102 protein-coding genes, 7 tRNA genes, 1 rRNA gene, 1 pseudogene and 1 riboswitch (1 of these 112 running past the window's edge) are annotated in these 115,343 nt (G+C 45.8%); of the genes and pseudogenes, 58 read left to right on the forward strand and 53 right to left on the reverse strand.

Annotated features, from left to right (window positions below; translation table 11 throughout):
• The first annotated feature begins 4 nt into the window (after window positions 1-4).
• The 4 genes from rrf to FTV48_RS02295 all read left to right on the forward strand — a co-directional run bounded on the left by rrf (window position 5) and on the right by FTV48_RS02295 (window position 5,035).
• Window positions 5-119: ribosomal RNA gene (gene rrf / locus FTV48_RS02280) — 5S ribosomal RNA — on the forward strand.
• Window positions 120-257: 138 nt separating this feature from the next.
• Complete coding sequence (locus FTV48_RS02285; RefSeq protein ID WP_005094523.1) at window positions 258-1,451, forward strand: MFS transporter; 1,194 nt, start codon at window positions 258-260, stop codon at window positions 1,449-1,451.
• Window positions 1,452-1,675: 224 nt separating this feature from the next.
• The gene (locus FTV48_RS02290; protein ID WP_005169087.1) at window positions 1,676-4,087 is read left to right on the forward strand and encodes a YgiQ family radical SAM protein; all 2,412 of its coding nucleotides are present in this window, start codon (window positions 1,676-1,678) and stop codon (window positions 4,085-4,087) included.
• Window positions 4,088-4,486: 399 nt separating this feature from the next.
• On the forward strand, window positions 4,487-5,035 hold the full coding sequence (locus FTV48_RS02295; RefSeq protein ID WP_005169085.1) for a DUF2726 domain-containing protein: 549 nt from the start codon (window positions 4,487-4,489) through the stop codon (window positions 5,033-5,035).
• A 53-nt stretch (window positions 5,036-5,088) separates the two neighbouring features.
• Here FTV48_RS02295 and FTV48_RS02300 read toward each other — a convergent pair whose 3' ends face one another.
• From FTV48_RS02300 to mdtD, 6 genes and pseudogenes are all read right to left on the reverse strand, one after another.
• The gene (locus FTV48_RS02300; protein ID WP_179999259.1) at window positions 5,089-5,445 is read right to left on the reverse strand and encodes a RidA family protein; all 357 of its coding nucleotides are present in this window, start codon (window positions 5,443-5,445) and stop codon (window positions 5,089-5,091) included.
• A 1-nt stretch (window position 5,446) separates the two neighbouring features.
• A pseudogene (locus FTV48_RS02305) lies at window positions 5,447-6,231 on the reverse strand (hypothetical protein).
• Between the two features lie 222 nt (window positions 6,232-6,453).
• The gene (gene dinB, locus FTV48_RS02310; protein ID WP_179999261.1) at window positions 6,454-7,506 is read right to left on the reverse strand and encodes a DNA polymerase IV; all 1,053 of its coding nucleotides are present in this window, start codon (window positions 7,504-7,506) and stop codon (window positions 6,454-6,456) included.
• A 20-nt stretch (window positions 7,507-7,526) separates the two neighbouring features.
• A complete protein-coding gene (locus tag FTV48_RS02315) occupies window positions 7,527-8,543 on the reverse strand; it encodes an MBL fold metallo-hydrolase (protein ID WP_179999263.1) in 1,017 nt (338 codons plus the stop codon).
• Between the two features lie 58 nt (window positions 8,544-8,601).
• Window positions 8,602-9,381 (reverse strand): GH25 family lysozyme, encoded by a 780-nt coding sequence (locus tag FTV48_RS02320; RefSeq protein WP_159516357.1) that lies wholly within the window; start codon window positions 9,379-9,381, stop codon window positions 8,602-8,604.
• A 67-nt stretch (window positions 9,382-9,448) separates the two neighbouring features.
• Entirely contained in the window at window positions 9,449-10,840 is a 1,392-nt protein-coding gene (gene mdtD, locus FTV48_RS02325; protein WP_179999265.1) for a multidrug transporter subunit MdtD, read from the reverse strand.
• Between the two features lie 335 nt (window positions 10,841-11,175).
• Here mdtD and FTV48_RS02330 point away from each other — a divergent pair, with 335 nt between their 5' ends.
• Window positions 11,176-12,150, forward strand: a complete 975-nt coding sequence (locus FTV48_RS02330; protein WP_074383680.1) for a hypothetical protein — start codon at window positions 11,176-11,178, stop codon at window positions 12,148-12,150.
• A gap of 60 nt (window positions 12,151-12,210) precedes the next feature.
• On the opposite strand, the gene FTV48_RS02335 is transcribed toward FTV48_RS02330, so the two are convergent.
• Window positions 12,211-12,831 (reverse strand): TIGR00730 family Rossman fold protein, encoded by a 621-nt coding sequence (locus FTV48_RS02335; protein WP_100329439.1) that lies wholly within the window; start codon window positions 12,829-12,831, stop codon window positions 12,211-12,213.
• A gap of 332 nt (window positions 12,832-13,163) precedes the next feature.
• Here FTV48_RS02335 and FTV48_RS02340 point away from each other — a divergent pair, with 332 nt between their 5' ends.
• The 6 genes from FTV48_RS02340 to FTV48_RS02365 all read left to right on the forward strand — a co-directional run bounded on the left by FTV48_RS02340 (window position 13,164) and on the right by FTV48_RS02365 (window position 21,648).
• A complete protein-coding gene (locus FTV48_RS02340) occupies window positions 13,164-14,741 on the forward strand; it encodes a TerC family protein (RefSeq protein WP_179999268.1) in 1,578 nt (525 codons plus the stop codon).
• A gap of 73 nt (window positions 14,742-14,814) precedes the next feature.
• Window positions 14,815-15,279 carry a YchJ family protein gene (locus FTV48_RS02345; protein ID WP_005094506.1) on the forward strand — a complete coding sequence of 155 codons (465 nt, stop codon included), beginning with the start codon at window positions 14,815-14,817 and terminating at the stop codon, window positions 15,277-15,279.
• Between the two features lie 61 nt (window positions 15,280-15,340).
• Window positions 15,341-15,985: a trimeric intracellular cation channel family protein gene (locus FTV48_RS02350; protein ID WP_005108433.1), complete on the forward strand. Its 645-nt coding sequence runs from the start codon at window positions 15,341-15,343 to the stop codon at window positions 15,983-15,985.
• A gap of 130 nt (window positions 15,986-16,115) precedes the next feature.
• Window positions 16,116-17,435 (forward strand): MFS transporter, encoded by a 1,320-nt coding sequence (locus FTV48_RS02355; protein WP_005169062.1) that lies wholly within the window; start codon window positions 16,116-16,118, stop codon window positions 17,433-17,435.
• Between the two features lie 165 nt (window positions 17,436-17,600).
• Window positions 17,601-19,820 (forward strand): DNA topoisomerase IV subunit A, encoded by a 2,220-nt coding sequence (parC, locus tag FTV48_RS02360; protein WP_179999270.1) that lies wholly within the window; start codon window positions 17,601-17,603, stop codon window positions 19,818-19,820.
• 151 nt (window positions 19,821-19,971) lie between these two features.
• Window positions 19,972-21,648, forward strand: a complete 1,677-nt coding sequence (locus tag FTV48_RS02365) for a long-chain-fatty-acid--CoA ligase (protein WP_005094498.1) — start codon at window positions 19,972-19,974, stop codon at window positions 21,646-21,648.
• 50 nt (window positions 21,649-21,698) lie between these two features.
• Here the strand turns inward: FTV48_RS02365 and FTV48_RS02370 are convergent, their stop codons facing one another.
• On the reverse strand, window positions 21,699-22,079 hold the full coding sequence (locus FTV48_RS02370) for a hypothetical protein (protein ID WP_179999272.1): 381 nt from the start codon (window positions 22,077-22,079) through the stop codon (window positions 21,699-21,701).
• Between the two features lie 100 nt (window positions 22,080-22,179).
• On the opposite strand from FTV48_RS02370, the gene FTV48_RS02375 reads away from it, so the two are divergent.
• Together FTV48_RS02375 and ppa are read left to right on the forward strand one after the other, a co-directional pair.
• Window positions 22,180-22,578 carry an MAPEG family protein gene (locus FTV48_RS02375; protein WP_005094494.1) on the forward strand — a complete coding sequence of 133 codons (399 nt, stop codon included), beginning with the start codon at window positions 22,180-22,182 and terminating at the stop codon, window positions 22,576-22,578.
• A 122-nt stretch (window positions 22,579-22,700) separates the two neighbouring features.
• The gene (ppa, locus tag FTV48_RS02380; RefSeq protein WP_179999274.1) at window positions 22,701-23,237 is read left to right on the forward strand and encodes an inorganic diphosphatase; all 537 of its coding nucleotides are present in this window, start codon (window positions 22,701-22,703) and stop codon (window positions 23,235-23,237) included.
• A gap of 98 nt (window positions 23,238-23,335) precedes the next feature.
• On the opposite strand, the gene FTV48_RS02385 is transcribed toward ppa, so the two are convergent.
• Complete coding sequence (locus FTV48_RS02385; protein WP_179999276.1) at window positions 23,336-24,655, reverse strand: OprD family outer membrane porin; 1,320 nt, start codon at window positions 24,653-24,655, stop codon at window positions 23,336-23,338.
• 611 nt (window positions 24,656-25,266) lie between these two features.
• On the opposite strand from FTV48_RS02385, the gene FTV48_RS02390 reads away from it, so the two are divergent.
• Complete coding sequence (locus FTV48_RS02390; RefSeq protein ID WP_179999278.1) at window positions 25,267-25,998, forward strand: TorF family putative porin; 732 nt, start codon at window positions 25,267-25,269, stop codon at window positions 25,996-25,998.
• A 47-nt stretch (window positions 25,999-26,045) separates the two neighbouring features.
• Here FTV48_RS02390 and FTV48_RS02395 read toward each other — a convergent pair whose 3' ends face one another.
• Together FTV48_RS02395 and FTV48_RS02400 are read right to left on the reverse strand one after the other, a co-directional pair.
• A complete protein-coding gene (locus FTV48_RS02395; protein ID WP_179999280.1) occupies window positions 26,046-27,536 on the reverse strand; it encodes a YifB family Mg chelatase-like AAA ATPase in 1,491 nt (496 codons plus the stop codon).
• Between the two features lie 66 nt (window positions 27,537-27,602).
• Window positions 27,603-27,830 (reverse strand): accessory factor UbiK family protein, encoded by a 228-nt coding sequence (locus FTV48_RS02400; RefSeq protein WP_005094487.1) that lies wholly within the window; start codon window positions 27,828-27,830, stop codon window positions 27,603-27,605.
• 277 nt (window positions 27,831-28,107) lie between these two features.
• On the opposite strand from FTV48_RS02400, the gene glnK reads away from it, so the two are divergent.
• From glnK to FTV48_RS02435, 7 genes are all read left to right on the forward strand, one after another.
• Window positions 28,108-28,446 carry a P-II family nitrogen regulator gene (glnK, locus tag FTV48_RS02405; protein ID WP_005094485.1) on the forward strand — a complete coding sequence of 113 codons (339 nt, stop codon included), beginning with the start codon at window positions 28,108-28,110 and terminating at the stop codon, window positions 28,444-28,446.
• 59 nt (window positions 28,447-28,505) lie between these two features.
• Window positions 28,506-29,921, forward strand: coding sequence for an ammonium transporter (locus FTV48_RS02410; RefSeq protein WP_100357788.1), 1,416 nt, complete (start codon window positions 28,506-28,508; stop codon window positions 29,919-29,921).
• Window positions 29,922-30,061: 140 nt separating this feature from the next.
• Window positions 30,062-30,526, forward strand: a complete 465-nt coding sequence (nrdR, locus tag FTV48_RS02415; protein WP_005094481.1) for a transcriptional regulator NrdR — start codon at window positions 30,062-30,064, stop codon at window positions 30,524-30,526.
• 2 nt (window positions 30,527-30,528) lie between these two features.
• On the forward strand, window positions 30,529-31,617 hold the full coding sequence (ribD, locus tag FTV48_RS02420; RefSeq protein ID WP_005169044.1) for a bifunctional diaminohydroxyphosphoribosylaminopyrimidine deaminase/5-amino-6-(5-phosphoribosylamino)uracil reductase RibD: 1,089 nt from the start codon (window positions 30,529-30,531) through the stop codon (window positions 31,615-31,617).
• Window positions 31,614-32,906: a DNA adenine methylase gene (locus tag FTV48_RS02425; protein WP_005094477.1), complete on the forward strand. Its 1,293-nt coding sequence runs from the start codon at window positions 31,614-31,616 to the stop codon at window positions 32,904-32,906. The genes ribD and FTV48_RS02425 overlap by 4 nt, the downstream gene beginning before the upstream one ends.
• A gap of 22 nt (window positions 32,907-32,928) precedes the next feature.
• Complete coding sequence (locus FTV48_RS02430) at window positions 32,929-33,588, forward strand: riboflavin synthase (RefSeq protein WP_179999282.1); 660 nt, start codon at window positions 32,929-32,931, stop codon at window positions 33,586-33,588.
• Between the two features lie 109 nt (window positions 33,589-33,697).
• On the forward strand, window positions 33,698-34,243 hold the full coding sequence (locus tag FTV48_RS02435) for a VTT domain-containing protein (protein WP_005169036.1): 546 nt from the start codon (window positions 33,698-33,700) through the stop codon (window positions 34,241-34,243).
• Window positions 34,244-34,575: 332 nt separating this feature from the next.
• On the opposite strand, the gene FTV48_RS02440 is transcribed toward FTV48_RS02435, so the two are convergent.
• The 3 genes from FTV48_RS02440 to FTV48_RS02450 are packed head-to-tail and all read right to left on the reverse strand — an operon-like array spanning window position 34,576 to window position 37,080.
• A complete protein-coding gene (locus FTV48_RS02440) occupies window positions 34,576-35,205 on the reverse strand; it encodes a hypothetical protein (RefSeq protein ID WP_179999284.1) in 630 nt (209 codons plus the stop codon).
• 26 nt (window positions 35,206-35,231) lie between these two features.
• Complete coding sequence (locus tag FTV48_RS02445) at window positions 35,232-35,639, reverse strand: DNA polymerase III subunit chi (RefSeq protein WP_179999286.1); 408 nt, start codon at window positions 35,637-35,639, stop codon at window positions 35,232-35,234.
• Entirely contained in the window at window positions 35,632-37,080 is a 1,449-nt protein-coding gene (locus FTV48_RS02450; protein ID WP_005094464.1) for a leucyl aminopeptidase, read from the reverse strand. The genes FTV48_RS02445 and FTV48_RS02450 overlap by 8 nt, the downstream gene beginning before the upstream one ends.
• Before the next feature lie 156 nt (window positions 37,081-37,236).
• On the opposite strand from FTV48_RS02450, the gene lptF reads away from it, so the two are divergent.
• From lptF to FTV48_RS02470, 4 genes are all read left to right on the forward strand, one after another.
• Window positions 37,237-38,337 carry an LPS export ABC transporter permease LptF gene (lptF, locus tag FTV48_RS02455; protein WP_179999288.1) on the forward strand — a complete coding sequence of 367 codons (1,101 nt, stop codon included), beginning with the start codon at window positions 37,237-37,239 and terminating at the stop codon, window positions 38,335-38,337.
• Window positions 38,338-38,339: 2 nt separating this feature from the next.
• A complete protein-coding gene (gene lptG, locus FTV48_RS02460; RefSeq protein WP_005094459.1) occupies window positions 38,340-39,410 on the forward strand; it encodes an LPS export ABC transporter permease LptG in 1,071 nt (356 codons plus the stop codon).
• Between the two features lie 124 nt (window positions 39,411-39,534).
• The gene (gene gpmI / locus FTV48_RS02465) at window positions 39,535-41,082 is read left to right on the forward strand and encodes a 2,3-bisphosphoglycerate-independent phosphoglycerate mutase (RefSeq protein ID WP_179999290.1); all 1,548 of its coding nucleotides are present in this window, start codon (window positions 39,535-39,537) and stop codon (window positions 41,080-41,082) included.
• A 31-nt stretch (window positions 41,083-41,113) separates the two neighbouring features.
• The gene (locus FTV48_RS02470; protein ID WP_179999292.1) at window positions 41,114-42,286 is read left to right on the forward strand and encodes a S41 family peptidase; all 1,173 of its coding nucleotides are present in this window, start codon (window positions 41,114-41,116) and stop codon (window positions 42,284-42,286) included.
• Here FTV48_RS02470 and FTV48_RS02475 read toward each other — a convergent pair whose 3' ends face one another.
• From FTV48_RS02475 to FTV48_RS02485, 3 genes are read right to left on the reverse strand one after another with little or no spacing between them, the layout of a single operon-like run.
• Complete coding sequence (locus FTV48_RS02475) at window positions 42,287-43,711, reverse strand: sigma-54 dependent transcriptional regulator (protein ID WP_005169020.1); 1,425 nt, start codon at window positions 43,709-43,711, stop codon at window positions 42,287-42,289. It abuts the gene before it with no gap.
• Between the two features lie 15 nt (window positions 43,712-43,726).
• Window positions 43,727-45,292, reverse strand: a complete 1,566-nt coding sequence (locus FTV48_RS02480; RefSeq protein WP_005169018.1) for a PAS domain-containing sensor histidine kinase — start codon at window positions 45,290-45,292, stop codon at window positions 43,727-43,729.
• A 22-nt stretch (window positions 45,293-45,314) separates the two neighbouring features.
• Window positions 45,315-45,950, reverse strand: coding sequence for a response regulator (locus tag FTV48_RS02485; RefSeq protein ID WP_005108454.1), 636 nt, complete (start codon window positions 45,948-45,950; stop codon window positions 45,315-45,317).
• A gap of 219 nt (window positions 45,951-46,169) precedes the next feature.
• Between FTV48_RS02485 and FTV48_RS02490 the strand changes: the two genes are divergently transcribed.
• Window positions 46,170-47,237 (forward strand): serine hydrolase, encoded by a 1,068-nt coding sequence (locus FTV48_RS02490; RefSeq protein WP_179999294.1) that lies wholly within the window; start codon window positions 46,170-46,172, stop codon window positions 47,235-47,237.
• 56 nt (window positions 47,238-47,293) lie between these two features.
• Here FTV48_RS02490 and thrC read toward each other — a convergent pair whose 3' ends face one another.
• The 4 genes from thrC to xerD all read right to left on the reverse strand — a co-directional run bounded on the left by thrC (window position 47,294) and on the right by xerD (window position 51,750).
• On the reverse strand, window positions 47,294-48,433 hold the full coding sequence (thrC, locus tag FTV48_RS02495) for a threonine synthase (protein WP_004281061.1): 1,140 nt from the start codon (window positions 48,431-48,433) through the stop codon (window positions 47,294-47,296).
• A 57-nt stretch (window positions 48,434-48,490) separates the two neighbouring features.
• The gene (locus FTV48_RS02500) at window positions 48,491-49,795 is read right to left on the reverse strand and encodes a homoserine dehydrogenase (RefSeq protein WP_005094444.1); all 1,305 of its coding nucleotides are present in this window, start codon (window positions 49,793-49,795) and stop codon (window positions 48,491-48,493) included.
• A 125-nt stretch (window positions 49,796-49,920) separates the two neighbouring features.
• Window positions 49,921-50,733 carry a DsbC family protein gene (locus FTV48_RS02505; protein ID WP_005169007.1) on the reverse strand — a complete coding sequence of 271 codons (813 nt, stop codon included), beginning with the start codon at window positions 50,731-50,733 and terminating at the stop codon, window positions 49,921-49,923.
• Window positions 50,734-50,832: 99 nt separating this feature from the next.
• Entirely contained in the window at window positions 50,833-51,750 is a 918-nt protein-coding gene (xerD, locus tag FTV48_RS02510; protein ID WP_005094442.1) for a site-specific tyrosine recombinase XerD, read from the reverse strand.
• Window positions 51,751-51,925: 175 nt separating this feature from the next.
• Between xerD and FTV48_RS02515 the strand changes: the two genes are divergently transcribed.
• From FTV48_RS02515 to ftsW, 5 genes are all read left to right on the forward strand, one after another.
• Window positions 51,926-52,186: a FeoA family protein gene (locus FTV48_RS02515; RefSeq protein WP_004281065.1), complete on the forward strand. Its 261-nt coding sequence runs from the start codon at window positions 51,926-51,928 to the stop codon at window positions 52,184-52,186.
• Window positions 52,183-54,039 (forward strand): ferrous iron transporter B, encoded by a 1,857-nt coding sequence (locus FTV48_RS02520; RefSeq protein WP_179999296.1) that lies wholly within the window; start codon window positions 52,183-52,185, stop codon window positions 54,037-54,039. Before FTV48_RS02515 ends, FTV48_RS02520 begins: the two co-directional genes overlap by 4 nt.
• Window positions 54,040-54,095: 56 nt before the next feature.
• A complete protein-coding gene (locus tag FTV48_RS02525) occupies window positions 54,096-54,347 on the forward strand; it encodes a DUF6587 family protein (protein WP_005094438.1) in 252 nt (83 codons plus the stop codon).
• Between the two features lie 161 nt (window positions 54,348-54,508).
• The gene (murD, locus tag FTV48_RS02530) at window positions 54,509-55,855 is read left to right on the forward strand and encodes a UDP-N-acetylmuramoyl-L-alanine--D-glutamate ligase (protein ID WP_179999297.1); all 1,347 of its coding nucleotides are present in this window, start codon (window positions 54,509-54,511) and stop codon (window positions 55,853-55,855) included.
• Between the two features lie 20 nt (window positions 55,856-55,875).
• Window positions 55,876-57,072, forward strand: a complete 1,197-nt coding sequence (gene ftsW / locus FTV48_RS02535) for a putative lipid II flippase FtsW (protein WP_005094435.1) — start codon at window positions 55,876-55,878, stop codon at window positions 57,070-57,072.
• Here the strand turns inward: ftsW and FTV48_RS02540 are convergent.
• From FTV48_RS02540 to FTV48_RS02570, 7 genes are all read right to left on the reverse strand, one after another.
• Entirely contained in the window at window positions 57,061-57,321 is a 261-nt protein-coding gene (locus tag FTV48_RS02540; protein WP_005094432.1) for a zinc ribbon domain-containing protein, read from the reverse strand. The two genes, ftsW and FTV48_RS02540, sit on opposite strands and share 12 nt — an antisense overlap.
• 56 nt (window positions 57,322-57,377) lie before the next feature.
• Window positions 57,378-58,298 carry a tRNA glutamyl-Q(34) synthetase GluQRS gene (gene gluQRS / locus FTV48_RS02545; RefSeq protein ID WP_225553535.1) on the reverse strand — a complete coding sequence of 307 codons (921 nt, stop codon included), beginning with the start codon at window positions 58,296-58,298 and terminating at the stop codon, window positions 57,378-57,380.
• Between the two features lie 2 nt (window positions 58,299-58,300).
• A complete protein-coding gene (dksA, locus tag FTV48_RS02550; protein ID WP_004281072.1) occupies window positions 58,301-58,828 on the reverse strand; it encodes an RNA polymerase-binding protein DksA in 528 nt (175 codons plus the stop codon).
• Window positions 58,829-59,038: 210 nt separating this feature from the next.
• Entirely contained in the window at window positions 59,039-59,851 is an 813-nt protein-coding gene (gene cpdA, locus FTV48_RS02555; RefSeq protein WP_179999299.1) for a 3',5'-cyclic-AMP phosphodiesterase, read from the reverse strand.
• Complete coding sequence (locus FTV48_RS02560) at window positions 59,848-60,483, reverse strand: NUDIX domain-containing protein (RefSeq protein ID WP_100329423.1); 636 nt, start codon at window positions 60,481-60,483, stop codon at window positions 59,848-59,850. The genes cpdA and FTV48_RS02560 overlap by 4 nt, the downstream gene beginning before the upstream one ends.
• Before the next feature lie 76 nt (window positions 60,484-60,559).
• The gene (gene thiC, locus FTV48_RS02565) at window positions 60,560-62,455 is read right to left on the reverse strand and encodes a phosphomethylpyrimidine synthase ThiC (protein ID WP_179999301.1); all 1,896 of its coding nucleotides are present in this window, start codon (window positions 62,453-62,455) and stop codon (window positions 60,560-60,562) included.
• 88 nt (window positions 62,456-62,543) lie between these two features.
• A riboswitch (TPP riboswitch) is annotated at window positions 62,544-62,676 on the reverse strand.
• 106 nt (window positions 62,677-62,782) lie between these two features.
• On the reverse strand, window positions 62,783-63,814 hold the full coding sequence (locus FTV48_RS02570; protein WP_179999338.1) for a hypothetical protein: 1,032 nt from the start codon (window positions 63,812-63,814) through the stop codon (window positions 62,783-62,785).
• Window positions 63,815-64,102: 288 nt separating this feature from the next.
• Between FTV48_RS02570 and FTV48_RS02575 the strand changes: the two genes are divergently transcribed.
• Together FTV48_RS02575 and phoU are read left to right on the forward strand one after the other, a co-directional pair.
• A complete protein-coding gene (locus FTV48_RS02575) occupies window positions 64,103-65,449 on the forward strand; it encodes a TolC family outer membrane protein (RefSeq protein WP_179999303.1) in 1,347 nt (448 codons plus the stop codon).
• 92 nt (window positions 65,450-65,541) lie between these two features.
• Window positions 65,542-66,261 (forward strand): phosphate signaling complex protein PhoU, encoded by a 720-nt coding sequence (gene phoU / locus FTV48_RS02580; RefSeq protein WP_005094412.1) that lies wholly within the window; start codon window positions 65,542-65,544, stop codon window positions 66,259-66,261.
• Between the two features lie 64 nt (window positions 66,262-66,325).
• Here phoU and FTV48_RS02585 read toward each other — a convergent pair whose 3' ends face one another.
• Entirely contained in the window at window positions 66,326-68,128 is a 1,803-nt protein-coding gene (locus FTV48_RS02585) for an ABC transporter ATP-binding protein (RefSeq protein ID WP_179999305.1), read from the reverse strand.
• A gap of 150 nt (window positions 68,129-68,278) precedes the next feature.
• Here FTV48_RS02585 and FTV48_RS02590 point away from each other — a divergent pair, with 150 nt between their 5' ends.
• Window positions 68,279-68,899 (forward strand): alpha-ketoglutarate-dependent dioxygenase AlkB, encoded by a 621-nt coding sequence (locus FTV48_RS02590; protein WP_179999307.1) that lies wholly within the window; start codon window positions 68,279-68,281, stop codon window positions 68,897-68,899.
• A 62-nt stretch (window positions 68,900-68,961) separates the two neighbouring features.
• Here FTV48_RS02590 and ruvX read toward each other — a convergent pair whose 3' ends face one another.
• The 3 genes from ruvX to recN all read right to left on the reverse strand — a co-directional run bounded on the left by ruvX (window position 68,962) and on the right by recN (window position 71,727).
• Complete coding sequence (gene ruvX, locus FTV48_RS02595; protein WP_179999308.1) at window positions 68,962-69,405, reverse strand: Holliday junction resolvase RuvX; 444 nt, start codon at window positions 69,403-69,405, stop codon at window positions 68,962-68,964.
• Entirely contained in the window at window positions 69,398-69,952 is a 555-nt protein-coding gene (locus FTV48_RS02600) for a YqgE/AlgH family protein (protein ID WP_005094405.1), read from the reverse strand. The genes ruvX and FTV48_RS02600 overlap by 8 nt, the downstream gene beginning before the upstream one ends.
• 113 nt (window positions 69,953-70,065) lie before the next feature.
• The gene (gene recN, locus FTV48_RS02605) at window positions 70,066-71,727 is read right to left on the reverse strand and encodes a DNA repair protein RecN (protein WP_179999310.1); all 1,662 of its coding nucleotides are present in this window, start codon (window positions 71,725-71,727) and stop codon (window positions 70,066-70,068) included.
• Between the two features lie 414 nt (window positions 71,728-72,141).
• Between recN and FTV48_RS02610 the strand changes: the two genes are divergently transcribed.
• From FTV48_RS02610 to FTV48_RS02620, 3 genes are all read left to right on the forward strand, one after another.
• Window positions 72,142-72,465, forward strand: coding sequence for a pyrimidine/purine nucleoside phosphorylase (locus FTV48_RS02610; RefSeq protein ID WP_004281089.1), 324 nt, complete (start codon window positions 72,142-72,144; stop codon window positions 72,463-72,465).
• Between the two features lie 136 nt (window positions 72,466-72,601).
• Window positions 72,602-73,351 (forward strand): 23S rRNA (guanosine(2251)-2'-O)-methyltransferase RlmB, encoded by a 750-nt coding sequence (gene rlmB / locus FTV48_RS02615; protein ID WP_179999312.1) that lies wholly within the window; start codon window positions 72,602-72,604, stop codon window positions 73,349-73,351.
• A 6-nt stretch (window positions 73,352-73,357) separates the two neighbouring features.
• Window positions 73,358-74,281 (forward strand): DMT family transporter, encoded by a 924-nt coding sequence (locus FTV48_RS02620; RefSeq protein WP_005094400.1) that lies wholly within the window; start codon window positions 73,358-73,360, stop codon window positions 74,279-74,281.
• A 21-nt stretch (window positions 74,282-74,302) separates the two neighbouring features.
• On the opposite strand, the gene coaE is transcribed toward FTV48_RS02620, so the two are convergent.
• From coaE to pilB, 4 genes are read right to left on the reverse strand one after another with little or no spacing between them, the layout of a single operon-like run.
• A complete protein-coding gene (coaE, locus tag FTV48_RS02625; protein ID WP_074383651.1) occupies window positions 74,303-74,902 on the reverse strand; it encodes a dephospho-CoA kinase in 600 nt (199 codons plus the stop codon).
• A 1-nt stretch (window position 74,903) separates the two neighbouring features.
• The gene (locus tag FTV48_RS02630) at window positions 74,904-75,764 is read right to left on the reverse strand and encodes an A24 family peptidase (protein ID WP_179999314.1); all 861 of its coding nucleotides are present in this window, start codon (window positions 75,762-75,764) and stop codon (window positions 74,904-74,906) included.
• On the reverse strand, window positions 75,764-76,993 hold the full coding sequence (locus FTV48_RS02635; RefSeq protein ID WP_100329414.1) for a type II secretion system F family protein: 1,230 nt from the start codon (window positions 76,991-76,993) through the stop codon (window positions 75,764-75,766). Before FTV48_RS02635 ends, FTV48_RS02630 begins: the two co-directional genes overlap by 1 nt.
• 31 nt (window positions 76,994-77,024) lie before the next feature.
• Entirely contained in the window at window positions 77,025-78,737 is a 1,713-nt protein-coding gene (pilB, locus tag FTV48_RS02640) for a type IV-A pilus assembly ATPase PilB (protein ID WP_005094394.1), read from the reverse strand.
• A 277-nt stretch (window positions 78,738-79,014) separates the two neighbouring features.
• Between pilB and tpiA the strand changes: the two genes are divergently transcribed.
• The 11 genes from tpiA to FTV48_RS02695 all read left to right on the forward strand — a co-directional run bounded on the left by tpiA (window position 79,015) and on the right by FTV48_RS02695 (window position 86,492).
• On the forward strand, window positions 79,015-79,806 hold the full coding sequence (gene tpiA / locus FTV48_RS02645) for a triose-phosphate isomerase (RefSeq protein WP_005168944.1): 792 nt from the start codon (window positions 79,015-79,017) through the stop codon (window positions 79,804-79,806).
• 13 nt (window positions 79,807-79,819) lie between these two features.
• Complete coding sequence (gene secG / locus FTV48_RS02650) at window positions 79,820-80,149, forward strand: preprotein translocase subunit SecG (RefSeq protein WP_005094388.1); 330 nt, start codon at window positions 79,820-79,822, stop codon at window positions 80,147-80,149.
• A gap of 53 nt (window positions 80,150-80,202) precedes the next feature.
• Window positions 80,203-80,287: transfer RNA gene (locus tag FTV48_RS02655), tRNA-Leu, on the forward strand.
• 53 nt (window positions 80,288-80,340) lie between these two features.
• Window positions 80,341-80,417: transfer RNA gene (locus tag FTV48_RS02660), tRNA-Met, on the forward strand.
• Window positions 80,418-80,497: 80 nt separating this feature from the next.
• Window positions 80,498-80,574 (forward strand) — tRNA-Met (locus tag FTV48_RS02665).
• Window positions 80,575-80,641: 67 nt separating this feature from the next.
• Window positions 80,642-80,718: transfer RNA gene (locus FTV48_RS02670), tRNA-Met, on the forward strand.
• 304 nt (window positions 80,719-81,022) lie between these two features.
• A tRNA-Met gene (locus FTV48_RS02675) sits at window positions 81,023-81,099 on the forward strand.
• A gap of 223 nt (window positions 81,100-81,322) precedes the next feature.
• Complete coding sequence (gene rimP, locus FTV48_RS02680; RefSeq protein ID WP_005094386.1) at window positions 81,323-81,847, forward strand: ribosome maturation factor RimP; 525 nt, start codon at window positions 81,323-81,325, stop codon at window positions 81,845-81,847.
• A gap of 34 nt (window positions 81,848-81,881) precedes the next feature.
• A complete protein-coding gene (nusA, locus tag FTV48_RS02685) occupies window positions 81,882-83,366 on the forward strand; it encodes a transcription termination factor NusA (RefSeq protein WP_005094384.1) in 1,485 nt (494 codons plus the stop codon).
• Window positions 83,367-83,376: 10 nt separating this feature from the next.
• Window positions 83,377-86,088: a translation initiation factor IF-2 gene (gene infB, locus FTV48_RS02690; RefSeq protein ID WP_005094383.1), complete on the forward strand. Its 2,712-nt coding sequence runs from the start codon at window positions 83,377-83,379 to the stop codon at window positions 86,086-86,088.
• Window positions 86,088-86,492, forward strand: a complete 405-nt coding sequence (locus tag FTV48_RS02695) for a ribosome-binding factor A (protein WP_005094380.1) — start codon at window positions 86,088-86,090, stop codon at window positions 86,490-86,492. The genes infB and FTV48_RS02695 overlap by 1 nt, the downstream gene beginning before the upstream one ends.
• Before the next feature lie 105 nt (window positions 86,493-86,597).
• On the opposite strand, the gene FTV48_RS02700 is transcribed toward FTV48_RS02695, so the two are convergent.
• From FTV48_RS02700 to FTV48_RS02750, 11 genes are all read right to left on the reverse strand, one after another.
• Entirely contained in the window at window positions 86,598-87,002 is a 405-nt protein-coding gene (locus FTV48_RS02700; protein ID WP_005094378.1) for a Na+/H+ antiporter subunit G, read from the reverse strand.
• Between the two features lie 10 nt (window positions 87,003-87,012).
• The gene (locus tag FTV48_RS02705; RefSeq protein WP_005094376.1) at window positions 87,013-87,288 is read right to left on the reverse strand and encodes a monovalent cation/H+ antiporter subunit F; all 276 of its coding nucleotides are present in this window, start codon (window positions 87,286-87,288) and stop codon (window positions 87,013-87,015) included.
• Window positions 87,285-87,803, reverse strand: a complete 519-nt coding sequence (locus tag FTV48_RS02710; protein ID WP_179999316.1) for a Na+/H+ antiporter subunit E — start codon at window positions 87,801-87,803, stop codon at window positions 87,285-87,287. The genes FTV48_RS02705 and FTV48_RS02710 overlap by 4 nt, the downstream gene beginning before the upstream one ends.
• Window positions 87,803-89,611, reverse strand: a complete 1,809-nt coding sequence (locus FTV48_RS02715) for a monovalent cation/H+ antiporter subunit D (RefSeq protein ID WP_159138538.1) — start codon at window positions 89,609-89,611, stop codon at window positions 87,803-87,805. The genes FTV48_RS02710 and FTV48_RS02715 overlap by 1 nt, the downstream gene beginning before the upstream one ends.
• A complete protein-coding gene (locus FTV48_RS02720; protein WP_005168933.1) occupies window positions 89,611-89,976 on the reverse strand; it encodes a Na+/H+ antiporter subunit C in 366 nt (121 codons plus the stop codon). The genes FTV48_RS02715 and FTV48_RS02720 overlap by 1 nt, the downstream gene beginning before the upstream one ends.
• A 4-nt stretch (window positions 89,977-89,980) precedes the next feature.
• Window positions 89,981-92,818, reverse strand: a complete 2,838-nt coding sequence (locus FTV48_RS02725; RefSeq protein WP_005094368.1) for a monovalent cation/H+ antiporter subunit A — start codon at window positions 92,816-92,818, stop codon at window positions 89,981-89,983.
• A 446-nt stretch (window positions 92,819-93,264) separates the two neighbouring features.
• Window positions 93,265-94,647, reverse strand: coding sequence for an AAA family ATPase (locus FTV48_RS02730; RefSeq protein WP_179999318.1), 1,383 nt, complete (start codon window positions 94,645-94,647; stop codon window positions 93,265-93,267).
• Between the two features lie 33 nt (window positions 94,648-94,680).
• On the reverse strand, window positions 94,681-96,183 hold the full coding sequence (locus tag FTV48_RS02735) for a UvrD-helicase domain-containing protein (RefSeq protein WP_179999340.1): 1,503 nt from the start codon (window positions 96,181-96,183) through the stop codon (window positions 94,681-94,683).
• Between the two features lie 15 nt (window positions 96,184-96,198).
• Complete coding sequence (hisIE, locus tag FTV48_RS02740; RefSeq protein WP_179999320.1) at window positions 96,199-96,981, reverse strand: bifunctional phosphoribosyl-AMP cyclohydrolase/phosphoribosyl-ATP diphosphatase HisIE; 783 nt, start codon at window positions 96,979-96,981, stop codon at window positions 96,199-96,201.
• A gap of 226 nt (window positions 96,982-97,207) precedes the next feature.
• Window positions 97,208-98,095, reverse strand: a complete 888-nt coding sequence (locus FTV48_RS02745; RefSeq protein ID WP_074383640.1) for an SDR family NAD(P)-dependent oxidoreductase — start codon at window positions 98,093-98,095, stop codon at window positions 97,208-97,210.
• A gap of 296 nt (window positions 98,096-98,391) precedes the next feature.
• Entirely contained in the window at window positions 98,392-99,669 is a 1,278-nt protein-coding gene (locus tag FTV48_RS02750; RefSeq protein WP_005168919.1) for an O-acetylhomoserine aminocarboxypropyltransferase/cysteine synthase family protein, read from the reverse strand.
• Window positions 99,670-99,979: 310 nt separating this feature from the next.
• Between FTV48_RS02750 and ettA the strand changes: the two genes are divergently transcribed.
• Window positions 99,980-101,641, forward strand: a complete 1,662-nt coding sequence (ettA, locus tag FTV48_RS02755) for an energy-dependent translational throttle protein EttA (protein ID WP_005168915.1) — start codon at window positions 99,980-99,982, stop codon at window positions 101,639-101,641.
• 69 nt (window positions 101,642-101,710) lie between these two features.
• On the opposite strand, the gene FTV48_RS02760 is transcribed toward ettA, so the two are convergent.
• The 5 genes from FTV48_RS02760 to FTV48_RS02780 all read right to left on the reverse strand — a co-directional run bounded on the left by FTV48_RS02760 (window position 101,711) and on the right by FTV48_RS02780 (window position 104,386).
• A complete protein-coding gene (locus FTV48_RS02760; RefSeq protein ID WP_074383638.1) occupies window positions 101,711-102,052 on the reverse strand; it encodes a hypothetical protein in 342 nt (113 codons plus the stop codon).
• A gap of 150 nt (window positions 102,053-102,202) precedes the next feature.
• A tRNA-Glu gene (locus tag FTV48_RS02765) sits at window positions 102,203-102,278 on the reverse strand.
• A gap of 36 nt (window positions 102,279-102,314) precedes the next feature.
• Window positions 102,315-102,390, reverse strand: a tRNA-Ala gene (locus FTV48_RS02770).
• Window positions 102,391-102,447: 57 nt separating this feature from the next.
• A complete protein-coding gene (gene gltX, locus FTV48_RS02775; protein ID WP_005168912.1) occupies window positions 102,448-103,956 on the reverse strand; it encodes a glutamate--tRNA ligase in 1,509 nt (502 codons plus the stop codon).
• Between the two features lie 127 nt (window positions 103,957-104,083).
• Complete coding sequence (locus FTV48_RS02780) at window positions 104,084-104,386, reverse strand: hypothetical protein (RefSeq protein ID WP_005094351.1); 303 nt, start codon at window positions 104,384-104,386, stop codon at window positions 104,084-104,086.
• Between the two features lie 392 nt (window positions 104,387-104,778).
• Here FTV48_RS02780 and FTV48_RS02785 point away from each other — a divergent pair, with 392 nt between their 5' ends.
• The 9 genes from FTV48_RS02785 to FTV48_RS02825 all read left to right on the forward strand — a co-directional run bounded on the left by FTV48_RS02785 (window position 104,779) and on the right by FTV48_RS02825 (window position 115,224).
• Window positions 104,779-105,780 carry a sulfate ABC transporter substrate-binding protein gene (locus FTV48_RS02785; RefSeq protein WP_179999321.1) on the forward strand — a complete coding sequence of 334 codons (1,002 nt, stop codon included), beginning with the start codon at window positions 104,779-104,781 and terminating at the stop codon, window positions 105,778-105,780.
• 244 nt (window positions 105,781-106,024) lie between these two features.
• Window positions 106,025-107,044, forward strand: coding sequence for a sulfate ABC transporter substrate-binding protein (locus FTV48_RS02790; RefSeq protein ID WP_005168906.1), 1,020 nt, complete (start codon window positions 106,025-106,027; stop codon window positions 107,042-107,044).
• Window positions 107,045-107,232: 188 nt separating this feature from the next.
• Window positions 107,233-108,144 carry a 16S rRNA (cytosine(1402)-N(4))-methyltransferase RsmH gene (gene rsmH, locus FTV48_RS02795; RefSeq protein WP_005094346.1) on the forward strand — a complete coding sequence of 304 codons (912 nt, stop codon included), beginning with the start codon at window positions 107,233-107,235 and terminating at the stop codon, window positions 108,142-108,144.
• Between the two features lie 10 nt (window positions 108,145-108,154).
• Window positions 108,155-108,487, forward strand: a complete 333-nt coding sequence (gene ftsL / locus FTV48_RS02800; protein ID WP_005094344.1) for a cell division protein FtsL — start codon at window positions 108,155-108,157, stop codon at window positions 108,485-108,487.
• A 15-nt stretch (window positions 108,488-108,502) separates the two neighbouring features.
• A complete protein-coding gene (ftsI, locus tag FTV48_RS02805; RefSeq protein ID WP_005094342.1) occupies window positions 108,503-110,326 on the forward strand; it encodes a penicillin-binding protein PBP3 in 1,824 nt (607 codons plus the stop codon).
• A gap of 11 nt (window positions 110,327-110,337) precedes the next feature.
• Window positions 110,338-111,834 (forward strand): UDP-N-acetylmuramoyl-L-alanyl-D-glutamate--2,6-diaminopimelate ligase, encoded by a 1,497-nt coding sequence (locus FTV48_RS02810; protein ID WP_100329406.1) that lies wholly within the window; start codon window positions 110,338-110,340, stop codon window positions 111,832-111,834.
• A gap of 9 nt (window positions 111,835-111,843) precedes the next feature.
• A complete protein-coding gene (gene murF, locus FTV48_RS02815; RefSeq protein ID WP_100535224.1) occupies window positions 111,844-113,247 on the forward strand; it encodes a UDP-N-acetylmuramoyl-tripeptide--D-alanyl-D-alanine ligase in 1,404 nt (467 codons plus the stop codon).
• Window positions 113,248-114,366 carry a phospho-N-acetylmuramoyl-pentapeptide-transferase gene (gene mraY, locus FTV48_RS02820; RefSeq protein ID WP_005094334.1) on the forward strand — a complete coding sequence of 373 codons (1,119 nt, stop codon included), beginning with the start codon at window positions 113,248-113,250 and terminating at the stop codon, window positions 114,364-114,366.
• Between the two features lie 54 nt (window positions 114,367-114,420).
• Window positions 114,421-115,224, forward strand: a complete 804-nt coding sequence (locus FTV48_RS02825) for a putative RNA methyltransferase (protein WP_074383634.1) — start codon at window positions 114,421-114,423, stop codon at window positions 115,222-115,224.
• 63 nt (window positions 115,225-115,287) lie between these two features.
• On the opposite strand, the gene ponA is transcribed toward FTV48_RS02825, so the two are convergent.
• Window positions 115,288-115,343: the 3' end of a penicillin-binding protein PBP1a gene (gene ponA / locus FTV48_RS02830; RefSeq protein ID WP_179999323.1), read on the reverse strand. Its footprint extends 2,473 nt past the window's final position; the window shows 56 of its 2,529 coding nt (coding positions 2,474-2,529); its start codon lies off the right edge, out of view; the stop codon is at window positions 115,288-115,290.

Consider the following 115,343-nt stretch of genomic DNA (forward strand, 5'->3'; position numbering starts at 1 on the left):
TTGTGCTGGCGACAATAGCAAGAGTGAACCACCTGATCCCTTCCCGAACTCAGAAGTGAAACCTCTTTGCGCTGATGGTAGTGTGGGGTTACCCATGTGAGAGTAAGTCATCGCCAGCTCATTATTCGAAACACCCCCCTGCATAAGCAGGGGGGTGTTTTTTTGTGCGTGAAGAAAGGCTTAGGTGATCACTCAGATGAAATCTCCACAGAAAAAATGAGCAAAAGGCGTATACTGGATCTATCTAAGGAGCGGATATGTCCTCAAATTCATCTTCTAGCCATATTGAATATGGTACTACCGCATTTAAAGCAGTACTTTTTTCCTTATTTCTTGCCGGCTTTGCCATTTTCTCATCTTTGTATTGCCTACAGCCGATGATGCCCATTTTGGCAGATTATTTTCAGGTCAGTCCGACTCAAAGTAGTTTTCCCTTATCACTTTCTACCCTTGCCTTAGCCATTGGTCTGCTATTTACCGGACTGATTTCAGACCGTTTTGGACGTAAACCGGTGATGGTCTGTTCCCTGGCATTGATTGCAATTTTGTTAATGCTCAGTTCGATACTATCTCTTTGGTCGGTATTCTTATTGATTCGGATCTTGATTGGTCTCTGTGTCAGTGGTGTGGCGGCAGTCGCCATGACTTATATCGGGGAAGAAATTGCCGAAAAAGATATCGGTTTCGCCATGGGCTTATATATTTCTGGCACGGCAATTGGCGGTATGGGAGGGCGTTTGATTGCCGGAGTTCTAGTTGATTTTATCTCTTGGCAATCTGCTACTCTGATAATTGGTATTTTAAATATCTGTATTGCAGGATTATTTTATTATCTATTGCCGGCATCGCAACATTTTAAGGCTTATCCGATCAAGTTTAATCGATTCAAAAACTCATTCAGGCATAATCTGGCCGATCCGAAACTTCGGATTTTATTTCTGCAAGGTTTTATCCTGATGGGCTGTTTTGTTTCGATATTTAATTATCTCAGCTATCGTTTGCTTCAGGCACCTTTTGAATTATCACAGGCCTGGATTGGTTTAATCTCGGTGACATATTTGGCTGGTATTTATAGCTCCCCCCGAGCGGCACATTGGGGTCGGCATTATGGTAAATTCAAGACATTGGTCGTCATGATGCTGATGATGCTCCTTGGATTAACGCTCATGCTGCTCAACCAGCTGGCTCTGGTCTTTATCGGATTACTAATCTTCACTTTTTCATTTTTTGCCGCGCACTCTACTGCAAGTAGCTGGGTGTCGATCCAGTCGTTACAATATCGGGCAGTCGGTTCTTCGCTATATTTATTCTGTTATTACCTCGGTTCTAGTGTGTTGGGCAGTTCGAGTGGACTGGTCTGGGAAAATTATGGTTGGAGTGGATTAACTGCATTTATTACACTACTGTTGCTGAGTGGTCTGGCATTCAGTTTCAAGCTCCGCTCAGATTAGAACATCGTATTTAGATTTTTCTCTATAAAATAAACCCTGTGCATTTATCTTGCGGATCATTTTGCTTTCAATTCTGATGATGACCAGGCCTTGATTCGCTTAGCTCCTGATTTTGTATAAATTATAATCAAGCAAGCTGGGTCTAATTCATGGTAAAATGATCGGCTTTCATCTTTGATCTTATTTTAGATCTCCTATCATCTGCCAGCCGAGAATTGCTAGCCATGTCTACTGCTTATACCATGCAGACTGCGCCAAAAGCGTTGTTTGATTACGACAAATATTGGGCGTCTTGTTTTGACCCTGCGCCTTTTTTGCCGATGTCACGCGAGGAAATGGATCAACTCGGCTGGGACAGCTGTGACTTTATTCTGGTCTGTGGCGATGCCTATATTGATCATCCGTCTTTCTGTTCAGGTATTATTGGCCGGGTATTAGAAGCCCAAGGCTTTCGTGTCGGTATTATTGCACAGCCAGACTGGACCAACGTGGATGCGTTCCGCGTTCTGGGTAAACCGAATATTGCTTGGGGGGTAACGGCAGGGAACATGGATTCCATGATCAACCGTTATACCGCCGACCGTAAAATCCGCTCGGATGATGCCTATTCCCCAGATAATCAGCCAAATAAACGTCCAGACCGTGCAGCAACTGTATATTGTCAGCGTGTCCGTGAAGCATATCCAGATGTGCCTGTATTATTAGGTGGAATTGAAGCTTCTCTGCGTCGTATTGCACATTATGATTACTGGTCAGATAAAGTCCGTCGTTCAGTGTTGATGGACTCAAAAGCCGATCTTTTGATGTACGGCAATGGCGAACGCTCAATTACCGAAATTATGCATCGTCTGGCGCGTGGCGAAAAAATTCACGAGATTACCGATGTTCGCGGTACTGCGTTCATTGTCAATAAACATAACCGTGCATCGAAAGCAAAGTTTGTCGAAATTGCCTCGAATGATGTTGATGCGATTGGCCGTGTCGATCCAATCATTAACCCTTATGTGATGACTGAAGATCTGGAAGGTTGTGAAATTGAAAAAGACAAAGATAGTCTGACTCAATATCAAGGTTTCCAGAAAGAGCCTGTCGCCAATCCGATTGTGCGGGCCGGCGATGAGCTAGATCCTGATACGCAAATCGTGCAATTACAACCCGCTTCAAAAGCAATTAAACATAAATTACCACCGCGTGAACTGGCCGTAATTCGCTTGCCTGCATTTGAAGAAGTGGCTGCAGATCCGGTGCTTTATGCCCATGCCAACCGAATTTTGCATTTAGAAACCAATCCGGGCAATGCCCGTGCCATGGTACAAAAGCATGGTGAACGTGATGTCTGGCTAAATGCGCCACCAATTCCGTTGACCACGGAAGAAATGGACTATGTGTTTGACCTGCCTTATGCACGTTTGCCACATCCTGCTTATGGTGAAGCGCGTTTTCCAGCGTTTGACATGATCAAGTTCTCTGTGAACATCATGCGTGGCTGTTTTGGTGGCTGTACCTTCTGTTCGATTACAGAACATGAGGGTCGTATTATCCAGAACCGTTCTGAAGAGTCAATTCTGCGTGAAGTGGAAAAAATCCGTGATACGGCGCCGGGCTTTACCGGGATTATTTCAGACCTAGGTGGCCCGACAGCCAACATGTACCGTCTGGCCTGTAAAGATCCAGAGATTGAAAAGAACTGCCGTAAACCGTCGTGTGTCTTCCCGGGCGTTTGTCAGAACCTGCATACCGATCATGCACCATTGACCCAGTTATACCGTAAAGCACGTTCATTACCGGGTATTAAGAAGATCTTGATTGGTTCTGGTTTACGTTATGACTTAGCGGTTTTAAACCCTGAATATGTCAAAGAATTGGTAACCCATCACGTCGGTGGTTATTTAAAAATTGCACCGGAACATACCGAAAAAGGCCCACTCAATAAAATGATGAAGCCGGGAATCGGAACCTATGATCGTTTCAAACAGATGTTTGAACGTTATAGTAAGGAAGCCGGCAAGGAACAGTATCTGATTCCTTATTTCATCGCAGCGCATCCGGGGACTACCGATTACGACATGATGAATCTTGCGATTTGGTTGAAGAAGAACGGTTTCCGTGCTGATCAAGTACAGACCTTTTATCCATCACCGATGGCAACGGCTACCACCATGTATTACACCGGTAAAAACCCGCTTGCCAAAGTGGCACGTTATACTGAGCAAGTAGATATTGTCAAAGGTGATAAACGTCGTCGTCTGCACAAAGCTTTCTTGCGTTACCATGATTCAAACAACTGGCCGTTGTTGCGTGAAGCTCTGAGAGAAATGGGTCGTCAGGATTTGATTGGTAACTCCAAACAGCATTTGATTCCGACTTATCAGCCTGCTGGCAGTGCAGAAGGTCAATACCAGTCTGCGCGCAAGAAAAACTCGACAGTGGCGGGTGATTCGCAGAAACGTACCGGTGAGCAGGGAAATCGTGGCAAGGCTGCACAAGCTCAGTCCCGTCCTTCAAATACCAAGAAGCGTCCTGAGCGTGGTCAAATCCTGACCCAGCACACAGGCCTACCGCCGCGTGAAACAGGGGATGCCAAAAAACCATTTGGTGGATCAAAGCCGAAAGCAAAGCCTAAATCACGTGCATAATTGAGTTAATAGAAAAGACACTTCGGTGTCTTTTTTTAGCACTTAGGTAAAGTAACGTAGCTTGAAACGAGGACTAAAAAATGTAAAAGGATGTATTATTTACATTAAGTCTGGCTTAAAAGTGATATAAAAATAACACTTTATCGGAATTGTTCTACAGTTGGGCAGATTTGTATTGCGATCAATTCTAGGGATGTTTTAGAGTGCATTATCAGTACTTTAAATCCACTTTCATTGACATAGGGAAAGATGTCATTTTAGGTAACGCAGAATCAGGTTTTGATACCGGTTGTATGGGTATCTAAGCAGATTAGTTGTAAGACCTATTTAAAATAAAGTGTGAGTTTATACTGCACCACAATAAAACAAAAATGATGATAAGAATGCAAGGATTGAGGCATGACCACCTATATTATGATTGGGAGTTTCCTGCTCTTCTGTGTCGTGCTCATGGCATGGAAAACGCTCGGAAATAATTCCAAACCACAAGACAGCGCGTTAAAGCAGCGTGCTATTTTTAACCTGAATGAGCAATTGACCTTCACGCGCTTGAAGGAAGTATTACCTGAATATATTGTTTTGGCCCATGTGTCCTATGACGCCTTAATGACCACCAAATTTAACCGGACGCGACATAAATATCGCAACCTGACTGCAGATTTTGTGATTATGGATCAACAGCATCAGATTATAGCCATTGTGGCTGTGGATGATCCTTTAATCTTGAAGCGTCCACAGCAGACTGGTTTTCAGGATGCCTTGTTGAGTATGGCCGGTTATCGGGTGATTCGCTACGATGATGTGCCGGAATATTACCAGTTGCGGCAAGATTTTCTGCAGGAGCAAGCGCAAATGAAGAAAATGCCCAAATATACGGTCAGCAATGATCTGAAAAAGTATTATTTATATTCAGATTTAGAGCGCAGTAAAATCAAAGCAGTAGGTTAAAATAAAAAAGCATGCCATGAGCATGCTTTTTTATGCATATCGATTTTGCCACATTATTCTGGTTTGACGGCCACGACTGTCATTTCAACCAAAACCCGTGGATCATAAAGTTTTGCCTCGACACAGGTACGAGGTAATGCTTCGATATCAGCCACCCATGCATCCCAGATTTCATTAAATGCCGCATAATCTTTTTCAATGTCTTTTAAATAGATGGTCACCGACATGATGTGACTTTTGTCTGTACCGACATCTGCCAGAAACTGGGCGATAATATCTAAAGTTTGTTGGGTTTGACCTTTGATATCCAGCTCAACATCTGTGGCCAGTTGCCCGGCAAGATGTACCAGATTGCCTGCAATGGCAATTTCTGAAAAGCGTTTCGAGATATGTAAGCGTTCCACTGTCATATTATTCATCCTGCGTTTTGGGCACCAGGGCTGCGACCAGTGCGGTCAGCAAGCAACCCACTGCCAGATAGAGGGCAATATAATGCCATGAACCGTCTGCCCAAATCACCCGTACTGCTGCAATAAATGAGGGTAAAACCACCACCAATAATACTGCCCATCTGATAGCCAACGCCGGCACCGCTGTAGCGATATTCGGTACCGAACAGGGAAGTGAAAATCGGTTGATGAGCCCTGACCACCCTGTCGTATGCAACATTTGCCAGTAAAATTATGTCGACAATGATCATTCAGGTGTTTTGTGCATCGAGTGCCATAAAGAATGAAAAGGCCGAGAGCGCACCAATCAAACTATTCTAGCCACACATTTTTTGATGATGAAATGTATCCACCCGTCAGGCAAAAAACGGAATGCTGAAACAGCGGATTGCACCGACCATCAAGGTGATATTCCAGAAGAACTGTTTGTCCATGCCCAAGTAATTGCTAGAAATTCCCATCAGGACGACGGTTAAGACCTGCATTTTCTTATGGCCAAGCTAGTGACCAACGTGACCAAAGACCATGCCATCTAAGGGCAAAACAGAAAGCCAACACCAAAAGTGGCCAATGCCGCCAGAGTGTCCATATTCTCACCAATGCTGTGGAAACTGATCTTTAAAAATTAAGGTTGTAACAATGCCGTAAAGGAGAAAATCATACCAATCGACAATAGCACCCACAAAACTAGACAGCGCAGCTTTACGCGTATTGTTCTTGAACCACAGAAAGATTTACAGAAGACATGCAGGAAGGAAGTCCATGAGTTACATCAGAGTTGCCCTGTAATATTCGGATTTGATCGTCACGCCAATCACAGGACAGCATGCTGAAAGTAAAGGTGATTTTCAGCATCTCAGCATATACATGGATAATGCATTGCGCAGATAGAGTACTCTAAAAAATCAAAATATAAAAATAAAGTTGCTGTATTTTTAAACTGATGTTCAAAACATGAACAAAAGTCGTTTAGAGCAGTAATAATTGGGTTTCAGTCTCGGGGGCGCTGAGTTGATAGACGCCGACACCGATCAGCCGGAATTGCATCTGCGGCGCGATATGCAGATCATCCAATAGTAAGTCCAAGGCTTGTGCTAATTCTTGTGGACTGCGCAAGAGCTGCTTAAAACTTTTACTGTGTTGCATCACCTGAAAATTCTTGAGCTTTAATTTGACCGTCACGCCGCGAGCCGAAAGTTGTTTTTTTTGCAAGCTTTGCCACAGTTGTGCAACTAAAGCTTCCCAATAAGAATGGCACTGATTTAAATAAAGATCATCATCAAAGGTGGTCTCTTTGGAAATCTGCTGACGTTCCCGTTCTACTTCGACTGGTCGTTCATCAATGCCTTGCGCATATAAAAACAGCCGCCGTCCATATTTACCAAAATGCTGAATCAGAATGGCTTCATCCATCTGTTGTAAGTCACCCAAGGTATCCAGATTCAGGCTTTTCAGTTTTTCCTGCGTGACTTTACCCACCCCGGGAATTTTCTTCAGCGGCAGATTCTGAATAAAACGCTGCACCTGTGAGGGCTTGATCACACAGATGCCATTCGGTTTGTGCCAGTCCGAGGCAATTTTGGCCAGAAATTTATTCGGTGCCACGCCGGCAGAAGCAGTCAGTCCAGTCACTTGAACAATATCCTCCCGAATCCGCACGGCGACCTCGGTAGCACTCGGAATCTGTTGTAAATTTGTGACATCCAGAAAGGCTTCATCTAGCGATAAAGGCTCAATCAGGGCGGTATATTGCTGGAAAATTTGATGGATCTGTGCAGAAACTTGACGGTATTTGGCAAAGTCCGGCTCAATTACGATGACCTGCGGACAGAGCTTGCGCGCCTGTCCCATCGACATGGCAGAACGTAGACCATATTCGCGTGCCGGATAGGAGGCAGCCGCAACCACCGCCCGGGGATGATGCGAGGCAATCACCACAGGCAGGTGTCTGAGTTCTGGACGTTCACGCAGCTCGACCGAGGCATAAAACGCATCCATATCGATATGAATAATTTTGCGCATAGCCGCTATCTTAAGGGGCTTTAATCGGATTGGGAAGCGACGGCTGAGTTGAGTAAATAGGGTTGCGGTCCGCTGAGCAGAACGACTTTTGTTCCTTGTGCCTCGGCGGCCTGAATCAGAAGATTCAAACTTTTTGGAGTGTCATCGGCAAGACGGGGTAAAAATTGTAGCGGCTGGCTTAAAGGCTGGAAAAAATCATCCCAATGTATCGGGATGACCACTTTGGGTTTGAGCGTTTGCAGGGTTTCAGCCAGATAGTGCCGCTGATAGTCATTGGATTGTCTGGAGAGCTGGGCAATACCCAAAAATAACGTATCGACCTGCAGGTTTTTAAATTGATCCGGGATAAATCCGGTACTGGCCTTGACCAGAATCTTGTGTCCTGAATGCTCAATCAGGTAATCAAAACTGCTGCCTTCCTTAAATTCGGAAAATTTGGCCGGCAGGGCTAAAGGTTGGAATAACTCTTCGCCTAGGTCATCATTTACCGCTGTGGCTGGCGTATGTTGTGAAGGAATTGCGGTTACTTGAAATTTGTTGACGTGCTGTATTTGCCTAGGCGTGACGGAGTGTAACTGCTGCGGACTTACTTTGGGATTTGCCCGGGCGATATTCAGGCTAGTGGGTGAACCGATGACAGCGGTTTCAGGAAGCATTTCCAGTAAAGCCGGTAGATCCAGAACATGATCATAATGCGAGTGACTGACCAGAATGGCTTTGGCCCGGTGCAGTTCATGCTCTTGAATTAGCTGCCTTAATAGCACGCTATCACTCTGAATTGGACCGCTAAGCACTTGCGACAACGACGGCCGGCTAAAGAAACCATCTATCAGGATCTGATCCTGACCATCATCCAGCAACAGGGTGGAAACACCGAAAAATTTAACGTTTAGTCCAGAACGAGAGGAACTGCTTTGCGGCTGCCAGTTCTGAAAGTCACTGAGCTTGCCTGAAGGTTGCAGTAGATAAGCCAGCGCACCCGCTATGAGCAGCAGAACAATCACCAGACTGAGTAAAATACCTTTAATCCATTTCAAGATTTTTATTTCCTTATTTTTCTACTTTTATAAAGCGCTTGTTTTCAATCGATCGATTTTATTTGGCCTGATGAGTAGATGATGGTACTGCAATTGCATTCATTTTCAGAAAATCCAGCCACTGCTGTTCTGAGCCATAGAACACATTCAGATCCACAGTTGTACTAATGCCGGGAATTTTACCCTGATTGCTATGTTGCCAGAAGGTCCATTTGGGCTGGTTGTTTAAATCGGGCAGACCCTTATACTCGCGTACCCAGAGTGGCACTTCGGGAAAATATCCTGCCAGTACAATATTATAAAATGCTTTAGAAATATAGAAAATTGGCTGTTTGCCATAATGCTTTTGCAGGGCATCGTGCATGATCTGGATTTCGTTTAGAAGCTGCTCTTTGGAATAGGTATTGATGCAATTGCTGTCATATTCCAGATCAATCACCGGCGGTAAAGCATTGGCTTGCTTGGGGACGGAGTCGATAAAGTTCTGTGCCTGAATGCTGCCATCGCGACAAAGCCGATAGAAATGATAGGCACCGACCAGAAAGCCGCGTTCCCGCGCCTTGAGCCAGTTCTCTTGAAAACGCGTATCTTTAAAGTCACCACCTTCTGTGGCTTTCAGATAGACAAAACGGTATTTTTCCGGCGAAATCTGCTGCCATTGAATTTCTTGTTGATGGTGTGATACATCGAAACCCTGGATCGGATAATCTGCTGCATGCGCAGAAGGGGCTTTAATCAGGCAAAGATAAATCATGGCGATAATCATCACGGCGATCAGAATGCCAAGCCCGATGAAAAGCGGCTGTTTGAATCTGTTCAGAGCCAGATTTTTTTGCATTTTCAGTTCTTACCTGTATCTAAACCTGAGCTTAAAGGCTGCATTCGCCTGGCGTTAATATATCGTATTAAACAGGGGTGTTTTTAGGAATATGCCAGAAAATATAAGCCGCAATAATATTGATACAGCCTAAACAGATCAGTGACACATGAAAAGCAGCCACCAGATTGTCAGCGCCGTAATAGGCACTCAGCATGTTGACCAGGGTGCCTGCCAGCGCCACCCCAATACTCATTGACAGCATCATGATCATCGACAGGAAACTGTTGCCGCTACTGGCATCCTGCTGGCTTAAGTCCTTTAAAGTCAGGGTATTCATCGATACAAATTGTAGGGAATTTAAAATGCCGAAGATAAAGAAATGAATTGCACGCAGCCAGATCGGGGTGTCCGCCGTGGTCAGGGCAAAACTGGCAATACACAGACCCACCAATAAGGTATTGACCAGCAAAACCCGACGATAACCAAAACGCTGAATGATTTTTCGGATAATCGGTTTAGACGCCAGAGAGCCGAGTACGGTTGGAATCATCAATAGACCGGTAATAAAGGGCTCAAAACCAAAGGCGACTTGCAACATAAGGGGGAGTAAAAATGGAATCGAGTTACCGCCAAGACGGGCAAAAAAATTCCCCAGAATGCCAATCGCATAAATTTTATTTTTAAAGAGCCGACTGCGGAACAGGGCGTTGCTATGCGTATGCGAATGATAGGCATATATCAGGGCCGCCAAGATTCCGGCCAGAATCAGACTCAGACTCCACCACAGCGAATTTTGTGGACTGGCAAAATTTTCAATTCCCAGACAGAGTCCCACCATGGCCACAACCAGCAAGACAAAGCCCCAATAATCAAAGCGAGCGACCAGCGGTTCAATGACATTCGGCATGGCCTTAAAAGTAATCAGCGCTCCCAGTAAGCCAATCGGCAGATTGATCAGGAAAATCCATTGCCAGGACAGATATTCCACCATCCAGCCCCCAAGAGTTGGACCAATCAGGGGGCCAATCAGGCCGGCCAGACTCATTAGGCTCATGGCAGCCAGAAACTGGGTACGGGGAATGATCTTGAGCATGGCCAAACGGCCGACGGGGAGCAGTAAGGCGCCACCCATTCCTTGCAAGATCCGATAAGCCAGTAATTCATTCAGACTATCTGACCAGGCACAGCCCAAAGAGGCCAAAGAGAAAATAATAATTGCAGCAAAATAGATATTTCTGACGCCGAAACGGTCTGCCAGCCAGCCACTCAAGGGAATACAGGCTGCCACAGACAAGACATAAGCCACCACAACACTGTGCATGCGTAAAGGATCGGCCTGTAAGTTATGTGCAATCGCGGGCAGAGCTGTATTAATAATGGTGGTATCCAGCCCCTGCATAAAAAATCCGATCGATACCAACAAGACTAGCAGTCTGAATTCGGGATCTAAGGCTTGATGCGTAGGCGTGGCATTCATAATTCTGGAAAACTGAAAATTTTGAATAGTTTAAAGGAAGATTAAGGCACAGGTGTAGTGAATACGTGTGAACTTTTTTTCAAGATATAAATCAGTTATAAGTGTAAAACTCATAACAAAGTGAGTATTTATCAGATCGGAGCTCCATAGCTGTAAAGAGCGATAAAAATAAAATTAAAGCAGTACTTTTTTGTTTATAAACAGCTTTCTCTGTCAATTTCATCTTCATCAAATGAAAATATGACAAAATTGTCATGAAAATGAAATAAAACCGTCATAATCTTGGGCCAACTTTTCAGCAATGCTGAAATCTCCTCGCGTATAGGTTTGTTTTTATGACAATCGAGATTTTGATGGTGATCGGCTTCTGTTTAGCCGCCTATTCTATTGTCGGAAATGATGTGCCTCAAACCTTAGGGACATTTATTTCTTCGAATGCACATCGTCCCTGGTGGGTGTTGTGGATTTATATCAGCTCAATTCTAATTGTCGTACTGACCTATGGCTGGTATGTCTCTGGAGTCGGTGATGCCTCATATGGTCGTCTAGAAACCATTCCTTTCCCTGAAGGAGGGATTACCTGGCTGTATATTGTGCCGCCTATTCTCCTATTAATACTGACCAGATACGGGATTCCGGTCAGTACGACCTTCCTGGTACTGACGATCTTCTCTCCTGCCAGCCTGGGCTCGATGATGGTCAAATCAATGATGGGCTACGCCGTGGCCTTTATCGTGGCGATTGTCATCTATCGTTTTGTGGTCAAGCAGCTGGCACGCCATTTTGCCAAGACACGTCATCAGGAGCACTCCAAGGTCTGGATGGGCTTACAGTGGGTCTCTACCGGTTTTCTGTGGAGCCAATGGCTGATTCAGGATCTGGCCAACATCTTCGTGTATGTACCACGTCAGGTGCCGTTTGAATTCCTGATGTTTGCGATTATGGTATTCGTGGTCTTGCTGGGCGTGATTCTGTATCAACGTGGTGGGGCCATCCAGAACATTGTCGACACCAAAACTGGTGTCACCGATATTCGTGCTGCCACGATTATCGACTTCCTGTATGCCATTATCCTGTTGATCTTCAAAGAGTGGAGCAATATTCCAATGAGTACTACTTGGGTGTTCCTGGGCTTACTCGCAGGTCGTGAATTTGCCATGTCGATGATTCTGGATGAAGTCAACAAACATCGGACTTCACGTAATGTCAGTGCAGATGCGATGAAACTGATGTTCGGTCTGGCCATGTCTGTGATTCTGGCGACCACATTGCCGATGTTCTATGATTTTGTGACGAATTATGGTCAATAACTAGCAGCCATAATCCATAAAAAAAGCGAGCCCAGTGCTCGCTTTTTTACTTTGAATGCTTTAAACCACAAATCTTTGTGGATGGCCCAAATTGGTTAATGAGCTATAAATTTCATTTTCATCTTCGCAAACAATTAGTTTGGCGCGATGCTGGGGAGGCAAAAACCCGTCTTCGACTGCACGGTCCAGCTGCGCAATCAAGGCATCATAGAAACCATTCACGTTATACAGCATCATCGGTTTCTGGTGCTGGTTCAGCTGACCCCAGGTGGCAATTTCCAGAATTTCCTCAAACGTGCCCAGTCCGCCCGGTAGTGCCACAAAGGCACAGGCCCGCTCAGCCATCATAGCCTTACGTTGATGCATGCTGGTCACCACATGTAATTCAGTGAGCTGGTTATGGGCAATTTCATAATCCAGCATAAATTCGGGAATCACCCCAACGGCTTCACCGCCATGCTGGATCATGGCATCCGCGACCTGTCCCATCAGGCCAATACTGGCGCCACCATAGACTAGCCCGAAACCATGTTCTGCCAGTCCTTGCGAGAGATGAATGGCTTTTTCTAAATAAACCGGTTTGTTGCCTGCACGTGAACCACAATAGAGTGCCACTAGAGGGCGAGTTGTTTTTGGGGAGTTGTCTTTAAAATAATCTGTCATTTGAATTACGCTTTGCATTTATTTTCTTCACCTTATCATTTTTCTTTCTGGTGACTCTAGCTTAATTAATAAATATGACAATTCTGTGTGCGGCTACATTTTCACTGCAATAGGGCTCAGCAAAATTCATCGATAAACAGCCATGAAAACAGGTGAATTTCAAATTGATCTTGATATACTGAAAATTGGTTTCACAACAATAGAACGAAAATGGGTAGTGGTAGTTGGCCGTGTAACGCTATAAATCGCCGTCAAGTAATTGGTATTGTTCAATATCAAAAATATTATGCTGTTTCATTACAGTTTCGGTTCATTCAATGCTGCAGTCCTGAGCTTCAGGAGCCAAGCGTATGATCTTTGAATGGATGTCGGACCCTTCAGCCTGGGTCGGTTTACTCACGTTAATTGTTCTTGAGATTGTACTCGGGATCGACAATCTGGTTTTTATTGCCATTTTGGCGGAGAAACTGCCACCAGAACAACGTAATGCCGCGCGGATTGTGGGCTTAATGCTGGCCCTGGTGATGCGTTTGATCTTGCTGGCTTCGATTGCCTGGGTGGTCACTCTTACTGATCCACTGTTCCAGATCTTTGATCATGCTTTCTCGGGCCGGGATCTGATTCTATTGTTTGGTGGGGTATTCCTGCTGTTCAAAGGCACCATGGAACTGCATGAGCGTCTGGAAGCCAAACCTGTCATTAAAGAAGAAAATCCGGTACATGCGGTATTCTGGATGGTCATTGTCCAGATTGTAGTCCTGGATGCGGTATTCTCGCTCGACAGCGTGATTACTGCGGTGGGCATGGTCAAAGACCTGTCTGTGATGATGATTGCCGTGATTATTGCCATCGGGATTATGCTATGGGCATCCAAAGCCTTGATGGATTTCGTCAATAAGCATCCGACCGTGGTGATTCTGTGTCTTGGCTTCCTGATGATGATCGGTTTCTCGCTGGTGGTAGAAGGCTTTGGTTTCCATATTCCGAAAGGTTACTTATACGCAGCAATTGGCTTCTCTGTCATTGTCGAGTTTATTAATCAGACCATGAAACGCAATCAGGAAAAAATGGTGACCACCACGGATATGCGTTACCGAACTGCTTCTGCAGTGATGCGGATGCTCGGTGGTAAACCTGCTCAGGACAATGATTCTTCGGAGCCGGAAGATGTTCTGGCAACCCGTGCCTTTGCTGATGAAGTCTTTAATGATGACAACGGCATCTATCACAGTGTCATGGTGCAGGGAGTTTTGGGTCTGTCTGAACGTCCGGTAAAATCGGTGATGACGCCGCGTCCCGAACTGGAATGGATCGATCTGGACAATGATGCCGACAGCATCAAAGCACAATTGTTGCAGATGAGCCACTCGCGTCTGATCATCGCTCGCGGCGAACTGGACAATATTGCCGGTGTGGTGCTGACCCATAAAGTCCTGAATGAATATATTGAAACTGGGGTGCTGGACTTTGAAAAGCATTTACGTGAGCCAGTCATCGTGCATGAAAATGCTCAGGTACTGATGGTGATGGATCAATTGCGTCAAGCACCCTTACAGATGGCAATTGTGCTGAATGAATATGGCTCAATTGAAGGGATTGCCACGCCGATTGATATTCTTGAAGCGATTGCCGGTGAATTTCCAGATGAAGATGAGCTGCAAGTGGCAGCAGAAAGTCTGGATGATGGCAGCCTGATTCTGGACGGTTCCACCGATATTCGTCACGTTTCCTTGCTGCTGGATCGTGATCTGGTCAATGAAACTGAAGAATATTCGACCTTATCTGGCTATGTGTTATTCCATATGGCACGTTTACCGCACAGCGGTGAAAAGTTTGAAGCAGACGGGCATATCTTTGAGGTGGTGACCATGGACGGTCATAAGATCGATAAAGTGCATATCATTCCGCAGCTTCCTGCGCAGGACTAAACTATAGTCAGCGTTGGGTTGGTAAAGTTTGCTAAAATAGCCCGCATTGTCGGGCTATTTTTATGGAACTGAAATGTCAGAAGCATGTCCATGCGGACAAGGTGAATATCATAGCTGCTGTCAGCCCTTACATACTGGACAACAGGTCGCAGAGACTGCGCAGCAACTGATGCGTTCCCGTTATAGTGCCTTTGCCAAGCATGAAATCGATTACATCAAAACCACGACTGCGCTGGGTCAGCAGCAGGCACTGGATTTGCAAGCCATTAGTGATTGGAGTAAAGCCAATCAGTGGTTAAAGCTTGAGATTGTTCAAGCCAATGAAAAATTAGATAAAAATCACGCCTTAGTCGAGTTTAAGGCGCATTTTCATGATGGCAAGCAGGCACAAGTGCATCATGAAGCTTCGCATTTTGTAAAATTTGAAGGCCACTGGTATTTTCTGGACCCGACCACGGAGCAGAAACTCAGCATGAAACAGGTTTGCATTTGTGGCTCGGGGAAAAAATTTAAGCAATGTTGTGCGGGATTTTTATAACTTTCACATAGATTTAGCTTAGAATAAGCGCCATCTCAAAGCCTCAGGTGGAAGCAGGGCGATGTTACTGACCGTCATCTATATTATTGCAATTACCGCTGAAGCGATGACCGGGGCACTGTCCGCTGGCCGGCGCAGCATGGACTGGTTTGGTGTCATGATCATTGCCTGTGTTACGGCATTGGGTGGTGGTTCGGTCCGTGATGTTCTGCTGGGACATTATCCTTTAACCTGGGTCAAACACCCCGAATATCTGGTGCTGACCTGTTGCGCTGCTTTCGTCACCATCCTGATTGCAAAATGGATGCGCCAGTTACGTAATGTCTTCCTGGTACTGGATGCCTTGGGTCTGATTGGTTTTACCATTATTGGCTGCCAGATTGCTCTGGAAATGGGACATGGTTTTGTGGTGAGTGCCGTTGCAGGTGTCTTGACCGGTGTATCCGGCGGGATCTTGCGTGACATCCTATGTAATGATGTACCTTTGGTTTTCCGTCGTGAACTGTATGCCAGTATTGCTTTTGTTTCAGTGATCTTTTACTGGCTCTGTAGCCATTACGGCTTGTCGCAGGACCTGACCATTCTTTCCACCCTGATTTTCGGCTTTAGCTTGCGTTTGATCGCCATCTATTTTGGACTGGAAATGCCAAAATTCATTTATAAAGAAGATGATGAACATTCGGCATCTTCCAAAGACGAATCCTGATTTGTAATCGTCATGAATGCGGCTATAAAAAATAGCCGCATTCAGCTTAATTCATAGTATAAAAAATACAAAGCAGCCTACCTGTTGAGAAAGCAGCATCTCCCGTTCCACCTGATCAGAGATTTTTGTTATGGATTTAGTTTCTCGCATACAACGCTTACCGATTGGTCGGTTTCATTACACCTTGCTGGTGGTGATTGGACTCGGTTGGATGTTTGATGCCATGGATACCGGATTGATTTCCTTTATTCTGGCAAAAATGGCTGAAGACTGGCAGATGACTGCGGATCAAAAAAGCTGGGTAGTGTCGATTGGTTTTGTTGGTATGGCAATCGGTGCAATCTGTTCAGGTGGTCTGGCAGACCGTTTCGGCCGTAAAACCGTATTCGCTGTGACACTGGTGATTTATAGCTTGGCTACAGCGGCCTGTGCTTTTGCACCGAATTTGACCTGGTTGTTGGTGTTTCGTTTTATCGTCGGTTTAGGTCTGGGTGGACAGTTACCCGTGGCAGTGACGCTGGTCAGTGAATATATTCCTGCGCATGTGCGTGGCCGTTTTATCGTATTGCTGGAAAGTTTCTGGGGACTGGGCTGGTTGGTTGCGGCTCTGGTATCGCGCTTTGTCATTCCGGATTTTGGCTGGCAAACCGCTTTTCTGATCGGTGGTCTGCCTGCGCTATATGCGATTGTGATCTGGAAAATGGTGCCGGAATCGATTCCATTTCTGATTAACCGTGGCCGTGTAGAAGAAGCTTCGGCACTGGTGAAAAAGATCGAGCGTCAATGCGGCGTTGAAGTTTATGAAATCTTTGAAGTGAAGCCGGTCGCAGAGAAACAGCATATTTCATTTACCCAGTTGTGGTCGGGTATCTTTGCGCGTCGTACCCTCATGCTGTGGCTGATCTGGTTCGGCATTATATTTTCTTATTATGGCATTTTTACCTGGTTGCCAAGTTTGCTGGTCAAAGAAGGCTATAGCATCGTCCAGTCCTTTGAATATGTGCTGATTATGATTTTAGCGCAGTTGCCCGGTTATCTGGTGGCAGCATGGCTGGTCGAAAAGCTCGGTCGTAAACCGACCTTGGCAGGTTTCATCGGCATGTGTGCCATCTCGGCATATTTCTTTGGCCAGTCGGGCAGTGTCACCGAAATTGTGATCTGGGGCTGTCTGATGTCCTTCTTTAATCTGGGTGCCTGGGGCGTGCTTTATACCTATACACCAGAACAATATCCAACCAATATCCGTGCTTTTGGTTCAGGCTGGGCTGGCGCAGTAGGCCGAATTGGGGGCATCGCAGCACCTTTTGCTGTCACCCATTTGATGGGCATGCCAAATGGTTTCAGTTATGTCTTCACCATGTTTACTGCGGTTCTGGTTGCCGTTGCAATCGTGATTCTGGTTTTGGGTGAAGAAACCAAAGGCAAGACCCTTGAGTCGATGGGCTTATAAACTTGATGAATTTTTAGTTGCTTAGGGTCTATAAAGTGGATATTTTTAGGCCATAAGACACAAATTGTCGCGCTGAGGCATTTGATGCTCTTGTGTCATCCCCAGCCGCGACATAGCATAAGAAACATTGATACAAAAACGAATTATTTAGGACTATAGGTTGTTATGACAAGCCTTGCGCATCATGCGACAGAAAACCGCTCCGTAGCAGAATTTACCGAACAAGCTTATCTGAATTACGCCATGTACGTGATTATGGATCGGGCATTACCGCATATCAGTGATGGCCTGAAACCGGTACAGCGCCGTATTGTCTATGCCATGAGTGAGCTGGGCCTGAAATGGACCAGCAAACCAAAGAAATCTGCACGTACCGTCGGTGACGTACTGGGTAAATATCATCCGCATGGTGACTCGGCCTGTTATGAAGCCATGGTGCTGATGGCACAGCCGTTTAGCTATCGTTATCCGTTTATTGAAGGACAGGGCAACTGGGGCTCACCCGATGATCCGAAGTCTTTTGCCGCAATGCGTTATACCGAAGCCAAACTGTCTCAGTACAGTGAACTGTTACTGTCTGAACTGGGTCAGGGTACCTGTGACTGGCAGGACAACTTTGACGGTTCGATGAAAGAGCCGGTGAACTTGCCGGCACGTGTACCGAATATTCTCTTAAATGGTACAACGGGAATCGCCGTCGGTATGGCCACCGACATTCCGCCGCATAACCTGCGTGAAGTGATTAAAGGCACCATTGCCCTGATTCGTAACCCGAATCTGACCGATGAAAAAATCTCAGAATATATTCCTGCGCCGGACTTGCCGACCAAAGCAGAAATTATTACCCCACCTGCTGAACTGTTAAAAATTCAGGTCACAGGTCGTGGTAGTTATCGTATGCGCGCGGTCTATACCGTCGATAAAAATGAAATTGTGATTACCGAACTGCCATATCAGGTCTCAGGCTCCAAAATCATCACCCAGATTGCCGACCAGATGCAGGCCAAGAAACTGCCTTTGGTCAGCGATGTACGGGATGAATCGGATCATGCCAATCCAACCCGTTTAGTGATTGTATTGCGTTCTAACCGGATTGATGCCGAAGCGGTGATGAGTCATTTATTTGCCACCACTGATCTGGAATCGAGCTACCGTGTCAACATGAATATGATTGGTGCTGATGGCCGTCCACAGGTGAAATCGATTCGTCGCATTTTACTGGAATGGATCGAGATCCGTAAAACCACGGTGACCCGTCGTCTGCAATATCATCTGAACAAAATCGAAAAACGCCTGCATATTCTGGGGGGGCTGATCATTGCTTACTTGAGTATCGATGAAGTGATTCAGATTATTCGTGAACAAGATCAGCCCAAGCCCGTGTTAATGGAACGCTTTGGCATTGATGAGATTCAGGCCGAAGCCATTCTGGAGCTGAAATTGCGTCATTTGGCCAAGCTTGAAGAAATGGAAATGCGCCGTGAGCAGGACGAGCTGGAAGCGAAGGCTGCGGTGATTCGTGAACAGCTGGCCAATCCGGAATCTTTAAAAGCGCTGATCATCAATGAACTGAAAGATGATGCCAAGAAATTTGGCGATGATCGCCGTTCGCCACTGGTGCAACGTGCCGAAGCTGCTGCGATTAATGAAAATGAAATGTTACCAGCCGATCCTGTGACCGTTATTTTGTCGGAAGCTGGCTGGATTCGCTGTGCCAAAGGCCATGATGTTGACGCTGAAAATCTGAATTTCCGTGCCGGTGATCAATATCTCAGCCATGCACAGGGCAAATCCAATCAGCGTGTCTATATATTAGATGAATCGGGACGTAGTTATGCCTTGCCAATCAATAACCTGCCGTCGGCGCGTGGTCTGGGTGAACCTTTAAGTTCAAAATTATCACCTGCCAGCGGCATCGGTTTTAAACAGGTCTTTGTTGCAGAGGATGAGACGGAAGTCCTGGCGCTGAGTAACAAGGGCTATAGTTTTAAAACGCAGGCCAAACAGCTGGATACCAATGCCAAAGCAGGGAAGGCCTTCCTGAACTTATCCGATGGGGCGCAAGTCATGAGCCTGCAGCCACTCGAAGATGCCACGCATGTTGCACTGCTCAGTTCAGCAGGACGCCTGTTGATTGTCGATTTGGCAGAATTGCCTGTATTGAACAAAGGTAAAGGAAATAAATTGATACAACTTGAAGGTGGTGATCAAATTTTGTCCATGACAATATTGAAGCTTGATGAAATAATTCAAGTGCTTGCAGGACAACAGCAGTTAAAATTAAAAGGGGATGATTTGCAGAAATATATCGGCAAGCGCGGTGCAAAAGGACAGCTTTTACCACGCGGATATCAAAAAGCAAATAAACTGTTGATTCAAAGATAAGACTAGCATCCATCCTGTAAAATACGTTATATATGAACAACGATTCAACAAGATGGATGCAATATTGCACATATACAAGTCTAAAAATGGCGTGTGATATTGAAAAAAACAGTTGAAAACACTAAGGATTATGATTGGAGAGATGGGCATTATGGAAAAAATTTGGTTGGCTGAATACCAAAAGACAGGGATTCCGGAAACAGTAGAATTACCGGCAGAGAATACTTCTCTAGTCGATGTTTTTGAACGTAATTTCCAAAAATTTGGTTCGCGTGATGCCTTTATCTTTATGGATAAGGCCATGACTTTCAATGATCTGGAAGAGGCGAGCCGTAAGTTTGCAACGTATTTACAAAGCTTGGGGTTGGCAAAAGGTTCACGTGTGGCGGTGATGATGCCAAACGTTCTTCAGTATCCGGTCGTGGCACTTGGGGTTTTCCGCGCAGGGTTGGTACTGGTCAACGTCAATCCACTTTATACTTCGCGTGAACTTGAGCATCAACTTAATGACTCAGGTTCTGAAGTCCTGGTGATTATTGAGAACTTTGCCTCTGTTTACCAAGCGATTCTGGGTAAAACCCCGGTAAAACATGTGGTTATTGCTTCTGTAGGCGATATGCTGGGTGCTTTGAAAGGAACTCTGGTGAACTTTGTCTTGCGTTCTGTGCGTAAGCAGATTCCAGCTTGGGACATTCCAGGCCACGTGAAATTCAATACGGCATTAAATAAAATTAGCCCGAGCAATTACAAACGTCCTGAGTTGAGCCTGAGCGATACCGCGGTTCTACAATATACTGGTGGTACTACCGGCGTATCGAAAGGGGCTGAACTGACACATCGTAACCTGGTTGCGAACATGTTGCAGTGTGACGGGATCTTCCAGAGTAAGTTTGGTGCACAAGATGGCCAGCCAGATGACCGTATTTTCTGTGCCTTGCCGCTTTATCATATCTTTGCATTCATGGTGTGCGCACTTTATGGCATGTATAAAGGTCAGGCCAACGTCCTGATTCCGAATCCGCGTGATCTTCCTGCGGTGATGAAGGAACTACGTAAATACCAGCCGACTTTCTTCCCAGCAGTGAATACACTATTCAATGCGCTGGTGAACAATGAAGAGTTCAAACAGCTTGATCATAGCAAATTGAAAATGGCGATGGGCGGCGGTATGGCGGTACTTCCTTCTACAGCAGCAGCATGGAAAAAGCTCACTGGAACCAATATTGTTGAAGGTTATGGCTTGTCTGAAACCTCTCCGGTTGCAACGGCAAACCCGCCTGCTTCTGAAGAATTCAGTGGCACCATCGGTATTCCATTGCCATTAACTGAAGTGGCGATTCTGGATGATGACGGCAATGAAGTGGCACTGGGTGAGCAAGGTGAAATTTCAATCCGTGGTCCTCAGGTCATGAAAGGCTACTGGAACCGCCCAGACGAAACTGAAAAAGTCATGGTTAATGGCTTCTTCCGTACTGGTGATATCGGTGTCATGGATTCACGTGGTTATGTGAAAATCGTAGACCGTAAAAAAGACATGATTTTAGTGTCTGGTTTTAACGTGTATCCATCTGAGATTGAAGAAGTTGTTGCAACCCATCCAAAAGTACTGGAAGTGGCTGCGATTGGTGTGCCAGATGAAAAATCTGGTGAAGTACCGAAACTGTTTGTTGTGAAAAAAGATCCGTCTTTGACCACAGAAGAAGTCTTGGCCTTCGCTAAAGAAAATCTGACCGGTTATAAACGTCCACGCTATGTGGAGTTTATGGACGAATTACCGAAATCGAACGTGGGTAAAATCCTGCGTAAAGATTTACGTAAAACAGCTTAAACTCGATATTAAAAAAAGCGCCTGATGGCGCTTTTTTTATTTGCAGGTTTTTATTTTTTCATGAGCCAGCGGTCAAAATAAGGACGTCCTACACCGACTACTCCCAGAAAAATAAACATGGTGCCAAATTGGCGGGGAAATCCTGTCTGGTTAAAGTTGCCATAACTCAGAATATTGTCGACCACACAATAGACCAAAATGGCTACCACCCAGTGCCAGATTGGCATGCGCTTGATGCCGACGGCATAAAAGGCAATCCATAAAATGGCAAAGCTAAAGATCGGCGACCAGATATTCATATTGGCACAAATCACGGCCATCAAAAAAGCCACAATCGGCAGCACGATTTTTAATACGCGATCCACTTGACGTTGATGCTGGCGCTGTTTATCGAGGACATCGAACATTTCATTTTGCTCAGGCGCGACCATAGTGAATCCTTCTTAAGTAATAAAAAACACTCTATTTAACAAAATTTATTCACGAAACACCATGCTATGATAGATATAAAATTTTCATGAGAAAAAACAGATGCACAGCATTAGTGGGGTGATTTATCTCATTTTAGCCGCTTGTCTTTTGCCTTATGTATTTACTTTGATTGCAAAGAAATCGGCAGGCTTTAGCGCAAAAGACAATCAGAACCCACGAGAGTTTTTAGCAAAATCAACCGGGCTCTCGAGCCGTGCCAATGCGGTTCAACAAAATAGTTTTGAAAGTTTACCATTGTTTATTGCCGCTATTTTAATGGCTGAATATATGGTGGTTCCTCAAACCCTGGTCATGACCTTCGGGATAGCCTATCTGGTATTTCGTGTGTTGTACGGCATTTGTTATCTGGCCAACTGGGCGACTTTACGTTCGATCGTCTGGCTGCTTTCAATCTTATGTCCTGTGGCTTTATTGCTGCTGATCATCAAGATCGTTTAAGCAATCAATTACAGTTCGCGGACATATTTACAGTTCGATATTTTAAAATCCAAACATTTCTTTAAAAACCGTTATAATTGTCGCGGTTTTTTAAAAGATATAACTTGTTAAAGAGTGATGCTATGAGCTACAGCAATATCCCAGCGGGTAAAGATGCGCCAAACGACATCTATGTCATTATCGAAATTCCTGCCAATGCAGCACCGATCAAATACGAAATTGATAAAGATTCTGATGCATTATTCGTAGACCGTTTCATGGGTACAGCAATGTTCTACCCAGCAAACTACGGTTATGTACCTAATACACTTTCTCTTGATGGTGATCCACTTGACGTATTGGTTGTAACGCCACACCCAGTAGAGCCAGGTTCTGTGATCCGTTGCCGTCCTGTTGGTAAACTGAACATGGAAGATGATGGTGGTGTTGATGCGAAACTGGTTGCAGTTCCACACGACAAATTGACTCCAATCTACAAAGATATTCAGGAATATACTGATCTTCCTCCATTGTTGATTAGCCAGATTGAACATTTTTTCCAGCACTACAAAGACTTAGAGCCTGGAAAATGGGTTAAGTTAAGCGGTTGGGAAGGTGCTGAAGTTGCGAAACAAGAAGTACTGGACTCAATTGCTGCATATGCAGAAGCAAACAAATAATTGCTTTGCTTGTGAGTTTAAGATTTTAAATTTTTAAAGCTTAAATTGGAAAAACCTGCACATTGTGCAGGTTTTTTATGGCTTGAACTTCGAGTAAATTAAAATAATTTCACAGGAATGTCTAACCAGATACGCCATTCATTAGTATCACCAATGTAGTTAGATTGGTAGTTATCACTTGCACGGTAGTAAGAATGACGAAGACGTAAGCTTGCATCTTTAGCAAAACCAGACTGAACAGTGTATTTCACCTGGTTAAAGAATTCGCGCTCATGCTCGTTATCACTGATCATAGTACCTGCATTGTCGGTGGCTTTAATATCCCAGCCATATACAAAAGCAGATGTCCAAGATAGGCCAGGAACATTTACAGCACCAAAGTCAAACGTGTACTGAAGTTGCGCTGATTTTTCATCATTACCAATGAAGTCAGACAGGTATGAGTTTGGCATGTAAATAGTTTGTTTACCATCACCTACGCCTGTACCTAAACCATAGTCATAGCCAGTGTTACCAAAGTTTTGCTGGTAAGCGACCATAACATTATGTGGACCACGATTATAAGTTGTAGATAAAGCTAAAATAGTATTATCGAATGAATCGTCTGGTGAGCCGATTTGAGAATAAAGATATGGATTTGCTTCCTTATCCCATTTTGTATGGTAACCACTAAAATCATGCGTTAAGGTGCTTTCATTTGCCAAAGCATAGTTATAGTTGGTATTGATATAATGGCGGTCTAGGCGATCTTTAATATCTGTACCATAATAAGAAGCATTAACTGCATCATTAAATTTGTATTTCGCACCCCATACCACTGCGCGATCCAGCTCTGCACCATCAGAATTGATTTGGTTTGAAAGCTGATTCTCTGTGAATTTACCAGCGATTAGGTTTAGATTTTCAATTTCATTACTTTCTATCAATACACCAGTGTAGTACTCAGGCACTAAACGCGCAGTATTGCTTGCAAGTACAGGTAAGTCTAAAACTTGAGTACCATAAGTTGCTGTTGTATTCGATACACGAGCTTTGACATATGCACCACCACGAACCCAGTGGTCATAAGCATCTTTAGTTCCATCAGCATTATTTTGAGGATGTGTAGGGATCATATCATTACCCGTATGACCATTTTCACCTAACTTGAATGAAGCATCACCAATAATACCGGCACCAAAGCCTACTGTACCTTGAGTAAAACCGGAATCCAGCTTAACAATCGCAGTTTGAGCGAATGAGCTAGTATCTGCTACACCATTTTTCTTGTCACGGTGCAAATAACCGGTACGGAATAAAACTGTACCCTCAGCGCCTTCAATAAAGCCTTTAGCTTCACTTTGTTCATTTGCATATACAGATGAAACCAAAGCAGCCTGAATCAAAACTGCCAACATTAATTTTTTTGAATTTTGCATTGGGGAGAGAGCCTTATACAAATTGATCGGAATTTTTAGGAATTGTATAAGAATTGCTGAAAAAATGTCATTTTTTATTGAGCATATTCCACTAAAGTTAAGATTTTTTACAGATTACATAAGAATCTGATTGAATATTGAGTGGTGTATTTTTTTATCTATCATAAAAAATTTATTAAAAACAATAGTATATTTAAATATCAAAATAATGAGCTTAAGCATCTTCATCCTAGAACTGTTCAGTCTATTTACTTTTTTAAAGTTAAAATTCTACAACAAGATCAAGAGTGGTGATGATGCACTGTTTTTTAGCATAAATTTTAATCAATATGGAAATGGGGTTAAAAAGAGGCAATATGTAAATAAATATATATTGTTTAAAAAAACAATAAGAGAGTATTGAAAAACATTTTGAGAATGAATTATCCAGCGTAAAGGTATTTTAAATATTCTATTTTTTAATTTTAAATCAAATGCTTAAAGTGGAAAGTATTTTTCTATTTTTAGCTCATTTGTATTTCTTTCTCGATTGGCATAGCTTTTGCAAAGTTTATCCCGAGTGCAATAAATGATCATAAAAACGTCTGAGGACGGTCTTGGGGAGCCATATAATGAAACTAATTTTAAAAGCCTTATCCGTTGCTGTGCTGGGTGCTGCATCTACTTTCACTTTTGCAGCTGAACCTGCATCGGAACATACATTCTCTGGAAATATTAGCGTACTTTCGAGCTATAACTTGCGTGGTATCACCAATGTACCTGAAAATAAAGGCGCGACATTACAAGGTGGACTCGATTATAACCATGCCTCTGGTTTTTATGCAGGATGGTGGGGTTCAACCCTAGATTATGGCAGCGATAATGGTAGCGAATTCGAAAATAACTTTTATGCAGGTTATAACGGTTCAATCAATGAAGATTCGGCTTATACCATCGGTCTAACTTACTATTATTACTATGATGTCGGAAATACAGACTCGAATGGCTTTGAAACCATGTTAGGTCTGAGCTACAAAGATTTCGGTATAAGCGCTCAAACACTTTTGGAAGATACCGCTTGGGGCAATACTGGCGATACCTACCTCAAAGGCAGCTATAGCTATGCCTTACCTCATGATTTTAGCCTGGATACCGCACTGGGTTTGTATATTTATAAAGAAAGTGGTGATTATGTTCCTGACTCAACTGAAAGCTTTGGCTTCCGTCATTTTGATATCGGTTTAAGCAAGCCGCTTGCCGATACAGGCGTAACGGCAAGCATGAATTATATTCTGGGTGGTTATGATCGTAATGATGTAAAACAAAATAATAAAGTGGTCTTCGGGTTGGCTTACAGCTTCTAATTTCCTCCAGATAAAAAGCGACCTCAGGTCGCTTTTTATCTGTTGATTTAGATCTGTTGCTGTCCCCGATAAGACAAAGCTTCAGACAGATGCTGACTCTGGATTTCTGTGCTTTGATTTAAATCAGCAATAGTACGTGCCACCCGTAATACCCGATGATAGCCACGTGCGGATAAATTCAGTTTTTGTTGAGCCAGTTCAAGCATATTCTGGGCAGTCTGATCCAAGCCAGCATAATGTTCTAGCTGCTTTGGACTCAAACTCATATTCAAGCTATTTTGCCGTTGCATCTGAATCTCATAAGCTGCTATCACGCGTTGTCTGACCGTTTCAGAGTCCTCTGTCGGCCGATTATCCTGTAACTCATGCGCCTGTAAGGGCGGTACATCAATATGTAAATCAATCCGATCCAGCAGCGGCCCTGAAATCCGGTTCTGATAGCGCTTGATACTGTCAGGCGAACATTGGCAGCGAATATCCTGATTAAAGGCATAACCGCATGGGCAGGGATTCATGGCAGCCACCAGCTGAAAATTGGCTGGAAAAGTGATCTGACGTGATGCACGAGAAATCACAATTTCTTTGGCTTCCAGAGGCTGGCGCAAAACTTCCAGTACCTTTCGATCAAATTCAGGCAATTCATCCAGAAATAACACGCCCAAATGCGCCAGCGTAATTTCACCCGGTTTGGGGTGTGAGCCGCCACCGACCAGTGCAACAGCAGAAGCAGTATGATGCGGGGCTCGAAACGGCCGCTGGCCAAAAGGATGATTGGCATTGGCGACTGAATAAATACTGGCAACTTCCAGATTTTCCTGGGTTTTTAAAGGCGGTAAAATACTGGCTAATCGAGATGCGAGTAAGGTTTTTCCTGTCCCCGGTGGTCCTCGAAACAGCAGGGAATGGCCACCCGCTGCTGCAATTTCCAGTGCACGCCGTGGCCGCAATTGGCCTTTGACATCGGCAAGATCACATTTATAAAAATGGTTGGTATCGACTGGAATGGTTTGTATTTCTGCTAAGCACTGCGTCTGAGCAAGATGCTCACAGACCTCTTTTAGATGATTGGCAGCAAAGACCTTAAAGTCCGGGAGTTGGCAGGCTTCCTGTGCATTCGGACCCGGCAGCATCAGTTGATGCTGATCATGTTGACAGGCAATCGCAATGCTCAGGATCCCTGTGACTGGGCGAAGTTGACCATCGAGAGCCAATTCTCCAATAAACTCAAGATTATCGGTGCAGTTTTCCGGAAGCTGTCCGGAGGCGACCAAAATACCTAAAGCAATCGGTAAATCCAGACGCGAACCATCTTTCGGTAGATCTGCTGGAGCCAGATTAATGGTCAGGCGTTTGGTCGGAAACTGAAAGCCACTATTTAAAATGGCAGAACGCACCCGGTCTTTACTTTCCCGGACTGCGGCTTCAGGAAGCCCCACAATCGTGAGTGAAGGCATGCCGGAACTGACATGAACCTCGACTTCAATTAAAGGCGCGTGCAGGCCAAGCAAGCCTCGCGTATAAATTTTGGCAAAAGACATTATTATTGTTCCAATTTAGTGCATTATTTTTATCGGTCTTAGGTCTTTTGTGCACTGTACTTGTGCTTATTTTTTATTCGAAATTTTATCTTCTAAGGCTTCAACCTGTTTCAGCAAATCATTGAGGCGATGATTGGCATTATCGAGGGCAGTACGTTGACGTTCAATTTCTTCTTTGGACACCAGATCCATTTTTGTCACAGCTTCATTTAATAGAGCACGAATATTCTGTTCCAGATCTTTCTTAGGTTGTTCAACTTGCTGCAAAATTGCTTGTAATAGGGTTTCAATCATTGTCTGATCCATCGCCATCGAAAGGAAGCGACAGTTTAGCATTGCTCGAATACAGACCCTAGTATTTCAGACAAAATATAGGCTTAATCGATAAGAGATATTGTAAAAATCCACATAAAAAATGTCGGTTTTTTAAAGATTCAAAACCTTTATAAGTATAAAATAAGGTATAAATAAACCGCATGCCGGGCTTTCTAATTTCCCCCGACCTTAGGAATCTTGGCATGAAATTTGAACGTAAAACCTTACTGGTGAAATAAGCCGAAGGAAAACAAACATGAAGCTCGTAACTGCAATCGTAAAACCTTTTAAATTGGATGATGTTCGTGAAGCATTGTCTGAAATTGGTGTTCAAGGCATCACTGTAACTGAAGTGAAAGGCTTTGGTCGTCAAAAAGGCCATACTGAACTCTATCGTGGTGCTGAATACGTTGTAGATTTCCTGCCGAAAGTCAAAATTGAAATCGCGATTAGCGATGACATGGTTGACTCCGTCATTGAATCTATTACGCGTGTTGCTAGCACTGGAAAAATTGGTGACGGAAAAATTTTCGTGACGAACTTAGAACAAGTCATCCGTATTCGTACAGGTGAAACAGGTGCAGACGCTGTCTAACTTGGCACGAAGTTTGCTGAGTACCTAAGAACTCACAAAAACTTGGTTGGGGGATACGAATGAAAAAAATGCTACTTGCGTTCGGCATGGCCGGCGCACTTTTTGGTGGTTCTGTTGCATGGGCTGAAAATGCTGCAACAGCAACACCACCCGCAGAAGACATTGTGCTTGTTGAAGAAACAGGCGAAACCACACTGAATAATACGGCAGATACTCCAGCAGCAATTGCTGAAGCAGCGCCAGTTGAAACAGCAGTACCTGCAGAAGAAGAAGCAACATTAGATACAGGTGATACTGCTTGGGTTTTAACGTCCACCGCATTAGTTTTACTCATGACCATTCCGGGTCTAGCACTCTTTTATGGCGGTATGGTCCGTAAGAAAAACGTCCTGGCGACCATGGCGCATAGCTTTATTGCCGCTGCAGTCGTCAGCATTGTCTGGGTGATTGTCGGTTATACCCTGGCCTTCGGGGAAGGGAATGCCTTCATTGGTAGCTTGGACAAATTTATGTTGGCCGGTATTACCACAGAGGCGCTTTCAGGCACCATTCCTGAAATTCTGTTTGTCATTTTCCAAATGACTTTTGCCATCATTACTGTTGCAATTATTAGTGGTTCGATCGCAGAACGGATGAAATTTGGTGCTTTCGTTGCCTTCATTGCACTTTGGGTAGTGATTGTCTATGCGCCGATTACTCACTGGGTCTGGGGCGGCGGCTGGTTGGGTAATGACGGTGCGCTCGATTTTGCTGGTGGTACAGTGGTTCATATCAACTCGGGTGTTGCTGGTCTGGTAGCAGCGTATATGCTGGGCAAACGTATGGGCTTGGGCCGTGAATCGATGGCGCCACACAACTTGACCCTTACTGTGGTGGGTGCATCTTTACTTTGGGTGGGCTGGTTCGGTTTCAACGGTGGTTCTGCCTTGGGTGCGAACGGCTCTGCAGGTTATGCGCTGGTGGTGACTCAAGTGGCAGCGGCAGCGGCAGCGATCTCTTGGCTGATTACTGAAAAACTGGCACGTGGCAAAGCATCTGTATTAGGCGGCGTATCGGGTGCAGTTGCTGGTCTGGTGGTGATTACGCCAGCCGCAGGTTTTGTGACTGTCGGTGGTGCATTGGCGATGGGTCTGATCGGTGGTGTGGTGTGTTTCTGGGGAATCACTGCGCTGAAACGTGCCTTGAAAGCCGATGATTCTTTAGATGCGTTTGGCCTGCATGGTGTAGGCGGTGTGGTCGGTGCGATTTTGACCGCTTTTTTTGCCAGCGAATTCATTATGGGGGATGCTGCGCCAGCCAACATGATGAGCCAGCTTTGGGTTCAAGTTGAAGGTGTACTTGCGACCATCGCTTACTCTGCCATTATGACGTTCATTATCCTGAAAGTGATTGACTTGATCATTGGTATCCGTGTCGCATCTGATGATGAGCGCATGGGTCTGGATTTGAGCCAGCATGGTGAACGTGTCGAATAATAATAAACACACAATAATCAATATATAGTGCAAAACAGCCCAAATGGGCTGTTTTTTTTCTATATGTTGCGTAAGACTCTACAAAGTTTGCAATTTTTGCTACACTCGGAATCCATCTGGATTTGTTCAATTAAACCGCTATGCATTGCCCATTTTGCAATACTGCCGACAGTAAAGTGATTGATTCACGCCTGGCAGCTGAAGGCTGTCAGATTCGTCGTCGCCGTGAATGTGTCAGTTGTAATGAACGTTTTACGACTTTTGAAAGTTATGAAGTGGTGATGCCGCGCGTGATTAAATCGGATGGCAAAAATGAACCCTTTGATGAAGCCAAATTACGTCGTTCCCTGATGCATGCCTTGCAGAAACGTCCGGTAACCCAAGAGCAGATTGAAACAGTTTTGAGCGATATCCAGTTACAGATTCGCCGTCTGGGTGAGCGTGATGTGAAATCGCGTACCATCGGTGAAATTGTCATGCAGTCTTTATTCGCACTCGATCACGTGGCCTATGTGCGTTTCGCTTCGGTTTATCAGGATTTCCAGGATGTTGAAGCTTTTCGTCATCAAATTGAACAGATGCAACAGCGAGAATCACAAGAATAAGCATGTCTGAACTGAATCAAGATCAAGTCTGGATGCGCCGCGCAATTCAGCTTGCCCAGCAAGGTCAATACTCGACCAAGCCCAATCCGAATGTCGGCTGTGTCATTGTCAAAGATGGCGTCATTATCGGTGAGGGTTTTCATCCTCAAGCAGGGCAGCCGCATGCTGAAGTATTCGCGCTGCGTCAGGCTAGTGAGCAGGCACGTGGTGCAACCGCGTATGTCACTTTGGAGCCGTGTGCGCATTATGGGCGAACGCCGCCATGTGCCAAGGGTCTGGTTGAAGCTGGTGTGGCTAAAGTGGTCGTGGCCTGTCCTGATCCAAATCCGCTGGTGGCGGGCAAGGGTGTACAGATTTTAAAAGATGCCGGTATCGATGTTGAAGTCGGGATTGGTCAGGAACAAGCGCATCAGCTGAATCAAGGTTTCCTGAAAGCCATGGCGACCGGCATGCCGTATGTGCGACTTAAAATTGCATCCAGTCTGGATGGCCGTACGGCGATGGCATCCGGTGAATCGAAATGGATTACCGGAGCCGAGGCGCGTCAGGACGTGCAGTATTGGCGGGCCATTTCCGGTGCAGTCATCACTGGGATTGAAACAGTTCTGGCCGATGACTGTCAGCTGAATGTGCGGCAACTCGATGGCATTGAAGATATTGAAACAGTAGTACAGCCCAAGCGTATCATTTTGGATCGTCAGGGGCGTTTGCCATTAACGGCGAAAATTCTAGCGCAAGCCGACACCGTGTTGGTGATGGGACCTTTTCGGCAAGAGCTGGCCGATCTGGGTGTGTTACAATTGCCGGTACAGCCTTTAAAACAATTATTGTCCCAGCTGGCTGAGCAGCATCAGATTTATGATGTCTTGGTGGAAGCAGGGGCGACCTTATCTACGGCATTTTTACAAGAACAATTGGTTGATGAACTGATCAGTTACGTTGCACCGACCTTATTGGGTCAGTCTGCACGTACTATGTTTAATGCAGAATTCAGCCTTATGGCAGAACAACTCCGATTTAAGCTGCGCGATGTGACTCGCTTGGGTGATGACGTGCGCTTCAGGTTAATTCCTTTTCAAGAGACACTATGAGTTCAGAGTCTACGGTTTATCATAAACGTCGCCATGCGGCACGTACCACCGATGAATATCTTTTCCATCAGCTGGTTCCTTATCTGGGCAACAAACGCCGTTTATTACATTTGATTCTGGAAGCACTTGAAATTACAGGAACTCTGAAGCGTGAAGATGGCCGTGCGCCGATTTTTGCTGATTTTTTTGCTGGTTCTGGTGTGGTATCACGCTTAGCCCGTCAAAATGGTTATCGCGTGATTGCCAATGACTGGGAACCCTATAGCCATGCATTGAATCATGCGGTGCTGGCCTGTACTGAAGCACCGGCGTTTAAAGAATTGGGTGGCTATCAGAAAGCCATTGATTATCTGAACCGTCTGCCGGAAGTGAAAGGCTGGGTCACGCATAACCTGTGTCCGCGCAATGATGAAATTTATGATCCCGCCCGTGACCGTTTGTTCTTTAAACGTCGTAACGGCATGCGTATTGATGCGATTCGTCAGCAGATTGCAGCTTGGCAGGCCCAAGGTGCCATTGACGATGTAGAGATGTCTGCCTTGCTGGCACCATTACTGTATTCAGCCAGTTTTGTCAGCAATACCTCGGGCGTTTTCAAGAGTTTCCACCACGGCTGGGGCGGAAAAACCCAAACGGCGCTGGAACGGATTGAATCTTTACTGTGGCTGACCCCAAGCCGCTTTTGCGAGTCGGATCAGAAGAAAGGTATGGCTGCCGAAATGTGGTGTGTCGATGCCCAGCATCTGGCCAATCAGATGAGCGGTTTTGAAGTAGATGTGGCTTATCTGGATCCACCGTATAATCAGCATGCCTATAGCAGTAATTACCATGTCCTGAATGCTTTGACCTTATGGGATCAGGCCGATTTACCGACGCCAGATACCAAGGGCTTCAAGAGCGGGATTGACCGGGCATGGCGCAAAGAGCGTCCGAGCCAGTACAACTCTTCCAAATATGCCAAAGAAGCCTATGAAAACTTGTTGGCGACCATCAATGCGCGTTTCATTCTGACCAGTTATTCAACGGATGGTAATATCAGCGCCACTGATTTATTGCAGGCCAACCTGAAACGTGGCCGGGTGACCTTGCTGACTCAGGATGTACCACGTTATCGGGTCAGCAAACAGCGCCAATCTGAACGTGCACGCGTACTGGAATTTATTGTGATTACCGATACCCATGCCAGGTCAGGTCCACCGATCCGTCAACTCCTCAGCCAGTTGCATCATTATGCAGAATTGGGCGGTGTGGATACCACCGGTGTCAGTACCCAGTTGGCACTCTGGTAAAAGAATAGAAAAGGAAATAAAAATGTTTACAGGTATTATCGAAAGCCTTGGCAAAGTAGACAGTCTGCAAAGTGTGGGTGGTGATGTACGTTTACGTATCCAGACTGACCTGGACATGTCGGATGTACATCTGGGTGATTCTATTGCTACAAATGGTATCTGCCTGACAGTCATAGACTGGGGCGAAAACTGGTATGCAGCTGATGTGTCCCGTGAAAGTCTGAACCGGACGACACTGGGCAACTGGAAAGCCGGTCAACCTGTTAACGTCGAAAAAGCCATGTTGCCGACCACGCGTTTTGGCGGCCATATTGTTTCAGGTCATGTCGATGCAGTCGGCGAGATCACTTTGGTGCGTGCAGATGCACGCTCGATTTATTATGAAGTCACTGCACCGGCTGAAATTGCCAGATATCTGGCAGAAAAAGGTTCGGTCACAGTCGATGGTATTAGCCTGACCATTAATCACTTGCGTGGCTGTGTGATTAGTCTGAACTTGATTCCGCATACGGCTGAACGTACCAATATCAGTACCTGGAAAGTGGGTAGCAAGGTCAATCTGGAAGTGGATGTGCTGGCACGTTATATCGAGCGTTTATTGCTCGGTGATAAAGCCGCAGATACCACTGAACAGTCTAAGATCAGCATGGATTTTCTGGCTGAAAATGGCTTTTTAAAATAAGCGGAATGCTTAAATACTGAACAGTCTGATTGAAAAATTAGACTGTTTTTTTATTTTTCGGGATAATCAGCAATTCAATTTGCAAATATTGCCTTGGTGGACGGGTCGAATGCTCGATTTTTTACTCAACTTGGAACAGTCATTACCGCTATTGCTTGATCAATATGGGGTGTGGATCTACGCGATCCTGTTTCTGGTGATTTTTGCGGAAACCGGCTCAGTATTTTTCTTTTTTCTGCCCGGTGACAGTTTATTGCTGGCTGTAGGAGCTTTATGTGCCAGCAGCGATATATTGACCCTGCATTCGATGGGATTACTGCTCTTTACTGCATCGGTACTCGGCTACACCGTGAATTATTACACTGGAAAAGTGCTGGGCCTAAAATATTTTAATCGGCATTCACGCTATTTCAAGCCAGAATATATGGTGAAAACCAATCACTATTTTATGAAACATGGCGGTAAAACCATTCTGATTGCGCGTTTTATTCCTTTTGTTCGTTCATTTGGCCCTTTTGCTGCCGGTTCAGCCCATATGAGTTTTGCCACATTCAGCTTTTATAATATTACGGGTGGTATTCTCTGGATTGGTACTTTATTAACTATTGGCTATCTGCTTGGAAATGCTGCCTTTATGCTGGCCGATGTGCTCTAAAAGATCAAATTAAAAAGCCCGAATCAGCCGAATGCCAGTCAGTTAAGCAATTGACGGGTATTTTCTTTTTTAAATTCATGATTATATTTGATGGGTGGAAAAGTCATCCGCAACTGTTTGAGGCATGCGGTGTATTGCACCGCGAGAATGTCCTCCTTGCGAAGCTCTGCTTCTCATTTGGGCAAAACCAAATTAACCAATGCTTTACAAATATTTGATGTAAAACCTTAAGGCTCCATCGTGAACGGCTAAACAGTTAAAGCATCTATTTCTAAACTCTTTAACTGATCAGCATTACCGAATGAGCGGGCTTTTTATATGAGTTGGGATTTTTAATCAGGTCTCACTTGCTCGGAAAATTCTGAATTTTTCAGTATGTAGTCGATTTCTTCTTGGGCCGCCACACGCATTTGTTCTCTTAGTGCATTGATGGTCTGTTCAATCACCGTTTCTGCCTCAAGTTCCAGACGCAAACGCACACTCTCTAATTCAGATAAAATGGTGTGGTCTTCAATCTGGATACGACCTTGGGCAAAGTCAAAACTATGCTCAGGATTTTTCTGATAACGGGCAACATAATGCTGCATTTCTGTCTCTAGACTGAAATTTATGTCAGCGAGGGCTTGGGTCTGCTCAGTAAATTTACGCTGTTCATCTTGCTGTAACTGTGCAATCGCAGCCTGCTCTGCGGCACGTTTATCGGCCAAGGCCTGTTCGAGTGCCAGCTGTCTGCGAATACGTGCAGCCTCAATCAATTCAGCCTTGCGCTGCGCATAGGCTTCTTCAATCTTGCGTTCAGATTCCTGCTGTAAGCGCTGATCACGAATCTGCCATTCTTCTAAAGAGGTTTCAGGCTTTAAAATGTCACAGATCCGAGAGAGGTCATCGATAAAGGTCTGACGTACAGCTTCCGGCACATTTAACCAGCGCTGTTTAAAATCTGGACCTACATTTAATGCCACATGCCTCTCCTTGTGGGTGATATCGGTTAAAGCTTATGGGTGTTGGGCTCAATACCTAAACGACGATATTGTTTGAATTTTTCACGACCCAGCTGTTTAGCCGTTTCATGGTTTTCAATGATCTCAATAATGTGACTAAATTTTGCGTAAGGTTCAAGTGCTTCCGGATTAAAATTGAAAATAATCCAGTCGGACTGTTCAGGCAATGTTGCCGAAATACACACGCTCGCCTCAGGCTGATCAATGCCATGCGGAATGAAACTCGCGGGATCAAAGATCCACAGGCGTTCATCCAGCTGCTGCTGCAAGGCTGCATCGGCACATAGTAACCAGATCCGCGCCGGCTGGCGCAGAATCTTGCGGCATAAACGACAAGCACTTTCGACTTGTCGTTCAGGACTTTTTTCAAATAAATAAAAGCTGACCTTAGCCATTCGTTTGAACGCGGTTGGCCAGGAACTGCATCAATAATGGCACTGGACGCCCGGTTGCGCCTTTATTGGCACCTGAGTTCCATGCTGTACCTGCAACATCCAGATGTGCCCAGCGATATTCACGGGTAAAACGTTGCAAGAAGCAGGCTGCAGTGACAGAACCGGCTTTTGGGCCACCGATATTGCCAATATCGGCAAATGGTGAATCGAGTTGTTCCTGATAGTCATCTATGACCGGCATACGCCATACCCGGTCAAATGAATGCTGGCCGGCAGTTTCCAGTTCTGCTGCCAACTTATCATCTGGTGTGAACAGACCTGTCAGCACGGAACCCAAAGCCACCACACATGCACCGGTCAAGGTCGCAATATCAATCACCAGAGCAGGGTTGAAACGTTTCACATAGGTCAGGGTGTCACATAACACCAGACGACCTTCGGCATCGGTATTCAGGATTTCAACCGTTTGACCGCTCATCGTCGTGACGATATCACCTGGACGAGTGGCTTTACCAGAAGGCATATTTTCTGCTGCGGCAATGGTTCCTACCACATGCAGAGCTAAGCGGGACTCACACAATGCACGCATGGTACCCAGTACAGAGGCTGCACCGCACATGTCGTATTTCATTTCATCCATACCTGCGCCAGGTTTGAGTGAAATACCACCGGTATCAAAGGTAATGCCTTTACCGACCAGGACCACTGGCGCTTCACTACGCTCTGATTGATATTCAATGCTGATAATACGACCCGGACGCTCTGAACCCTGGCTGACTGCAAGGAAGGCACCCATGCCTAAATCTGCCATCTGTTGTTCATCCAGTACCGTGACTTTCAGTAAATCCGGATATTCAGCAGCCAAGGCGATGGCCTGATCTGCCAGATATTCCGGGAAACAGATATTGCCCGGACGGTTGCCCAGATCACGTGCCAGGTTTTGCCCGCTCTGTACTGCTTGAACCAGTTGCAGCTGTTCTGTCGTTAAAACGCTATGCGTGGCAATCAGGTCGATCTGTTCAAGTACAAATTCATTCTTTTTCGACTTATATTCATCATAACCATAGCTGGCTTGGGTCAAAGCCAGAGCAAACAGATAATGCAATTCTTGTGGAAGTTGTGTCAGGTCTACAGAAATCTGTTTGAATTTTTTTTGAGTGGCCTGAATAATAGTCTGGGCAATTTTTGCGAGTTTTGCTGGTTGCAATTCAGCGACTTTGCCTAAACCGATCAGTGCTGCATGGCTGGACTGGCTGACTTGGCCAATCAGGCTCAGACTTTCAGCCAAAGCCGCTTTGAACTGAGATGCTTCAATTAATCGGTCTAAATTGTTGATTTGATAGGTTGAGGTGGTATTTTGAAGTTGTTCTGAGTCAACTAAAATCAACAAAGATTGACTTGATCCATTCTCTGGGAATGACGTATTAATTGTAAGTTTCATATTCTGTTTTCACGCCTGTCTAGATTTGTAAATCATTCAGTCATTGAACCATTTATCTGAATAGAGTTTCAATGGGTAGGGCCGTCTAGGTTTTATATTTTTGCTATTCGGGTAAACTAGCACTCGTTTTATAGACCTTATTTTGGAAGAATTAATTTGATTATTCGGCGTTATCTGGTCAAGCAAGTTGTCTCGACATCCTTGGTGGTGATTGCCTTATTGACCTTGATCATGATGGGTGGCCGACTGATCAAGTATTTTGGTGTCGCAGCGCAAGGCCGTCTGGATGCAGGCATTTTATTTAGCATCATTGGCTACCGTTTGCCTGAGTTTTTAACCTTAATTCTTCCGCTCGGTTTCTTTATTGGCCTGATGCTGGTATTTGGCCGTTTATATGTCGACCATGAAATGGCGGTGATGAATGGCAGTGGTGTCAGCCGGCATCAATTGGCGCGCCTTCTGGTGCCGATGACCTTGGTGTTTCTCATTGCCCAAGCCGGCTTGATGCTCTGGGCAGCGCCATGGGGAATCCGCCAGTTTGAAGCGCTGACCACCAGTCAGGCGGTACGCACCGGCTTTGATCTGGTACGACCCAAAGAATTTATTTCCTCTGGCCCCTATACCATTTATGCCGGTGATCTGTCTGAAGACCGTAAAAACTTAAAAGATATTTTCTTCTATCAGCGGGCAGAAAAACCCGGTAAACCGGATGTGATGATTCTGGCCCAAGAAGCCACCCGCATCGAGGTGCCAAATGATGCGGCCAATGTGGTCGATCTGGTTCAAGGTCGCCGTTATGAAATTTATCCGGGCACTCCGCAATATACCCAGGCTGAATTTGCAAGCTATCGTCTGCGTTTAGAAAATGATGAGGAAGCACAGTTTGCCAGTGCTGAAGTTGAAGCCCTGCCAACCTCGCAATTGTGGCAGAACCGTCAGGATCCTGTGGTGGCCAGTGAATTAGGCTGGCGGGTATTTGTACCATTTGCGATTCTGATTGCTTTGATTCTGGCCGTGGCCTTGTCTGAAGTGAGTCCGCGCCAAGGTCGTTATCTCAAGTTATTTCCGGCGCTCATGATCTTTGCCAGTCTGATTGTGGCGTTAATGGCCGTGAAAACCCGGATCAGTAAAGAGGAAATGGGGATCTTGGCTTATCCATTGATCCTGATTGCTTATGCGATTGCGGGTGCCTTGTTCTCACGTAAACAGAATTTGGCCCCGAAAATCAAGAAACAGATTCAGCGAGTGAGGTCTTAATAATGTTGGCACGTCGTATAGTTGCAAAACATGTGACCCAAACCACTGCGCTGGCGATGCTGGGTGCAACCGCTGTGTTGGCGGGTTTACAGGTGTTATTTACTTATCTGGGTGAGCTGGGTTCACTAAAAGAAGGTTATGGCGCCTGGGATGCCTTGAAATATGTGCTCTGGGGTGCTCCGAATTATCTTTATGAAATTCTGCCGATCTCGGCGCTGATCGGTGCGGTTTTAGGTTTGGGCACATTGGCCTCAAATAGTGAACTGATTGTGATGCGCTCGATCGGGATCAGTCTGTGGCGGATTGTTGGCTGGGTGATCCGTTCAGCATTACTGCTGGTGGTCTTGTCATTTGCCTTAAGCGAGTGGGTGATTCCCTATACCAATGAACAGGCCAAGAGCGTAAAAAGTTCGAGTAAAGCCGCACAACTGGGCGAAGTGCGGGGTTACTGGACCCGGGAAGGGCAGCGCTTTATTTATATTGATTATGCCAATTCGCAAGGTCAGCTGAAAAATGTGCAGATGCTGGATTTTGATGAAAATTATCGCTTACGCGGCACCTTGCAAGCGGATCAGGGTGAATTCGTCACAGATGGCTCCTGGACATTAAGCAATACCGAGCAGTTCGATATTCTGCAAAATGGTAGTGCTACCCTGATCAAGCAGGAACAGCAACCTTTGGCACTGGCATTACAGCCAAAATATGTGCATATGGTCACCATCGATCCTGAAGACTTGTCACCGAGCCAACTGATCAGTTTCACAAGTTATATGCATGAATATAGTCAGGTGCCAAAAACCTATCAACTGGCTTTCTGGCAGAAACTCGGTTCTCCTTTTGCCCTGATTGCACTGGTGGTGATTGCCTGTTCATTTATTTTCGGGCCGCTGCGTCAGCAATCCATGGGTTTTCGTCTGGTGATTGCCTTATTTGCCGGTCTGGGCTTTTTCTATCTACAGGATTTCCTCGGCTATGCCAGTCTGGTCTATGCGCCATCTCCGGCATGGTTTGTCTTTATTCCGATTCTGATCATGTTCGGTATTGGGGGTTACCTGCTGCATCGGGCACGCTAAGACCCAGGAAAATAGAACAAATCAATCGCGATGAGCGGCTTAAACCATACTCTGGTCATGGCCTCTTTTTGCAAACTTCGCTAAAATAGAGCGATTAATTCGTAGACGAACAGAGTATTTCATTATGACGGATGCAACTGCTGGCAAAATCCCTCACGTTTTGGTGATTATGGATGGTGTGGGTCATCGCGAAGCGGTCGAAGACAACGCGTTTTTAGCAGCTAAACGACCAAATTTAACTGCAATGCAGGACAAGCATCCGCATGGTTTGATCTCGGGTTCAGGCGAAGATGTTGGTCTGCCAGATGGCCAGATGGGGAACTCGGAAGTCGGACATATGAACCTCGGTGCAGGTCGTGTGCTGTATCAGGATTTTACCCGGATTACCAAAGACATTCGTACCGGTGATTTCTTCAATCATGAAGTACTCGTCGATGCGGTGGAGAAAGCCAAAGCTTCAGGTGGTGCAGTGCATTTGCTCGGCCTTTTATCTCAAGGCGGTGTGCATTCGCATGAAGACCATATTGTTGCGATGGCTGAACTGGCACTCAAACGTGGTGTCAAAGTTTATTTGCATGCTTTCCTGGATGGTCGTGATACGCCGCCACGAAGTGCCCAGCCGTCATTGGAAAAACTGGATGAGCTGTTTGCACAATATCCAGGTCAAGGTCGTATTGCCAGCATGATTGGTCGTTACTTCGCGATGGATCGTGACAACCGTTGGGATCGCGTCGAACAGGCCTATCGTTTATTGACTGAAGGCGAAGCGGCCCGTACAGCTGCCACAGCAGTTCAAGGTCTGGAACAGGCTTATGCCGCAGATGAGTCGGATGAGTTTGTCAAAGCCACCCGCATTGGTGAGCTGGCAAAAATTCAGGATGGTGATAGCGTGGTCTTCATGAACTTCCGTGCTGACCGTGCCCGTGAATTGACTCGCGCATTTGTAGAAAAAGATTTTGCTGGATTTGCACGTAAAGTGGTGCCGAACTTAGCCAAGTTTGTGATGTTGACGCGTTACCAAGCAACGATTGATGCGCCTGTGGCCTATATGCCAGAAGCGTTGGTCAACTCGATTGGTGAATACCTGTCAAATCTGGGTAAAACCCAATTGCGTATTGCTGAAACTGAAAAATATGCACACGTGACGTTCTTCTTTAGTGGCGGTCGTGAAGATGAATATCCGGGTGAAAAACGTATCCTGATTCCATCACCAAACGTGGCAACTTATGACCTCAAACCGGAAATGAGTGCTTATGAAGTGACTGATGAGCTGGTCGCTGCGATCAATTCAGGCGAATTTGACCTGCTGGTGGTGAACTATGCCAATGGTGATATGGTCGGTCATACCGGTGTTTTTGATGCCGCAGTGAAAGCGGTCGAAGCGGTCGATACCTGCTTAGGCCGGGTTTATGAGGCGGTGATGGCGCAAAAAGGTCATATGCTTATCACTGCCGATCATGGTAATGTAGAGCAGATGCAGGACTATCACAGTGGTCAGGTGCATACTCAACATACCACTGAATTGGTTCCATTTATTTATGTAGGTCCAACTCAGGCCACGATCGCAGAAGGTGGCGTATTGGCAGATGTCGCACCGACCTTATTAAGTCTGATGCAAGTTCCAGTCCCTGCGGAAATGCAAGGTCGCAACCTGATTGAACTGAATCAATAATTTTCGATAAGATTTTAAAGAAAGGTAAAAAATGGCAACAACACATTGGAAGTCTGTCGTTATACCATGCTTACTGATGTGTTTGAGTCATTCGGCCTGGGGTGCGGGCTCAAAAGAGCCGGTATTCGATGATATGGAAATGGATGGTCAGGTTTATACTGAAATTCCTGTGGCATCCATTCAAGAATTTGTACAAATTTACGGCATCGTCAAAGACAATTATATTCAAGACAAAAATGACGACGCCTTGTTCCAACAGGCAATCCAAGGGCTGGTCAGTGGCTTAGACCGCTATTCGCGTTATTTGTCTCCTGAAGATTATAAGCAGCTACGTGAATATACTGAAGGTGATCTGGCCAGCATTGATTTCGATCTGCAATTTAACTCGCAGATGAAGCAATGGATGGTGCAGGGATTGAGCGCCGATGCCGACTCTGCCAAGCAGGGACTGCGTAATGGTGTCACGGTCTATAAAATTGATGATCAGGTGCTGAGTAGCCTGAATCAGGAACAGGTGCGACAGCTATTGAGCGGGGCGGTCGGCTCTACGCTGAGCATACAGCTTTCCCCACAAAGTCCGGTGGTTCGTCTGGTAAGGAATACCAAGCTTGATACTGAAATTAAATCCAGTCTGCACAATAATCAGGTACTGGTATTGCAGGTCAAAGTTTTCCAGCAAGATACAGCCAATGAAATCAAGCGCCTGATTGAAAGCTACGCTGACAGACGCTTAAAAGCGGTGATGTTTGATCTACGCAATAACCCGGGTGGCTTACTTTCTGCCGCAGTAGAATCGGCCGATTTATTTTTGAATCAGGGTGTGATTGTCTCGACCCAAAGCCGTTCGGAAGGCAATCAGCAATTTCAGGCGCTGCCAAGTTTTGAATTTCAGAATCTGAAAGTGGGCGTTCTGATTAATAACCGTTCAGCTTCGGCAGCTGAAGTCTTTACGGCAGCATTGAAAGAACATAGCCGGGCTTGGGTGGTCGGTGAGCAAAGCTATGGCAAAGGTGTGGTACAAAAGCTATTTCCACTGAGTAATGGTTCTGCTTTACAAATGACAGTGGCACAATACTTCAGTCCGAGTGGTCAGATGATTGAAGGGCGGGGCGTGCAGCCACATTTCAGTTATCCGTTTAAGCAGGAAATGCGTGAGGAGAGCTATCTGGAACACGTCACAGACCTGCTGCTCCTGCAAAAATAATTATTCGTCTTCCTCAGTATCCAGTCCGAACTTTTTCAAACGATAGCGTAGGGAGCGGAATGACATACCGAGCTTTTTCGCGGCCAGTGTGCGGTTCCAGTGCGTTAGATTCAGCGCATTGAGTAGAACTTCTTTTTCAATCTTTTCTAAATATAGCTCTAGGCCTTCTTCTGGGAGCTTTCTCGGGGCAATCAGGGTGTCAGTCGCAATAATCTCGCTCGTGAGCGTATTCATCTCCTGAGCGCTATTAAGAGCCTGACGTAACGGTGCACTTTGCAGATGCTGAAGATCAATCCGTTCTTCATCACTCAAGGTAATTGCACGTTCCATAATATTACGCAATTCACGAACATTACCCGGATAATATTGTTCCAATAAAAATTCTTTACTGCGTTCTGTCAGTTTTTTATTGGCAATGCCCCATTCCTGGCAAATCTTCTGAATAAAATGTTCGGCCAGCAAGAGAATATCCTGACTCCGTTCACGCAGCGGCGGTAAAGTCAGATCCATCACATGAATACGGAAATATAAATCCTGACGGAATTTGCCTTGTTGTACCAAGGCTTCCAGATCCTGATGCGTGGCACTGATGACGCGGAAATCCACATCAATTTCAGTATCTGAACCGAGGGGACGAATACGTTTTTCCTGTACGGCACGTAACAGTTTGACCTGCATAGCAAGTGGTAATTCGGCAATTTCATCCAGAAACAGGCTGCCGCCATGTGCCGATTGAATCAGCCCCTGTTTGTCCTGAGCGGCGCCAGTAAAGCTGCCTTTCTTATGCCCAAACAGTTCGCTTTCCATCAGTTCAGTGGGAATCGCACCACAGTTAATTGCAATAAAAGGGCCTTCATTACGGTTGCTCAGGCGATGGACCAGATTGGCCACCACTTCCTTGCCAGTTCCCGATTCGCCAGTAATAAAAACCGGTGCCTGTGAGCGGGCAATTTTTTGTAAGGTAATACGTAAGTGCTGAATCGGTATCGATTGCCCAATCAGCATTTTATGTTCTAAAGCATCATTTGGATTATTATGGGAATAATCCACCGGTTTATTCAGTGCTTTTTGTAGCAGCTGTTCCAGATGTTTCTGATTGATCGGTTTGCTGACAAAGTCAAAGGCACCGGCCTTGAGTGCAGCAATCGCGATTTCCATGTTGCCATAGGCGGTCAGAACCGCGACCGGAAGTGCAGGGTAGAGATGGCCAATCCACTCCAGTAACTCCAAACCATTGCCATCGGGCAAGTTCAGGTCAGTTAAACAGGCATCATATTGATGATCTGCAAGACATTTTTTAGCATCTTGCAGACAATGTGCGATGTGCGTACGAATCCCCATCCGCAGCAACGACATTTGCATGAGGGTGCATAAATCTTCTTCATCATCCACCAAGAGCACCAGTGGCTGTTGTTCCACACTCATTTCCCTTAAACCCCTTTATACCGTAATACGTTGGCAGCTAATGCGAAAGCATGCGCCCTGTTCTTGTTGTATATAGTTTAATTGTGCCTGATTTGCTTCACAAAAACTATGTGATAAGTACAGTCCTAATCCGGTTCCACTAATCGAGGTGCTGAAAAAAGGTTGAAATAATAGGGCCTGGTCGTGTATGGCTACACCTGAGCCGAAATCCCGGATATCAATCCAGACCCGATGTTCATAGGGATGTATATTCAGCTGAATGTAATTGGCATCTGCTGAATTGTGACGGATGGCATTGCGAAGCAGGTTAATCAGGACTTGACGAAATTGTGCTTCATCGAACTGAATCAGCAGCGGCACATCAATATTAAATTGAATCTGATCGCAAATATCGGCCAAATCTTCCTGGATAAATAACGGGATAAATTCATTGAGATGAATCGGCACCGGATGGGTTTCTTTATTTTTGACCATATTCAGCGTGTCCTGAATAATCCGGTCGATCCGGGTCGCCTGTCGGCCAATCATCTGGTTGAGTACTTGTTGTTGTTCATTGTCAGAGTCAAGGTATAAATCATTGGCCTGCACAATAGCTGCCAATGGATTACGAATTTCATGCGCAATACTGGCTGAAAGCTGGCCCAGTGCAGCAAGCTTGAGTTGCTGCACCTGTTGATTGAGTTTTTTGGCATCCTGTAACACCAATAACATCAGGGTTTGATGCGGCACAATCAGCTTTTGTACCTGTACATGAATGTTATAGCGACTTTGCTGTGATTCAAACTGAAAACGCTCGCCATTTTCCAGCGTTTCAAACTGGATCAGTTCAAATAAATCTGGTTGTGACTGGTAGAGGGTAAATTTCTCATGCGCAAATTTTGCTTCGATCCCCAGCAGTGTACAGGCCGCAGGGTTACTCAGGACCACATGATAATTTTCATCCAGCACCAGATAGCCAGTTTCGATCTGTTCCAGAATATAACGGTTAATATTCTGTAAGCGATAAAGTTCCAGAGATTGCGAAAAGTTCAGGTTTTCCAGAATCTGAAAACGGCGTACCGCAATTTGCCCGGTCCCATAGACCACAAAGAACAAAAAGGCCAGCAGGGCACTATTACTGATATTGCTTAAGGAAGAAAATGCAAAAATACTGCCGATAAAATGTTGATATATGACACTAATCACAGCAATCAGGGTGACCACCAAAGCTTTTTTGGCATCCAGCAATAACGATGCGGAAAAGATGGTAATCACAAACAGCAAACCAATTTGCAGATTAGGCCCGTCACTTGCCAAAGTCAGTAAACTTAAGACGCAGACATCGCTAAAGAAAATCATAATCAGCTGCGGCTGGATCAGGCGTCTGATCCATTTCAGTGCGAACAGCTGCGCTGTATTAATGGCAACACCGATTCCCAGCGCATAATAATACAGTTGTGGATATTGATAATCGCCGGTTAGCTCGGGGTAGGTCAGCAGAAAAATCAGCAGCAGGCCAGTGCTGATCAGCAGGCGATACGCACTATACCAGATCCCTAAATGATACTGATTGAGTTCAGAATAATTGGTTTTTTGTGCCATATGCAGCGCGACTCGCCAAAGGCTAAGGTTTAATCAGCCCATAGCGCATGGCCAGATGCGTCAGTTTGACATCACTATCAATATTCAGTTTTTCAAAAATACGATAACGATAGGTATTTACGGTTTTGACGCTGACAAAGAGCTTGTCAGCAATTTCCTGAGCGCTGATACAGTTCACCACCATCATCGCCACTTGCATTTCACGTTCTGACAGTGCATCAAAAGGCGATTGCTGTGTATCAGAAAGGTAAGAACTCGCTAACTGTTCTGCAATGTCGGCACTAAAATATTTACCGCCTTGCATGACTTTATTGATGGCGCGAACCATTTCTGAAATCGGCGCCCCCTTGGTGATATAACCTTTGGCCCCGGCTTTTAATAACAGCGAAGGATAGGGTTCTTCTGCCAGACCGCTGACGGCCAGCACTTTGGTTTCAGGGGCGCTCTGAAGCAGGCGGCGCGTGGTTTCTACGCCACCAATGCCCGGCATATTCACATCCAGTAAAACCACATTCGGATGATGCTGACGAACCAGAGAAATCGCTTCTTCACCAGATTCAGCCTGTCCAATCACCTGAACCTCCGCATGGTCTTCCAGCATTCTGCAAATTCCAGTACGTACTAATTCATGGTCGTCCACAACTAAAACTGTGATCACCTACGCTCTCCCTCTGTTAAAAAAATCATTTTTTTGTTACATAAAGCAAAATAAGCTTGCAATGAAAGTACAAAATTAGCAATCCTATTCGCAAGATTAAATCTGAAACTTATCACACAGTGTCAAGAACAAAAAATGTTCGGCATTGTGTTTAAATGTAAGGCATATTAGAGGTAATACGCAAATCAATCTTACCTCTGTTAGTTGAGTGAAGGAATAGTGAAGAAAATAAACAAGTCTTTAAGGCATCTACTCGGCCTGTCCGTGTTAATCAGCATGAGCACGACAAGTTTTGCTGAAATCATTATGAATTCTGGCACGGCAGAGGGCGGTTCCAGCATTAGTTGGTCTTCTGAAGAAGTTAACCAGTTAATGAGCGATGATTTTAATGCCTCTGCCAATGAGCCTTCGCCACCCGGTTCAGCCACCGTGACCACGACCTTGCGTCAGAGTGTACCGAGCACCCAGCAGTCGGTCAGTGTTCAGCAACCAGCAAAAACAACACAGATTTTTGATACAAACAGTTATAGCAATCAACCTTCTGTCAATGCGCGGGCTGCACTGGTCATGGATGCACAAACCGGTGAAGTGCTGTTTAGCAAAAATACCAATACTGCCTATCCGATTGCATCGATTACCAAATTAATGACGGCTGTGGTGATTTCTGATGCACGTCTAAATATGTCGGAAAAAATCACGCTGCAACAGGCTGATTTTTCCTGTTCAGGCTGTAAAAGCTCAAGCTCGACTTTAAGAGCAGGGGACAGCATGAACCGTGCTGAAGCTTTATTATTTGCTCTGATGAAGTCCGAGAACCCGGCTGCTGCTGCTTTGGCACGAACCTATCCGGGTGGTAGATCAGCGTTTATTGCCAAAATGAATACTAAAGCTAAAGAGCTGGGCATGAATTCTACCCGCTTCATGGAGTCGACAGGTTTGCATCCGGGCAACGTGGCTTCAGCTCGTGACTTGGGAATCTTGGTAAATACTGCCTCTCAATACGGTCTGATTCGCCAGTTCTCGACCACGCCAAGCTATGACTTTAACTTGGGTTATCGTGTATTGAAATCGAATAATACCAATGCCTTGGTACGTAATGGCGGCTGGAATATCAATATTTCTAAAACCGGTTTTATTAATGAAGCAGGGCGCTGTGTAGTGATGCACACGACTCTGAATAACCGTCCGGTGGCGGTAGTACTTTTAGGGGCAAACAGCTCACAGGCGCGTACCAATGATGCGACCCGTTTAATGAGTTGGGTCAGCCAGCAACCTAAACGAATCTAATTGATTGGTTCATAAAAAAACCCTGCAATTGCAGGGTTTTTTAATTCTGGCCGAAATTACATATTCGACAGAATAGAGTCTTTAACTTGACTCATAGTTGCATCAATCGACAACATCACGGCATCAGCACATTGCTTGATGGCAGTGTCTGGATCTTTCAGACCGTTACCCGTTACGGTACATACGATCACTGAACCTTCAGCAATTTTACCCGCTTTAATATCACGGATCGCGCCGCCGACAGACGCAGCAGATGCTGGCTCTACGAACACACCTTCATACATAGAAAGCAGACGTTGAGCTTCAAGAATCTCCGCATCAGTCAGTTCATCAAACCAGCCGTTTGAATCACGAACAACCGCTTTAGCATGATTGAAGCTTTGCGGATTACCGATACGAATCGCAGTTGCAACAGTTTCCGGGTTTTCTACTGGACCGCCACGAAGGAACGGTGCAGCCCCAGAGGCTTGGTAACCTGCCATGATTGGCAAACCTGCCGGTTTAGGACCAGTAAAGGCATCAGTTTCAGCATCGTAAACGACTTGCTCAAATTCTTCTTTCGACTGGTTGGCAACCGCTTCAGTATAACCCATCCAGTGCGCAGTGATGTTACCCGCATTACCTACAGGCAGGCAGTGATAATCCGGTGCACGACCTAAAGCTTCAACGATTTCATAAGCAATGGTTTTTTGACCTTGCAGACGGTATGGGTTGATTGAGTTTACAATCGTTACCGGAGCCTGATCGGCAACTTCTTTGACCAGACGCATACCATCATCGAAGTTACCGCGAATTTGCATGGTGATCGCACCATACATCATCGCTTGAGCCATTTTACCCATGGCAATTTTGCCTTCAGGGATGAGCACGAATGCTTTAATGCCGGCACGAGCCGCATAAGCAGCCGCAGCCGCAGAGGTGTTACCAGTAGATGCGCAGATGATGGCTTTAGAGCCTTCTTCAACGGCTTTGGTCACCGCCATAGTCATACCGCGGTCTTTAAATGAACCAGTCGGGTTTAAGCCCTCGTACTTCACATAAATTTCAACATCTTTACCAATAATGCGTGGAATATTCTCAAGCTTGATCAGTGGAGTATTACCCTCACCCAAAGAGATCGCACGAGTAGTTGCAGACACTGGTAAACGGTCGCGATAGCGGTCAACTAAACCAGTATAACGATTGGCATTCGACATGATGATGTTCCAATTGTGTGTAGAGCTTGGCAAGGGGAAATACTCCCCTTAACCCGATTAATTATCAAGCGATTCTAAACGAATTCGTACAATTTCGCCATGAATGACGGGTAATGCTTGAATTTGTGAGAGCGCTGCATCCATTTTTGATTCGACGATAGGATCGGTCAGAATCACGATCGGAATAAGGTCTTTTAAGCGAGGTTGCTGCATGATGGCATCAATACTGATTCCGGCACGACTGAGGATCGTGGTGACATCGGCAAGCACGCCCATTTGATCTTCGGCATTAATACGGATGTAATAGCCGGTGGTCATTTGTTCACGACTCAAGATCGGTAAATCGGTCAGGGCTTCAAAGGCCAGTTGCGGAATGGTTCCGGCACCGTCTTCGGTATAAATGATATCACGAACAATATCCACCACGTCTGCGACCACAGCAGAAGCCGTTGGGCCTGCACCCGCACCTGCGCCGTAGTATAGTGTTGGACCAACCGCATTGGCCTGTACCAGTACGGCGTTTTTCACGCCATTGACGTTGGCAATCAGTTCTTCTTCAGGAATCAGGGTTGGATGAACACGGAGTTCAATCCCGGCATCGGTGCGGCGTGCAATTCCCAGGTGCTTGATACGGAAACCGAGGTCTTCTGCATATTTCACATCTTGTGCAGTGACTTTGCCAATACCTTCAGTAAAGACTTTGTCAAACTGTAGCGGAATACCAAAGGCACATGAAGCCAGAATGGTCAGCTTATGTGCAGCATCAATACCTTCCACGTCAAAGGTTGGATCGGCTTCGGCATATCCGAGTTCTTGTGCTTCTTTGAGTACGTCTTCAAAAGTACGGCCTTTTTCACGCATTTCGCTGAGAATGAAGTTACCCGTACCATTGATGATGCCCGCCAGCCATTCAATCTTGTTGGCCGCCAGACCTTCACGAATCACTTTAATAATGGGAATACCGCCAGCCACTGCCGCTTCATAGGCAATCTGCACGGCATTGTCTTCAGCCGCTTTAAACAGCTCATTCCCATGTTCAGCCAATAGCGCCTTGTTGGCAGTCACAATATGCTTGCCATGTTTCATGGCTTCCATAATAATTTCAAAAGCAGGATGAATCCCGCCCATGACTTCGACCACCACGTCTACGTCAGGTTGACGCACGATGTCCATCAAGTCTGCACTTTGTTTCACTGATGCAGGTAGGTCCAGATCAGGACGTGGACGACGGGTGCCTACATAGGTAATTTCAATTTCACGACCGGTGCGACGTTTAATCTCAGCAGCATTTTCTTTTAATAGTTTCAAGGCACCACCACCTACAGTACCAAGACCGAGGATAGCCAGACGAACTGGTTTCACGTCACACTCCAAATAAACAGTTTTTTACGAGAACCTAGATCATAGCTAAAAAAACGCCATGACTCTAGGGTCATTTCAGAATATCTTTATGTATAAAATAAAGTTAAATAACGTATTAAAATGAGTTATTTAAGTCGCTTCAATAATTCAGCGCTAGACAGATATCCGCCGAGGTAAACCCCTTCCGAACTATAAATGGCAGGGGTGCCATTGACGCCCATATTCAGGCCCATGTGATATTGATCTTGAACAGGATTTTCACATTTCTCTGCACTAATTTGTGCGCCGGCAATGGCCTGATCAAAAGCACTATGACGGTCAGCACTACACCAGATTGCTTCCATGGCCGGCATATGCTGTTCACCACGCGGCCAGGCGATATAACGAACTTCAATACCTTTACTATTCATTTCATCCATTTGTTCATGGAATTTATGGCAATACGGACAGCTGACATCGGTAAAGACATAGACCACATGCTTGGCCTTGCCTTTGGCCGGATAGATCAGCAGATCTTCTGCTTTCAGTTCGGCAAAGAGTTTGTTGTTGATTCCGGCTTGCAGGTTTTCACTGACATTATGCAGCTGTTTATCACCGAGTCGGATCACGTCGCCCTGAATCAGGTATTTACCATCGCTGGTGACATAGACCGCAGACATACCTTCCAGACTGACCCAGAACAGGTTCGGTACTTCGGTGGTTTTAATATCGGTAATTTTGGCACTGATCCCCGCAGTTTTGAAATGCTTTTCCAAGGTAGAGACCAGACGCTGTTGTGCATTGCGTTCGGTCAGGGTAGAGGCTTCTCCCGTTGCTGGTGCACTTGCAGTCAGTGTATCTTGCTTTTTAGTGTTGTTATCGGAATTGGAACATGCGCTAAGCCCCAAACCAGCAGCAAGTGTACAAGCCATAAAAACTTTTGAGCGGGCAAATGTCATAAATAACCCTTTTCTTCTTGGACTAAAAACAGAGCATTAGCATAACAAAAAAAAATACAAACACGTCAAACTTCTCAGTTTATTCCATATGTAGATGTTTTAAGCCCGTGGATGATGCGCTGCATGCAGCTGCTGCATCCGCACTTGCGCGACATGGGTATAAATCTGGGTGGTCGACAGGTCACTATGTCCAAGCAGCATCTGTACCACACGTAAATCTGCGCCATGATTGAGCAGATGCGTCGCAAAGGCATGCCGCAAGGTGTGCGGTGACAGCTCGGATGCAATCCCGGCCTGTAAAGCATAGCGTTTAATCGCATACCAGAAATTTTGCCGGCTCATGATGCCGCCATGCTGAGTCAAAAACAGATAATCGGTTGAGGTCTTATACAGTTGTGGACGGGCTTCATTCAGATATTTTTCCACCCATTCACAGGCCATGTGTCCCATCGGTACCAGCCGTTCTTTATTGCCTTTACCGACGATGCGTAAATAGCCCTGTTTTAAGTTAATGAGTTCCAGACGTAAGTTAATCAGTTCAGTGACACGTAAACCGCAGGCATACAGCACTTCAAACATGGCACGGTCACGCAGGCCTAAAGCAGTATTGATATCGGGGGCATCAATCAAGGCCTCAACATCGGCTTCAGACAAATCTTTGGGCAAGGCACGGCCAAGCTTCGGGGTTTTATGCGCTGCCACCGGATTATCACTACGCAGCTTCTGTTCACGCAGAAATTTATAAAATGAACGCAAGGCTGACAGACAGCGGGCAATTGAGCGTGGGCTTTTTTGCTGTTTGGTCAGTGCAATCAATACATCGGAAATATCGTCATGGGTCCATTCTGGTAAAGGCTTGCTCAGACATTCTGCACATTGCAGTAAATCAGATAAATAGGCATTTCGGGTGTGTGGACTGACCGTTTGCGCAATCAGATAATCACGAAAACCCTGTAAATAGCTCAAGGCTTCAGGAATTTGAACCGGGGCGGGAATACGGGGTTTTTTATTCAGCATAGGGTGCAAGGATCTGATCTGAAAAAGCGATGAATTTAATAAGTATTCTCCACTGTAGTTTAATTTCACCAGACTGTCGATGTGATATAAAAACTAATTCAGCATGTAATCAATCTTATTTGTTAATTATTCTCATTTGTTTGTATACTGTACAAAATAGTTCAGGAATTTCACGGTGCGTTTGTCTGATTTAAAAGCAAAACAAATTGCCATCATTCGAAAAGTGAGTCGAACAACTGATGGTGAAAGTGCTCTACACGATGTCGTCGCGAGTCGTTTGGAAACTCTAGGCTTTGTGCCGGGTACGAAGGTACAGGTGATTACGAAAGGTATTTTTGGTGGAGATCCCATTTTGATTCAAGTTGGATTTACCCGTTTTGCTTTGCGTAAATCAGAAGCAGCCAAAATTGAAATCGAACAGGCGGTGTCGGCATGAGTGATACATTACGTATTGCCCTTGTCGGTAACCCTAACTGCGGTAAAACTTCATTATTCAACCATTTAACCGGAACACGCCAAAAAGTTGGTAACTATGCGGGTGTCACGGTTGAACGTAAAGTCGGTACGTTTCAGCTTGCTTCAGGCAAAGCGGTGCGGGTACTGGATTTGCCAGGAACTTATAGTCTGGATGCGACCAGTCCGGATGAAGAAATCACCCGTAATGTGGTGCAAGGTAAAATCGCAGAAGAACAGCAGCAGGATGCATTCTTATGTGTGGTCGATGCCACTAACCTGAAACTGCATCTGGGTCTGGTCCTAGAAATGATTGCTTTGGGTCGTCCGATTCTGGTCGTACTCAACATGATGGATGAAGCACGCCGTCGCGGGATGCAAATCAATACCCAGAAGCTGTCTGAGCGACTGGGCGTACCTGTGGTAGAAACTGTGGCGGTACGCAGTTCAGGGATTGAAAACCTGAAAAATGCCTTGGATCAGGGGAAATTCTCGGTACCGCAGACTGAACTGAGTGGCTTAAAGGGTGACCCGCATCAGCAGGTGGAAGTCATTCTGAACGACGTGGTCAATTTCGTCGATCAGGAAGACAAACGTACCGATTTTCTCGACAAGATTTTTTTACATCCGGTACTGGGTCTACTCAGCCTGGCTGTAATGATGTTCGTGATTTTCCAAGCGGTATTTGCCTGGGCTGCGCCGTTTATGGATGGCATCGAAACCTTCTTTGGTTGGCTCGGTGAATTCCTCGGTGAATATATTGCTCATCCTTTACTGAATAGTCTGGTGGTGGACGGGATTATTGCTGGTGCCGGCGGGGTGGTGGTATTCCTGCCACAGATTCTGATTCTGTTCTTCTTTATTCTAGTCTTGGAAGAATCAGGTTATTTACCACGAGCAGCCTTCTTGCTCGATAAGCTGATGTTTAAAGCGGGCCTGTCAGGCCGTGCCTTTATTCCGTTATTGTCCAGCTTTGCCTGTGCCATTCCGGGCATCATGGCATCGCGTACCATCAGTGATCCGCGAGATCGTTTAACCACGATTTTTGTGGCACCGCTGATGACCTGTTCAGCACGTTTGCCGGTATATGCCTTGCTGATTGCAGCTTTCATTCCACAGCAAACTGTCTGGGGTTTTATGAACCTGCAAGGTCTGGTGTTATTTGGCCTGTATATGGCGGGTATTGTCAGTGCTCTGGCGGTGTCTTTTGTACTGAAATTTTTCCATAAAGATAAATCCCAGCACATGCTGTTGATGGAGCTGCCAAGCTACCGTTTCCCGGATCTGAAAAACGTCTGGATCGGCTTGCTGGATCGCGGCAAAATCTTCTTGAAGCGGGTCGGCGGTATCATCTTTGCCTTATCGATTGTACTCTGGTTCCTGTGTACCTTCCCGCAACCCCCAGAAGGTGCGACTTTGCCGGCGATTGATTATTCACTGGCAGGTATGCTCGGTCATCTGATGCAGCCAATCTTTGCACCGCTCGGTTTTAACTGGCAGATCTGTATTGCCTTGATTCCAGCCATGGCAGCACGTGAAGTGGTGGTTGCTGCATTGGGCACTGTCTATGCACTGTCTGCCGTAGATGACGATGCAATGTCCGAAGGTCTCTCTTCACTCATCAGTAGTGGTGGTGATCTGGGCTGGTCAGTGGCGACAGGTCTGTCTTTACTGGTGTGGTTTATTTATGCACCGCATTGTCTGGCAACTTTGGCGACAGTCAAACGTGAAACTGGTTCCTGGAAAACGGTCAGTATCATGACGGTTTACCTGTTTGGCTTGGCATATTTCATGTCATTCCTGACTTATCAAATTGCTTCATATTATTTGGGCTAATCTCAGGTTGGCCTCGGCCCGTTGAGCTTGCCTGAGTATATGCATGGGAGATTGAGATGATTGAAATTCTGATTGTGGCGGCACTGGTGCTGTGGAGTGCGCTGGTGGTATTTAAAAAGGTGTTTCCGAACACCTCTCACTCAGTCTTCCAGAAGCTGTCTGATGCCTGCGCAGCAAAAGGCTGGACGCGTCTGGCCAAATGGCTGCAACCGGGTATGGCTGCAGGCTGTGGTGGCAACTGTGCCTGTCCGGTGTCGGAGCAAAGTGCACAGGAAAAGCCGGCCCAGCAAGCGGTCAAATGGAAATAAGTTCCTTTTTGGCTGTAATTTTAAAAACCGTCATGAGCATGACGGTTTTTTTACGCATGGACACAAAAAAATATGCAGAAAGCTCAATCAGAAAAGGCATTCAAAACAGCAAAGTGCTACCATTTCGTCAGTTTCAAAATAGACCAAAATATGGGGCGAAAATGTTAATACAACGTGGTGGGTTAAAAGTCGTTGCAGGACTCGGAATATCAGGTGTTGCAGCAGTCAATTTCTTACATGACCAGGGCTACCGCGTTGCAGTAACGGATTCTAGAGCCATCCCTCCGGGACATGACCAGATTCCGGCCGAAGTCCAGACCAGTTTCGGCCAGTTTGATGCCGAGCTGTTGCTGTCTGCAGAAGAAATCGTGATCAGTCCGGGACTGGATCCAAAATTGCCAGAAATTCAGGCGGCGATGGCGCAGGGTATTCCTGTGGTGAGTGAAATCCAGATTTTACGCCGCGCCACCGACAAGCCGATTGTCGCGATTACCGGTTCCAATGCCAAAAGTACAGTGACCACTTTGATTGGCTTAATGGCAGCCGATGCTGGCAAAAAAGTCGCCGTCGGTGGCAATTTGGGCCGTCCTGCACTGGATTTAACCAAAGATGATCCTGAATTCTATATTTTAGAATTATCCAGTTTTCAGCTGGAAACTACTTCAAATCTGGCGGCTGAAGTGGCGGTGGTACTGAACATGAGTGAAGATCATCTGGATCGGCATGGCGATATGATGGGCTATCACACCGCCAAGCACCGGATTTTTCAGGGTGTGAAAAAAGTGGTGTATAACCGGGATGATTCTTTGACCCGTCCTTTGGTGCCAGATGTGACGCCGATGCAAAGTTTTGGCCTGAATGCACCCGATATGAACCAGTACGGGATTCTTAAAGATACCGATGGTGGCATCTGGTTGGCGCGTGGTCGTGAACGTCTGTTAAAAAGTACCGAGATGTATATGCAGGGCACGCATAATGTTGCCAATGCCCTGGCTTGTCTGGCACTCGGTGAAGCGATTGGTTTGCCATTGGACAGCATGCTAAACACTTTAAAAACCTTCAAAGGTCTGGAACATCGCTGCGAATTTGTCAAAGCAGTGCAGGGCGTACGTTATTATAACGACTCCAAAGGCACCAACATCGGTGCAACCTTGGCGGCTCTCGATGGTCTCGGTATGGCGATTGAAGCCCAAGGTGGCAAAGTTGCGATTATTCTCGGTGGACAGGGCAAAGGACAGGACTTTAAGGCTTTGCGTGAATCATTGAGTAAATATGCCAAGATTGCAGTGCTGATTGGTGAAGACCGTCCGATCATCGAAGCAGCGATTAGGGGCACGACTGAGCTGGTTCATGCAGAGAGTTTGCAGCAGGCCGTAGAAATCTGCCAAAAGCACACCCAGGCAGATGATGTCGTGCTATTGTCTCCTGCATGCGCAAGTTTTGATATGTTCTCGGGTTATCCTGAGCGTGGTCGCAAGTTTGTTGCGTATGTGAATGAACTCAATTAAGAATAACAAGGATTCGTGATATGGCTGGGTTTGCTCAGACTACGATCAATAAACTAAACCAATTTTATAGCCAGTGGGTACCCAAGCTCCCCGCTGAGCTAAATCCACGGAATGTACTAATTTTCTGTGTATTGGCTTTACTGTGTATTGGTTCGATCATGGTGGCATCGGCCTCGATGCCTTATGCTGAACGTATGCATGAAAATGCCTTTCATTATATTAGCCGCCATGGCATTTCGATTTTTGTGGCAGCAGTAGCCGCCTATCTAACCTATAAAATTCCCTTAAAGGTCTGGTTTAATAACACCTTCTTTTTGTGGATTATTACCATTGTACTGTTGGTGGCCGTGCTGGTGGTCGGGACTGAGGTCAATGGTTCCAAGCGCTGGATTCGGGTGGCCGGATTTACCTTGCAGGCCTCGGAAGTGGCGAAAGTGATGATGGCGATTTTTACCGCGGACTATGTGGTACGCCGTGCGGAAGAAGTCCGGAACAATATTAAAGGTTTGGTTCGTTTAAGTGCGATTATGGGTGTGACCGTCGGTTTGATTATTCTTGAGCCGGACTTGGGGGCAACCGTAGTAATTACCTTGACCATGCTTGGCGTGTTTTTCCTCGCGGGTGCGCCGTGGATTCAGTTTGGTGTGGCCTTTATGACCTTGGTCGGTGCATTTGCCGCAGCGATTTTATTAGAGCCTTATCGCTTGCAGCGTTTGATGTCTTTTTCAAATCCATGGGAAGATCCACTGGGTAGCGGTTATCAGCTCTCGAATGCACTAATGGCCTTCGGCCGTGGTGAGTGGGCCGGGGTTGGATTGGGGCACAGCATTCAGAAAATGTCTTATCTGCCTGAAGCGCATACTGATTTTATGCTGGCGATTTTAGGTGAGGAATTTGGCTTTTTAGGTATTGCGACCATCCTGATCCTGTCTTTTACCATGCTGGTCTGCTGTATCCGGATCGGACATCGTGCCTTGCAACATCAATATCTACGCGCCGGCTATCTGGCCTATGGGATCTGTATCATTTTCCTGTTACAGATTCTGGTGAATGCCGGTATGAATATGGGCGTGTTACCGACCAAAGGTTTGACCCTGCCATTTATTAGTTATGGGGGTTCATCATTGATTATCTGTGCGGTGATGATCAGTTTAGTGCTGAAAATTGATTCGACCACTCGGCAGGTCAATCCAAGCCGGGAAGAATCAAGCTTCTAGATTGGAGTTGGACCCGGGCTCCGGCTGAGCATGGTCAAGCACTGTGCTCGGCATTGCAGTTCCGCAATTGGAACAGGTCACAAAAGCAGTTTTAGGCTTGGAAAGTGGAATCAATGGAATAAAAAACAAAGAAAAATAATGACGTTGCTGTTTCAGCTCATAGCCTGTACGGGTTCGGCAGACTGGACACAGGAACTGGCTCTTTTCAATAGTTTTGGTTTTAGGGCCGAATCCAAAAATAAAAAACATCTGCTTTTCCTCTCTGATTTTAATTCTAGAATTCTAGCTTAAGCCAAAACAGGTTTTTATTGATAACAACCTTGTAGCGCTGTTGTATGTGGAATCCGTTCAATGTTCCATTGCGCAACCGCCTGTTGCAGCATGCGTTGTGGCGTATCCAGATCAACTTCAGCCTGATGCAAAGCATTAAGTGCCTGTTTTAAGAGTTGTGGGGCCTGACTTAAATCCAGTGCTTGGGCCAGATTCTGTTTTGAGAGTTTTTGTCCCTGATCATTCATCGCCAGGGGTAGATGCATATAATTCAGACGCGGATAACCGAGCAACTGCCCCAGATAGATTTGCCGTTCGGTATTGTCCAGCAGGTCAGCACCACGTACCACATGGGTCATGCCTTGCAGATAGTCATCGACCACTACCGCCAGCTGATAATTAATAATCCCGTCACGACGTTTTAAGACAAAGTCTCCCAGATCTTTCTTCAGCTTTGAGCAGTGTCGACCTTGTAATTGATCTTCAAAACAGATTTCGATATCTTCGACTTTTAAACGGATCGCTTGATTGTCGAATGCCAGAGCTAGGTCACGGCAGGTATCCTGATAGATATGATTGGAACCGAGCATTTTACGGGTACATTGACAGGCATAAACCAGACCCTGCTGACGTAATTGTTCGATCACATCTGCATAAATATCTAAACGGTCTTTCTGGAAAATGATTTCGCCGTCTGGCTCAAGCTGAAAGGCGTCCATGGCACGCAAAATATGCTCTTCACTGCCCGGATAAATACGCGGAATATCGGTATCTTCCACCCGAACCAGCCATGTGCCGTGGTTGGCTTTGGCATCGCAATAACTGGCAACTGCGGTAATGAGGGAGCCAAAATGCAAAGGGCCGGTTGGCGATGGCGCGAACCGACCCACATAAGCCATCCTATTGTCCCCCTCCTTTTTTAAAGGAGGGGTTAGGGGAGGATTATTCAACAGCATCATTAACCGTTATTTTGCTTCTCTTTGATTTCCGCCAGGGTTTTGCAGTCAATACATAAAGTAGCCGTTGGACGAGCTTCTAAACGACGCAAACCAATTTCGATGCCACAAGTTTCACAGAAACCATAGTCATCATTCTGGATCGCTTCGATTGACTGTTCGATTTTACGGATCAGTTTACGTTCACGGTCACGGGTACGCAGCTCAATTGCAAATTCTTCTTCCTGAGTGGCACGATCGTTGACATCAGGCAGGGCAGTATTCTCATCTTGCATCGTATTCAGCGTACGATCCACTTCTGACATCAACTCGGCTTTCCAGGCCAGCAAAATTTGGCGGAAATGCTGAAGCTGACCTTCAGACATGTATTCTTCATTTTTTTTAGGTTGATAAGGTTCAATACCAAATAAGCTAGCAGTAGAACCACCGTCAGTCGTTTTAGGCTTAGATTTGCGTACGCGCTTTGCAGCTTTCTCTTCTACAACATCAGTTTGATTGTCTAAGACTTGATTTTGGTTGTCATTCGCCATTTAGGGCATTCCTCATCATATGCGTATGATTGCTACGCAAAAAATATGGTGATATGCAATTTTTATCCACCCTGTAGAAGGATTATCCTCCTGTGGGGGCCGTCATCATATAGACTTTTTATGCTTATTGATAGTCTTTGATGTCTGGACTATGCATATCACATTTCCTTTGGTTGCAATAAAGTAATGCAAAAAAAACAAATTGAAAAGTTAATAACCTGAAATTTCAGTATTAATATTTTGCTGACTCAATGCCACCCGTTCAATATAGGTATCAAACTCACCATTTTGTTGCAAATGTAATACACGATAACCGGGCGCCGCCTGATCTAGCGCGAAATCCTGGCTTTTAGGTTTGAACTGCACACTGGTCGATGGCGTGGATAAAAAATAGATACCATGCCATTCATTACAGGAATCCTGATGCACATGACCAAACAAGACCAACTTTATATTCTGGTGCCGTGCCAGGACATCTTTTAAATCTTCAGCATTTTTCAGCCGGTGCTGATCAATCCAGTGCGATTTCATCGCAAAAGGGTGATGATGACAAGCGATGATGACATGCTGATGCTTAAACTCAAGCAATAATTGGTTCAATTGATCAAGCTGAGCTTGTTCCACCCAGCCATCAACCTTGCCTTGAACCGCACTATTCAACAAAATCATGGTCCAGCTACCAAAATGAATCGCATGTACCTGATTGGCATTCTGATGAAACGGAAAGATCCGGGTGTCATCATGATTACCCGGAATCTGATAATGCGGCACGTTTAAGGACTGGATAAAGTCTAAATAACGCTGATAAGTTCGTTCCACCGGCACCTGGGCCAGATCACCGGTATGAATCAGCGCATCCATTTTGGGAAAGCGCTGCTGAATTTGCTGCATCACCTCATGAAAACTCTGCTCGGGATTCATCCGGGCAAATTCCAGCTCTTCCCGATCCATCAAATGGGTATCAGAAATCTGGATAATGGTCCAATCCGGCTGCGTGTCTGTGCTTGACTGCTGAAAACTCATGTCTTTCCCCTTAGACATATTCCTGCAGTATGAATATGTTGTTGCAACCATTGCAAGGCCATAATGACAGGTGCATTTCTTAAGCGACCATTCGTGAGCAAGGACGGAATATCGGCATAATCCAGAATATGCAGCTGGATATTTTCCCCTTCATCCGGCATGCCAAAAATACCGCCCTGTTCAGGCAATTCGGTCTGGGCCACATATAAATGGAAAAGCTCAGAACATGCTCCGGCGGAAGGATAGAAGCTGAAAATGTGCTGTAGCTCATCCAGAGTACAGCCTGATTCTTCGAGTGCTTCGCGACGGATACACGCTTCAGGCGCTTCATCGCCATCCAGAACACCAGCAATCACTTCGAGTTGCCACGGTGAATCGACATCGTCCAGTCCGCCAATCCGGAACTGTTCAATCAGGCCGAATTTCTGCTGTTGATGGTTATAGAGCAGCACACCCGCTGCTTCTGGCCGGTGAATCAGCTCACGTTGCAAAATAGGCGTCGAGCTGTCCTGCTGGAATAAACGGTGTCGCAGGCTGACTTTTTCCACCTGAATAAATCCCCGGTACAAGAACTCACGTGCCTCTATGCGAAAGTCTTTTTTATTATAAGAGGCCTGTTTAATAATATTCATATGCTCAGATAGAATGAATTGATTTATTTTCATCCTATCTGAGTTTTTTTTGAAGACAACTGTTTTTTTTAAAGTTTTATAGTTTGTGGTACAGATTTTGGCCAGACTTATGGAAGCTGGCTTTCATCTGATCCATACCTGCTTCAATTTCGGCCTGAGAGCTTGCCGGCTGATCAGGCTTGGCCTGCTGATTGGCATAGTCTCGAACATTCTGGCTAATCTTCATTGAACAGAACTTCGGTCCACACATGGAACAGAAATGTGCAGATTTATGGGCTGCTTTGGGCATGGTTTCATCATGCATGCTGCGGGCTGTATCCGGATCCAGACTCAAATTAAACTGGTCTTCCCAGCGGAATTCAAAACGTGCCTTGGACAGCGCATTGTCCCGGGCCTGTGCGCCTGGATGCCCTTTGGCCAGATCGGCTGCATGTGCTGCAATCTTGTAGGTAATAATGCCGTCTTTGACATCTTTTTTATTTGGCAAGCCAAGATGCTCTTTCGGGGTGACATAGCACAGCATGGCGGTGCCATACCAGCCAATCATTGCGGCACCAATCGCTGAAGTAATATGGTCATAACCCGGGGCGATATCGGTGGTTAAAGGGCCAAGGGTATAGAAGGGCGCTTCTTTACAGACTTCCAGTTGCAGGTCCATATTTTCCTTGATCATGTGCATCGGCACATGGCCCGGACCTTCAATCATCACCTGTACATCATGTTCCCAGGCACGATGGGTCAGTTCACCCAAGGTTCTCAGTTCAGCGAACTGTGCTTCGTCATTGGCATCCTGCACACAGCCCGGACGCAAGCCATCGCCGAGGCTGAAAGACACATCGTAGGTTTTCATAATGTCGCAGATGTCATCGAAATGGGTGTAGAGAAAGTTTTCCTGATGATGCGCCAGACACCACTGTGCCATGATCGAACCGCCACGCGAAACGATGCCGGTCAGACGGTTGGCCGTGAGCGGTACATATCTTAAAAGTACACCGGCATGAATGGTGAAATAATCCACGCCCTGTTCCGCCTGTTCAATCAGGGTATCTTTAAAGATTTCCCAGGTCAGGTCTTCGGCTACGCCGTTGACTTTTTCCAAGGCCTGATAGATCGGTACGGTGCCAATTGGCACGGGAGAATTGCGGATAATCCATTCCCGGGTTTCATGGATGTTCTGCCCGGTTGAGAGATCCATAATGGTATCTGCACCCCAGCGTGTCGCCCAGGTCATTTTCGAGACTTCTTCTTCAATCGAAGAACCCAAAGCCGAGTTACCAATATTGGCATTGATTTTCACCAGAAAATTGCGTCCGATGATCATCGGTTCCAGTTCCGGATGATTGATATTGGCCGGAATAATCGCGCGGCCGGCAGCGACTTCCTGCCGTACAAACTCCGGGGTGATTTCAGTCAGGTTTTTAGCGCCGAAATTTTGTCCCGGATGCTGGCGCATATCGACACCCTCCAGTTGACGCAGGTTTTCACGAATGGCGATATATTCCATTTCTGGCGTAATCATGCCTTGTTTGGCATAGTGCATCTGGGTGATGTTCTGGCCGCGTTTGGCTTTGCGCGGTTTTTGAATATGCGCGAAACGGATGGCCGCAGTACGGATATCACGTAAACGTTGTCGGCCAAATTCAGAGCTTAAATCGTCCAGCATTTCCGTATCGTTACGCTGTTCAATCCAGCTGTCACGGATATTGGGCAGGCCTTTATTCAGGTCAATCGTCACATTGGGGTCGGTATAGACACCAGACGTGTCATAAACCATCAAGGGCGGATTATATTCACCGCCCAAGCCGGTCGGGGTTTCACTGAGGGAAATTTCCCGCATCGGCACCTGAATATCAGGACGCGAGCCTGGCAGATAGACTTTACGTGAAGCGGGTAGAATGCGCGTTAAATCACGTGCTTCCTGTTCATGCGTGGAGAGAGAAGTTTCAGAAGAAAGATTCGTTAACTGGTTCATGGCTATGATCCTTATGAATGACATCAACGAATCAAGCACGACCAAAAACGCGGACAGATTTATCCTGAGCAGATAAAGCAGGGGCTGGGTTTTTAGCTGGCTTGATTCCTACGCAGGTATTAACCTGATCAGGTTCAACGGTACCCATGCTCAATTCCTGATAAAGATAAAAGGAATCACATGATCTCAGCGAGGGATTACTCGCGCTCCGTCAAGCGAGGCTAAAGCTTAGCTCAGTTTATGCCGAATAAACAGGTCTAAATCTCTCAACTTTAGCGATGATCTTCTATTCAGGAGGGAAGCTGGACTCAAGCCAAATATTTCCAGCTAGATACAGAATGCATCCATAAAACAGTCTTTATCATATTTTTGTGAGGGTGGGCTGATCTTGGCATAATACAGAATCTGTTCAGCGTCCGAGCGGTTGCGATAGTCGGCAGGCAAGGCTTGCTGGCGCTGTTGCGGATTCATGTCCAGAAACTCCAGAAATTGGCGAGCCTGGGTCGAAAGCGTTGATTTCTGACCGCTGGATAGACCAATAATGGTTTCCAGATGACTGGTATCGACTGCATAACGGTCACGATAATCCTCAGAAACGGGAGATACTTCGGTGCCTCTAAACAAAAAATAGGTATATTGTTTCAGCAGGTATTCGGCATCCCGCTTATAGCTGCTCTCAGGATAGGTCTTGAGATAATCTTCCCAAAGCAGACTGCGGGCTGCAATGTCAGCTGCTTCAATTTGCAGGCGTTTTTCCACCAGTACCGGCTGCATATTCTGTTCAGCCAGATGTTCAATAAAAACTTTTTCAGCGTCGGGTAAATAAGGCGCAAAAATGCGGGCCAGATATTCCGGACTACGACGATAATGTAAGTTGCCATCGCCAAGATCCAGCAGTTCGACATAAGCCTGACCTTTGTGTTTTAACAGGTACTGGTCACGTGAGGTGAGCTGCTGAAAATGGGCTTGCTGAATGGTCGGATGCTGGGCCATTTCCAGCGCATACTGTTCAAAGGCGCGTTGCTGGAACTCGGTACGGTCGACGGCTAAAAAGCGCTGATACATTTCAGTAGAACGCAGCATCAGATGCTTCTGCTCCGCCAATTCCATCAGGGGCAGACACACTTTAAGATCCTGATTAACCTGTTCCAGCGCAAAAGTGGTGCGCTGGTCATTAATCTGGGACATATTTTTTTCAATATTCTTGCACATCAGGCTAAAGTCATTGACTGGACTTTGCTTCTGATTGGTCTCAGTCTGTTCGACCTGGATCTGTGGTTCCGACGGCTGCTGACAGCCTGCCAGAAACAGCAGACTGCCGGAAATTAGACAGGCTTTGAATATCGACGGGAATGGCATTAACACTATGTTTCAGGACTCTGTATAGGTGAATTCAGAAAATAACGGCCTTGCTGGGAGATATATTGTATAGATCAAATAAAAATACTATGTTTAGTATTGTGAATTGCTTTGTTACATTGCGGGTATAGATCTTGAAAATTGAATTAATCGTGGATAAAACCCGAGAGTTATATTAAAAAGTTAATAAAAATCATACGCAAAAATGCAAAAAATCTCTTTAGTATGGCTTAGCTTAAAGCGTCAGAATTTTTGATCTGAATGGCTGTTAGGGGTTAACACTATAAAATGAAACTAAAACTCAGTGTCATGGCCGGTTTATTATGCAGTAGTCCGGCGATTTTTGCCCTGGATTTGCAACAAGCCTATGCGCGCGCCCAGCAAAACGATCCGAACTGGCAAGCGAATCTGTTGCAATATCAGGCCGATCAGCTCAATCTGGGGATTGCCAGCGGAAATTTACTGCCGACCGTGAGCCTTTCAGGAAATATCACCCGTAAAAACCAGTCTGTTGATGCACCTGCCGATCTACAGTTTTCTAATTTCATTACTTCCAGTAATACCACCCGCCAGCTGGCTTTAACTGCACGCCAGCCTTTATTCCGCTGGGATGCCTGGCAGGGCTATAAACAGGTCAAAACTTCGGTCGAACTCAGCGAAGTCAACTTACGTCTGCAAAAACAGCAGCATATTTTACAGGTGGCAGAAGCCTATTTTAATGTCTTGCGTCAGCAGTCTTTGACCACGGCATATTTGCAGGAAGAACAGGCTCTATCTGAGCAGCTGCGCATGATGAATGCCAAACTAAAAGAAGGTCTGGTGGCACGTAGTGAGGTCAGTGAAGCCAATGCCCAGTATCAAAGTGCCCAGGCCAACCGGATTTCGACCCAGGTTCAGCTGGTGCTGGCACAGGAGCAGCTGGCTCAGCTGATCGGGCCTTATCAGGAAAATCTGGCGGTATTACGCAATGACTTCCAGTTTCAGAAACCGATTCCAAGTGACATGCAGTCCTGGACAGATTTGGCACAAAGCCAGAATCTGAACATTCTGCAAGCCCGTCTGCAAAAACGCTATTCTGAAGATGCCAAACGGGTTGAGCAGGCCGCTCTCTATCCGCAGGTTGAAGCGGTCGGCACCTATGGCTATCTGAAACAGACACCAGAAACGATTATGTCCAGCAATGGTGATTTCGACCAGATTGGGGTGGAAGTCAACTGGAACCTATTTAGCGGTGGCCGTACCCAGAAAAGTATTCGTCAGGCTGGGGTCAATGTACAAAAAAGTGCAGCCCAATTAGACGCTGCGATCCGTAAAGCCAATACCGATGTGAAGCAGTCCTTTATGCAGGTAGAAACCGATCAGGCCAAACTGAATGCGCGTAAAGCAGCAATGGAATCTTCGGAAATGGTTTCACAAGCCTCCAGAGCCCAATATCAGGAGGGCTTAAAGACCATGGTCGATGTGTTGCTGGCCCAGCGCAATGCTTTTTCTGCCAAAACGGATTATCTGAATGCCAAATATGATTATCTGCTGCATGTACTCCAGTTACAGGCTTCAGTCGGGCAGCTGACTGAAAAGGAGCTGGCAGAGCTGAATGCCTGGCTGATCGAATATGATTCACCTCAGCCCAGATGACGCTACGATTGTCATCAAACTTTCATCATAGTTATGCTTTAATGTGCTTTATTATTGATCATCGCTATATGCCATTTCAGGAGTAGACTTCCTTGTGTCCAAATAATCCTGTGTTAAGTCATCACATTTCTTCGCAATTTAATGAAGAGTTGCAGGACGTCAATACCAAATTCATGACCATGGGCGGACTGGTGGAACAGCAGGTGGCCAACGCCATTCATGCCTTACTGGATACCGATGTCGCCATGGCGATTGATGTGCAGTTTCAGGACAATGTTGTCAATCAGATGGAAAGAGACATTGATGAAGCACTGACCCTGATTCTGGCACGCCGTCATCCTGCTGCGATTGATTTACGGATGGTACTTGCCATGTCCAAGGCCAATACCGATCTTGAGCGTATTGGTGATGAAGCGTCTAAAATAGGCCGGATTGCACAAAGCCTGAGCGAAGAGGGTAGTTCGCCGCGCGGTTATATGGAAACCCGGCATATTGGCAACCAGGTTCGGGTGATGATTCATGATGCACTGGATGCTTTTGCACGTCTGGATGTAGATCAGGCCTTGAAAGTGATGTTGGCAGATGCGGATATCGACCGTGAATACCAGTCAGCAACACGTACTCTCATGACCTATATGATTGAAGATCCGCGACATATTAGTCGTGTTATCAATGTGCTATGGGTGCTTCGTTCACTCGAAAGAATTGGCGACCATGCCCGGAATATTTCTGAACAGGTGATCTATATGGTCAAAGGTTTTGACGTACGTCATACCAGCGTCGAAGAAATTGAGCAAAAAGTTCAGCGTTAAAAACAATTATCTCTCAATAAAAGACCTCCCGCTCGGAGGTTTTTTTATTGGCTTGGAAGAAGCCCTAACCATGGGTTTCTTCCTCGGCATCATCCTCAAAAGTCTTGGCGATTTTTTCAATATTCAGGCTCTTGGCCATGGCATCAAAAATTTCCTTATACACGCCTTGCTGATGATAAAGCTGAGCGTGCTCACCATGTTCGGCAATCCTTCCCTCTTTCATCACATAGGTATAATCCGCGTCAATAATTTGCGACAGGCTATGTGAAATGATGATCACGGTACGGCCTTGCTTGATTTGATCCAGACTTTGCTTGATCTGTTCGGTGGCGATGGCATCCAGACTCGCCGTCGGTTCATCCAGAAAAATAATCGGTGGGTTTTTCAGGAACATCCGCGCCAAGGCAATGCGTTGCTGCTGTCCGCCAGACAGCATGAGGGCATCACTATCATAGCCATCCGGTAACTGTAAAATCTGCGCATGAATCGAGGCTTTTTCTGCCGCCTCAATGACATCGTCCATTGAAGCTGTAATTTTGCCATAACGGATATTCTCAAAAATGGTGCCTTGAAAAATATGATTTTTCTGCAACACCAGACCAATATGATCACGCAAAAATTGGGTGTCATAGTCTTTCAGGTCAATGCCATCCAGTTTAATCTGGCCTTGTTGCGGCTCATAAAATTTATCCAGCAGGCTGATCAGGGTAGATTTCCCCGCACCGGATAAGCCGACCAAGGCGGTAATTTTATTGGGACGAATTTCCATATCAATATCTTTCAGGGCATGGTGGCCGTTTGGATAATAAAAATTCACGCCACTCAGTTCAAATTTTCCTTGGACAATCGGTTTCTGCTGACCGCTTTGTTCAATTTCATCATCGGCTTCCAGAATCTTGAAAAAGCTTTCTGAATAGATCATGGCATCATTCACTTCATCATAAATCCGGTGCAGTGAGCGAATCGGGGCGGAGACATTATTAAACAGCAGCACATGAAACATGATCATGCCGATACTCATCTGGCCATCCAGCACAAAATAAGAGGTCAGAATAATAATCAGCACAATGCCGATCTGTTCAAGGAACGTTTTCAGACCATCAAACAGGAAACTGGTCTGACGGGTTTTCATCTGGTTGTCGGTCAGTTCGCGTTGCAATCCTAACTGCTTTTCCGACTCAATCGCTTCCCGGTTAAAGGATTTGATCACGGTAATTGAATTAATAATACTGAGAATACCCTGACTCTTTTTCTCGCGGCCATCTCTTAAACTGCGGCGCCAACCACCGAGCTTTTGTGCCTGTTTATAGGTCAGCCAGAAATAGATCGGGACAATGGCGGTGGCCACCAGACCGACATATATATTGGCATAGTACATCAGGCCCAAAGCCACAATCGCGCTGGTAAATAACGGTAAAATATCAATAAAGAAGATCTGTACCAGACGGGTCAGTGAGCCGATACCACGATCAATTCGGGTCTGTAATTTTCCGGCCTGATTATTTTCCTGATTAAAAAATTCCAGACGATATTTTAAGAATTTTTCAATAATTCCTTGGGCCAGATCCTGAGAAACAAAAATCCGTAGCTTTTCTCCATAAAACTTCTGGCCGAACTGGACAAAGGCATTGATAATCTCTTTACCGAGCAAGATCGCTGAAATCGTAATCAGAATATGCCAGCCTTGCTCCAGTCCCTGACCTTGTTCCAGCAGCGCATTGATACTATCGACTGCATATTGCAGGGTTAGCGCATTGACCTGTGCGGTAAAGGAGCCGATCAGGGTCAAAATCAGCGTGGCAATGACCAGCACCCGATAGGGCTGAACAAAAGGACGAAGTTTCTGAAACAGCTGCCATAAGTTCATAAAGGATTATTTTTATTGTGAAAGTTAAATTCAGTTTAGGCAGGAACAGGACAAGTCACAAGAGCAAATCTTGTAGTCATTTGTGAAATCCGGTTGTACTTTTTCAAAGTCAATGTCAGTATTTTTAGTAAGATACTGGGTCTAATTGAGATGACTTTAGATTTATTTGCGCCCCAACCTGAAACGAATATCTTACCCTTTGATGGGGTGGTGGAGGACTATGGTCTGATTCTGGAGCAGGCACAAAGCCAGCAGTATTTGCAGTATTTTCTGAGCCAGTTGGCCTGGCAACATGATGAAGTACGGTTGTTCGGCAAGCACTATATCACAGCACGCAAGGTGGTCTGGTATGGCGATGCACACTATCAATATCGCTATTCGGGGACGCTCAAGCAAGCTCAGCTGTGGACCCCGGGATTATTGCGTTTAAAGCAGCATATTGAACAGCTGGTGGGTCATCCCTTTAATTCCTGTCTAGCCAATTTATATGAAGATGGTTCACAAGGCTTGGGCTGGCATAGCGATGATGAGCCTGCTTTATATACAGGAAGTTCTCGGGAAAATGTCATTGCTTCTCTGAGTCTGGGCGTGACCCGTAAAATGAGTTTTAAACATAAAACCCACGGGGATAAAGTCGAGTTGCTGTTACACAGTGGCCAACTGATTGTGATGCGCGGCCAGACCCAGCAGCACTGGAAACACAGCATTGGTAAAAGCAGCAAAGTTTTGACACCCAGAATTAATCTGACCTTTCGTTATTTTTACCCTTAAATCATGTTTTTAGGCATAAAAAGCATCTCAAAGGATGCTTTTTTTAAAATTTCACCAGCAGTTTAAGGGGTGATTCCGGCAGGATGGCGATACCAGCTTTCAATCAATAAGGCTGCGGCGATACTGTCCGCAGACAACTTTTTGCCGCGACCTTGCGCCTGATAATGATCCAGCTCATCGCGTGCTTCACGGGTGGTCAGACGCTCATCGACCATCAAGGTTGCAATATTGGTCTGGTGCCGTAAACGGCGCGCAAATTTACGTGCCCGTGTCGAAAGCTCCGATTCACTATCATCCATATTCAGTGGCAAACCGACCAGAAATAAATTCGGTTGATGACTTTTTACTATTTTGAGCAGTTCATCCCAGTTCGGAATACCGTCTTTCATGGGAAATAAAGGTAGGGGGCTGGCACTTGCAATCAGGGATTGACCCACCGCCATTCCCATTTTTTGTGTACCAAAATCAAACGCCATAATGGTTTGTGGCGTGTTTACATCAGGCATGTCCAATCTCGGAAGATAACCAGTTGCGGTCGACGCCCATCTTTTTATAGGCAGCATCCCAACGGTCGTTATAAGGTAAGTTAAAAATCAGATCCATATCAGAATCACAAATCAGCCAGTCACCGCGGGCAATTTCCTGTTCTAGCTGGTGTTTGCCCCAACTGGCATAGCCGAGTGCGATCTGATAGCGACCCACACCTTCATTATGCGCAATTGCATCTAGAATATCTTTGGAGGTGGTGATACAGACATTTTCACCCACTGCAATAGAGGAATGCCAGGTCGGCTGACCGGTATGCAGCACAAAGCCGGCCTCAGGGCGTAAAGGGCCACCTTGCAAGACTTCATGTGGATTGACATTGTCTGCTTCAATATCAAGATCATTCAGCAATTCTTTAATTTGAATACCGGCAGGGCGATTGATGATGATGCCTTGTGCACCATCTTCATCATGGCGAGCCAGATAGATCACCGTCTGGGCAAAAAAATCATCATCCGCATGTGGCGGCGCAATCAGACAACGATGTGTCAGAAACTGTTTGGTCACCTGAGCAGTTCTCCTTAAAATCAATTTCTTCGCAAAGAAATCGTATGATCCTAACCGCTACGTTACTCGAGCTTTATGGATTTACCAACTTTTATTTGTCTGGATTGTGATATTTAAACCTGCTGAAATTTCAACTGACGTAACTGACGGGCATGTTGTAAAGTCGTTTCACTGATTTCAACACCACCGGTCATGCGCGCGAGTTCATCAATACGTGCATCTTCTTGCAAACTCAGAATGGTGCTGCTGGCCGGGTCGGTTTGCTGCTTTTTCACGAGTAAATGCTGGTCAGATTGTGCGGCCACTTGTGCCTGATGGGTAATACACAGAATCTGTACATGCTGGGCCAAACCTGCCAATAAACGCCCGACAATCTCTGCTGTACCGCCACTGATCCCGACATCAATTTCGTCAAAGACCAGTACTTCGGCTTCGGTTTTTTCTGCATTCATGACCTGCATCACCAGTGCAATACGCGACAGCTCACCACCTGATGCCACGCGAGCCAGGGGTTGTGCTGGAATGCCTTTATTGGCAGTAAATAGGAGTTGAATAAAGCTGAGGCCTTCACTCGATGGCTGTTCCAAAGCTTCAAACTTAAACTCGAAATGGGCTTCTGGTAGTGCCAGTTGTTTAACCTGTTCTGTGAGCTGCTTGGCCAGAGGTGCTGCGGCTTCACGGCGAATCTGTTCCAGATGTTGGGCTTTCTCCAGAAAATCCTGATAAGAGACTGCAACCTGTTCAGCCAGTGTTTCCGGGTCTTCCAGTTGATGCAGCTGTTCTAATTCGGTTTGCCAGGTTTCATATTCTGCCTTGAGCAATTCCGGTTGAGTACGATATTTACGAGCCAGACGGTGGAAAACCTCTAAAGTTGAATTCAGTTCTTCCATGCGTTCCGGGTCAAAACTCTGACGATCCATAAACTGACGTAAATTCGCCGCAGCATCTTCAAGTTCGCTTTGTGCATTTAATAAGGAATTATAAATTCCGGAAAGCTGCTCACTACGACCGGCATGCGATTCGACCCGACGCATAATTGATGCGAGTTCCTGGGTCATGTTCTGTTCAGCCTCATCGAGTACATTCAGGCTATAGACACAATCCTGCATGATCGCTTCATGATGGGAAAGCCGGTCAAATTCCTGCTCAATCTCCTGATAATCAGTCTGAACGATGTCTTCCAGTTCTTCCAGTTGCAGCTCAAGGGTTTCGATACGCTGTTTACGGGTGGTTTGTGCATCCAGTGCTGCCTGATGCTGGCGGATATTTTTCTGCCAGGTACTGTAAGCATCCCGTACCGCTTGCGCCGGCGCATAAAAATGATAATAACGATCCAGCCAATGCTTCGGATAAGGGGGTTCGAGTAGTTGTTGCTGACTGTGCTGGCTATAGAGTTGAACCAGTAAACGTCCAATTTCTTTTAGTTCGGACAGGCTGCTCGGTCGTCCATTGATCCAGGCTTTGCTGCGACCGGTGGCAAAAATTACCCGGCGTAAATGGATTTCACCTGATTCATCATCCAGCTCATGTTCTTTTAACCACGCGGCTTCAGGACTATGTTCCTGATAGCTAAAGCTTGCAGTCACATCGGCTTTTTCGGAACCATAACGCACATAATTGGTATCGGTTCGCTCACCCAGACAGGCAGACAAGGCATCTAACAAGAGGGATTTACCTGCACCGGTTTCACCGGTTAAAACGTTAAAACCTTTATCAATATCAATAGCAAGGTGCTCAGCTAAAGCAAAATTGATCAGAGTTAAATGTGTCAGCATAAACGCATCCGGGCTGCGAAAAGTTTGAGTGAAATAGCCTGATGTTGGATTGGGGTCACAACACGGCTGTGATTATAAATCAGGATGAATCAATTTCATTCTATCTTAAATTTTAGCGATTCATATATGCTTATTTCACTGTATTTTCGAAAGAAGCTGACTCAAAAGCCGGCAAATTCACTGCTTGTTTTCATAGTTTTGACATTGTCAAAGTTTAAGCTAGAAACCAAATCTGGCGGGCTGAATATACCATCAAGCCAGTAAACAAGCGGCCAGAATACCCCTTTCGCAACAGGCATTCAGGCGAGATAGAATATTTCACCGCTGCCGACAAACTTCGATTGATTAGTTGAGAGTGCACATTTAAACTACAGCAATCAAAATATTACAAAATGCTTTATCTGGAGAAATCGCATGTCAGCTCAGTTTGATCATGTATCTGTACTTAAAAAATCAAATGTATATTTCGGCGGTTTATGTATCAGCCATATTGTTCAATTTGAAGATGGCACCAAAAAGACTTTGGGGGTCATTTTACCATCAGAAAATGCCTTAACCTTTGAAACGCATGTGCCTGAGCGCATGGAAATTGTTTCAGGTGAATGTCGTGTTCAGATCGGAGATAGCGAAGAAAGTGAGCTGTTCCGTGCAGGCCAGTCCTTCTATGTGCCGGGTAATAGCCGTTTTAAAATCGAAACCGATGATGTGCTGGACTATGTCTGCCATTTTGAAGGTTAAGTACAGCGCAAGATCAGTGCAAACCGGGCAAGAAATTTCAGTGCGAATCGGTTAAACTAATCATTCTATAGAAATCCTGTGAAGTCAGCTTTACGGGATTTTTCTTTTATATATAAATTTAATTTAGAGGTCGTTCATGGCAAAACCTGAATATTTTTATGGCGTACATTCAGTGGAGTCATTGTTAGAGCTTGAGCCTGAACGTGTCTTGACATTATTCACTCTCAAAGGACGCGATGATCAGCGTTTAAAACGTGTACTGGAACTGGCTGAACCGTTTGGCATCAGTGTGCAGCAAGCCAGCCGTGACAAACTGGAAAAATTGGCCGGTCAACCCTTTCATCAGGGTGTTGTAGCAGCCGTTCGTGCCCATCCGGTCTTGAATGAAAAAGATCTTGAGACATTATTGAGCGCAAATCCGCAAGCCTTGTTATTGGCCCTTGATCATATTACCGATCCACACAACCTCGGAGCATGTGTGCGTACCGCCGCTGCGATGGGTGTTGAGGCGGTGATTGCACCACGTGATCGTTCTGCAAGCTTGACTCCGACTGCACGTAAAGTGGCTGCCGGTGGTGCTGACAAAGTCAAATTTATTCAGGTGACTAATCTGGCGCGTACCTTGGGGCAAATCAAAGAAGACTTTAATGTGCGAGTCGTCGGTACCATGCTGGATGAAAAAGCGCTGCCGATTCAGGAGTTTGATTTCACCGGTACTGGTGTCTGTGTGGTGATGGGTGCGGAAGATACCGGTCTACGTCCAATTACACAAAGCCAATGCGATCAGACGGTGTATATCCCGATGGAGGGTAATCTGCAAAGCCTGAATGTCAGTGTTGCAACAGGTATGGCACTGTATGAAGCTTGCCGCCAGCGTAACCTGTAATTGATGATGGCATTGTCAGATCGTACACAGGGCTATGTCTTTCTACTGACGACTATGTGTATCTGGGGCGGTTTTACTTTAACCGCCCGTCTGAATGCGCTTTGGAACATCAGTGCCTGGGATATCGTGGCTCTGCGGTTTTCTCTGGCTTTTCTGATTCTGATGCCGATCTTGCTCTATCGCAAGGAGGCGGCTTTTTTACTGAAAAAAGAACCCTTTATTCTGGCCATGATTGGCGGAGTAATTTACTGTCTGTTTGCCTATAGCGCCTTTCATTATGCGCCTACCGCCCATGCCGCGATTTTCTTGAATGGCTGTATTCCGATTTGTACTGCCATCATGGCTTTTTTCCTGATGGGGCAGGCTTTTGATAAGCATACCTGGGCCAGTCTGATTATTATGATTGCGGTGCTCTGTATCATGAGTCTGTTGATGTATCAGGAAACCGGAGTGGCATTCGGGGCAGGGGATGGGCTATTTTTTATCAGTGCAATACTCTGGGCAATTTTTACCGTGTTATTGCGGAAATATCAGTTAACTGCATGGCAGGCAATGAGCGGTGTCGCGATCTGGTCAGCAGTGGTTTACGTACCTGTTTATCTGCTGTTTTTACCCAAAAATTTGAGTGTGCCAGAACCCCAGCACTTATTGTTTCAAACCATCTTTCATGGGGTTTTTGTGGTAATTATTGCCACTTTAAGCTATGTCGAAGCAATCAAGCGTCTCGGTGCATTTAAAGCCGGTAGCATTACCAATCTTGCACCATTTATTGCTGCGATTCTGGCGGTGCCTTTATTAAATGAAGCGCTGAGCCTGGCGATGATCTGTGGCTTGGTGGGGATGGCAATTGGGGCCTTACAGCCTTGGCGCTGGATTGGCCGTAAAGATAGTTTAGAAGCACAACTTGCAGCACAGAAAAAGCAGTCTTAATCGGACTGCTTTTTTTATACCTCAGGCAGCTGCCATGTTTAAATATTTTTCATGCAATGGGCGGAGATGGGCATAAAGATGATCCAGATGACCATCATTCAGCACAATATCATCAGCCATGGCCTGTTTCTGTTCACGTGACATTTGTGCGGCAATAATGTTTCGGATTTGCTCAATATTTTGACCATCACGTTGTGAGGCACGTTCAATTTGCAATTCGATTGTGGCATCAATCAGTAAGCGATGTTGAGTGAGCTCATGTTGATTGGTCTCAAACAGGAGCGGTGAAACCAGAATGGCATAGGAACTTTGCGCAGCATCTAACTGCTGAATAATCGAAGTGCGAATTGCTGGATGAGTAATATTTTCCAGGGTTTTACGTGCTTCAGGAGACTGGAAAATATATTCGCGCAAGGCACGACGATTCAGTGAACCATCTTCAAGCAGTACCCAATCCCCAAAAGCCTGCTGAATTTGGGCGAGTGCAGGCTGGCCAATCTCGACCACTTCACGCGCCACCACATCGGCATCCACAACGACAATGCCTTGTGCTTCAAACCATTGACTGGCCGCAGACTTGCCACTACCAATCCCGCCGGTTAATCCGAGTATAAATTTCACTTTATTGACCTAAATACACTTTCATAATCTGCTCGCCCCACAGAAAAGCAATCCAGCCGGCAATCGCGATATAGGGACCAAAGGCAAAAGGCTGATTTTCCTTACGGACTTTCAGCAGGATAATCCCGATAATCGCACCCACTAAAGAAGAAAGGAGCACAATTAATGGTAATAGCAAAGGCCCCATCCAGGCACCCAAGGCGGCAAGCAATTTAAAATCGCCATAGCCCATACCTTCCTTGCCAGTGACAATTTTAAAGACATAATACACCACCCACAAACACAGGAAGCCAATGATATAGCCCCAGATGGCAGAACTCGGTGAGGTATAGAGGGCATAACTATTGACGCCCAGACCCAGCGCGGTCAGGGGTAGGGTATAACGGTCCGGCAATAACTGGGTGTCAAAATCAATAAAGGTCAGTGCAATTAAGACATAAGTCAGAATCAGGCCAAATAACATCTGGACAGTCGGACCAAAAACAGCCACCACCATCAGCGCACAGGCCGCGGTCAGAAGCTCAATAAATGGATAGCGGATACTGATGGGATTTTGACAGTTGCCGCACTTGCCGCGCAAGACCAGCCAGCTGATGACGGGAATATTCTGGTACCAGCGGATTGGCTGATGACATTTGGGGCAAGTCGAATCGGGTTTGCTTAAACTTAATTTGGTCTCATCAATAATTGGCTGTTCCGGATGCAGGAACATTTGGCAATCGGTACGCCATTCCTGCTCCATCATCTTGGGAGTGCGATAAATCACCACATTTAAGAAACTACCAATGCAGAGACTAAAAAGCCCAACTGCGCTATACAGCGCTGTTGGGTTTTGAATGAAATATTGAATAAGATCTTGCATTAAACCACAGAACCCATTTGGAAGATTGGAAGGTACATGGCAATCACCAGACCACCGACAAGTACACCGAGAACAGCCATGATCAAGGGCTCCATCATGGAAGTGAGACCGTCTACGGCATTGTCGACTTCATTTTCATAATGGGTAGCAACTTTATCCAGCATGGCATCTAACGCACCGGATTCCTCACCAATGGCGACCATTTGCACGGCCATAGATGGAAACTTGTTGGTCACCCGCATGGCAAACTGTAATTGCTGACCAGTGGCAACATCTTCGCGGATTTTCATGACGGCATCTTCATACACCACGTTATTGGTTGCGCCAGCAGTGGATTCCAGTGCATCAATCAAGGGTACACCGGCTGCAAAAGTGGTGGCCAAGGTACGGCTATAACGGGCAATAATCGCTTTATACACCAGATCACCGAAAATCGGTGCTTTAAGTGCTGCTTTATCCAGAAAATCGCGGAATTTTTTACTGCGTTTTTTTGCTTCCAGAAAAGCCGTAATGATGGCCCCAATGGCAATAATGAGCAGGAACCAATATTTTTGCATCCATTCCGACATATTGACTACCATTTTGGTAAAAGCCGGTAAGTCAGCACCAAATGAAGAGAATAAATCCTGGAAAACCGGGACCACTTTTACCATTAGAATAATCGTGACAATCAGCGCGACCACGACCACCGCAGCCGGGTACTTCATGGCTTTTTTAATTTTTTGCTTGAGCAGTTCACTTTTTTCCTTGTAGATCGCGACCCGATCCAGCATGGTTTCTAGCGCACCGGATTGTTCACCCGATTCGACCAGTGAACAAAATAGTTTATCGAAGTATTGCGGGTATTTACGCAGTGCACCGGCAAAGGTATTACCACCTTCCACCTCACCTTTAATCCCCAGAACGACTTCACGCATGGCTGGATTCTCCAGACCCTCTGCAACAATTTCAAAGCCTTGTACTAAAGGTACGCCGGCTTTCATCATGGTCGCGAGCTGTCGAGTAAAAATCGTAATATCCAGTGTGCTGACACGTTTTTTCATTAAGCCTTCGAGAATGTTTTTTTTCTTTTCCCGAATGGTCTTGATGCTGATGCCCTGTTTTCTGAGCGTCACTTTGGCCAGTGCCATGTTGCGCGCCGGCAATTCCCCCTTGATCTTTGCCCCTTTACGATCAATTCCTTCATAGCTGAAGATCGGCATCATCTGGCCTTTCTTTACTGCTGCCATACCTTTATCCTTATTTTAGATCAGCGCACGATCATTCGCTGGTGACACGATTGACTTCCTGTAAAGAAGTCACCCCCTGCATCACCTTGATTAAACCTGATCGGCGTAAATTGTTAAAACCTGCACGGGCAGAAGCATCGGCAATTTCAAGTGCATTGCCATCTTCCATAATAATTCTAGAAATTTCAGGCGTCACTTTCATGACTTCATAAACACCTACACGACCCTTATAGCCTTCGCGACATTCATTGCAACCTACCGGCTCATAGATCTGGAACTCTGGTTGCTGGAGATCTGCTTCGGTAAAACCCATTTCCAATAAACTCTGCTGTGGAATGTCGGCAGGTTTTTTACATTGTGAACACAGGCGACGTGCCAGTCGTTGTGCAATAACCAGATTCACTGAAGTGGCAATATTAAAAGACGGCACGCCCATATTGCGTAAACGGGTCAGGGTCTCAGGCGCACTGTTGGTATGCAGCGTTGACATCACCATATGACCGGTCTGTGCCGCTTTAATGGCAATTTCTGCAGTTTCCAGATCCCGGATCTCACCGACCATCACGATATCTGGATCTTGGCGTAAGAATGACTTCAAGGCAGCAGAGAAGGTCAGGCCGACTTTATTGTTGACGTTGACCTGGTTAATTCCTTGCAGGTTGATCTCGACCGGATCTTCCGCGGTGGAAATATTGGTATCTTCACGATTCAGGATGTTCAAACCGGTATAAAGTGAAACCGTTTTACCAGAACCCGTTGGCCCGGTAATCAGCAGCATGCCTTGCGGTTTATCCAGCGCCTGCATAAACAGTTCTTTTTGTTCCGGTTCATAACCGAGTGCATCGATCCCCAGCATCGCGCTAGATGGATCTAGAATACGCAGTACCAGTTTTTCGCCAAACAGGGTCGGTAATGAGTTGACACGGAAATCAATGGCTTTGTTCTTTGAGAGTTTCAGCTTGATACGGCCATCCTGAGGAACACGTTTTTCAGAAATGTCCATTTGCGACATGACTTTTAAACGTGAAGACAGGCGGGTTGCCAACTGCAGCGGCGGTGTTGCAATTTGGCGTAATACCCCATCGACCCGATAACGAACCCGGTAGATTTTTTCATAAGGTTCAAAATGCAGATCCGAAGCACCCATACGAATCGCATCGATTAATAATTTATTGATATATTTGACAATCGGTGCTTCTTCTTCACCTTTGTCTTTTTCATCTTCTTCTTTACTCGGATCAGATGAATCGAAATCTACATCCAGATCAAAGTCTTCATCAAACTCAAAAGTGCTTTCTTCGGTAAAATTCTGCTCGATCAGTTTTTCCAGTTTATTGTGTTCAACAATAATGGTTTCAATATTGAGCTTGGTTGAAAAGCGAACGGCATCAATCGCTTCAATATTGGTCGGATTACTGATGGCAATATATAAAATACTGGAATTTTTAAAAATTGGCAGGATGCGATGCTTGGTAATCAGCTTCTCATCAATGATATCCCGCAAAATTTGCGCAGGATCATAGGCACTGATATCAAACAGCGGCTCACCAAATTCGACTGAAATCGTTTCAGCAATAACGGTTGGGGAGAGCTGTTGCTGGTTAATCAGCTCCGCCACAATATCTATTTTTTCTTGCTTGGCATGTGCCAAAGCACTGCGCATATCTTCAGCCGAGATGACGCCTTCCTCGACCAAACGACGAATAAATCCGGTAAATCTTGGCGACCCCTGTAATGCTGTCATGCTATAAATGCCTATAAATCAAATTTTTTTAATTGCTATATTAAAATTATACGTTTGTTACGTAAAAATACCATAGCTAAGAGTGCTGCTACCTTCCTCATATCCAGTAAAACTTTGAACTGGTTAGAAGAAGTTCCCATTTTTTTAAGTGATAACAAAAAACAACCATTTTGAATAGTCTAAACCTAGAATAAGTGATAAGAAAACTATTCTTTAAATTTTCCAATTCCGTGTAGAATGTGCCCAATTCGAAATATGTAAATAAAATAGGTTAATTATGTCAGTTTCGACGATTACCCCTTGGGTAATAGGTAACTGGAAAATGAATCCGCTGCAGGCAGATGCATTAACACTGGTACACGGTATTAAAAATTTACTGGAAACTGCACCAATCGCCGCAGATAAATGTCATATCGGTGTAGCCCCGATTGCCCTTGCCCTGACCCAGATTCGGACGGAACTGTCATCTGCGACTCGTCCTGTTTACACTGTAGCACAAGATGTTTCACGTATTTCAGGAACGGGGGCTTATACCGGTGAAGTGAGCGCTGAATTATTGCAAGACAGCCAGATTCATTATGTACTGATTGGTCATTCCGAGCGTCGTGAAGTTTTCGCAGAAAACGCAGAAGTTCTGAATGCCAAAATCAAGTATGCATTAACTGCCGGTTTAACGGTGATTTACTGTGTGGGTGAAAGCCTGGAACAACGTGAAGCAGGGCAGGCGGAAGCGGTCGTATTGCAACAGATTTGTGATATTGCAGCGGTAGTGGACGCTGAGCAATGGAAAAATATCGTGATTGCTTATGAACCGATCTGGGCAATTGGTACCGGTAAAACCGCCTCTCCTGAAGATGCGCAAGCCATGCATGCACAAATCCGTCAAGGTTTGAGCCAGATCACCGGCTATGGTGCAACCATGGCGATTTTATATGGTGGTAGTGTCAAGCCGGAAAATGCAGTAGAGTTAGCAGCCTGCCCGGATATCAATGGAGCACTGGTCGGTGGTGCATCACTCAATGCTGAGTCGTTCCATAAAATTGCTCACGCATTTGCAAATACACAATAATTAGGAGTTCAGCATGCAAACTTTTGTGCTGGTAGTACATATTATCTTAGCTGTTTTGATGATTGTCTTGATTTTGGTTCAGCATGGTAAAGGTGCAGATGCTGGTGCCTCTTTCGGTGGCGGTGGTGCGGCGACAGTATTCGGGGCATCGGGTTCCGGCAATTTTATGACCCGTTTGACTGCTATTTTAACGGCGCTATTTTTTGTGACCAGTTTGACTCTGGCTGTTTTGGCCAAGAAAGACAGCACAAATGCCTATAGTTTGGGAACGGTTCAATCTGCGCCGACCATGCCTGTGCAATCGAATGAAACTTCACCAACTGCACCAGAAACGACCGAATAGTTTTAATTAGTCCTTTCTTTTTTCCAGTGATGCGACTAGAATGCGTCACAGCTGCGGTGGTGGTGGAATTGGTAGACACGCTACCTTGAGGTGGTAGTGCTTTCGGGCGTGGGGGTTCAAGTCCCCCCTTCCGCACCAACTTATAATCCAGAAATTTAAGTTGGTGTATGCAGCTGAAAAACTTCTGTTGATGCGGGATGGAGCAGTCTGGTAGCTCGTCGGGCTCATAACCCGAAGGTCGTTGGTTCAAATCCAGCTCCCGCTACCAATCAATCCTTTTAAAAGACGCAAACTTTTAAGAGGCAGTTTAATAAGTTATTAAGCTGAGAAATATAATTTGCATGTTGTTGCGGGATGGAGCAGTCTGGTAGCTCGTCGGGCTCATAACCCGAAGGTCGTTGGTTCAAATCCAGCTCCCGCTACCAATCTTTTAAAGATGCAAACTTTAAAAGCAGTTTAAGTTTTTTAAGCTGAATGTTATTTGTACGCTGATGCGGGATGGAGCAGTCTGGTAGCTCGTCGGGCTCATAACCCGAAGGTCGTTGGTTCAAATCCAGCTCCCGCTACCATTTAAATAGTTTGGTAAACGTTATTTATAGATTTAGTTGATTGCTTGTCGGGCTCAACTCTCTATAAGCTAGCGAAGGTCGTTGGTTCAAATCCAGCTCCCGCTACCATTTAAATGGTTTGGTAAACGTTATTTATGGATTTAGTTGATTGCTTGTCGGGCTCAACTCTCTATAAACTGGCGAAGGTTGTTGGTTTACATCCAGCACCCACTACCATTTTTTCAGTCACAGATGACAAATATGCAGAATGATGCAGTTTTGATTGAAAAGCTCTCATCTTTTGTATATAATTTTTGCACGTTGATGCGGGATGGAGCAGTCTGGTAGCTCGTCGGGCTCATAACCCGAAGGTCGTTGGTTCAAATCCAGCTCCCGCTACCAAGTTTCTAAAAAGAGGCTCACAACAAGGTGGGCCTTTTTGCACAGTGGGATTTGAAAAAAAATCGCTATTGTGCTTAATTGGGGCGATTTACGCCCTTTTTTATTGGCTATCGTGTAGTGTCGACATTATTTGGTCACGTCTCCATGTTTCACTACTACTATAGTTTGTATTGGTTTGTAGTGGTCAAATAGATCATAAAATCGCACCAGATGACGAGAGTAAATGAAGCTATCAAATAAAACTCAAGCACTTCAGGACTTGATTGCACCGGCAGTTGAAGCCTGTAATGTAAACCTTTGGGGGATTGAGTTCCTGCCACAGGGTAAACGTTCGTTATTACGTATCTACATCGACAAACCGGTCGATGCAAGCGCTGAACCGGCCGTTAATGAAGACGGTGAAGAGGAACAGGGGCGTGGTATTGGTGTTCAGGATTGTGTGCGTGTAACGCAGCAAGTCGGCGCCATGCTGGATGTTCATGATCCGATCTCGGGTGAATATTCACTTGAAGTGTCTTCTCCAGGCTGGGATCGTCCATTCTTCCAGCTCGAACAGATGTCAGGCTATATTGGTCATAGCGTAGCATTACGTCTGATTAGTGCAGTAGATAACCGTCGTAAATTCCAGGCCAAACTGGTTGCAGTCGACTTAGACAATGAAATGATTCAAGTTGAAGTAGAAAAGCAACAGGTATTGGAGATCGACAGTCACAATATCGATAAAGCAAATTTGGTCTTCCAAGATTAATTGAATAAATAAAAATTTAACGAATAGGTGACGTATGGCACGTGAAATTCTGACCGTCGTTGAAACGGTTAGTAACGAAAAGGGTGTACCTCGTGAAGCAATTTTCGAAGCGCTTGAGCAAGCTTTAGTTGCGGCGACCAAGAAAAAATTCTACGAAGGAACTCGCTCTGAAGAAGCACGTTTACGTGTGGAAATTGATCGCAAAACAGGTGACTACCGTACTTTTCGTCAGTGGGAAGTAGTCGCTGACGAAGATCATGAAATGCCAGCGTGTCAGGATGCGATTTCTGATCTTGATCCTGCACAATGGTCAATTGGTGATATTCGTGAACTCGAAGTAGAATCGATTGATTTCGGTCGTATTGCAGCACAAATTGCCAAGCAAGTGATTGTACAGAAGATCCGTGAAGCAGAACGCGCACTTGTGGCCGATGCTTACGAATCTAAAGTCGGCGAGCTGATCTATGGTGAAGTGAAGAAACAAACCAAAGATGGTTTTATCATTGACTTGGGTGATAATGCTGAAGCATACCTTGCACGTGAAGAAATGATTCCGAAAGAAATTCTTCGTCCGAAGCAACGTATGAATGCGATTCTGTTCAATGTGAACCGTGAAGGTCGTGGTGCGCAACTCCAGTTGTCACGTGCCAAGCCGGATATGCTGATCGCATTGATGAAGAAAGAGATCCCTGAGATTTCTGAAGAAATTATTGAAATTAAAGCAGCAGCTCGTCAACCAGGCGTGCGTGCTAAAATTGCAGTAAAAACAAATGATCACCGTATTGATCCGGTTGGTGCATGTATTGGTATGCGTGGTACACGTATCCAGGCTGTTCAACAAGAATTGAACGGTGAGCGTATCGATGTCGTGGTATGGTCTGACGACCCTGCCCAGTACATCGCCAGCGCACTGGAACCAGCAGATGTATCGAGTATTGTCATCGATGAAGATGCCCGTACTGCAGACATCATCTTTGCAACGAGTGATCAATTGGCTCGTGCGATTGGTTCACAAGGTCAGAACGTTCGTCTGGCATCAGAATTGACTGGCTACAAGCTGGACATGATGCTGGAAGAGGAATACTACGCCCGTCAACAAAACGAAGCGCAACAGTATCTGGACATGTTTGTAACACGTCTGGATATCGCGGAAGATTTGGCGATGGCACTGGTAGAAATGGGCTTCACCTCGCTTGAAGAAATTGCTTATGTCCCTGCAGAAACGTTTGATGAAATCGAACTTGATGCTGAACTGGTTGAATTATTGCAAAGCCGTGCGAAAGAAATTGCACTTGCTGATGCATTACAACAGCAAGAGAATATACAAGCGCCAAGTGAAGAACTTGTTGCAATGGAAGGCATGACAGCAGAGATCGCGCAAGCTCTAGCAGCTCGTGGTGTGGTAACAGTTGACGATTTGGCAGATCAGGCGACCGACGATATCGAAGATATTGAAGGTTTGGGTGCTGAGAAAGCCGGTCAACTCATTATGAAAGCGCGCGAATCATGGTTTAACTAGGAGGTAGTATATGACGGACAAGTCGATTAAAGAGTTAGCCCTCAGCGTGGGTCGTCCAGTTGAGAAGCTCCTAGAGCAGGTTCGTGAGGCAGGTTTACCACAGCGTAAAGCTGACGATATTATTACCACCGAACAACAAGATAGCTTGATGAGCCATGTGAAGAAATCACAAGGTTCAGAAAGCCAAGCAGGGCAAATCACGTTGAAACGTAAAACAACCAGTACCGCAAAAGTTGCGAGTACTTCAGGTAAGGCGAAAACGATTAATGTAGAAGTTCGCAAGAAGCATACATTTGTTAAGCCTGATCCAGAACAGATCAAAGCAGAAGCATTGGCGAAAGCCAAGGCTGAACAACAGGCCAAAGCTGCGCCTGAGCAGAATACAGCACAAGCTGCTTCTTCTGCTGAAGCTCCGAAAACTGGCGTAAATAACGCGAGTAAAGCTCTAGAAGCGATGCGTGCTGCTGCAAAACAAACCAGCGACAAGCAAGAAGTTTCTAAAGCGGCAGTCGTGGTAAAACGCAAATCGACCAACAAGCCGATTGTAAAACAGGTTGTTAAACAAACTGAAACGGCTGAACAGAAAAAAGCACGTGAAGCTCAGGCAGCGCAATTAAAAGCGACTGAAGAAGCAGCACGTCGTAAAGCGGCTGAAGAAGCGCAGCAACGTACGCTTGAACAAATGCGTCAGATGGCGTCTAAGTACACCGCTGAAGATACAACAGCAACGATTCGTGTCGTAGATGATTCTCCGCTTGCTGCCGGTCTGGTGGGTCAGGCATATGAAGACTCATTTGCCAAAGAAGACCGCGAGATCAAACGTGGTACCAATACCCCAGCTGCACGTGCACCGAAAAAAGGTGGACGTCGTGGTCAGGAAGAGCAGAGCTTCAGCAAACAGCCTAAACGCGGTTTGAAAACCAGCCAGGGCAACAAGCACGGCTTCGAAAAACCTGTGAAGAAACAGGTTTACGATGTTGAAATTGGTGAAACCATTGTTGTGGCTGACCTGGCTGCGAAAATGGCGATCAAGGTTCGTGAAGTTATTAAATCTCTCATGAAAATGGGTGAGCTGGTTACTCAGAACCAAGCCATTGATCAGGAAATTGCAGCGTTAATCGTAGAAGAAATGGGTCATAACCCGGTATTGGTTTCTGATACGCAAGCTGAAGATAACTTGCTTGAAGCAGCTGAAGAAGCACGTGGTGCACAAACAACGCGCGCACCAGTGGTTACCATCATGGGCCATGTTGACCATGGTAAAACATCGCTTCTTGACCGTATCCGCCGTGCCAAAGTGGCGCAAGGCGAAGCAGGCGGTATTACCCAGCATATCGGTGCTTACCACGTTACAACCGACAAAGGTATTATTACCTTCCTTGATACTCCGGGACACGCAGCGTTTACTGCAATGCGTTCACGTGGTGCCAAAGCAACGGATATCGTGGTACTGGTTGTTGCAGCAGATGATGGTGTTATGCCACAAACTGCAGAAGCAATCGACCATGCACGTGCTGCAGGTACACCAATCATTGTTGCAATCAACAAGATGGATAAAGAATCTGCTGATCCAGATCGCGTATTGAACGAATTGACCACCAAACAGATCGTACCTGAACAATGGGGCGGTGATGTACCGGTTGCCATGGTTTCGGCGCATTCTGGTCAAGGTATCGATGAACTTCTAGACCTGATTTCGATCCAGGCTGAATTGCTTGAATTGAAAGCATCGGAAGAAGGTGCTGCACAAGGTGTGGTGATTGAAGCACGTGTAGACAACAGCCGTGGTGCGGTCACGTCTATTCTGGTTCAAAACGGTACCTTGAAAGTGGGTGACCTGGTTCTTGCTGGTTCATCTTATGGTCGCGTTCGTGCAATGACCGATGAAAATGGTCAGCGTATCAAATCTGCAGGTCCTTCAATTCCAGTGGAAATTTTGGGTCTTCCAGAAGCGCCAATGGCAGGTGACGAAGTTCTTGTTGTTAGCGATGAGAAAAAAGCACGTGAAGTTGCCGATGCACGTATGGATCGTGAACGTCAAAAACGTCTTGAGCGTCAATCTGCAATGCGTCTTGAAAACATCATGGCGTCTATGGGCAAGAAAGATGTGCCTATCGTGAACGTGGTGCTGAAAACTGACGTACGCGGTACACTGGAAGCCTTGCATGTTGCACTTGCTGAACTTGCAACGGATGAAGTAAAAGTACGTATTATTGGTTCGGGCGTTGGTGCAATCACCGAGTCTGACGTAACACTGGCTGAATCTTCAGAAGCAGTTCTACTTGGCTTTAACGTTCGTGCGGACAACACTGCGCGTCAAAAAGCCGATGCAGACAGCATCGACATTCGTTACTACTCAATTATCTATCAATTGATTGATGATGTGAAAGCAGCAATGAGCGGTAAGCTGGCACCTGAACATCGTGAAACGATTCTGGGTGTTGCACAAGTACGTGAAGTATTCCACTCAAGTAAATTCGGTGCGGCTGCGGGCTGTATGGTTCTTGAAGGCGTATTGCATCGTAACAAACCGATTCGCGTACTCCGTGATGACGTGGTGGTATTCCAAGGCGAGCTTGAATCTCTTCGTCGCTATAAAGAAGTGGTTGAAGAAGTTCGTGCCGGTATGGAATGTGGTCTTGCGGTGAAAGGTTATAAAGACATCAAAGCACTGGATAAGATCGAAGTGTACGATGTTCAACTGATTAAACGGAGTCTTTAATGGCGGGTAGTCAACGTCTGAAGCGTATGGCGGATACAGTACAACGCGAGTTGTCAGAACTGATCCGTCAGGAGCTGAAAGATCCACGCTTAGGTGGTCTGGTGACCATCTCTGCCGTGAAGGTGAGCCCGGACTTGGGATATGCGGAAGTTTATGTCACTGTTATGGGACGTGAGCTGGGCGATGAACAAAGTGAAGCGGCGAATAAAGAAACTTTAGAGGTGTTAAACAAAGCCTCTGGTTTTCTGCGTCACGAACTGAGCCGTCGTATCAAAACCCGTATTACACCTCGTCTACGTTTCCATTACGACAAGACCAATGCCTATGGTAACTATATGTTTGGTCTGATTGCTGAAGCTGTGAAGGACTTACCTGAAGCTGAAGCAAAAAAAGATGATGAATAAGTCTTAGGACAATAAAAAAGCCACCTTCGGGTGGCTTTTTTATTGCTGGCTTTATTAAAAATTTAAAAAATAGAAGTGAATCGACCTATCTAAAAATAGTCCAAATCAAGTGAGATCATCATTTTTATGATTCATTTTTTTCTCATAAAAAGCACGGCGACGCGAACGTTGCCAAGGCAGAGGGCGCTCCAGTGTTTCTGGAACCTCGCCACTTAGCGAGCGTAAACGTAAATGCAATGCTGCCTGCGCCATCAGATTGGCCGATACGGGTGCAGTGATAAAAGCAAACAGGGTAATCAGCACTTCAGCAAAACCGAAACGGCCGTACATGGCAGAAAAAATAATCGCGGCAATCAGAAAACTGCCCAAGCCCAAGGTACTGGATTTGGTCGGTGCATGCAGCCGCATAAACAGATCGGGCAGGCGCACCATCCCGATCCCACCGACCAGCATGAAGAAAGCACCAATCAATAAAAAAATCGAAACTAGTATTTCTAAAATTAACGGCATTTAAAAACTCCTAGTCGATGACATGGCCAGTGGTGAAATAACGCGCCAAAGCTGCTGTAGAGACAAAGCCGAGCATCGCCACCAGTAAGGCCTCTTCAAACAGAAAAGTGCTACTCCAGTAAATTCCCAAAATGACAATCAGACAGGTGGCATTCAGGAACAGGGTATCGAGTGCCAAGAGGCGGTCAACGATAGAAGGGCCGGTAATGAGTCGGATCAGGCAGAGTAACATCGAGACAGTGACTGCACCCAGGCAAATCATTAATGCATAAGGCAGAATCGTCATATTTTTTCTCCTGTCTGTACGCTGAAAATTTTAAGCAAGGGCTGTTCATAACGTTGTTTGATCAGCTCGATTTCAGCTGCTTCATCATCCGTGCTTAAAGCATGCACCAGAATATCACCACGATCCTGATCAATACCGGCAGTGACTGTGCCCGGTGTGGTGGTAATAATCATGGCCAGTAAGGTGTTGACTTCTTCATGCTCGGTTTCCAGAGGCACACGGAACCATTTGGGATGTAGGTTTTTGGTCGGACCCAAGACCAGTTTTGCAACTTTAAGATTGGCCACCACAATGTCCCAGACCACGACAAAGAACAGACGCAGCGCAGGCCGCCACTGGATATTCGGGGTATAGTCAATAAACGGCGCGACCATTTTGGGAATGACAATCGCCAGAAGCAGGGCCACCAGCAAGGTTCCGGCTTCTGTGCTATGTGACAGTAAAGTCCAGCTGAGTCCCACGATTACAGAAACCAACGGGTGCGGGAACCAACGTTGCAGGAATGATTCAGCCATTAAGGTCCCTCCGCCGGTTTAAGTTGATTATCATCATGTTGGGTTTGTTCAATATGCTGCTGGTCAATCTGACGTTGTTTGAATTCAGAAATATTTTCACCTTCTAAAGTGGCTTCTGAAATCATATAAGGAATCAGATGTGCATTTGGATCCACCACCTCGCCACCATATTTGGTTTCTGGCAAATAACTTGGATCAAAGGGTTGCACACTAATAAATTGACCTTCTGCATCACGTTTTAACAGGGCAGCTTCATAGACCGGATTGTTTTTAATCTGTTCTGCCGTCTGATAGTTATATTGATAGATCGGTCCAGCAAATACAACATAAGCTGTTAAGCCGGCAAGTAGCAAATAGATCGTGTGATCATTACGTGCAGGTGCCTTACTGGGTAAAGCTTCATATTTGTGGAAATCATCAGAATTCAAATCATCTTCAGGTTTGGTTGAGCGCCAGAACAGCATAAAGCCGACTCGAGTAAAAGCCAGAATACTGAGGAAACTCACCAGCAGAATGGTCAGGATAATGATCATCTGATGCTCTGAATTGGCAGAAGCCTGCAAAATAAAGACTTTGCCAAAGAAGCCGCTGAACGGTGGCAGACCGGCCATCATCAAGGCAATGATGAAATAGACAATCGAAACCAGCTTGTTCTGTTTCATCAGCGGTGCGATTTTAAAATGATCTTTGAACTCACCGCGCTGTGAGGTAATCCAGCCAGACAGGATATAAAATGCCGCAGCAATCAGGGTACTGTGTACCATATAGTATAGGGCGCCGGCCCAGGCTGCCGTCGTATTCATGCCAATGGCCACCAGAATCGTACCGACTGAAGACAGCACCATAAAGCCGACAAAACGGCGCAGGCGTTCTGTACCAATCGCACAAATGACACCATAAACTGAAGTAATCAGACCAATCACCAGTAGACAGTTCATTAGAATCTGATGGCTATACTCATCATCAAAAACAGTTCCATTGATTCGCAAAATCGCATAGATCCCGACTTTGGTCATGATGGTAAAGAGTGCGGCAACAGGGGTGGTGGCTACGGCATAGGTTTTGGGTAACCAGAAGCCCACCGGCAGCATTGCCGCCTTAATCCCGAAGACCACGAATAGCATGAGTCCACCGGCAACGGCCAGTTTATGCTGATCTGCTGCCAAGGTAGGCATTAAGCGCGCCACATCGGCCATGTTCAGACTGCCGACACTGCCATAAATCATGCCGAGTCCAATCAGGAACAGCGCAGAAGCCAGCAGGTTAATGGTGACGTAATGAATTCCCAGCTGGAAACGCGCCTTGCCCTGTCCATGCAATAGCAGCACATAGGACGCCATCAGCAAGATTTCAAAGAATACGAACAGGTTGAATAAGTCACCGGTCAGGAAGGCGCCGGTCAGGCCCATCAGCAGGAAATGCACCATGGTATGGAAATAACGGCCACGGGTATCCCATTCTTTACTGGCATACCAGACCACCGGTACTGCCAGGGCATAGGTCAACACCAGCATCATGGCAGAGAGTTGGTCCAGCACCAGCACGATTCCAAAAGGTGCCGCCCATTCGCCCAGTGTATATACACTGACTTGACCCTGACTGCTGTCAATTAAATAACTGACCGCAATGATCAGACCCAAGATACCCGAGATATGGCTGATACCACGACGCCAAGGCTGACGCCAGTCTGTGGTCAGGGAGCCAGAACCCGGATTGCCTAAAAGTACCAGACTAAAAGCGGTAATGGCCGGTAAAAGAATACTGAAAATTGGCGTATGTTGAGACCAGAAGTGAAGAAGATCAGTCATTAAGGCTCATCCTCACGTGGGTCAATCTGAGGTGTTTCTTCTTTTGAATCAACGTGGTCTGTTCCTGATTCATAACGGCTACGCAGTGCCAGCTGAACAATAAAGGCAGTGGTGGCAAAGCCAATCACGATGGCGGTCAGCACCAGTGCCTGCGGAAGGGGATCGGTGACTCTGGAGGCCTCGGTCAATACGGCAGGCGAATTCATCTGGATCCGCCCCATGGCAAATAAAAACAGGTTGACCGCATAACCAATCATGGCCAAGCCCAGCACCACCGGAAAAGTACGCGCACGCAGAATCAGATAGATTCCAGTGGCGGCGAGTAGACCAATGGCGGAGGCTAATAAAAATTCTAAACTCATCATTCTATTATCCTCTTGGTACTGGGCCAGTCATACTGGAGTGACGTGAATCGCCCAGGACAGAAATCATCAGCATGGTCGCACCGACTACAGTGACATAGACACCGACATCAAACAGCGCCGCCGAAGCCAGATGCATTTCTCCAATCACGGGTGGCGAGACATAGATATGCGCGCTGGTCAGGAATGGGCGTGACCAGAACCAGGCCGCAACCCCGGTCAAACCGGCAATAGTTAAACCCACGCCAATCCAGATTTCATACAAACGACCAGATTTGGCACCCAGCAACTGTTCAGTTTTATCCTGTCCCACTGCAATATATTGAATAATTAAGGCTAGTGAGGTGACTAATCCTGCAATGAATCCACCGCCCGGCAGGTTATGGCCACGCATAAAGATATACAGGCTGACTACCAGAGCTACAGGTAAAATCCATGATGCCGTGATACGTAACATCAAGGGGGAGGGATTAAATCGATAGGTCAAACCTTGGGTCATGGTGGTGCCATGCGCACGCATGCCATCCATCAGGCTAAGCACACCAATCGCGGCAATCCCGAGTACAGTAATTTCGCCGAAGGTATCGAAACCACGGAAGTCGACCAGAATCACATTGACCACATTGGTGCCGCCGCCGAGTGGAATTGACTGCTGCAGGAAGAACCATGAAATAGAATTATGATCACGGGTCATGATCAGCCAGGCGATGGTGGCAATACCGAGACCGCCGCCCAGCGCAATGATCGCATCGCGCCAGCGCCGGGTTGGACTGGATTCATAAGGGGTTAGCTGCGGTAGCAGAGATAAACTCATTAATAACAAGACGGTGGTTACCACATCGACTGTAATTTGGGTCAATGCCAGGTCAGGTGCCGAGAAGCCAATAAAGACCATGGTTACCACCAGACCCACTGCACCACTGATCAGTACCGCTTTAATCCGTTCATGATGGAACCATAGCAGCATCCAGCAGGCAGAAAATAGCAACATCCACAAGACAATGGCCAGGGCAGGGGCGTGGGTCAGCTCACGCGTACCGCTACCGATACCATTGGATAGCAATGGGAAACCAACCAGACCGATGGTAAAGATCACAATCCACAATAAATAGCTTTGTAATTTGCCAGTTTCAGTGGCATGGCGGAAACGACGTGAATTTAACAGCAGATTTTTCAGGAACAGGTCAAACAGGATCCGACCCTGTAAGCGGCCCAGTTTTGGATCCAGATCAATTTCACGTAAGGCACCACCTTTGGCCAGAGAAAAGTAAAACACTGCACCACCGGCCAAAGCAATCACACTCATTAATAATGGCAGATTAAACCCATGCCAGAGGGCCAGATGCGTACCTTCAAAAGCAAAATTTTGAGTCGTTGCCTGCGTGGTACTATTCACGATTTTTTCGACCAAAAGTGCTGGCAATAGACCCACTAAAATACATAGAAATGCCAGTAAAGTGGCGGGTGCGCGCATGCCAAATGGTGGCTCATGCGCATTTTTATTCGGGACTTGCTTGCCCAGTGGGCCGTCGAAAAATACCCCATGCACCAGACGAATCGAATAAGTGACTGCAAAAATTCCGGCCAATGTTGCCACAATGGCTGAACCGACCAGCACTGGCCCGCTTAAATTGGCCACCAGCTCAGTAAAGAACATCTCTTTGGAGAGGAAACCATTGGTCAATGGAACACCGGCCATAGAGGCCGCAGTGATCATGGTCAGCGTTGCAGTAAAGGGCAGCAGTTGCCACAGACCGGAAAGCTTACGTAAATCACGGGTGCCAGATTCATGATCGATAATACCGGCAATCATAAACAGGGCCGCTTTAAAGGTCGCGTGGTTAATAATATGGAAAATTGCCGCTGCGACTGCCAGTGGAGAACCAATCCCGAGCAGACACATGATCAGACCCAGATGACTGATGGTTGAATAGGCCAACAGGCCTTTCAGATCTTCCTTAAAAATGGCAAAAAAGGCGGCCATGCACAGGGTAAACAGACCGACAAAGGTCACAATATTATGAAACAGTGCCGCGCCAGCAAAAATCGGGAGTAAACGTGCGACCAGAAACAGGCCGGCTTTGACCATGGTGGCCGAGTGTAAATAGGCAGAGACCGGTGTCGGTGCTGCCATGGCATTGGGTAACCAGAAATGGAAGGGGAACTGCGCACTTTTGGTAAAGGCACCGAGTAAAATCAGCAACAAAGTGGGAACAAATAGCGCATGTGACTGGATCTGTTCAGTCATCGTCAGGATTTGATCAATCTGATAAGTGCCGGTAATTTGACCCAGCAGGATGAAGCCACCAAGCATGGCCAAGCCACCCATGCCGGTAATGGTCAAGGCCATACGTGAGCCGCGCTGTGCGGCTTCGTAATTGCTCCAATAGCCCACCAGTAAAAATGATGAAATACTGGTGAGTTCCCAGAAAACCAGCAGGATCAGCAAGTTATTTGACAATGAAATTCCGAGCATGGCTGCCATAAACAGCATCAGCAAGAAATAAAGTTTGCTCAGCGAATTTTTAGGATTGAGATAATAATAGGCATAAATATAGATCAGGGTGCCTATGCCACTGATCAGCAAGGCAAACAGCAGGGCCAGAGAATCCAGACGGAAACTAAAATCGATCCCGAGCTGGGGCAGCCAGGACCAGGTCTGAATGATCACGGCACCATCAAAGATGGCAGGCGCCTGACTCAATAATAATAAGAAACTGCTGAGGCTGACACCAATTGCCCCTAAAGCCGTTACCCCGCGCGAAAATTGCTTCAGCCACGAGACAAGGGTTGTGCCTAATACTAACGGTAACAATATAATAATCGGCAGCACACTCGTATCCATTGTCGTGATTTAGGTTGTGACCAACCTAGGGTGAATCTTCATCTTTCAAGGACTACAGGATTACAAGGAGCAACCCAAACTTCTCAATCTTGAAAGCCAAAAGAATATTCAAAAAGAATATAAAAACAGTTGTATTGCGCAACTTATAAACGATAGCAAATTCCGATTTTACAATGAAATTCGCAAATAAAACCGATCATATTACAGGATAACAACAACATCAACGTTTTTATGTCGAACTTATAAATTATACGCGAGCAGGCTTTTGGCGTGGGGTGGATGCTTAAACAGATCATCCAGAAGTGACCGAAAATTAAGATTAAATTGCAAGCATTGATTGTAAATATGACTAAATGCAGTTTTACAATTGCAAAAAGACAGCACTAAAATGGTCTGGATAAATCTCGATATTCATCGAAACGATCATTACTGTTTTTCAACGTTACTTAGAGCGATTGCGGTAGCGTCGGCTGATCCTGAGCAAGTAAACGTAACAATTCCTGCTGCTGTTCAGGATTCAACTGTTGCTGAATCCGCTGTAATACAGCAAGCGGTGTAGTCGGTTCGGTGACGGTTTCTATTAGCGCTTCTTCGGCAGGAATTGCGTCTGGATCAGTATGTAGACCCATTTCGGCATAGATCTGATCAAACTGGATTTTCATGCTTTCAAGATGAATTGGATGCAACTGTTTATTTTCGAGTCTTAAGCACTGAAAGGCCTGTGCATGTTCCAGTAACTCAGGTCGGTTGCCGGTGGCAATAATTTGCAAGTTAGGAAATGCCTGATGCAGACGTGGCAGAATCTCTGCTGCCAGATCCTGATCCAGCTGATGATCAATGGCATCAATCAACAACACTCCTGTACCTTCCTGACATGGAAATAAACTGTTCGGGTTGAGCAGACAAAGACGCCGTACAATATCGCCCACCAGTGCAATCCAGGTGCGGATGCTATTGGGAAGTTGCTGAAAAGTAAAACTCTTGTCCTGATAGGTCAGCATCAGTTGCAGCTTGGGCTGGTATTTTAACTCAATCTGGCTGATGTCAGGCAGTACCTGCGACAGGGCGTTTTTTAAGGCCGTTAAATGCGGGGTATGCAGCTGTGCTTGCGCTTTTTCAATCTGCCGCGCCAGTTCATCTCCCCGAATATCTTCAGGCTGCTGCAAGGCACGCGCTAAAATCTGATCCATGATCTTGGCGCTTTGCGCATTTTCAATATCACTGACTTCACGCAACCATTCAAAGAAACGGGCAAAGGTCGTAAACGGAATCGCGCCAATGTCGTAAGCATACGCTGTATGGAAAATGGCCGGATTGTTTTTGCTGATCAGATTGACGTCATTGACAAAGCGGTCGGTAGGATAATAGGCAATTAGCGGCAAGCCGAGCAGAGGATCATTGAGCCGGGCTTTCTGATAAAGCCCAAGCATGCTGTCCAGTTGCACGGTTTCTGCTTTGCTAAAGCCGAGTCCCTGACTATTTAAAGTCTTATAGACTTGCCAGGAACAGCTCTGTTGCTGTGCAGCTTCAGTCTGGCTGGATTCTGTAAGCGCTGAAACCTCTTCGGGAAAGCCAACCCGGATATCAATTTTGGATTGCAGCCGGTGTTGCATGATGTCCTGATCAGGCATCACCAGACCGGCAGCCCGGCTATCGCGATAACGCGCTGCAAACCAGGTCAGCGCCTGATAAGCACAGCGTAACAAAGTGGTTTTGCCAGTACCCTGATTGCCCAAAATTAAGGTAAGCGGATATTGTGAATAATCAAGCTGAAGCTGAATCTCTGGAAAATGCAGGGTGTGTTTCAGTTGAAGCGCTTCGATGTGCATAGATCACCTGTACCATGATTTTACATCCATACCTTAACCGACGGCTTGACGAAGCGACTGCGGCATCTTGATCTTCAGTTGTTGAATCAGGTCATAAATGTGATGAATATTTAAGCTTACTTTAGCACGTGTACAGGCCACGTAAAGTAAACGTAGCTCTTCATCACTAATTTTATGATCTTTTTCATTCAGCTTAAACTGATAGTCATCTTCAATATGCACCCGTTCCCACTCCAGACCTTTGGCCTTATGTGCAGTGGAAATAATATAGTCCGCCTGTCCAATCGGGGTGATTTTGGCCAGGGCTTTTTTCAATGGATCGGTGCCATGTTCATCGACCAGTTTAACCAGCGGTTTGATATCGCTACCTTCATTGGTTTCACAGTATTCATGCACATCATGCCAGGAATTAAACCAAGCCAATTCCGGCACATCGACCACACGTTTGCCCTGTTTCAACATGGCAGCCGCATCGACAAAACGATTCAGTTTGACATGATCGGCTTGCAGGCTGACTTTATCACCACGCACCAGTCCGGCAAGTAACAGTTCCATGGCCCGGGCATTGGTCCGGCATAAAATTGCATCCCGCATTTTGGTATGCGGTTTATTCACGACTTTAGAATCTAACAACGGATTGCCAAGCAAAGGCACGGTTTCATTCAGTGCACCTAAAATGGCATTGGCATTTAACGCGATTTCAGGGCCAAAACGAAACGATGTGGTCAGGCGTGATTCGGGTAAAGGCAGTTGCTGCATGGCATTCACCGCACCGCGCCAAGCATAAATCTGCTGATGCGCATCACCGACATAAATCACCTGAGTATTCCGCTGTTTCAGCAAAATTCCGAGCATGAGTGGGTCGGCATCCTGCGCTTCATCAAACAGCACATAATCGGCCGGAATATTCGGTTCAGACAGCGCCCAGAGTTTCAGGTAAATATCATGGCCAATCCCGGCCTGATGATTGGGATCGATTGATTCTAGCCAGCGCCGTTCTACGGCCGGATAAAGTTTCTTTTGCAGGATCTCAATATCATCTGGATGTAACCAGCTCGGTGCCTGAATATGCCGCGGAGCAGGGTATTGCGAACTGGTCGAACAGAAATAGCCAACCGCATTGGCGACTAAACTCGCCAGACGCGAAGGCATCAAGACATATTTTTCATAACGCCCACCCATCATACGGCGCATGGTCATTGGTTCCAGACGGTATTCTTTGGCAATAAAGCTTGGGCTTAAACGGGGCAGACGCAGCTTGTCGGTGATTCCACGTTGAACACTGCGAAATGCCAGCGAGTGAAAAGTGCGGCAATCTACGCCGCGATGAAATTTGGCTTGCGCTTCACTGGCAATGGCTTTGTTGAAAGCCAGATACATGCCACGCCGTTCAGGCATGGCATCACTGATCATTTGTAATGTGGTGGTTTTACCTGTGCCGGCATAGGCAATCACTTTAAAGGAATTACCCAGACGGGCATTATCGATGGCAGTGGCCTGCTCATAAGTGGCCTTGGGTTTTTGCAGATCAGACACAGGCATATTCATCATTTAATGCTGACGGCTGGCTTTTTCAACCAGACCGGATAAGCCCTGACGACGTGCCAGCTCATTCAAGACCAGTTGCGGTTCGATATCGAAATAACCCAGCATCACAATGGTATGGAACCACAGATCAGCAACTTCATAGATCAGATCATTTTTATTGTCTTCAGAGACCTGAGCGTTGAAATCTTTGGCTGCCAGTACGGTTTCAAAGCTTTCTTCGCCGACTTTTTCTAAAATCTTGTTCAGGCCTTTATGGTACAGCTTGGCCACATAAGACGAATCTGGATCAGCCTGTTTGCGTTCTGCCATCATTTGGCCCAGATAGGACAAGACTTCGACCTGTTCAGATTGAGCGGTTGACGCTTCCATCGCCAGCGTATGCGGATTTGTGGATTTTTCACCATAAATCGCAGACGGGTGTTTCAGCTGTGCATCGACAATTTCCCAGCCATTTGGCGTGAGTTTGCGATAGAAACAGGATTCACGACCGGTATGGCAGGCAATGCCGCCATGTTGTTCAATTTGCAGCACAATCACATCGGCATCACAGTCCAGACGGATTTCATGTACTGTTTGAAAATGTCCTGATTCTTCGCCCTTATGCCATAATTTGCTGCGTGAACGGGAGAAATACACGGCTTGGTTTTTCTCAGCCGTCAGTGCTAGCGCTTCACGATTCATCCAGGCCACCATCAAGACACGACCAGTTTGATGATGCTGGGCAATGGCAGGGACTAATCCTTGTTCGTTAAATTTTACTTCATCGAGCCATTGCGCGTTGTTCATAAGGGTTTCCATCATTTCAATCAAAATATAAAAATACGGATAGGAAATATCCGCAGATAGTGTACGTGATCTCGCAGCATTTGCGGCAAAAATCTGTGTCGATAAAGACAGGCTATGTCGTGTGTGATCCAGATGAGCTTGCTTTCACCTAGAGATTTAAAACTGAGACATCAAAAAAGCCGCCCGGTCGGCGGCTCGTATTTTCAGGAAATTATCCCAGTAAAAATTACCAGTGTTCGCCCGGGAACAGCCGTGCATATGCTTTTTGCACCAAATTTAATTTTTGTGGTTGACCCACAGAGGCACTTGAACTTGGGAACAGGTTATAACCAATCGACATCAGAACATTGTTGATATCCGGGGCAATCGAATAAGTAATCGAGGCCAGACGACCCAAACCGGTCGCAACTTTCTTCGGGCGTTTCACGATGGCATAGGCAATCAGGTCAGCCGCCTGTTCCGGAGAAAGTGTCGGTACATATTTATAGATTTTGGTTGGTGCAATCATCGGAGTGCGTACCAAAGGCATATAGATCGAGGTGATTGCGATTTTATGCGAATGTACTTCGGCAGACAGGCAGCGACTAAAAGCATCCAGCGCAGCTTTTGAAGCAACATAGGCCGAAAAACGGGTGGCATTGGCCAGTACGCCAATCGAACTGATGTTAATGATATGACCCGCGCGACGGATCATCATTTGTGGCAGGATATTCATGACCAGACGCACGGCGCCGAAATAGTTCAGCTGCATGGTCCGTTCAAAATCATGGAAGCGGTCGACCGATTCATGCACGGCGCGGCGAATCGAACGACCCGCATTATTGATCAGAATATCAATATGATCGACTGAGGCAATGATCTGTTTGGACACCTCATCAATCGACTCCATATTGTTTAAATCGCATGGAAAGATTGAGGCTTTGCCGCCTTTGGCTTCAATGTCTGCTTTTACTTGTTCTAGGGTTTCTTGAGTACGGGCCACCAGTAAAACATGCGCACCTGCATCGGCCAGTTGATGTGCCGTCGTTAACCCAATACCGCTGGATGCGCCGGTGATCAGGACGGTTTTACCTGCAACAGATTTTTCCAGTTGTTTGTGTAGTCTAGTTTTCACATTTGTTATCCCTAATTTGAAGTCAGCGTTCAAATTATTTTTATTAAAGGTGTATGGCGCTCTAACAGGAGATGAGAGCGAAGGTGAGTACAGATATGATAACCAATTCTTCAGGAAAATCTATAAATTAAACTATTGAAATTAAAATAAAAATTAGAGTAATTGCTCTATTTGTGTTCGCTATTTCATTTAACTTTTACCATGAAAATAAAAAGCAAAGCAAGTGGCTGTTTTAGAATATAAATAAAAAAACTCCACCAGAAAGGGTGGAGTTTTGAGTCAGATGAAACACGCCTTTAAACGGTCGCTAGTGCCTGTTCCAGATCCGCGATCAGGTCATCAATATGTTCAATCCCAATCGAGAGTCGCACCATATCTTCACTGACACCTGCTGATTTTAACTCCTCAGCATTGAGTTGGCGATGTGTGGTGGTCGCCGGATGACAAGCGAGACTTTTGGCATCGCCGATATTGACCAGACGGGTAAACAGTTGCAGCGCATCAATAAAACGTGTGCCGCCTTCAAGACCATGCTCTACGCCAAAGGTCAGAATCGCAGACGGTTTACCTTTCACATATTTTTGTGCCAAGGCATGTTGTGGATGATCTTTCAGACCAGCGTAATTGACCCATTTTACTTTAGGATGCTGCTGTAAATATTCCGCAATTTTAAGCGCATTTTCAGTATGACGCTCCATACGCAGACTTAAAGTCTCCAAACCTTGCAGGATCAGAAACACATTTTGCGGGCTGATCGCAGCCCCAGTATTGCGTAGTGGCACCACACGCGCTCGAGCGATATAAGCCGCTTCACCGAGAACTTCGACATAGTTTACGCCGTGGTAGCTTGGATCGGGGGTATTCAGCGCGGGAAAGCGTTCAGGATATTTACCCCACGGGAATTTACCGCTATCGACAATGATGCCACCAATCGAATTGCCATGACCGCCGATATATTTGGTCAATGAATGCACGATAATGTCGGCACCAAAATCAAAAGATTTTTGTAGCACTGGCGTTGCCACCGTGTTGTCCACGACCACAGGCACACCGTACTCATGCGCGATTTTTGCAATCTCTTCCAGATCAATAATATTACCCAGTGGATTACCAATGGATTCCACAAAGACCAGTTTGGTCTTGTCATCAATTAAACTACGCAAGCTTTCCGGTTTTTCATAATCAAAGAAACGCACGTCAATACCTTGCTTCGGCAGGGTGTGTGCGAACAGGTTATAGGTGCCGCCATAGAGCGTAGATACGGATGCAATATTGTCGCCGGCTTCAGCAATGGTCTGAATCGCATAGGTAATTGCAGCCATACCAGACGCTAAAGCAAGTGCGCCAATCCCGCCTTCAAGTGCGGCGATACGTTGCTCTAACACCGCCGTGGTCGGGTTCATGATCCGGGTATAGATATTGCCCTGTACCTTTAAATCGAACAAATCGGCCCCATGTTGAGTATTGTCAAAGGCATAAGATGTGGTTTGGTAAATTGGCACTGCTACTGCTTTGGTGGTGGCTTCAGGGCTATAACCTGCATGAATCGCAAGGGTTTCTGCTTTATAACTCATTATGACTGATCTTCTTGTGTTTAAGTTTATGACTTGAGTGTAACATTTTCATATATAAGTAAAAGTGCAATTTTACTGAAATAGATAGATGAAATAATCATATATAAATTGGGATTCGACGCACTTATTTGACTTAAATCAGCTGTTTGAAAAATCACCATAAATAAACTTGTAACAATGCATTGAAGTTCATGGCAATGGCTTATGTTTTCGCAGCTTTCTGCGTATAATAGCCGATTATTTTTTCGCTCTTTTTTGAGCTGGGGTGGTTGTTTTAACCCCATTTGGTTTTTCAGTTGAGGAGTCCTACGTGGCCCAATATATTTATACGATGAACCGAGTGTCTAAGATGGTGCCGCCGAAACGCGAAATCCTGAAAGATATCTCCTTATCATTTTTCCCGGGCGCAAAAATTGGTGTGCTTGGTCTAAACGGTGCAGGTAAATCGACCTTGCTTCGTATTATGGCGGGCGTAGATAAAGATTTCTCTGGTGAAGCACGTGCACAACCAGGTACTAAAATCGGTTATCTCGAGCAAGAGCCGCCTTTAGATGAAACTAAAGACGTGCGTGGCAACGTTGAAGATGGTCTGCGTGAGCCGCTGGATGCTTTGGCACGTCTTGACGAAGTATTTGCAGAATATGCAGCAGAAGATGCTGACTTTGATGCACTTGCAAAAGAGCAAGAAAAGCTCGAAGCCATTATCCATGCATGGGATGCACATAACCTTGCCAATCAGATGGATCAGGCAGCTGCTGCACTGAACCTTCCAGCGTGGGATGCCGATGTTAAACTGCTTTCAGGTGGTGAACGCCGCCGTGTGGCACTGTGCCGTTTGCTCTTGTCTAAGCCAGACATGTTGCTTCTTGACGAACCGACGAACCATTTAGATGCATCATCTGTTGCCTGGTTAGAACGTTTCTTGAAAGACTTCCCGGGTACCATCGTTGCGATTACGCATGACCGTTATTTCTTGGATAACGTGGCTGAGTGGATTCTTGAGCTTGACCGTGGCATGGGCATTCCATACCAAGGTAACTACTCTTCTTGGTTAGAGCAGAAAAATGCGCGTCTAGAGCAAGAGAACAAGCAAGAAGAATCTTTTGCTAAAGCATTGAAAAAAGAACTTGAATGGGTTCGCTCAAATGCCAAAGGCCAGCAAAAGAAAAACAAAGCGCGTATGGAGCGTTTTGAAGAGCTTAACTCGCGTGAATTCCAACAGCGTAACGAAACCTCTGAAATCTACATTCCACCTGGCCCACGTCTAGGCAACAAGGTTGTAGAAGTTGAAGGCATCAGCAAATCGTTTGGTGATCGTACCCTGTATAAAGATTTATCATTCGTTGTACCGCCTGCTGCGATCGTGGGTATCGTCGGTGAGAACGGTGCAGGTAAAACCACACTGTTCCGCATGATGACCGGTGAACAACAACCGGATACCGGTTCTGTGGTACTGGGTGAGTCGGTGAAAGTGGCTTATGTGGGTCAGATTCGTGACACGCTTGATGACAACAAAACGGTTTGGGAAGAAGTTTCTGGCGGTTTAGACATCTTGAAGATTGGCGAATACGAAATTGCATCTCGTGCATATATCGGTCGTTTTAACTTTAAAGGCCAGGATCAGCAAAAACGTGTCGGTCAATTGTCAGGTGGTGAGCGTAACCGTTTACAACTGGCTAAAATCCTGCAAATGGGCGCAAACGTAATCTTGCTCGATGAACCGTCAAACGACCTGGATATCGAAACCTTACGTGCGCTTGAGGATGCCATTCTGGTGTTCCCGGGTACTGTGATGGTGATCTCGCATGACCGTTGGTTCCTGGACCGTATTGCAACGCACATTTTGTCATTTGAAGGCGAAACACCTGAATTCTTCACCGGTAACTATGCTGAGTTTGAAGAATATCGCCGTAAGCGCGATGGTGATGATCTGGTTGCGAAGCGTCAAAAATACCGTAAAATTGGTGTTTAATCCCTGATTTTAAAATAAAAAACCAGCCTTCGGGCTGGTTTTTGTGCTTATAGGGTGGTGGGTAATGACTTAGATTTCCCACTCATGATTACATTCGCGACATTTCCATTTCTTTTGGGTCTGCATGAAGGCCTGCATGGAAATTTTAAAATCAGGCAAATCTTTATAGAATATAAAGCCTGCAATCAAAGAAAGAATAAAGACGATGACGGTTGCAGTCTGTAAAGTTGTACCTGCACCATCACCAAAGATCCACATCGCGATACTGATGATCACCAGCAATAATAATAGGAACAGGGCGGGCACCAGAAACATCAGGCTTTTAGGAACCACCGGACGTGGAGCTGCTTGACCTGGCTGGGCCACCGGCATGATTTTCGGGCTTTGACACTTAGGGCAACGATATTGCATTACAACTCCAAAATTCTAAATTACTGATTATTTTATCGGAAGATGCGAAGAAACCGAAATATTGCCCAACATAAAATATACAGGCAATAAAAAACCCAAGTCATAATGCTTGGGTTTTTTAAAAGACCACTTCAAAAGTAATCTTGAATATGGCGTCCCTACGGGGATTCGAACCCCGGTTACCGCCGTGAAAGGGCGATGTCCTAGGCCTCTAGACGATAGGGACAATTGAGGCGTTACACAGCTAAAGCAAGACTTGATTTGGTGGAGTCAAGGAGGATCGAACTCCTGACCTCTACAATGCCATTGTAGCGCTCTACCAACTGAGCTATGACCCCAGTCTGTGTGAGCGCTATATTAGGGATATCGCGCTCACACGTCAACAAAAAAATTAATTAAGCTTGATCAACCGCTTCATTTTTCGGCAATTTTAAGCTTTCATTGAGTTTTTCCCAGACTTTCAGCTCTTTTTTGCTTGGGCCACCGACAATTTCCAGCGCATGACGTAAACGTGCGAAGGTCAAATCAGGGCCAATGGTGACCATAGTCTGCATCACCGGGGTAGACGCAGTTGAACCGGCAATGGCAATAAAAAAGGCCGGCATGAAGTCACGCAGTTTAATTTCCATTTGTGCTGCCAAATCCATCAAGGTTTGGCTGACCGTGTCGTTGTTCCAGGTGAACAGGCTTTCTAAACGCCAAATGGCAAACTGCAAGCTCTGACGTACCTGTTCGTCAGACAGTTTTTTGCTGACAAACTGCTCCTGAGTCAGTGTCGGGAAGTGGTTGAAGTAATGCGCAGACCAGTTCACTGCTTCAGACAGCAAGTTGATACGTGGTTGAATCGCAGCTGCGATTTCTTCTAATTTGGCACGGTCTGCTTTCCATGCCAGCAGCGTATCGAGCAATTCAGCAGGAGAAAGGGCTTTGATCCATTGACCATTGAGCCAGTTGAGTTTTTCAACATCAAAGATTGGACCACCGAGTGATACGCGTTTGATATCAAAATGTTCAATCATTTCTGCCAATGTGAATTTTTCACTTTCATCTGGCATTGACCAGCCCATACGACCCAAGTAGTTCAACAAGGCTTCAGGCAGTACACCGATATCTTTGTAATAGTTGATTGAAGTTGGGTTTTTACGCTTAGACAATTTTGATTTGTCCGGGTTGCGTAGCAGTGGCATGTGACACAGTACCGGCATCTCCCAACCGAAATACTGGTACAGCAACTGATGCTTCGGTGCAGACGGAATCCATTCTTCACCACGAATCACATGCGTGATTTGCATTAAATGGTCATCCACCACGTTGGCCAAATGATAAGTTGGCAAGCCGTCAGTTTTCAGCAGAATCTGCATGTCGACCTGCGCCCATGGAATCTCGACTTCACCACGCAGCATGTCATTAAATTTACAAATACCTTCAGTCGGTACTTTCATGCGAATCACATGTGCTTCGCCAGCAGCCAAACGACGCTCGACCTCTTCTTGAGAAAGGTTTAAGCCTCGACCGTCATAACGTGGAGATTCACCACGTGCTTGCTGTTCAGCACGCATTTGATCCAGTTCTTCGGCAGTAGCGAAACAGTAGAAGGCATGACCTTTTTCAACCAGTTCCAGCGCATAGTTTTTATAAATATCCATGCGTTCTGACTGGCGGTACGGTGCATGTGGGCCACCCACATCTGGACCTTCAGACCAGTTGAGACCGAGCCAGCGCAATGAATCCAGGATCATTTTTTCAGATTCAGGTGTTGAGCGCAGTTGGTCGGTATCTTCAATACGAAGGATGAATTCACCCCCATGCTGTTTAGCAAAACATAAGTTAAACAAGGCAATATAGGCAGTACCTACATGAGGAAAACCTGTAGGAGAAGGTGCAATACGAGTACGAACAGTCATAGCCGGATATAATCTAGAATATAAATTTGGTTCTATTATAGCGAAAAAGCCACATCACTTAATGCTTTATTCAACATTCAGTGATGTGGCTTTAAATCCTGCTGTTATTCGAGTTGGTTAAAACTGATTAAGAATGATCGCTAGAAAATATGCTTTGTACGAAGCGGGTAAAGCGATAATTTTGTGCTGCAAAGAAATTTTGTGAAGGTGCGACTTTCAGCGCAGTTAAGACTTTAAGATTATCGTCTGTATGCAGGGTTTTTTCGCTTTTTTGTTGTTGAATTGCTTTTTCAATCGGCGATGTCTTGCTTTCAACAGTAGTGACTGAGGCCTTCTGCAAATCTGTCTTCACAACGACGGCATGACCCAGTTGAATCGAAAACAGCATGATCAGACTTAGGATGCTAGCTGTGAATAATTTAAATTTCATATCCAAACTTCCTCCTTGCTTCTGGTTGGTTTTATTCTGTTAAAAATGTTTTTTTAATACTCCGTCTACAATTTAATCACAGTTGATTATAAAGAAGTAGAACCAAGTCACATTTTTTACAAAAAATTAATATAACATCTATGGAAAATTACTAAAAATCGTAATTCTCTCTTTTGGCGGCCTATTTTTAACAGATAACTGTGAAGAGAACGTGAAGAACTGTCTTATATTGTAGCAGGAGATTAATTTTTTAGCAGAATATGTATCCAGGTTTAATTGTTAGCAGATATCTCAAAATCAGAAATAGATCATCAATATTATTATAAACACATGATTGTTATATTTATTTTTTATTTATACAGTGTGGTTATCTCAATAATGAGTCACATAACATGAAAAAAATAATAGCAACCGCAATCTTGACAATATTTACTGCAACCACCATGCAAAATGTAATGGCCAAAAATTTCCTGAATGTCTCCTATGATCCGACCCGTGAATTTTACCAAGAATATAATCAGGAGTTTGGCCAGTTCTGGAAGCAGGAAACCGGACAGACAATCAATTTTAAACAGTCACATGGCGGTTCAGGCAAGCAGGCACGTTCGGTCGTCGATGGTTTGCAGGCCGATGTGGTGACTTTGGCTTTGGCCAATGACATTGAGGAAATCGTCAATGCCGGTTTAATCGAGAAAGGCTGGCAAAAAGAGTTTTCAAATAATTCAGCACCGTATACATCGACCATTGTTTTTTTGGTGCGTAAGGCCAATCCCAAGCAAATCAAGGACTGGAATGATCTGACCAAACCGGGTGTCGAGATTATTACACCTAACCCGAAAACTGGTGGAGCGCCACGTTGGATCTATCTATCTGCTTGGGGCTATGCGCTGAAACAGCCCGGTGGCAATGATGCCAAAGCCCGAGATCTGGTGAAAAGGCTTTATCAAAATGTCAAAGTGTTGGATTCCGGTGCCCGTGGTTCACTGACGACTTTTGCCGAGCGCGGTATTGGCGATGTACTATTATCTTGGGAAAATGAAGCCTTGCTGGCAACGCAAGGTCTAGGTAAGGACAAGTACGATATCATCTATCCCTCTATTTCAATTCTGGCCGAGCCATCGGTGGCAATCGTTGATAAAAATGTGAATAAAAATGGCAATGCCAATCTGGCGAAAGGCTATTTGAATTATCTGTATTCCCCGAAAGGGCAGGAGTTGGCTGCGAAATATTTCTTCCGTCCACGCGATGCCAAAGTGGCTGCCAAATATTCCGCCCAATTTCCGAAAATTCAGACCTTCACCATTGATAAAGTCTTTGGTGGCTGGGCAAAAGCGCAAAAAACCCATTTTGTGAATGGGGCGATTTATGACCAGATTTATAATGAAAAGCGATAACAAGCTTGAATCTAAATTGAATGAAGAAAATGGATAAAGCGTTATCCGTTTTTTTTATATTTAATGCATAAAATTCTATATATTCGAAATAAGTGAAATGACTGGCTATATTTTGTTTTTAAAAACAGATGATTAAGAATAAAAAACCTTTGATTATATCGTGTTGTGATGTTGTAGGTTGAATTGCGATAAATGATTTTATTTCATATAGTTATATCTATACAAGATAAACTCCCGTGCGCTCATGAAAAATCAATTAAAATCGTTATTTAGCGTTGCCTTATTGGCTACAGGTCTAGGCTTGACAGCGACTGCCTCACAGGCGGCTGATCGTCAATTTCTAAATGTGTCTTATGATGCAACCCGTGAATTCTATGATGAATTCAATAAATCATTTGGTGCTTACTGGAAAAACCGGACCGGTCTGGATGTGAACTTTAAACAGTCACATGGTGGTTCAGGCAAGCAGGCACGTTCGGTGGTCGATGGCCTAAAAGGCGATGTGGTGACTTTGGCACTGGCCAATGACATCGAAGAAATCGTGAAATCTGGTCAGATTCAACCCGGTTGGCAAAAAGAGTTTCCGCATAATTCTGCACCTTATACCTCAACCATCGTGTTTATGGTACGCAAAGGCAATCCGAAGGGCATCAAGGACTGGAGTGATCTGACCAAGCCAGGCGTAGAAATTATTACCCCCAACCCGAAAACCGGTGGTTTGCCACGTTGGGTATACCTGTCTGCCTGGGGCTATGCCGAGAAACAGCCGGGGGGGAACAAAGCCAAAGCACAGGACTTTGTCGGCAAACTCTATAAAAATGTCAAAGTGATGGACTCAGCAGCACGTGCTTCGATGACCACGTTTGCTGAGCGTGGTATTGGTGATGTATTGCTGACTTGGGAAAATGAAGCACTGGTTACCCAAAAGACTTTGGGTAAAGACAAGTTCGATATTATTTATCCGTCAATTACGATTTTGACCGAGCCATCGGTGGCCATTGTCGATCGTACCGTGGATAAAAATGGCAATAAATGGTTGGCAACAGGTTATATCAACTACCTGTACTCCCCATTGGGTCAGGAAATGGCAGCCAAACATTTCTACCGTCCGCGCAATGAGAAAGTATTAGCCAAATATTCAGCACAATTCCCGAAAATCAAAACCTTTACCATTGATGAAGTGTTTGGTGGCTGGGCCAATGCACAGAAAACCCATTTTGTGAATGGCGCGATTTTTGATCAGATCTATAACTCAAAACGTTAATCTGCTGATTTGAAGACGAATTACAGATAAACAGGCCTCCCTTGCGGAGGCTTTTTTATTGACGACACTCAAATAAAAACGGTTTTCTCTATGGAAAGTAATATTTATCTACAAAAAGTCGTTTGGAGCTTTGCTGAAACAGGGTGATAATGTGCAGTTAAATTTTTCGCCCTATTGATTGAGTTTTTATGTCACATATTTCTGTATTACTTCACGAAACGATTGATGCCTTGTTGGCAGGTCGCAATACGGGAATTTATGTAGACGGTACTTTTGGTCGTGGCGGACATACCCGTTTATTGTTATCAAAATTAGATGAACATGCACGTGTGTATGGCTTTGATAAAGATCCTCAGGCCCTAGAGACGGCAGCAATCTTAGAACAAGAGGATCCACGTTTTAAAATTATTCATGCCAGCTTTGCCGATCTGAAAGACGCACTGGCTGAGCTTGGGATTGAGACCGTGGATGGGGTGATGGCAGATTTAGGCGTGTCTTCGCCGCAGCTGGATCAGGCCGAACGTGGTTTCAGTTTTATGAAAGATGGCCCGCTAGACATGCGCATGGACAATTCTCAAGGTCCAACTGCAGCAGAATGGCTGCTTGAAATTGAAGAAGAAGCACTGGCCAATATCATTTTTAAATACGGTGAAGAACGTTATAGTCGCCGGATTGCCAAAGCCATCAAGGCGGCAGGGCAGATTGAGACCACGGCTCAACTTGCGGAAATTGTGAAAGTCGCGCATCCAAAATGGGAAAAAAATAAGCATGCTGCGACGCGTACTTTCCAGGCGATTCGTATTGCTATTAATAAAGAATTAGAAGATATTGAAATCTTCTTGCCTCAAGCAGTTGAGGTTTTAAAACCTGAGGCACGTTTGGCCGTAATTAGCTTTCACTCTCTGGAAGACCGTTTGATCAAACAGTTTATTCAAAAAGAATCTACATTAGACGAAGATTTTGGCTGGGGAATGCCGGGGCAGCAAAAAGATACACGACGTTTAAAGAAGGTATCCCGCGTAAAAGCCAGTGACGAAGAAGTCAAAGCCAATCCTCGTTCACGTAGTGCATGGCTCCGGGTCGCAGAACGTTTAGCTTAATAGGCACATCATGAAAACTGAAGTGGTTGATAAAAAAACAGAAAAGTTGTGGCTTAAACAAGCCTGCATCTATCTCGTCTTGATACTGATGGTCTTCATCAGTGCAGTCTTTGTGGTATTTCAGGTGTTTGAATATCGTCAGGACACCAGAAAACTGAGCACTTATCTGCGTGAGCGTGATGACCTGAATGCAGATTGGGGGCGTTTGTTAATTGAACAGCAAACTTTTGGTGCAACTGCGCAGATTGGCACACGTGCTGTCACCCAGCTGCGCATGTATTCTCCCCCGGTTTCACAAAGTGTCGTCATTTCTTTACCACAAACTTCAGATGAGAAAAAATAAGGCTAGCGCTCGGACATGATAGACAAAAGAAAGAAGCAAGCGGTACGTAAAAAACAATCAGTTACCGACAAAAACGCCTCAAATGTGTATATCAATCGTTTCTATATCATGTGGGCGGTGGTGTTGCTGTGTTTTATTACACTGATTTGCCGGGCCTTCTATGTGCAGATTATCAATAAGGATTTTTTGCAAAATAAAGCCAATGCCAATATTTTAAGAACCAATACCATCAAGGCCATGCGTGGCGTGATTTATGACCGTAATGGGGTGCCGCTGGCGATCAGTACGCCGATCATGAAAATCGTGATTGATCCACGTGACTATTTTGACAATAAAAAACTCTATGACGAGACCATATTGGCACTAGAAAAAGAGCCAGATAGCCGCAAGCTGAAACGCCAGTTGCCGGATAAAAACCTGAATCTGGATGAACTGGCCGATGCAGTCGGTATGGATCGGGCAGAACTACGCAAAAAAATGCAAGAACGCCCGCGTTCTCGTTATCTGATCCTGAAAAAAGAAGTTCCGCCACAACAGGCCGAACTGATCATGAAGCGTAATTTTCAAGGCGTGTATACCGAGAAAAACTACAAACGTTATTATCCGCAGCCACAGCCCAATTCACAGATTATTGGTCTGACCAATAGTGAAGGCACCGGGATTGAAGGTCTGGAAATGCAGCTCAATACCCGTCTGGCAGGTGAAGATGGTGAGCAGCAGATTATCCGGGATAAAAAAGGCAACCGGGTTAAAGAGCCGGAAGTGATTAAAGAAGTCGAGCCGGGCGAGAATATCACCCTGAGTATTGACTCGCGTCTGCAATATATTATGTACCGTGAATTGACTGCGGCAGGTGTGGCCAATAATGCCCGTTCTGCGACTGCGATTGCGGTCGATGTAAAAACCGGGGAAATTCTGGCCTTGTCATCTTGGCCATCATATAACCCGAATGATAAAAATGGTCTGCTGAACAAGGATGCCATGCGTAACCGTGGTGCAGTGGATTCCTTCGAACCGGGTTCGACCATGAAGCCCTTCACTGTGGCAATGGCTCTGGAAAGTGGTAAATATACGGCCAATTCAGTGGTCAACACCACACCGGGCAGTATGCGAATTGGCAATCACACCATTCGTGATACGCATAACTATGGTCAGTTAACACTGGGCGGTATTATCCAGAAATCTTCGAACGTGGGTGTCGCCAAACTGGCCTTGTCTTTGCCGTATGAAACTCTACCTACTTTCTATAAACGCTTGGGTTTTGGCTCACGCTCAGCAGTAAAATTCCCGGGTGAAAGTGCCGGTCTGATCTTGCCACCAAGTAAATGGAATGTGTCAGAAGTGGCAACCATGTCCTATGGTTATGGTCTGAATGCTACTGTGCTGCAAATGGCGGATGCTTATGCCATGCTGGCCAATAAGGGTGTGAGAATGCCGCTGAGCCTGTACAAGCTGGAAGAACAGCCGCAGGGTGAGCAAATGATTGATGCCAATATTGCAGATCAGGTCTTGCTTATGCTCGAAGTAGCAACTCTGCCTGGCGGTACCGCCACGCGCGCGACAATTCCGGGTTATCGTGTGGCAGGGAAAACCGGTACTGCGCATAAACTGCGTGCCGATCGTAAAGGCTATTCTACCAATGAATATCGGGCTTTGTTTGCTGGCGTAGCGCCCGTGAGTGATCCGCGTATTGCCATGGTGGTGGTGGTCGAAAATCCGCAAGGCACCTATTACGGTGGTACGGTATCGGCACCGGTATTTGCACGCGTGATGCAGGAATCCTTGCGTCTGCTGAATGTCCCTCTGGACAAACCTTTAGAATCTCCCAAAGTCCAGTAAATAGGTGATCAATGTCTATTACATTTAAAGATCTCTACGCCGTTCAAGATACTGCTGAATGGATGACCCAAGCCTTTCAGGGTTTCGAACTGGATAGCCGTAAAGTTAAGGCAGGGCAAATTTTTATTGCCCTGACCAGTCTGTCACAACCAGAAAAAACTGCAGTATTTGCACAAAAAGCTTTAGAGCAGGGTGCCTTAGCGGTGATTTCTGAAATCGAATTGGATATCTCACCCAATCTAGTGGTTGCTGATGTCCGACATTTGATGGGACAGTGGCAAAAACAATACTTACAAGCCAGCCAACCTGTTCAGGCTGCAGGTATTCTTGCAGTGACCGGCACCAATGGTAAAACCACGATTTCACGTTTGGTTGCGGAACTGTTCATGTTACAAAGCAAAGCTTGTGCAGTGATGGGGACGACAGGTAACGGGATTTTGCCAAATCTGGAAGCCTCGTCGCATACCACGCTCGATGCTTTGCAATTGCAAAATGCTTTGCATGTTTATGCTCAAGCCGGTGCTAAATTTGCCTCGATTGAAGCCAGTTCGCATGGTCTGGAGCAAGGTCGCTTGAATGGCTGTGATATCGAGATTGCGGGCTATAGTAATTTAAGTCGCGATCATCTGGATTATCACGGGACGCTGCAAGCCTATGCAGAAGCCAAATCTGCTTTATTTAAATTTGAAAGTTTAAAAGTGGCTGTCATCAACCTGGATGATGCGCATGCTCATATCATGATTGATGCAGCGCGCAACAATCCCTCACAGCCAGAAATTTTGACCTATTCAACCCGTCAAGCTGCGGATTATCAGGTTCAGGATATTCAATACAGCATTTCAGGTGCGGCCTTTAAGCTGAAAACGGCTTCTGCTGAATATGTTGTGAACAGTCCGCTGCTTGGACATTTCAATATTGAAAATCTGGTCGCCAGTCTGATCATGGCAGAGCAGGCCGGATTTGATTTAAGCAGCTTGATTGCGACTGTACCACAGCTCAAAGGTGCACCAGGCCGGATGCAGGTGCTGCGTGATGGCGAGCGCCTATTTGTAGTGGATTATGCGCATACACCTGATGCCTTGACTCAGGTTCTCATCACTTTAAAACGTCATGTTGCGCAAAATCTCTGGGCCGTCTTTGGCTGTGGCGGCGATCGTGACCGCGGCAAGCGTCCACTCATGACCCAAGCAGCATTAGAAGGTTCGGATATTGCGGTCTTGACTTCCGATAATCCGCGAACCGAAGATCCTGCACAAATTTTTGCCGATATGAAAAATGGCATCGACTTTTTAGGCAAAAGCTACCATGAAATTCATGACCGTCGTGAAGCGATCAAGTTTGTCGTTAAACACGCGCAGGCAGGGGACATCGTGGTGATTGCAGGCAAAGGTCACGAAAATTATCAGGAAATTGATGGTGTACGTCACTGGTTTGATGATGTGGTCGAAGTGCAAGCCGCGATTGATGCCCAGCATCACAGCGCAGATTCAGCTTATCCAGCGTATTAGGATTCAGATATGCATACCTCAACAACCAGTACCGTGCCACTTGCACCTTGGACAGCAGAACAGCTTGAACAAGCGACTCAAGGCGATTGGCTCAATAATAAAAAACCGGCAGACGCCATCAAACGTATTCTGACCGATTCGCGTGATGCTGAACAAGGGGATGCTTTCCTTGCGCTGCAAGGCGAGCGCTTTGATGCCCATGATTTTGTGGCACAAGTAGCAGCAAGCGGCTGTCAGATTGCGATCGTCAGTCGACCGCTCGATATTGATATCTGCCAGCTTGTCGTAGACGATACCCGTTTGGCACTAGGGCGGTTGGGCGCATACCGTCGTCAGCAGAATCCTCAGCTCAAAGTCATTGCCTTGACCGGCAGCAGTGGCAAGACCACCACCAAGGAAATGCTGGGGAGCATCTTGTCTCGTCTTGCGCCGACACTGATCACGCGTGGCAACCTGAATAATGACCTCGGCGTACCGGTGATGTTGCTCGAATTACGTCCCGAACATCAGTATGCAGTGATGGAGCTGGGTGCAAGTCATCAGGGCGAAATTGAGTACACCTCAAACATGGTACAGCCCCATGTAGCCGGGATTATTAATATCGGGACTGCGCATTTGGGTGAATTCGGCGGCCGTGATGGCATTTGTACTGCCAAATCTGAAATTTACGCGCATATTACAGAAACCTCGATTATTCCTGCCGCAGATGATTTTACTGAAACCATTCGTCAGGCAATCAAAACTGAACAAAGCTTAAGTTTTGGTGCCGGCGGTGAGGTGTATGCCAGCGATGTCGTGCTCGATGCGCAATCTTCTACCTTTACCCTGAATACACCACAAGCTTCGAAAACAGTTCAGCTGCCCTTTGCCGGTGAACATAATGTTGAAAATGCCACAGCAGCAGCTGCCTTTGCTTTGGCAATCGGGATTGGTCTGGATGATATTGTGGCCGGTCTGGAGCAGGCTGTGGGTGCCAAAGGCCGTTTGAATTTTATTCAACACAAACAGTATTTGCTGATTGATGATACCTACAATGCCAATCCTGGTTCAATGCGTGCAGCAGCTGAAGTTTTGGCACAGCAGCAGGGCATTCGGGTCATGGTGACCGGTGATATCGGTGAACTCGGTTCATCGGCTGCGATGGAACATTATAAGCTGGGTCGAGATCTGGTCTCGGTCAAAGGCATTAACTTTGTGGTGGCTGTGGGTGAATTTGCACCTGCCGCACAGGAAGGTGCACGTAGTACCCAATATGGCAAGAAAATGCAGGCTTTCCTGAATCAGGAGCAGGCATTGCCATTTTTAATTCATTTGATTGAAACACATCAACCTCAGCCGATGTCATTTCTGTTTAAAGGGTCGCGTTATACCCATATGGAAACATTGATGGCTGCATTGATGGAGAAACTCTAAATGCTGTTATGGCTCTTTGAACATTTGGCGGGCTTTGACAGCACGTTTCAGGTGGTTCGTTATTTAACTTTACGTGCGTTGCTCAGTGTCCTGACGGCATTGACCATTGGTCTGGTGCTGGGTCCTATCATGATTCGCAAGCTTCAGGCACTCAAATATGGTCAGGCGGTCAGCTCGTATGCCCCTGAAAACCATGCCAAGAAAATGGGTACACCGACCATGGGTGGGGTACTAATCTTGCTTTCAATCGGTATTTCGACCCTGCTTTGGGCGGATCTTTCCAATCCTTATGTCTGGATTGTACTGGCGGTGATGGTCATCTTCGGTGCCGTGGGTTGGGCGGATGACTGGATTAAAATCCGTTATAAAGACAATGCCGGTCTGCCTGCGAAGAAAAAATTCTTCTGGACTTCGGTCGGTGCATTGGGAGTCGGTATTGCCCTGTATGTGATTGCACAGCAGCAGACCAATCCGGTACATACCGCGAATATGCTGGATCTTTTGATTCCATTCTTTAAAGATTTGACGATTCCGCTGTCGGCTATTCCACTGGGGATTGGCTTCATTATTTTCACTTATTTTGTGATCAATGGTGCATCCAATGCGGTAAACCTCACCGATGGTCTGGATGGTCTGGCGATTATGCCAATTGTACTGGTTGCAGCAGGTCTGGGTGTATTTGCCTATCTGGCCGGAGATGTGCGTTTTGCCAATTACCTGCATATTCCCTATGTGAAATATTCCTCTGAACTGGTGGTGATCTGTGCGGCGATGATTGGTGCCGGTCTGGCATTCCTGTGGTATAACGCCCATCCTGCGCAAGTGTTTATGGGTGATGTCGGTGCTTTATCGCTGGGTGCGATGTTGGGGACGATTGCCGTGATGGTTCGCCAGGAAATCGTCTTTGCGATTATGGCGGGTGTATTCTTGGTCGAAGCGATTTCAGTATTCTTGCAGATTGGTTCATTAAGAATGCGCAATAAACGCGTGTTCCTGATGGCACCGCTGCATCATCATTATGAAAAGAAAGGCTGGCGTGAAACTCAAGTCGTCATTCGTTTCTGGATTATTACGATTATGCTGGTGGTTTTGGGTCTAATGACCTTAAAATTGCGCTAAGAGATGCATTGAAAAAAGTCGGCGCAGGCCGGCTTTTTTGTTTTGGAGAGAATGATGAATTTACTCATGTGCCCAGTCTGTCGCCAGCAGTTGAGCTTAAATGAAAGAACATGGCGATGTGAGAATCATCATAGCTATGATGTGGCCAAGCAAGGCTATGTGAACCTGCATGTGGTGCAACATAAACACAGTAAAAATCCTGGGGATACGCCTGAGTCCGTCCAGGCACGTCGTGCATTTTTGAGTGCGGGTCATTATGCGCCTTTGCAACAGGCCGTGGTGGAGAAGCTGCGAGAGCTGCGTATTGAAAATCTTTTAGATATTGGGTGTGGTGAAGGCTACTATACCGATGCCATGCAGGCTGAAGTGCTGCAATGCGTCGGGGTGGATATTGCCAAAAATGCCGTTCAGGTCGCGGCCAAGCTCAATAAAAATATCACCTGGGTCGTAGGAACCGGGGCGACTTTACCGGTGCTGGATGGGTCGATTGATATGTGTACCAGCCTGTTCAGTCCGATCCCAAAACAGGAAATTTTACGGGTTTTAAAAGCTGAAGGTTATTTAATGGTGGTGACACCTGCGCCACAGCATTTATATGCGATGCGTGAGGCACTTTTTGAAGAAGTGAAACCCCACGAACCGCAAAAGTTTGTTGAGCAACTGCAAGATGAATTTGATCTGCTCAGTGAGCAGGTGATTGATGCCCCGATGACTTTGCCACAGACAGATTTAAAAAACCTGATTGCTATGACACCGTATGCTTACAAGGCCAAACCTGAACGCCGTCTGGCACTTGAACAGCAGGATCAGTTTAAATTGCTGGCGCAATATCAGATCTATCTGTTTCAGAAAAAATAAAAATTCACCGATAAAAATGCCCTCATTGTTGAGGGCTTTTTTATACTAGTTTGTCGGTTGTGGTTATTGCACTTCTTGAATCAGGTTTTCTAAAGCGTCCACTTTACTTGGTTGAAGCG

The organism is Acinetobacter sp. YH18001, assembly GCF_013416975.1.
Lineage (GTDB): Bacteria > Pseudomonadota > Gammaproteobacteria > Pseudomonadales > Moraxellaceae > Acinetobacter > Acinetobacter pseudolwoffii.

What these genes read in the sequence shown, in the direction of transcription:
- FTV48_RS02285 (WP_005094523.1), top strand. Translation starts at nt 258, where the DNA reads ATGTCCTCAAATTCATCTTCTAGCCATATTGAATATGGTACTACCGCA.
- FTV48_RS02290 (WP_005169087.1), top strand. Translation starts at nt 1,676, where the DNA reads ATGTCTACTGCTTATACCATGCAGACTGCGCCAAAAGCGTTGTTTGAT.
- FTV48_RS02295 (WP_005169085.1), top strand. Translation starts at nt 4,487, where the DNA reads ATGACCACCTATATTATGATTGGGAGTTTCCTGCTCTTCTGTGTCGTG.
- FTV48_RS02300 (WP_179999259.1), bottom strand. Translation starts at nt 5,445, where the DNA reads ATGACAGTGGAACGCTTACATATCTCGAAACGCTTTTCAGAAATTGCC.
- dinB (WP_179999261.1), bottom strand. Translation starts at nt 7,506, where the DNA reads ATGCGCAAAATTATTCATATCGATATGGATGCGTTTTATGCCTCGGTC.
- FTV48_RS02320 (WP_159516357.1), bottom strand. Translation starts at nt 9,381, where the DNA reads ATGCAAAAAAATCTGGCTCTGAACAGATTCAAACAGCCGCTTTTCATC.
- mdtD (WP_179999265.1), bottom strand. Translation starts at nt 10,840, where the DNA reads ATGAATGCCACGCCTACGCATCAAGCCTTAGATCCCGAATTCAGACTG.
- FTV48_RS02330 (WP_074383680.1), top strand. Translation starts at nt 11,176, where the DNA reads ATGACAATCGAGATTTTGATGGTGATCGGCTTCTGTTTAGCCGCCTAT.
- FTV48_RS02335 (WP_100329439.1), bottom strand. Translation starts at nt 12,831, where the DNA reads ATGCAAAGCGTAATTCAAATGACAGATTATTTTAAAGACAACTCCCCA.
- FTV48_RS02340 (WP_179999268.1), top strand. Translation starts at nt 13,164, where the DNA reads ATGATCTTTGAATGGATGTCGGACCCTTCAGCCTGGGTCGGTTTACTC.
- FTV48_RS02345 (WP_005094506.1), top strand. Translation starts at nt 14,815, where the DNA reads ATGTCAGAAGCATGTCCATGCGGACAAGGTGAATATCATAGCTGCTGT.
- FTV48_RS02350 (WP_005108433.1), top strand. Translation starts at nt 15,341, where the DNA reads ATGTTACTGACCGTCATCTATATTATTGCAATTACCGCTGAAGCGATG.
- FTV48_RS02355 (WP_005169062.1), top strand. Translation starts at nt 16,116, where the DNA reads ATGGATTTAGTTTCTCGCATACAACGCTTACCGATTGGTCGGTTTCAT.
- parC (WP_179999270.1), top strand. Translation starts at nt 17,601, where the DNA reads ATGACAAGCCTTGCGCATCATGCGACAGAAAACCGCTCCGTAGCAGAA.
- FTV48_RS02365 (WP_005094498.1), top strand. Translation starts at nt 19,972, where the DNA reads ATGGAAAAAATTTGGTTGGCTGAATACCAAAAGACAGGGATTCCGGAA.
- FTV48_RS02370 (WP_179999272.1), bottom strand. Translation starts at nt 22,079, where the DNA reads ATGGTCGCGCCTGAGCAAAATGAAATGTTCGATGTCCTCGATAAACAG.
- FTV48_RS02375 (WP_005094494.1), top strand. Translation starts at nt 22,180, where the DNA reads ATGCACAGCATTAGTGGGGTGATTTATCTCATTTTAGCCGCTTGTCTT.
- ppa (WP_179999274.1), top strand. Translation starts at nt 22,701, where the DNA reads ATGAGCTACAGCAATATCCCAGCGGGTAAAGATGCGCCAAACGACATC.
- FTV48_RS02385 (WP_179999276.1), bottom strand. Translation starts at nt 24,655, where the DNA reads ATGCAAAATTCAAAAAAATTAATGTTGGCAGTTTTGATTCAGGCTGCT.
- FTV48_RS02390 (WP_179999278.1), top strand. Translation starts at nt 25,267, where the DNA reads ATGAAACTAATTTTAAAAGCCTTATCCGTTGCTGTGCTGGGTGCTGCA.
- FTV48_RS02395 (WP_179999280.1), bottom strand. Translation starts at nt 27,536, where the DNA reads ATGTCTTTTGCCAAAATTTATACGCGAGGCTTGCTTGGCCTGCACGCG.
- FTV48_RS02400 (WP_005094487.1), bottom strand. Translation starts at nt 27,830, where the DNA reads ATGATTGAAACCCTATTACAAGCAATTTTGCAGCAAGTTGAACAACCT.
- glnK (WP_005094485.1), top strand. Translation starts at nt 28,108, where the DNA reads ATGAAGCTCGTAACTGCAATCGTAAAACCTTTTAAATTGGATGATGTT.
- FTV48_RS02410 (WP_100357788.1), top strand. Translation starts at nt 28,506, where the DNA reads ATGAAAAAAATGCTACTTGCGTTCGGCATGGCCGGCGCACTTTTTGGT.
- nrdR (WP_005094481.1), top strand. Translation starts at nt 30,062, where the DNA reads ATGCATTGCCCATTTTGCAATACTGCCGACAGTAAAGTGATTGATTCA.
- ribD (WP_005169044.1), top strand. Translation starts at nt 30,529, where the DNA reads ATGTCTGAACTGAATCAAGATCAAGTCTGGATGCGCCGCGCAATTCAG.
- FTV48_RS02425 (WP_005094477.1), top strand. Translation starts at nt 31,614, where the DNA reads ATGAGTTCAGAGTCTACGGTTTATCATAAACGTCGCCATGCGGCACGT.
- FTV48_RS02430 (WP_179999282.1), top strand. Translation starts at nt 32,929, where the DNA reads ATGTTTACAGGTATTATCGAAAGCCTTGGCAAAGTAGACAGTCTGCAA.
- FTV48_RS02435 (WP_005169036.1), top strand. Translation starts at nt 33,698, where the DNA reads ATGCTCGATTTTTTACTCAACTTGGAACAGTCATTACCGCTATTGCTT.
- FTV48_RS02445 (WP_179999286.1), bottom strand. Translation starts at nt 35,639, where the DNA reads ATGGCTAAGGTCAGCTTTTATTTATTTGAAAAAAGTCCTGAACGACAA.
- FTV48_RS02450 (WP_005094464.1), bottom strand. Translation starts at nt 37,080, where the DNA reads ATGAAACTTACAATTAATACGTCATTCCCAGAGAATGGATCAAGTCAA.
- lptG (WP_005094459.1), top strand. Translation starts at nt 38,340, where the DNA reads ATGTTGGCACGTCGTATAGTTGCAAAACATGTGACCCAAACCACTGCG.
- gpmI (WP_179999290.1), top strand. Translation starts at nt 39,535, where the DNA reads ATGACGGATGCAACTGCTGGCAAAATCCCTCACGTTTTGGTGATTATG.
- FTV48_RS02470 (WP_179999292.1), top strand. Translation starts at nt 41,114, where the DNA reads ATGGCAACAACACATTGGAAGTCTGTCGTTATACCATGCTTACTGATG.
- FTV48_RS02475 (WP_005169020.1), bottom strand. Translation starts at nt 43,711, where the DNA reads ATGAGTGTGGAACAACAGCCACTGGTGCTCTTGGTGGATGATGAAGAA.
- FTV48_RS02480 (WP_005169018.1), bottom strand. Translation starts at nt 45,292, where the DNA reads ATGGCACAAAAAACCAATTATTCTGAACTCAATCAGTATCATTTAGGG.
- thrC (WP_004281061.1), bottom strand. Translation starts at nt 48,433, where the DNA reads ATGTCGAATGCCAATCGTTATACTGGTTTAGTTGACCGCTATCGCGAC.
- FTV48_RS02505 (WP_005169007.1), bottom strand. Translation starts at nt 50,733, where the DNA reads ATGACATTTGCCCGCTCAAAAGTTTTTATGGCTTGTACACTTGCTGCT.
- xerD (WP_005094442.1), bottom strand. Translation starts at nt 51,750, where the DNA reads ATGCTGAATAAAAAACCCCGTATTCCCGCCCCGGTTCAAATTCCTGAA.
- FTV48_RS02520 (WP_179999296.1), top strand. Translation starts at nt 52,183, where the DNA reads ATGAGTGATACATTACGTATTGCCCTTGTCGGTAACCCTAACTGCGGT.
- FTV48_RS02525 (WP_005094438.1), top strand. Translation starts at nt 54,096, where the DNA reads ATGATTGAAATTCTGATTGTGGCGGCACTGGTGCTGTGGAGTGCGCTG.
- murD (WP_179999297.1), top strand. Translation starts at nt 54,509, where the DNA reads ATGTTAATACAACGTGGTGGGTTAAAAGTCGTTGCAGGACTCGGAATA.
- ftsW (WP_005094435.1), top strand. Translation starts at nt 55,876, where the DNA reads ATGGCTGGGTTTGCTCAGACTACGATCAATAAACTAAACCAATTTTAT.
- FTV48_RS02540 (WP_005094432.1), bottom strand. Translation starts at nt 57,321, where the DNA reads ATGTTTTTTATTTTTGGATTCGGCCCTAAAACCAAAACTATTGAAAAG.
- gluQRS (WP_225553535.1), bottom strand. Translation starts at nt 58,298, where the DNA reads ATGCTGTTGAATAATCCTCCCCTAACCCCTCCTTTAAAAAAGGAGGGG.
- dksA (WP_004281072.1), bottom strand. Translation starts at nt 58,828, where the DNA reads ATGGCGAATGACAACCAAAATCAAGTCTTAGACAATCAAACTGATGTT.
- cpdA (WP_179999299.1), bottom strand. Translation starts at nt 59,851, where the DNA reads ATGAGTTTTCAGCAGTCAAGCACAGACACGCAGCCGGATTGGACCATT.
- FTV48_RS02560 (WP_100329423.1), bottom strand. Translation starts at nt 60,483, where the DNA reads ATGAATATTATTAAACAGGCCTCTTATAATAAAAAAGACTTTCGCATA.
- thiC (WP_179999301.1), bottom strand. Translation starts at nt 62,455, where the DNA reads ATGAACCAGTTAACGAATCTTTCTTCTGAAACTTCTCTCTCCACGCAT.
- FTV48_RS02570 (WP_179999338.1), bottom strand. Translation starts at nt 63,814, where the DNA reads ATGCCATTCCCGTCGATATTCAAAGCCTGTCTAATTTCCGGCAGTCTG.
- FTV48_RS02575 (WP_179999303.1), top strand. Translation starts at nt 64,103, where the DNA reads ATGAAACTAAAACTCAGTGTCATGGCCGGTTTATTATGCAGTAGTCCG.
- FTV48_RS02585 (WP_179999305.1), bottom strand. Translation starts at nt 68,128, where the DNA reads ATGAACTTATGGCAGCTGTTTCAGAAACTTCGTCCTTTTGTTCAGCCC.
- FTV48_RS02590 (WP_179999307.1), top strand. Translation starts at nt 68,279, where the DNA reads ATGACTTTAGATTTATTTGCGCCCCAACCTGAAACGAATATCTTACCC.
- ruvX (WP_179999308.1), bottom strand. Translation starts at nt 69,405, where the DNA reads ATGCCTGATGTAAACACGCCACAAACCATTATGGCGTTTGATTTTGGT.
- recN (WP_179999310.1), bottom strand. Translation starts at nt 71,727, where the DNA reads ATGCTGACACATTTAACTCTGATCAATTTTGCTTTAGCTGAGCACCTT.
- FTV48_RS02610 (WP_004281089.1), top strand. Translation starts at nt 72,142, where the DNA reads ATGTCAGCTCAGTTTGATCATGTATCTGTACTTAAAAAATCAAATGTA.
- rlmB (WP_179999312.1), top strand. Translation starts at nt 72,602, where the DNA reads ATGGCAAAACCTGAATATTTTTATGGCGTACATTCAGTGGAGTCATTG.
- FTV48_RS02620 (WP_005094400.1), top strand. Translation starts at nt 73,358, where the DNA reads ATGGCATTGTCAGATCGTACACAGGGCTATGTCTTTCTACTGACGACT.
- FTV48_RS02630 (WP_179999314.1), bottom strand. Translation starts at nt 75,764, where the DNA reads ATGCAAGATCTTATTCAATATTTCATTCAAAACCCAACAGCGCTGTAT.
- FTV48_RS02635 (WP_100329414.1), bottom strand. Translation starts at nt 76,993, where the DNA reads ATGGCAGCAGTAAAGAAAGGCCAGATGATGCCGATCTTCAGCTATGAA.
- pilB (WP_005094394.1), bottom strand. Translation starts at nt 78,737, where the DNA reads ATGACAGCATTACAGGGGTCGCCAAGATTTACCGGATTTATTCGTCGT.
- tpiA (WP_005168944.1), top strand. Translation starts at nt 79,015, where the DNA reads ATGTCAGTTTCGACGATTACCCCTTGGGTAATAGGTAACTGGAAAATG.
- secG (WP_005094388.1), top strand. Translation starts at nt 79,820, where the DNA reads ATGCAAACTTTTGTGCTGGTAGTACATATTATCTTAGCTGTTTTGATG.
- rimP (WP_005094386.1), top strand. Translation starts at nt 81,323, where the DNA reads ATGAAGCTATCAAATAAAACTCAAGCACTTCAGGACTTGATTGCACCG.
- nusA (WP_005094384.1), top strand. Translation starts at nt 81,882, where the DNA reads ATGGCACGTGAAATTCTGACCGTCGTTGAAACGGTTAGTAACGAAAAG.
- infB (WP_005094383.1), top strand. Translation starts at nt 83,377, where the DNA reads ATGACGGACAAGTCGATTAAAGAGTTAGCCCTCAGCGTGGGTCGTCCA.
- FTV48_RS02695 (WP_005094380.1), top strand. Translation starts at nt 86,088, where the DNA reads ATGGCGGGTAGTCAACGTCTGAAGCGTATGGCGGATACAGTACAACGC.
- FTV48_RS02700 (WP_005094378.1), bottom strand. Translation starts at nt 87,002, where the DNA reads ATGCCGTTAATTTTAGAAATACTAGTTTCGATTTTTTTATTGATTGGT.
- FTV48_RS02705 (WP_005094376.1), bottom strand. Translation starts at nt 87,288, where the DNA reads ATGACGATTCTGCCTTATGCATTAATGATTTGCCTGGGTGCAGTCACT.
- FTV48_RS02710 (WP_179999316.1), bottom strand. Translation starts at nt 87,803, where the DNA reads ATGGCTGAATCATTCCTGCAACGTTGGTTCCCGCACCCGTTGGTTTCT.
- FTV48_RS02715 (WP_159138538.1), bottom strand. Translation starts at nt 89,611, where the DNA reads ATGACTGATCTTCTTCACTTCTGGTCTCAACATACGCCAATTTTCAGT.
- FTV48_RS02720 (WP_005168933.1), bottom strand. Translation starts at nt 89,976, where the DNA reads ATGATGAGTTTAGAATTTTTATTAGCCTCCGCCATTGGTCTACTCGCC.
- FTV48_RS02725 (WP_005094368.1), bottom strand. Translation starts at nt 92,818, where the DNA reads ATGGATACGAGTGTGCTGCCGATTATTATATTGTTACCGTTAGTATTA.
- FTV48_RS02730 (WP_179999318.1), bottom strand. Translation starts at nt 94,647, where the DNA reads ATGCACATCGAAGCGCTTCAACTGAAACACACCCTGCATTTTCCAGAG.
- hisIE (WP_179999320.1), bottom strand. Translation starts at nt 96,981, where the DNA reads ATGAACAACGCGCAATGGCTCGATGAAGTAAAATTTAACGAACAAGGA.
- FTV48_RS02750 (WP_005168919.1), bottom strand. Translation starts at nt 99,669, where the DNA reads ATGAGTTATAAAGCAGAAACCCTTGCGATTCATGCAGGTTATAGCCCT.
- FTV48_RS02760 (WP_074383638.1), bottom strand. Translation starts at nt 102,052, where the DNA reads ATGCAATATCGTTGCCCTAAGTGTCAAAGCCCGAAAATCATGCCGGTG.
- gltX (WP_005168912.1), bottom strand. Translation starts at nt 103,956, where the DNA reads ATGACTGTTCGTACTCGTATTGCACCTTCTCCTACAGGTTTTCCTCAT.
- FTV48_RS02780 (WP_005094351.1), bottom strand. Translation starts at nt 104,386, where the DNA reads ATGAAATTTAAATTATTCACAGCTAGCATCCTAAGTCTGATCATGCTG.
- FTV48_RS02785 (WP_179999321.1), top strand. Translation starts at nt 104,779, where the DNA reads ATGAAAAAAATAATAGCAACCGCAATCTTGACAATATTTACTGCAACC.
- FTV48_RS02790 (WP_005168906.1), top strand. Translation starts at nt 106,025, where the DNA reads ATGAAAAATCAATTAAAATCGTTATTTAGCGTTGCCTTATTGGCTACA.
- rsmH (WP_005094346.1), top strand. Translation starts at nt 107,233, where the DNA reads ATGTCACATATTTCTGTATTACTTCACGAAACGATTGATGCCTTGTTG.
- ftsL (WP_005094344.1), top strand. Translation starts at nt 108,155, where the DNA reads ATGAAAACTGAAGTGGTTGATAAAAAAACAGAAAAGTTGTGGCTTAAA.
- ftsI (WP_005094342.1), top strand. Translation starts at nt 108,503, where the DNA reads ATGATAGACAAAAGAAAGAAGCAAGCGGTACGTAAAAAACAATCAGTT.
- FTV48_RS02810 (WP_100329406.1), top strand. Translation starts at nt 110,338, where the DNA reads ATGTCTATTACATTTAAAGATCTCTACGCCGTTCAAGATACTGCTGAA.
- murF (WP_100535224.1), top strand. Translation starts at nt 111,844, where the DNA reads ATGCATACCTCAACAACCAGTACCGTGCCACTTGCACCTTGGACAGCA.
- mraY (WP_005094334.1), top strand. Translation starts at nt 113,248, where the DNA reads ATGCTGTTATGGCTCTTTGAACATTTGGCGGGCTTTGACAGCACGTTT.
- FTV48_RS02825 (WP_074383634.1), top strand. Translation starts at nt 114,421, where the DNA reads ATGAATTTACTCATGTGCCCAGTCTGTCGCCAGCAGTTGAGCTTAAAT.